General features: G+C 31.4%; 112 protein-coding genes, 1 other RNA gene and 1 other annotated feature (2 of these 114 running past the window's edge). Of the genes, 14 read left to right on the forward strand and 99 right to left on the reverse strand.

The window, feature by feature from the left end; translation table 11 throughout:
• The 20 genes from JOD41_RS00845 to JOD41_RS00940 all read right to left on the reverse strand — a co-directional run.
• Positions 1-939, reverse strand: partial view of a butyryl-CoA:acetate CoA-transferase gene (locus JOD41_RS00845; protein WP_205051188.1) — the 5' portion only. It extends 405 nt beyond the left edge of the window; 939 of the gene's 1,344 nt are visible here — the first part of the coding sequence; its start codon is at positions 937-939; the stop codon falls past the left edge of the window.
• Between the two features lie 9 nt (positions 940-948).
• Entirely contained in the window at positions 949-3,885 is a 2,937-nt protein-coding gene (locus JOD41_RS00850) for a UvrD-helicase domain-containing protein (protein ID WP_205051189.1), read from the reverse strand.
• Between the two features lie 32 nt (positions 3,886-3,917).
• Positions 3,918-4,196 carry a metalloregulator ArsR/SmtB family transcription factor gene (locus JOD41_RS00855; RefSeq protein WP_205051190.1) on the reverse strand — a complete coding sequence of 93 codons (279 nt, stop codon included), beginning with the start codon at positions 4,194-4,196 and terminating at the stop codon, positions 3,918-3,920.
• A gap of 318 nt (positions 4,197-4,514) precedes the next feature.
• Positions 4,515-5,387: a stalk domain-containing protein gene (locus tag JOD41_RS00860; RefSeq protein WP_205051191.1), complete on the reverse strand. Its 873-nt coding sequence runs from the start codon at positions 5,385-5,387 to the stop codon at positions 4,515-4,517.
• Between the two features lie 61 nt (positions 5,388-5,448).
• Positions 5,449-9,432 carry an S-layer homology domain-containing protein gene (locus tag JOD41_RS00865; RefSeq protein WP_205051192.1) on the reverse strand — a complete coding sequence of 1,328 codons (3,984 nt, stop codon included), beginning with the start codon at positions 9,430-9,432 and terminating at the stop codon, positions 5,449-5,451.
• A gap of 125 nt (positions 9,433-9,557) precedes the next feature.
• Positions 9,558-10,166: a hypothetical protein gene (locus tag JOD41_RS00870; RefSeq protein WP_205051193.1), complete on the reverse strand. Its 609-nt coding sequence runs from the start codon at positions 10,164-10,166 to the stop codon at positions 9,558-9,560.
• Between the two features lie 98 nt (positions 10,167-10,264).
• Positions 10,265-10,774 carry a flavodoxin family protein gene (locus JOD41_RS00875; RefSeq protein ID WP_205051194.1) on the reverse strand — a complete coding sequence of 170 codons (510 nt, stop codon included), beginning with the start codon at positions 10,772-10,774 and terminating at the stop codon, positions 10,265-10,267.
• A gap of 9 nt (positions 10,775-10,783) precedes the next feature.
• Positions 10,784-11,545, reverse strand: a complete 762-nt coding sequence (locus JOD41_RS00880) for an ABC transporter ATP-binding protein (RefSeq protein ID WP_205051195.1) — start codon at positions 11,543-11,545, stop codon at positions 10,784-10,786.
• Positions 11,535-12,524, reverse strand: coding sequence for a FecCD family ABC transporter permease (locus JOD41_RS00885; protein ID WP_205051196.1), 990 nt, complete (start codon positions 12,522-12,524; stop codon positions 11,535-11,537). Before JOD41_RS00885 ends, JOD41_RS00880 begins: the two co-directional genes overlap by 11 nt.
• Positions 12,511-13,431, reverse strand: coding sequence for a heme ABC transporter substrate-binding protein IsdE (isdE, locus tag JOD41_RS00890; RefSeq protein ID WP_205051197.1), 921 nt, complete (start codon positions 13,429-13,431; stop codon positions 12,511-12,513). Before isdE ends, JOD41_RS00885 begins: the two co-directional genes overlap by 14 nt.
• A complete protein-coding gene (locus JOD41_RS00895; RefSeq protein WP_205051198.1) occupies positions 13,424-14,386 on the reverse strand; it encodes a heme-binding Shp domain-containing protein in 963 nt (320 codons plus the stop codon). The genes isdE and JOD41_RS00895 overlap by 8 nt, the downstream gene beginning before the upstream one ends.
• Positions 14,367-15,848 (reverse strand): NEAT domain-containing protein, encoded by a 1,482-nt coding sequence (locus JOD41_RS00900; protein WP_205051199.1) that lies wholly within the window; start codon positions 15,846-15,848, stop codon positions 14,367-14,369. Before JOD41_RS00900 ends, JOD41_RS00895 begins: the two co-directional genes overlap by 20 nt.
• 221 nt (positions 15,849-16,069) lie before the next feature.
• On the reverse strand, positions 16,070-16,903 hold the full coding sequence (locus JOD41_RS00905; RefSeq protein ID WP_205051200.1) for a hypothetical protein: 834 nt from the start codon (positions 16,901-16,903) through the stop codon (positions 16,070-16,072).
• Positions 16,904-16,907: 4 nt separating this feature from the next.
• Entirely contained in the window at positions 16,908-18,566 is a 1,659-nt protein-coding gene (locus tag JOD41_RS00910) for an ABC transporter ATP-binding protein (protein WP_205051201.1), read from the reverse strand.
• Positions 18,550-20,268, reverse strand: coding sequence for an ABC transporter ATP-binding protein/permease (locus JOD41_RS00915; RefSeq protein ID WP_205051202.1), 1,719 nt, complete (start codon positions 20,266-20,268; stop codon positions 18,550-18,552). The genes JOD41_RS00910 and JOD41_RS00915 overlap by 17 nt, the downstream gene beginning before the upstream one ends.
• A gap of 2 nt (positions 20,269-20,270) precedes the next feature.
• Positions 20,271-20,633 (reverse strand): YbaN family protein, encoded by a 363-nt coding sequence (locus JOD41_RS00920; RefSeq protein WP_205051203.1) that lies wholly within the window; start codon positions 20,631-20,633, stop codon positions 20,271-20,273.
• Positions 20,634-20,873: 240 nt separating this feature from the next.
• Positions 20,874-23,975, reverse strand: a complete 3,102-nt coding sequence (gene ileS, locus JOD41_RS00925; protein WP_205051204.1) for an isoleucine--tRNA ligase — start codon at positions 23,973-23,975, stop codon at positions 20,874-20,876.
• A 53-nt stretch (positions 23,976-24,028) separates the two neighbouring features.
• Positions 24,029-24,217: a binding site (T-box leader), on the reverse strand.
• Positions 24,212-24,619: an RrF2 family transcriptional regulator gene (locus JOD41_RS00930; protein ID WP_205051205.1), complete on the reverse strand. Its 408-nt coding sequence runs from the start codon at positions 24,617-24,619 to the stop codon at positions 24,212-24,214. (Overlaps the previous feature by 6 nt.)
• A 35-nt stretch (positions 24,620-24,654) precedes the next feature.
• Complete coding sequence (locus tag JOD41_RS00935) at positions 24,655-25,932, reverse strand: NAD(P)H-dependent oxidoreductase (protein WP_205051206.1); 1,278 nt, start codon at positions 25,930-25,932, stop codon at positions 24,655-24,657.
• Between the two features lie 82 nt (positions 25,933-26,014).
• Entirely contained in the window at positions 26,015-27,211 is a 1,197-nt protein-coding gene (locus JOD41_RS00940) for an aminoacetone oxidase family FAD-binding enzyme (RefSeq protein WP_205051207.1), read from the reverse strand.
• 91 nt (positions 27,212-27,302) lie between these two features.
• Between JOD41_RS00940 and JOD41_RS00945 the strand changes: the two genes are divergently transcribed.
• Positions 27,303-28,937 (forward strand): putative manganese-dependent inorganic diphosphatase, encoded by a 1,635-nt coding sequence (locus JOD41_RS00945; protein WP_205051208.1) that lies wholly within the window; start codon positions 27,303-27,305, stop codon positions 28,935-28,937.
• 68 nt (positions 28,938-29,005) lie between these two features.
• On the opposite strand, the gene JOD41_RS00950 is transcribed toward JOD41_RS00945, so the two are convergent.
• From JOD41_RS00950 to JOD41_RS01040, 19 genes are all read right to left on the reverse strand, one after another.
• Positions 29,006-30,337, reverse strand: a complete 1,332-nt coding sequence (locus JOD41_RS00950; protein ID WP_205051209.1) for a C1 family peptidase — start codon at positions 30,335-30,337, stop codon at positions 29,006-29,008.
• A 152-nt stretch (positions 30,338-30,489) separates the two neighbouring features.
• Positions 30,490-31,035: a hypothetical protein gene (locus tag JOD41_RS00955; RefSeq protein WP_205051210.1), complete on the reverse strand. Its 546-nt coding sequence runs from the start codon at positions 31,033-31,035 to the stop codon at positions 30,490-30,492.
• A gap of 12 nt (positions 31,036-31,047) precedes the next feature.
• On the reverse strand, positions 31,048-32,805 hold the full coding sequence (locus JOD41_RS00960; RefSeq protein WP_205051211.1) for a DUF4153 domain-containing protein: 1,758 nt from the start codon (positions 32,803-32,805) through the stop codon (positions 31,048-31,050).
• A 90-nt stretch (positions 32,806-32,895) separates the two neighbouring features.
• A complete protein-coding gene (locus tag JOD41_RS00965) occupies positions 32,896-34,164 on the reverse strand; it encodes a dihydroorotase (RefSeq protein WP_205051212.1) in 1,269 nt (422 codons plus the stop codon).
• Between the two features lie 69 nt (positions 34,165-34,233).
• The gene (locus JOD41_RS00970) at positions 34,234-34,542 is read right to left on the reverse strand and encodes a CD1247 N-terminal domain-containing protein (protein WP_205051213.1); all 309 of its coding nucleotides are present in this window, start codon (positions 34,540-34,542) and stop codon (positions 34,234-34,236) included.
• 12 nt (positions 34,543-34,554) lie between these two features.
• Complete coding sequence (gene efp / locus JOD41_RS00975; protein ID WP_205051214.1) at positions 34,555-35,112, reverse strand: elongation factor P; 558 nt, start codon at positions 35,110-35,112, stop codon at positions 34,555-34,557.
• Between the two features lie 13 nt (positions 35,113-35,125).
• Entirely contained in the window at positions 35,126-36,091 is a 966-nt protein-coding gene (locus JOD41_RS00980; protein ID WP_205051215.1) for a hypothetical protein, read from the reverse strand.
• Positions 36,084-36,590, reverse strand: coding sequence for a PilW family protein (locus JOD41_RS00985; RefSeq protein ID WP_205051216.1), 507 nt, complete (start codon positions 36,588-36,590; stop codon positions 36,084-36,086). Before JOD41_RS00985 ends, JOD41_RS00980 begins: the two co-directional genes overlap by 8 nt.
• Positions 36,535-36,915 (reverse strand): type II secretion system protein, encoded by a 381-nt coding sequence (locus JOD41_RS00990; RefSeq protein ID WP_156700826.1) that lies wholly within the window; start codon positions 36,913-36,915, stop codon positions 36,535-36,537. The genes JOD41_RS00985 and JOD41_RS00990 overlap by 56 nt, the downstream gene beginning before the upstream one ends.
• Positions 36,899-37,342, reverse strand: coding sequence for a type II secretion system protein (locus JOD41_RS00995; RefSeq protein ID WP_205051217.1), 444 nt, complete (start codon positions 37,340-37,342; stop codon positions 36,899-36,901). Before JOD41_RS00995 ends, JOD41_RS00990 begins: the two co-directional genes overlap by 17 nt.
• Complete coding sequence (locus JOD41_RS01000; protein WP_205051218.1) at positions 37,329-38,486, reverse strand: hypothetical protein; 1,158 nt, start codon at positions 38,484-38,486, stop codon at positions 37,329-37,331. The genes JOD41_RS00995 and JOD41_RS01000 overlap by 14 nt, the downstream gene beginning before the upstream one ends.
• Positions 38,473-39,021, reverse strand: coding sequence for an SGNH/GDSL hydrolase family protein (locus JOD41_RS01005; protein ID WP_205051219.1), 549 nt, complete (start codon positions 39,019-39,021; stop codon positions 38,473-38,475). The genes JOD41_RS01000 and JOD41_RS01005 overlap by 14 nt, the downstream gene beginning before the upstream one ends.
• Positions 39,022-39,029: 8 nt before the next feature.
• Positions 39,030-39,749: a RadC family protein gene (gene radC, locus JOD41_RS01010; protein WP_205051220.1), complete on the reverse strand. Its 720-nt coding sequence runs from the start codon at positions 39,747-39,749 to the stop codon at positions 39,030-39,032.
• Positions 39,750-39,753: 4 nt separating this feature from the next.
• Entirely contained in the window at positions 39,754-40,329 is a 576-nt protein-coding gene (locus JOD41_RS01015; RefSeq protein ID WP_205051221.1) for a nucleoside triphosphate pyrophosphatase, read from the reverse strand.
• A gap of 1 nt (position 40,330) precedes the next feature.
• On the reverse strand, positions 40,331-40,840 hold the full coding sequence (locus JOD41_RS01020; RefSeq protein WP_156700815.1) for a Gx transporter family protein: 510 nt from the start codon (positions 40,838-40,840) through the stop codon (positions 40,331-40,333).
• Positions 40,837-41,232 carry a NusG domain II-containing protein gene (locus JOD41_RS01025; RefSeq protein WP_205051222.1) on the reverse strand — a complete coding sequence of 132 codons (396 nt, stop codon included), beginning with the start codon at positions 41,230-41,232 and terminating at the stop codon, positions 40,837-40,839. Before JOD41_RS01025 ends, JOD41_RS01020 begins: the two co-directional genes overlap by 4 nt.
• Positions 41,233-41,371: 139 nt before the next feature.
• The gene (rpmF, locus tag JOD41_RS01030; protein WP_019107039.1) at positions 41,372-41,554 is read right to left on the reverse strand and encodes a 50S ribosomal protein L32; all 183 of its coding nucleotides are present in this window, start codon (positions 41,552-41,554) and stop codon (positions 41,372-41,374) included.
• A 2-nt stretch (positions 41,555-41,556) separates the two neighbouring features.
• Positions 41,557-42,090: a YceD family protein gene (locus JOD41_RS01035; RefSeq protein WP_205051223.1), complete on the reverse strand. Its 534-nt coding sequence runs from the start codon at positions 42,088-42,090 to the stop codon at positions 41,557-41,559.
• Positions 42,091-42,162: 72 nt separating this feature from the next.
• Positions 42,163-43,359 (reverse strand): acetate/propionate family kinase, encoded by a 1,197-nt coding sequence (locus tag JOD41_RS01040; RefSeq protein ID WP_156700809.1) that lies wholly within the window; start codon positions 43,357-43,359, stop codon positions 42,163-42,165.
• 101 nt (positions 43,360-43,460) lie between these two features.
• Here JOD41_RS01040 and JOD41_RS01045 point away from each other — a divergent pair, with 101 nt between their 5' ends.
• Positions 43,461-44,600, forward strand: a complete 1,140-nt coding sequence (locus JOD41_RS01045) for a tRNA(Met) cytidine acetate ligase (RefSeq protein WP_205051224.1) — start codon at positions 43,461-43,463, stop codon at positions 44,598-44,600.
• Between the two features lie 55 nt (positions 44,601-44,655).
• Here the strand turns inward: JOD41_RS01045 and JOD41_RS01050 are convergent, their stop codons facing one another.
• The 19 genes from JOD41_RS01050 to aroB form a co-directional block, all read right to left on the reverse strand.
• Positions 44,656-45,405, reverse strand: a complete 750-nt coding sequence (locus JOD41_RS01050; protein ID WP_205051225.1) for a YfjL-like protein — start codon at positions 45,403-45,405, stop codon at positions 44,656-44,658.
• 86 nt (positions 45,406-45,491) lie between these two features.
• Positions 45,492-48,032, reverse strand: coding sequence for a DUF4268 domain-containing protein (locus tag JOD41_RS01055; RefSeq protein ID WP_205051226.1), 2,541 nt, complete (start codon positions 48,030-48,032; stop codon positions 45,492-45,494).
• Positions 48,033-48,199: 167 nt separating this feature from the next.
• Positions 48,200-50,548: a phosphoenolpyruvate synthase gene (gene ppsA, locus JOD41_RS01060; protein WP_205051227.1), complete on the reverse strand. Its 2,349-nt coding sequence runs from the start codon at positions 50,546-50,548 to the stop codon at positions 48,200-48,202.
• Between the two features lie 54 nt (positions 50,549-50,602).
• Positions 50,603-51,136 carry a class IV adenylate cyclase gene (locus JOD41_RS01065; protein WP_205051228.1) on the reverse strand — a complete coding sequence of 178 codons (534 nt, stop codon included), beginning with the start codon at positions 51,134-51,136 and terminating at the stop codon, positions 50,603-50,605.
• Complete coding sequence (locus JOD41_RS01070) at positions 51,136-51,819, reverse strand: metallophosphoesterase (protein ID WP_205051229.1); 684 nt, start codon at positions 51,817-51,819, stop codon at positions 51,136-51,138. The genes JOD41_RS01065 and JOD41_RS01070 overlap by 1 nt, the downstream gene beginning before the upstream one ends.
• Before the next feature lie 7 nt (positions 51,820-51,826).
• Positions 51,827-54,076: an ATP-binding protein gene (locus tag JOD41_RS01075; RefSeq protein ID WP_205051230.1), complete on the reverse strand. Its 2,250-nt coding sequence runs from the start codon at positions 54,074-54,076 to the stop codon at positions 51,827-51,829.
• Complete coding sequence (locus JOD41_RS01080; protein ID WP_205051231.1) at positions 54,066-55,088, reverse strand: metallophosphoesterase family protein; 1,023 nt, start codon at positions 55,086-55,088, stop codon at positions 54,066-54,068. The genes JOD41_RS01075 and JOD41_RS01080 overlap by 11 nt, the downstream gene beginning before the upstream one ends.
• Before the next feature lie 67 nt (positions 55,089-55,155).
• On the reverse strand, positions 55,156-55,707 hold the full coding sequence (locus tag JOD41_RS01085) for an isochorismatase family protein (RefSeq protein ID WP_205051232.1): 552 nt from the start codon (positions 55,705-55,707) through the stop codon (positions 55,156-55,158).
• Between the two features lie 11 nt (positions 55,708-55,718).
• Positions 55,719-56,627 carry a 1-phosphofructokinase family hexose kinase gene (locus tag JOD41_RS01090; protein ID WP_205051233.1) on the reverse strand — a complete coding sequence of 303 codons (909 nt, stop codon included), beginning with the start codon at positions 56,625-56,627 and terminating at the stop codon, positions 55,719-55,721.
• Between the two features lie 4 nt (positions 56,628-56,631).
• Positions 56,632-58,296: a phospho-sugar mutase gene (locus JOD41_RS01095; protein WP_205051234.1), complete on the reverse strand. Its 1,665-nt coding sequence runs from the start codon at positions 58,294-58,296 to the stop codon at positions 56,632-56,634.
• 2 nt (positions 58,297-58,298) lie between these two features.
• Positions 58,299-58,769: a Cys-tRNA(Pro) deacylase gene (ybaK, locus tag JOD41_RS01100; protein WP_205051235.1), complete on the reverse strand. Its 471-nt coding sequence runs from the start codon at positions 58,767-58,769 to the stop codon at positions 58,299-58,301.
• 105 nt (positions 58,770-58,874) lie between these two features.
• Positions 58,875-59,588, reverse strand: a complete 714-nt coding sequence (locus tag JOD41_RS01105) for an aminotransferase class IV (RefSeq protein ID WP_205051236.1) — start codon at positions 59,586-59,588, stop codon at positions 58,875-58,877.
• Positions 59,572-60,348, reverse strand: coding sequence for a 3-deoxy-7-phosphoheptulonate synthase (gene aroF, locus JOD41_RS01110; protein WP_239540831.1), 777 nt, complete (start codon positions 60,346-60,348; stop codon positions 59,572-59,574). Before aroF ends, JOD41_RS01105 begins: the two co-directional genes overlap by 17 nt.
• A gap of 8 nt (positions 60,349-60,356) precedes the next feature.
• Positions 60,357-62,369: an aminodeoxychorismate synthase component I gene (gene pabB / locus JOD41_RS01115; RefSeq protein ID WP_205051238.1), complete on the reverse strand. Its 2,013-nt coding sequence runs from the start codon at positions 62,367-62,369 to the stop codon at positions 60,357-60,359.
• A complete protein-coding gene (locus JOD41_RS01120; protein ID WP_205051239.1) occupies positions 62,366-62,806 on the reverse strand; it encodes a type II 3-dehydroquinate dehydratase in 441 nt (146 codons plus the stop codon). The genes pabB and JOD41_RS01120 overlap by 4 nt, the downstream gene beginning before the upstream one ends.
• Positions 62,787-64,295, reverse strand: a complete 1,509-nt coding sequence (locus tag JOD41_RS01125) for a shikimate kinase (protein ID WP_205051240.1) — start codon at positions 64,293-64,295, stop codon at positions 62,787-62,789. Before JOD41_RS01125 ends, JOD41_RS01120 begins: the two co-directional genes overlap by 20 nt.
• A complete protein-coding gene (aroC, locus tag JOD41_RS01130; protein WP_205051241.1) occupies positions 64,292-65,377 on the reverse strand; it encodes a chorismate synthase in 1,086 nt (361 codons plus the stop codon). The genes JOD41_RS01125 and aroC overlap by 4 nt, the downstream gene beginning before the upstream one ends.
• On the reverse strand, positions 65,367-66,602 hold the full coding sequence (locus JOD41_RS01135; RefSeq protein ID WP_205051242.1) for a 3-phosphoshikimate 1-carboxyvinyltransferase: 1,236 nt from the start codon (positions 66,600-66,602) through the stop codon (positions 65,367-65,369). Before JOD41_RS01135 ends, aroC begins: the two co-directional genes overlap by 11 nt.
• Entirely contained in the window at positions 66,595-67,638 is a 1,044-nt protein-coding gene (gene aroB / locus JOD41_RS01140) for a 3-dehydroquinate synthase (protein ID WP_205051243.1), read from the reverse strand. Before aroB ends, JOD41_RS01135 begins: the two co-directional genes overlap by 8 nt.
• A 349-nt stretch (positions 67,639-67,987) precedes the next feature.
• On the opposite strand from aroB, the gene JOD41_RS01145 reads away from it, so the two are divergent.
• Entirely contained in the window at positions 67,988-68,596 is a 609-nt protein-coding gene (locus tag JOD41_RS01145) for a hypothetical protein (RefSeq protein ID WP_205051244.1), read from the forward strand.
• Between the two features lie 58 nt (positions 68,597-68,654).
• Here the strand turns inward: JOD41_RS01145 and JOD41_RS01150 are convergent, their stop codons facing one another.
• Genes JOD41_RS01150 through JOD41_RS01160 form a run of 3 tightly spaced genes read right to left on the reverse strand, consistent with a single transcriptional unit; the run spans position 68,655 to position 71,148 of the window.
• Positions 68,655-69,446 (reverse strand): metal ABC transporter permease, encoded by a 792-nt coding sequence (locus JOD41_RS01150; RefSeq protein WP_205051245.1) that lies wholly within the window; start codon positions 69,444-69,446, stop codon positions 68,655-68,657.
• Positions 69,446-70,105, reverse strand: a complete 660-nt coding sequence (locus JOD41_RS01155; protein ID WP_205051246.1) for an ATP-binding cassette domain-containing protein — start codon at positions 70,103-70,105, stop codon at positions 69,446-69,448. The genes JOD41_RS01150 and JOD41_RS01155 overlap by 1 nt, the downstream gene beginning before the upstream one ends.
• Positions 70,105-71,148, reverse strand: a complete 1,044-nt coding sequence (locus tag JOD41_RS01160; protein WP_205051247.1) for a metal ABC transporter substrate-binding protein — start codon at positions 71,146-71,148, stop codon at positions 70,105-70,107. The genes JOD41_RS01155 and JOD41_RS01160 overlap by 1 nt, the downstream gene beginning before the upstream one ends.
• Before the next feature lie 125 nt (positions 71,149-71,273).
• Here JOD41_RS01160 and JOD41_RS01165 point away from each other — a divergent pair, with 125 nt between their 5' ends.
• On the forward strand, positions 71,274-71,690 hold the full coding sequence (locus JOD41_RS01165; protein WP_205051248.1) for a Fur family transcriptional regulator: 417 nt from the start codon (positions 71,274-71,276) through the stop codon (positions 71,688-71,690).
• A gap of 266 nt (positions 71,691-71,956) precedes the next feature.
• Here JOD41_RS01165 and JOD41_RS01170 read toward each other — a convergent pair whose 3' ends face one another.
• From JOD41_RS01170 to dnaX, 5 genes are all read right to left on the reverse strand, one after another.
• Complete coding sequence (locus JOD41_RS01170) at positions 71,957-73,255, reverse strand: GntT/GntP/DsdX family permease (RefSeq protein ID WP_205051249.1); 1,299 nt, start codon at positions 73,253-73,255, stop codon at positions 71,957-71,959.
• A gap of 204 nt (positions 73,256-73,459) precedes the next feature.
• Positions 73,460-75,340, reverse strand: coding sequence for an ATP-dependent zinc metalloprotease FtsH (gene ftsH, locus JOD41_RS01175; RefSeq protein ID WP_205051250.1), 1,881 nt, complete (start codon positions 75,338-75,340; stop codon positions 73,460-73,462).
• A 55-nt stretch (positions 75,341-75,395) separates the two neighbouring features.
• The gene (recR, locus tag JOD41_RS01180) at positions 75,396-75,998 is read right to left on the reverse strand and encodes a recombination mediator RecR (RefSeq protein ID WP_156702161.1); all 603 of its coding nucleotides are present in this window, start codon (positions 75,996-75,998) and stop codon (positions 75,396-75,398) included.
• Between the two features lies 1 nt (position 75,999).
• The gene (locus JOD41_RS01185; protein WP_156702163.1) at positions 76,000-76,341 is read right to left on the reverse strand and encodes a YbaB/EbfC family nucleoid-associated protein; all 342 of its coding nucleotides are present in this window, start codon (positions 76,339-76,341) and stop codon (positions 76,000-76,002) included.
• Positions 76,342-76,349: 8 nt separating this feature from the next.
• A complete protein-coding gene (gene dnaX, locus JOD41_RS01190) occupies positions 76,350-78,029 on the reverse strand; it encodes a DNA polymerase III subunit gamma/tau (RefSeq protein ID WP_205051251.1) in 1,680 nt (559 codons plus the stop codon).
• Between the two features lie 182 nt (positions 78,030-78,211).
• Here dnaX and JOD41_RS01195 point away from each other — a divergent pair, with 182 nt between their 5' ends.
• Both JOD41_RS01195 and JOD41_RS01200 read left to right on the forward strand, forming a co-directional pair.
• On the forward strand, positions 78,212-78,508 hold the full coding sequence (locus tag JOD41_RS01195; RefSeq protein ID WP_205051252.1) for a hypothetical protein: 297 nt from the start codon (positions 78,212-78,214) through the stop codon (positions 78,506-78,508).
• 186 nt (positions 78,509-78,694) lie between these two features.
• The gene (locus JOD41_RS01200) at positions 78,695-80,497 is read left to right on the forward strand and encodes a zinc ribbon domain-containing protein (protein ID WP_239540835.1); all 1,803 of its coding nucleotides are present in this window, start codon (positions 78,695-78,697) and stop codon (positions 80,495-80,497) included.
• A 62-nt stretch (positions 80,498-80,559) separates the two neighbouring features.
• Here the strand turns inward: JOD41_RS01200 and JOD41_RS01205 are convergent, their stop codons facing one another.
• Positions 80,560-81,600, reverse strand: a complete 1,041-nt coding sequence (locus JOD41_RS01205; protein WP_205051254.1) for a s-methyl-5-thioribose-1-phosphate isomerase — start codon at positions 81,598-81,600, stop codon at positions 80,560-80,562.
• Complete coding sequence (locus JOD41_RS01210) at positions 81,601-82,431, reverse strand: purine-nucleoside phosphorylase (RefSeq protein WP_205051255.1); 831 nt, start codon at positions 82,429-82,431, stop codon at positions 81,601-81,603.
• Between the two features lie 93 nt (positions 82,432-82,524).
• Here JOD41_RS01210 and JOD41_RS01215 point away from each other — a divergent pair, with 93 nt between their 5' ends.
• Positions 82,525-83,109: a class II aldolase/adducin family protein gene (locus JOD41_RS01215; protein ID WP_205051256.1), complete on the forward strand. Its 585-nt coding sequence runs from the start codon at positions 82,525-82,527 to the stop codon at positions 83,107-83,109.
• Between the two features lie 57 nt (positions 83,110-83,166).
• Here the strand turns inward: JOD41_RS01215 and phaC are convergent, their stop codons facing one another.
• The 5 genes from phaC to JOD41_RS01240 form a co-directional block, all read right to left on the reverse strand.
• Positions 83,167-84,237, reverse strand: a complete 1,071-nt coding sequence (gene phaC / locus JOD41_RS01220; protein ID WP_205051257.1) for a class III poly(R)-hydroxyalkanoic acid synthase subunit PhaC — start codon at positions 84,235-84,237, stop codon at positions 83,167-83,169.
• A gap of 15 nt (positions 84,238-84,252) precedes the next feature.
• Positions 84,253-85,311 carry a poly(R)-hydroxyalkanoic acid synthase subunit PhaE gene (locus JOD41_RS01225; RefSeq protein ID WP_205051258.1) on the reverse strand — a complete coding sequence of 353 codons (1,059 nt, stop codon included), beginning with the start codon at positions 85,309-85,311 and terminating at the stop codon, positions 84,253-84,255.
• 137 nt (positions 85,312-85,448) lie between these two features.
• The gene (locus JOD41_RS01230; RefSeq protein WP_205051259.1) at positions 85,449-86,114 is read right to left on the reverse strand and encodes a GNAT family N-acetyltransferase; all 666 of its coding nucleotides are present in this window, start codon (positions 86,112-86,114) and stop codon (positions 85,449-85,451) included.
• A 287-nt stretch (positions 86,115-86,401) separates the two neighbouring features.
• Positions 86,402-87,619 (reverse strand): tyrosine-type recombinase/integrase, encoded by a 1,218-nt coding sequence (locus JOD41_RS01235; RefSeq protein ID WP_001291569.1) that lies wholly within the window; start codon positions 87,617-87,619, stop codon positions 86,402-86,404.
• Positions 87,620-87,700: 81 nt separating this feature from the next.
• Positions 87,701-87,904: an excisionase gene (locus JOD41_RS01240; protein ID WP_000814510.1), complete on the reverse strand. Its 204-nt coding sequence runs from the start codon at positions 87,902-87,904 to the stop codon at positions 87,701-87,703.
• Between the two features lie 264 nt (positions 87,905-88,168).
• Between JOD41_RS01240 and JOD41_RS09255 the strand changes: the two genes are divergently transcribed.
• Entirely contained in the window at positions 88,169-88,297 is a 129-nt protein-coding gene (locus tag JOD41_RS09255; protein WP_258559368.1) for a hypothetical protein, read from the forward strand.
• Positions 88,298-88,365: 68 nt separating this feature from the next.
• On the opposite strand, the gene JOD41_RS01245 is transcribed toward JOD41_RS09255, so the two are convergent.
• Both JOD41_RS01245 and JOD41_RS01250 read right to left on the reverse strand, forming a co-directional pair.
• Positions 88,366-88,596, reverse strand: coding sequence for a helix-turn-helix domain-containing protein (locus JOD41_RS01245; RefSeq protein ID WP_001224508.1), 231 nt, complete (start codon positions 88,594-88,596; stop codon positions 88,366-88,368).
• On the reverse strand, positions 88,593-89,018 hold the full coding sequence (locus JOD41_RS01250) for a sigma-70 family RNA polymerase sigma factor (protein ID WP_005957428.1): 426 nt from the start codon (positions 89,016-89,018) through the stop codon (positions 88,593-88,595). The genes JOD41_RS01245 and JOD41_RS01250 overlap by 4 nt, the downstream gene beginning before the upstream one ends.
• A gap of 504 nt (positions 89,019-89,522) precedes the next feature.
• Between JOD41_RS01250 and JOD41_RS01255 the strand changes: the two genes are divergently transcribed.
• On the forward strand, positions 89,523-89,876 hold the full coding sequence (locus JOD41_RS01255) for a helix-turn-helix transcriptional regulator (protein ID WP_001227347.1): 354 nt from the start codon (positions 89,523-89,525) through the stop codon (positions 89,874-89,876).
• A gap of 59 nt (positions 89,877-89,935) precedes the next feature.
• On the opposite strand, the gene JOD41_RS01260 is transcribed toward JOD41_RS01255, so the two are convergent.
• The 14 genes from JOD41_RS01260 to JOD41_RS01330 all read right to left on the reverse strand — a co-directional run bounded on the left by JOD41_RS01260 (position 89,936) and on the right by JOD41_RS01330 (position 103,875).
• Positions 89,936-90,130: a cysteine-rich KTR domain-containing protein gene (locus tag JOD41_RS01260; RefSeq protein ID WP_074048148.1), complete on the reverse strand. Its 195-nt coding sequence runs from the start codon at positions 90,128-90,130 to the stop codon at positions 89,936-89,938.
• Positions 90,131-90,221: 91 nt separating this feature from the next.
• The gene (gene tet(M) / locus JOD41_RS01265; RefSeq protein ID WP_000691736.1) at positions 90,222-92,141 is read right to left on the reverse strand and encodes a tetracycline resistance ribosomal protection protein Tet(M); all 1,920 of its coding nucleotides are present in this window, start codon (positions 92,139-92,141) and stop codon (positions 90,222-90,224) included.
• Between the two features lie 15 nt (positions 92,142-92,156).
• Entirely contained in the window at positions 92,157-92,243 is an 87-nt protein-coding gene (locus tag JOD41_RS01270) for a tetracycline resistance determinant leader peptide (RefSeq protein ID WP_011058339.1), read from the reverse strand.
• Between the two features lie 274 nt (positions 92,244-92,517).
• Positions 92,518-93,453 carry a conjugal transfer protein gene (locus JOD41_RS01275; protein ID WP_001224320.1) on the reverse strand — a complete coding sequence of 312 codons (936 nt, stop codon included), beginning with the start codon at positions 93,451-93,453 and terminating at the stop codon, positions 92,518-92,520.
• On the reverse strand, positions 93,450-94,451 hold the full coding sequence (locus JOD41_RS01280; RefSeq protein ID WP_000769868.1) for a bifunctional lytic transglycosylase/C40 family peptidase: 1,002 nt from the start codon (positions 94,449-94,451) through the stop codon (positions 93,450-93,452). The genes JOD41_RS01275 and JOD41_RS01280 overlap by 4 nt, the downstream gene beginning before the upstream one ends.
• A complete protein-coding gene (locus tag JOD41_RS01285) occupies positions 94,448-96,625 on the reverse strand; it encodes a CD3337/EF1877 family mobilome membrane protein (protein WP_000804748.1) in 2,178 nt (725 codons plus the stop codon). The genes JOD41_RS01280 and JOD41_RS01285 overlap by 4 nt, the downstream gene beginning before the upstream one ends.
• A gap of 2 nt (positions 96,626-96,627) precedes the next feature.
• The gene (gene tcpF / locus JOD41_RS01290; protein WP_205051260.1) at positions 96,628-99,075 is read right to left on the reverse strand and encodes a conjugal transfer ATPase TcpF; all 2,448 of its coding nucleotides are present in this window, start codon (positions 99,073-99,075) and stop codon (positions 96,628-96,630) included.
• Complete coding sequence (locus JOD41_RS01295; RefSeq protein WP_002368313.1) at positions 99,059-99,490, reverse strand: conjugal transfer protein; 432 nt, start codon at positions 99,488-99,490, stop codon at positions 99,059-99,061. Before JOD41_RS01295 ends, tcpF begins: the two co-directional genes overlap by 17 nt.
• Entirely contained in the window at positions 99,465-99,962 is a 498-nt protein-coding gene (locus JOD41_RS01300) for an antirestriction protein ArdA (RefSeq protein ID WP_002368312.1), read from the reverse strand. The genes JOD41_RS01295 and JOD41_RS01300 overlap by 26 nt, the downstream gene beginning before the upstream one ends.
• A 116-nt stretch (positions 99,963-100,078) precedes the next feature.
• Entirely contained in the window at positions 100,079-100,300 is a 222-nt protein-coding gene (locus tag JOD41_RS01305; protein ID WP_001009056.1) for a hypothetical protein, read from the reverse strand.
• 42 nt (positions 100,301-100,342) lie between these two features.
• The gene (mobT, locus tag JOD41_RS01310) at positions 100,343-101,518 is read right to left on the reverse strand and encodes a MobT family relaxase (RefSeq protein WP_002390710.1); all 1,176 of its coding nucleotides are present in this window, start codon (positions 101,516-101,518) and stop codon (positions 100,343-100,345) included.
• 206 nt (positions 101,519-101,724) lie between these two features.
• Positions 101,725-103,119 carry an FtsK/SpoIIIE domain-containing protein gene (locus tag JOD41_RS01320; protein ID WP_205051261.1) on the reverse strand — a complete coding sequence of 465 codons (1,395 nt, stop codon included), beginning with the start codon at positions 103,117-103,119 and terminating at the stop codon, positions 101,725-101,727.
• A gap of 39 nt (positions 103,120-103,158) precedes the next feature.
• On the reverse strand, positions 103,159-103,545 hold the full coding sequence (locus JOD41_RS01325) for a YdcP family protein (protein WP_000985040.1): 387 nt from the start codon (positions 103,543-103,545) through the stop codon (positions 103,159-103,161).
• A gap of 15 nt (positions 103,546-103,560) precedes the next feature.
• Positions 103,561-103,875: a YdcP family protein gene (locus JOD41_RS01330; RefSeq protein ID WP_000420681.1), complete on the reverse strand. Its 315-nt coding sequence runs from the start codon at positions 103,873-103,875 to the stop codon at positions 103,561-103,563.
• Between the two features lie 545 nt (positions 103,876-104,420).
• Here JOD41_RS01330 and gltS point away from each other — a divergent pair.
• Positions 104,421-105,650 (forward strand): sodium/glutamate symporter, encoded by a 1,230-nt coding sequence (gltS, locus tag JOD41_RS01335; protein ID WP_205051262.1) that lies wholly within the window; start codon positions 104,421-104,423, stop codon positions 105,648-105,650.
• Positions 105,651-105,770: 120 nt separating this feature from the next.
• On the opposite strand, the gene JOD41_RS01340 is transcribed toward gltS, so the two are convergent.
• The 3 genes from JOD41_RS01340 to JOD41_RS01350 all read right to left on the reverse strand — a co-directional run bounded on the left by JOD41_RS01340 (position 105,771) and on the right by JOD41_RS01350 (position 108,252).
• The gene (locus tag JOD41_RS01340) at positions 105,771-106,355 is read right to left on the reverse strand and encodes a DUF3793 family protein (RefSeq protein ID WP_205051263.1); all 585 of its coding nucleotides are present in this window, start codon (positions 106,353-106,355) and stop codon (positions 105,771-105,773) included.
• A gap of 2 nt (positions 106,356-106,357) precedes the next feature.
• The gene (locus tag JOD41_RS01345) at positions 106,358-106,786 is read right to left on the reverse strand and encodes a flavodoxin (RefSeq protein ID WP_205051264.1); all 429 of its coding nucleotides are present in this window, start codon (positions 106,784-106,786) and stop codon (positions 106,358-106,360) included.
• A 278-nt stretch (positions 106,787-107,064) separates the two neighbouring features.
• The gene (locus JOD41_RS01350) at positions 107,065-108,252 is read right to left on the reverse strand and encodes a dicarboxylate/amino acid:cation symporter (RefSeq protein ID WP_205051265.1); all 1,188 of its coding nucleotides are present in this window, start codon (positions 108,250-108,252) and stop codon (positions 107,065-107,067) included.
• 321 nt (positions 108,253-108,573) lie between these two features.
• On the opposite strand from JOD41_RS01350, the gene amaP reads away from it, so the two are divergent.
• The 4 genes from amaP (at position 108,574) to JOD41_RS01370 (ending at position 111,040) form a co-directional block, all read left to right on the forward strand.
• On the forward strand, positions 108,574-109,119 hold the full coding sequence (gene amaP / locus JOD41_RS01355; protein ID WP_205051266.1) for an alkaline shock response membrane anchor protein AmaP: 546 nt from the start codon (positions 108,574-108,576) through the stop codon (positions 109,117-109,119).
• Positions 109,120-109,128: 9 nt separating this feature from the next.
• On the forward strand, positions 109,129-109,464 hold the full coding sequence (locus JOD41_RS01360) for a DUF2273 domain-containing protein (protein ID WP_205051267.1): 336 nt from the start codon (positions 109,129-109,131) through the stop codon (positions 109,462-109,464).
• A 32-nt stretch (positions 109,465-109,496) separates the two neighbouring features.
• Positions 109,497-110,060: an Asp23/Gls24 family envelope stress response protein gene (locus JOD41_RS01365; RefSeq protein WP_205051268.1), complete on the forward strand. Its 564-nt coding sequence runs from the start codon at positions 109,497-109,499 to the stop codon at positions 110,058-110,060.
• Between the two features lie 89 nt (positions 110,061-110,149).
• The gene (locus tag JOD41_RS01370; RefSeq protein WP_205051269.1) at positions 110,150-111,040 is read left to right on the forward strand and encodes a radical SAM protein; all 891 of its coding nucleotides are present in this window, start codon (positions 110,150-110,152) and stop codon (positions 111,038-111,040) included.
• Between the two features lie 72 nt (positions 111,041-111,112).
• Here the strand turns inward: JOD41_RS01370 and JOD41_RS01375 are convergent, their stop codons facing one another.
• The 7 genes from JOD41_RS01375 to dnaG form a co-directional block, all read right to left on the reverse strand.
• Positions 111,113-112,252 carry a C40 family peptidase gene (locus JOD41_RS01375; protein WP_205051270.1) on the reverse strand — a complete coding sequence of 380 codons (1,140 nt, stop codon included), beginning with the start codon at positions 112,250-112,252 and terminating at the stop codon, positions 111,113-111,115.
• 172 nt (positions 112,253-112,424) lie between these two features.
• Positions 112,425-112,748: RNase P RNA component class A (rnpB, locus tag JOD41_RS01380), an RNA gene on the reverse strand.
• A gap of 25 nt (positions 112,749-112,773) precedes the next feature.
• Complete coding sequence (locus tag JOD41_RS01385) at positions 112,774-113,355, reverse strand: Nif3-like dinuclear metal center hexameric protein (RefSeq protein ID WP_338046847.1); 582 nt, start codon at positions 113,353-113,355, stop codon at positions 112,774-112,776.
• The gene (locus tag JOD41_RS09125; RefSeq protein WP_239540839.1) at positions 113,306-113,551 is read right to left on the reverse strand and encodes a Nif3-like dinuclear metal center hexameric protein; all 246 of its coding nucleotides are present in this window, start codon (positions 113,549-113,551) and stop codon (positions 113,306-113,308) included. Before JOD41_RS09125 ends, JOD41_RS01385 begins: the two co-directional genes overlap by 50 nt.
• Complete coding sequence (locus JOD41_RS01390; protein ID WP_205051271.1) at positions 113,535-114,224, reverse strand: tRNA (adenine(22)-N(1))-methyltransferase; 690 nt, start codon at positions 114,222-114,224, stop codon at positions 113,535-113,537. Before JOD41_RS01390 ends, JOD41_RS09125 begins: the two co-directional genes overlap by 17 nt.
• A complete protein-coding gene (rpoD, locus tag JOD41_RS01395; RefSeq protein WP_205051272.1) occupies positions 114,221-115,309 on the reverse strand; it encodes an RNA polymerase sigma factor RpoD in 1,089 nt (362 codons plus the stop codon). The genes JOD41_RS01390 and rpoD overlap by 4 nt, the downstream gene beginning before the upstream one ends.
• On the reverse strand, positions 115,302-115,343 hold the final stretch of the coding sequence (gene dnaG, locus JOD41_RS01400) for a DNA primase (RefSeq protein WP_205051273.1). Its footprint extends 1,749 nt past the window's final position; 42 of the gene's 1,791 nt are visible here — the last part of the coding sequence; its start codon lies beyond the right edge, outside the window — the gene reads right to left on this strand; it ends in the stop codon at positions 115,302-115,304. Before dnaG ends, rpoD begins: the two co-directional genes overlap by 8 nt.

Raw genomic sequence — 115,343 nt, forward strand, 5'->3', positions numbered from 1 at the left:
TACAAAATTATCAAGCTCAGCTATTACTCTTGCATCATTTGTATAAGATGTTGGAGCTGCCATACAAGCAGAGTTATTGTCAATGTAGTCATACATTTCCTTTGAACCTGCAGCAAATCCATAAGCTTGTCTAAATCTGTCAATATTTTTCTTAGCACCAGTAAGTTTACCCTTCTTTGCCATTTCAACAAAGCCGTCAACATACATTTCTGTGTGAACACCTAAATCCTTTAAGTCAGAATCTGCAATAAGTGAGCCTACAGCATTTGGCATTCCACCAATTCCAAGCTGAAGAGTTGCTCCATTAGGTATTTCTTCAACAATTAATTCTGCAACTTTTTTATCTACTTCACCAAAGCTTCCCTTAGGAAGTGTTGCGATATCAGGATTTTCTCCTTCTATAATATAATCAACATCTTTAATATTGATTTCGTGTTCAAAACCGCCAAGTCCAGTTGGCATTTTTTCGTTTACTTCAATTATAACTTTATCTGCTGTTTCTATAACTGCCATTAAGTGAGATGCACTTAGACCAAAGTTAAAGTTGCCATGTTTATCCATAGGAGGAGTTACTATTACTGCAATATCAACTTTACAGTTTTCTCTATACCATCTTGGAAGTTCTGAATATCTTAGTGGTATATAAAAACCACCTGGAGTCTTATTAATTCTATTTCTATCAGGACCACCTGCATGCCAAGAATTCCATACTACTTTTTCTCCATTAGGATCCTTTTTGAATACTTCAGGTTCCCAAAGAAGAACTCCACCTCTTAAATAAATTTCATTTAATTCATCTAGTCTTTCTGCTAGGGCCTTATCAAAAGCTACTGGTGTTTGTACACACCAAGCGTAGTCAATCCACATATTGTCTTTTACCATTTTTGCAGCATCTTTAGCTGAAATTAATTTTTCTTGATACTCTTTAGAATAATCCATAATTCCTCCTTAAATTTTTAAATAATCCTTATAATTAGTATGAGACCTTATAAATTTAATGTAGTTTAAAAAATCTTCCATTACAATTTTAAATTTTTTCTCATTTAGCTCTATAATTACTTTATTTTTACCCCTTAAATCGAAAATATACGCACCCTTTACTTTAACTTTATATAATTTTTCATAAATAGCTGAATAAAGTAGTAATTGATTTTCATAAGACTTTTTCATACTTTCATAGTCTAAGTCACTTGTTTTTAGATCAACAATATAATATTCTCCATTTTTTTCTATAACCTGGTCAATAAAGCCCTTTACTAAAAATCCTTCTAAGTCGAAATAAAATAATAATTCCTTTTCTATTATATTTTCTTCTTCCATTTGAAGATAATTAAGTGAGAGCTTTCTTGCAATATTTAAATTTTTGTCATTAATTTCTTCCTCATAATAATCAAAAATTTCTTCCAAAAATTTATCTATATTACCTTTATTAGTATCTTTATTAGAATGAATTTGTGCGAATAAATGTACTATATTTCCTAGGGTCTTGGGATCAATTTTTTGTTTTTTACCTTGACCCCTTGTATACCTATCTATTCCCATAAAATATTTCTTATAAAAATCTAAGGGACTTCTCTTATAATTTATAAAATCAGTAACTGTATAATATTCTCTAATTCTATTTTCAAAATTAATATCTACATTAAGCTCATCATATTTTTTAAGAGAATTTTCTTTTTTTATTTCATGGGAAAATTCATAATCGCTTATTTTAATTTCTTTATCTAAAAAGTCAAAATAAGATCCACTTTTATATTTATCATAATTTCCAAAAAGAATAAGTTCCTTCTTTGCCCTTGTCATAGCAACATATAAAACTCTCTTTTCCTCTTCACTATCAATAGATTTTATTTTTTCATTAATATTTCTATATCTATAATCAGAAAAACTTGATTTTATAGCAAGACCTAGCTCCTTATCCACTATTATCTTATTATTTTGACCCAGTTTTTTCCCTCTACCCATGTGAGAAATAATAACTGCATGAAATTCCAAACCCTTAGATTTATGAATTGTCAAAAGATTAATTCCTTTTTCTAAATCATCAAATTTTAAACTTAGAATATATTTTTCAAAGCTATTAAAATCATTTGAATTTTCTTCTAAATAATCCCCTGCAATTTTTTTAAATTTGTAAAGATAGTCCCAATCAGTTCCATTAAGGGTATCTAATTCATATAAATAATTCATTATTTCCTGAATCATTTCATCTAAAAGAAGGATTTCAGATTTTTCTTTTAGCTTAATTAAAAGTTCTATAAAATTATTTATTTTTTCATCTTCTATATTTGACTTAAATAAAGAAAAAGTATTATCTATTCCATGATTTAAAATTTTAACTAAACTATTAAAGTTAAATTTTAATATCGATGAATTAAAAAGAGATAGAGTTTTTATAAAATCATCTGGACTATAAATTGTTGCTAAAATATTTTTAACAATTTTTAAAACTTCTATTTCTTCAAGTCTTCTCTCGCCCTTATTAAAAGGAATATTTGTATTGGAAAGAATTCTACTTATTTCATGGATTTGAGCATTACTCCTAGATAAAATTGCGATGTCTTCTTCCTTATATTTTTTTAATAGATCAAAAACAAGATTTCCTAAATCATTATTATCTTCAGTATTATAGAGATAGACACCTCCATTACTATAAAAGTCAAATTCCATTTCTTCATAAGAATCAATAAGATTTTCAAAATTAGAATTTATAAAATTTATAATATTTCCATCACTTCTGTAATTCTTATTCATTAAAAGAGAAATCCCACGATTTTTTATTTTGTTGGCAAAACTAAAATAGCTATTTAAATCTGTCCCCCTAAAAGCATAAATAGATTGTTTTGGATCACCAACAATAAATAAATTTGAATTTTCAAAAACATTAATAATATCATTTTGAATTTCATTAGTATCTTGATACTCATCTACAAGTATGTAAGAATATCTATTTTGAAGTATTTTTTTACATTCATCGTTCTTTAAAATTTTATGGGCATAATTTATAATGTCATCATAATCAAGAACATTAATTTTCTTTTTTTGCCTAGAATAATTATCATCAATTTTTTTTAAAATTTCTATTATAATTTCGTAATAATCTTTATTTTTTATTTCGAAACTCTCTTTTAATTCATGAATTAAATTTAAAATATCTAAGATTTTATCATTATATTTCTTTGACGAACCTAAATTTGACTCTATTAAATTTAGGACTTCTAAATCAATATTTTCATTACTTGAGAAAATGTCAATGTTTTCATCATAAAAAGATTTAAATTTATTTCCACTTACTTTTCTATAGTCTTCTAAAAGTAAAAAGAGCTCTCTAAAGTCTTTGTCACTTTCAGAAAATCTCAAACTCTTATGTAAGATATCCTCAAAGTCTAAATCGTTATTTTTAAAATCAGAATAGAGTTCTATAAAAACCTTCTTTTCTTCAAAAGGATTGGTATTAAAATCAAGTAAGTAATTTTTGAATTTTTCATCTCTAATACTATTTAATGTTAATTTTACAGAATTTTCTAGGATTTCTCCTTCTTTAGCTTCTTCCAAAATTTTAAACTTTGGATTTACACCAAGTATATAGGCGTAATTTTCAACTATTTCTAAGGCAAAAGAATGAATTGTCTTAATATTTAAATCTCTTTCCTCAAAATTAATATTTTCTTCTACTAGCTCCTTTGAAATCCTTTCTAGCATTTCTTCAGCAGCTTTTTTTGTAAAGGTGATTGCCAAAATACTTTTTGGGTTTTCATATTTTTTTACAATATTTATAAATCTTTTTATTAAAACTCTAGTTTTGCCTGTGCCAGCGCTTGCCATTAAAGTAAGGTCTTTATCAATTGTATTAATGGCTTCTAATTGGATTTTACTTAATTTCATAAAAACTCCATAAAAAAATCCCACTAGTGGGATTAATTAAATATTGTTTGAGCAAGAGATATTATGAACTTATTATCAACTTTATAAAAAATTTCAGTTCCATTTCTATCACTGTTTAAAACACCAGCTCTTTTCAACTTTCCAAGATGAGATGAAACAGTTGGTTGAGGAATGTTGAATTTTTCTTGTAGTGAGCTTACGTTACTAGGTCCTTTGTCTATTAAATTTTTAATAATTTGAAGCCTAATAGGATGTGCCATTACTTTTAAAATTTCAGCTGTCTTTTCTAAATTTTCAATTTTACTCTTCACTTCATACCTCCAAATATGTAATACAAACTATTATTAAATTCATATTCTTTAATTATAATATTTTAAAGTCCATCCTTTGTCAATGATTTTTTGTGTAATAATATTTACAGATATATATATTTATTAACTTTAAATATACACTTATAATTTATGCCTTTTAAACACATTAAAACAAAGAAAAACTAAGCTATAAAGATTTTTAAATTATCATATTATTAAATATTTTTTAATCCAAACATATTATCACATATTTGTTATAGTAAAATCTAAAAAAATCTCTTATTCAATATAAAAGGATAAGAGATTTTTAATAATTAATCATTTATTTATTTTTACAGTTTTTGTAGTATCGTCCCAATCAACTTTTGCTCCTAAAATTTCAGAAATTGCTCTTAGGGGTACAAAAGTCCTTGAGTTCTTAATAACTGCTGGAGAATCAATTGCAATTTTCTTTCCATTAGCTTCAATTTCTTTTTCTCCAATTACAAGGCTTGCCTTATTGTCTCCAATGAGAACAGTTTTTGTATCAGCCTTCCAATCAACTTTTTCGCCTAGAGCTTCAGAGATAAACCTTAGGGGAACCATTGTCCTACCATTTTCAATGTAAGCTGAAGTCTCTGGTTTTATTTCCTTATCTGAAATAAGAATTTTTATCTCAGAGTTAGGGGAAGACTTTTCAGACTTTGCCTTATTCTTATTTTCAACTTTAGAATCCTTAGCTTCCATGGTCTTAGCATTAGCCCAGTCAAATTTTAGGTAAGCTTTTTGTTCTCCTGAACCCTTTCCACCACCAGCAATAGCATCCATAGCATCAACCCATACAGCAACAAGAATTTGATCTTCCTTTGGATTTGTTCTTACAAACTCATGCTTCTTTATATATTCACCATTAATAGGACTTTGTTTAGTTTCAACTCTCTTAGAGTCCTTATCGCCATCATAGATAAATAAATTTGTAAGTTCACCTTCCATATTCATAAATTCCATCTTCTTAAGAAAAATATTGTAAATAAATTTACCATCTTTTTCTTCAACTTGTGCAACTTGTTTTAAAGAAGGGTTGCCCATAGACTCCTTATCTGGTTCGCCATACTTAACTAACTTTACTGGTACTTCATAAGAACTTGCAGCAAAAATAGAATTAGGTAATAAAACTAATACTAAAAATAGTGATAAAATAATTTTTTTCATATTACACCTCATTTTTATATAAAGGGACTCTTAATTTAAAAGTCCCTTTAAATTTTTAAGCTTAATTGTGATCAATGTTATAAAGAACTTGTGCAACTTGTGCCCTAGTAAACGGTGACTTAGGAGCAAAGTTGCCATCGCCCATACCACTTACTACTCCAAGTCTTGCCATTTCCTTTACAGAATCCTTAGCCCAGCCTTGAATCTTTTCTTCATCTTTGAAGCCATTAGTATTGCCTTTAGCATTGAGATTCTTGCCTGAGACCTTCAAGAACTTAGTCATCATTACAGCCATTTCTTCTCTTGTTAGTTCTTTATCAGGTGCAAAGTTTCCTTGACCTACGCCTGATACTATTCCAACTTTATTTGCCCATGTGATGTATGGACTGTAATACATTCCTGACTTAACATCTTTAAAGTTTTGATCCTTGTAGTCATTTACATTGACATTTAACATTCTTCCTAGAACACTTACAAATTGTCCTCTTGTTATAGACTTGTTAGGACCAAATTCTGTATTGCTTAGGCCTGCAAAGTATCCCTTGCTTACAACATAATCAATTGCAGTCTTAGCCCAGTGGCCACTTGTATCTGTAAAGTTATTTGATGCATTGTTATTTTGTGCTACTTGTGGTGCTTGCTTTTGTTGATTTTGTTGATTTTGATTTTGTTGGTTTTGGTTATTGTTGTTTCCGCCAACTCTACCTACTTCTCTTGCATTGTTCCAATTAAAGGATAGGATTGCCTTTTGTTCGTTTACGGCAATTTGATCCATTACATCAACTTTAACGCTGACATTTACCTTGTTATATTTGCCATTCATAACCCATGACCATACATTTCCAGATGATTGTTCTGCTAAATATTTATTACCATCATGAATAAATAGATGAGTTAAATTTCCAACAAGTTTTTGTCCATTAAATTCTCTTTCAAGAGGATTAAATTGAACGCTATACCTGAATTGACCGTTTCTTTCCTCTACTCTTGCTGTGTGGTTTATTGCTCCATTTGCCATAGAATATCCATCTTGATAAGCATGAAGAACTTCTACAGGTACTTCATATTGGATTGTTACTGGTCCATTGTTTTTATTACTTTGGTTGTTTTGATTGTTGTTTTGATTGTTTTGGTTATTGTTATAAACTCCCCATGATGAGTTGTTATTCCAACCTTGGTTTTTGTTGCCATAACTTCCCCATGAAGAATTGTTATTTCCCCATCCATAGTTATTGCCCCAGCCTTGGTTGTTATTGCCCCAAGCTTGGTTGTTATTTCCCCAAGAACTATTATTGTTTTGGTTATTCATACTACCCTTATTGTTAATAATTGCATTATTTAGGGCTTGTGTAGCACTTAATATTTCTTCTCTTGATGCGTATGGGTTATTAGCAATTGCACCTGCCCTTGCCATAGCTGCTACTAAGTTGGAGTCAGCTCCCTTACTCATAGATGCACTTGCACTTGCCATTGCAGATCCTAGTGCAGATCTTTCTATAGCTAAGTTTTGGAAGGAATATCCTGGTGTGCTTGGGTTACTTGGATTACTTGGATTGCTTGGATTAGATTGGTTGTCATCTCCCCATCCAGTCCATTCTTTTGCTTTAGACCCTGTTATTTTCAATTTTGCATTTTGTTCAGCTCCACCTAGTTTAGCCATAGCATCTACACTTACACGGCAATAAATTTCTCCATCTTGAGTTTTAAACTTAGGATCTATTTCAAATTTGAATAAAGATGGAAATTCTTTTTCTTCATTTCCTAGTCCCTTATCTCTTTTATTCTCAATTATTGTAGATTCTATTTTTTCAGACTTAAAATCATTTTCTTTGTATGTCCAGAATTGTAATAAATGGCCACGCATACCCATAAAATCAAGACCCTTTAATTTTATTGTCATATAAGTCTTGCCATTTTCTTCTGTGATTTTTGCCTTTTGCACTAGGGCGCCATTACCCATAGATGCATTGTTTTGGTAACCATGCCATAGCATAACAGGCACTTCTAATTCTTCTTTATTTTGATTTTCAATTTTTGAATTAGTAAAAACTTCTACAGCCTCGTTCAAATTCTTTAGTGCTTCATTTATCTTGCTTTGATCTTGTTTTTCATTTTTTGCAACATTTTCTGCGACTTCAATAGCTTTACTAAGTTTTTTAAAATCCTCCTCTGAATGTCTTCCTTTTTTTATGCTTTTAGCATCCTCTATTGCTTGATTTAAGCTATCTTTATTGATTTCTACTATTTTTTCTTCTAATACTTTTTTCCCTATATCATAATTTGGAATACTAAACATATCTTCAATAGGATCATCATTTTTACCGGGACTTAATTTTATTCTTTTTTTACCTTCTTCTACCCTTATAAACCTAGCATTAATTAATCCTATTGTTTTGTCTTCACCATTAATTAATAGAGGCACATCTTTCAGATTTATCTTTGTTATTCTATTTTTATAAGTGTTTTTTTCATTTGTAACGGTAAAATCCTTGCTATCTAATACTTCTACATCTTTTATACTTCCATCAGATGATTTGTATTGGATTGGTTTAGAATCATCAATTTTTACTAATCCAGTCTCTATAAGTTTAGTTCCTTTTTTGTATTGCTCAGCCCAATACACGGTAATATCAGCTTTATTATTTCTTATTTCCAAATCGTATATTGGTATAATGCCTTCTCCTGGATTAAATTCAAGCTTATTATAATTTCCCTGGATTAATTCATCATTGTATTGCTCTCTCGTGTATTTTATCTTGTTATTTTCCTTATCCCATAAAGCATCAAGCATAGCTTGATTTGCCGGCAAACTTATTATTGGCAAAGCTTTATATTTACCACTTTGCAAATCTAACTTTTCCAATTTCATATCTTCCCATCTCATTAGAAGATTGAAATTTTGTAAAGAATTACCCATCGCATCAACCTTTACTTTAAAAAGTTTTTGAGATTCATAATTTGTCGAACCATCTTCATATTTTAATGGTATTTCATAAATTTCTGGAAAAGATAATTCAATACCACCTACATTCTCTGAAAAATATTTCTTTAAGAATTGTGGATTATCTAAAGCTATTTCCTTTGCTGTAAAAACTGTAGGAGCTTTCATATATTGGTCAAAATCATCTACTGAATTATAAGTCCACAATTTCATGAGATGTCCTGTAATAGGTTTTCCTCCTGTATAAGCAGGGTCGCTCAATGTCATTGGCTTAAATTTTATTCTCAACTTAATAGAACCATCTTGCCCAACAATTAGTTCTCCGTTATCTTCTACTGCACCATCTGCCATTGAATATTTTCCTGGCGAATTTGAATATCTTATGGATAAAGGAATGCTGTATGTTCCAGGAAGTAAACCGCTGGGTATTGGCTTAGGCCAGCCTTGAAATATATATATCCTAAACTTGTCATGTGTCCTACTCTGATAATCTACCGGTTGGAGGCTAAGATCTATTAAATATTTCCTTCCATCATGGCTTGATTTATAATCCTGTATTACGTAAAATCCTTTCCCTTGTTCGTCATAACTTCTTTTTTTATTTAATTTCTTAGGTTCACTCCATGAATTAGTGGATTCATCGAAGGATGATAAATACATTTCAACTTGTTCAGGCCAAATGTTATACATACTTCCGTCATCTATTCCAGAACTATTTATACCAAAATTACCATAATAGGAACACCCGACATCTTGATTTAAGTCTAATTCATAGGCATTCCACTGAGGATCATCCGCTTTATTAACAGCTGCTTCTTTTTTATGTTTTTCTCTAAATTCTTTAAAGTTTTGATCATTATCAGATATTTTTTTGCCTGACATATTTAATCTATTTTCATCAAATGGGGGATGAGTTGCCGTTTCATCGGTAGATTCGTCTTTTCCTTCAGCCCATCTTTTATATACTACTGGATGGATTTCAAAGTGAGCTCTCTCATCTCCAGTAATTGGAATTATAGCAGAATGTTCTGCTGCTAATACATTAGACCCATTTGCGAATAAAAATACCAGCAAAAATAAAATAAAATTTATACTTTTTTTCAATTTATTTTCCTTTCTTTTTTTATATAGTTAATAGATGTATAGGTCTATTCGCTATACATCTATTACTATTCACAATAAACATCTTTTGAATTGTAAATTTTCAAGGATTAGTTATTTATAATAATTTATTTTACAAAAAATCTTGCATTTGGATTCATCATAGCTGCACCGATTTTACCTAAAAATCCGGAGTCAGCTAAATTAGTTGTAAATTTAATTTTAAAATATTTATTATATTCTCCGACTTTTTCTTCTTCTAGGTCATCCTTTAATATAGTGAATTTAAAACCTTCAGGCACATTTTTATTTTTATTATGAACAGCTTTTTTTGAACCAAAGGCTTCTACTGCAATTTCTTCTCCATCTATTACAGGTGTAATGCCAGTACAATCTGCTTCATATACCTTACCAAGTATTTCTTTACTAACTGGTTTTGTATATAAAGTTATTTCGTAGCTGTCGCCCTTATCTTCAACTTTTGATAAATCTTTATTGAATGCATCATCAGCCATAGAAAGTTTTGCTTCTTTTCTGTGATAAATTGCAAAATCAGCAACCGTCCTTACGGATCTATCAGAATATTTAAATCCATACAGTTCTGAATCAGAATAGTCTATAGTTTCTTTAATTTGCTCCTTTATGGATTCTAGATTCATTTCTTGAGCAAATGTAAAAGTTGGAACTAACATCATTAATACTAATAGTAATAAACTAATTTTCTTTAAATATTTCATATTATTTATCCTTTCTTTATATTATTTATTTTTTCATAACTAATCCTTATAAGGTTATAAACGTACTTTCCTAATCCCACCCAACCACCCACTAATTTTTATAAATTAATTAATTTTTCAAAGAAGTAATTTGCTGCTGCTTCTAGTTCTTCTTCCGTTGCTACCCTCGATTTTAAACTTGTTTCTATCATTTTTTCTTTTATCGTTTTTGGAACTACTAGTCCTGTAATTCCTCTTAATTTTTCTATCATCTTGGGATCAACTAGGCCTGGGCATATGTATTGTCCCAAGGAGTCCCTATCTTTTAATAGGTCTTCTAAGTTTTTTATCACCTTCCTTCCATGTTCTGAGTCTGGCATTGCTCCCAAGGTCGCAAATAAGCCAAGCTTTTTATTTTCTATAGTCTTTAAGAATTTTAGTGTCTTGGTCTCTAAGGTCCCTCTATCAATCCAGGCACCCAAAAGTATGAAGTCAAATTGTTCTACTTCAGGTGCATCTCTTATGTCTTTTATCGTCATCTGGTGTTCATCTTTTAAGACTTCATAAATTTTTTCTGCCATTCTCTTGGTGTTTCCCGTCTTTGATGAATAAATTATTAGTCCTTTCACTTTTCCTCCTTAGTCTTCTGCAAATACATATTTTTTATTTTCTATATCTATTATTTTTAGTTTTGTGTCGTAGATCTTACTTATATTTTCTCCTGTCAAGACTTGGCTTGCCTTTCCTTGAAATTCGATTTTCCCCTTCATCATTCCTACTATGGTGTCCGAATACTCTAGGGACTGATTGATGTCATGAAGGACCATGATTATTGTCTTTCCTAGATTTATATTCAAATTTTTTATTAGTTTTAAAATTTCTATTTGGTATTTGATATCTAAGTAGGTTGTGGGTTCGTCTAAGAGAAGTATCTCGCTATCTTGTGCAATCGCCATGGCTATCCACGCCCTTTGGACTTGTCCACCTGATAGGGAATTGACTCTCTCTTTTCTTATTTCTTCTAAGCCACAAACTTCTATTGCCTCGTTTATTTTGTTTTTGTCTTCTTTGCTTGGCTTTTGCATAAAGCCAACATAGGGATTTCTTCCATAGGCAACAAGTTCTTCAACTTTAATGTCGCCTGCTATTTGATTTTTTTGTCTAACTATGGCAACTTTTTTTGCAAATTCTTTTCTCTCTATATTTTTTATGTTTTTGCCATCAAGACTTATAAAACCCATTTTTGGTTTTTCCACTCTAGTTATTAGTTTTAAAAGAGTTGACTTGCCGCAACCATTGGCACCTAGGAGGGTTGTGATTTTATTTTTTTCTATTTTTAGATTTAAGTCTTTTATGACCATGCTTTTCCCATAGGAGAAAAATAAGTGATTAATTTCCATAATTTTTCCCTCCTAGCTTTAATAGGCCTATAAAAAATATTCCACCCACTACTGTCATTACTACTGATGGTTTTATTTCGTAAGGGTAGGCTATCACTCTTCCCAAGGTGTCTGATAGGAGGAGGGTTATTGCTCCTAGTATCATGGAATAGGGTATTAGGTTCTTGTGGTTTGATCCAAGAATTATCCTTCCTATGTGTGGCACTACTAGGCCTAAGAATCCTATTACACCAACTATGGCTGTGGATACTGATGCTAGTATTATTCCTATTAAGGCTAGGATAAACCTATCTCGATTTACATTAACTCCCAAGGCTTGTGCTGTTTGGTCTTCCAGTTGAAGTAGGTTTGCTGTCCTTATTGTGAAGAGTGCTATTATTAGAAATAGGATTCCGTAAATTGCCATAATTTTTACATCTGCCCATGTTTTTTGTGCTACATTGCCTTCGATTATTGATTGAACGTTTGTGAGGTTGCCCCCCATCATGGATTTTATTCCTTCGTTTACTCCCATTAGGGTCATGTTGAGTGCCACACCTACGAGGATTAATTTTATTGGGTTGGATCCTCCATTCCAGGCTAGGGAATATATTAAGAGGTAGGCTAGGAGTCCTCCCACAACTGAAAAAAGTGGGCTAAAGGCATATAGACCAGGGAATAATATCATTACAAGGCTTGCTGATAGACTAGCTGCTGATGATATGCCTATTATGCCTGGATCTGTTAGGGGGTTTTGCATTACTGCTTGTAGGAGAACTCCTGATGTTGCAAGAGCCGCCCCAGCTAGTATGGATATTATTATTCTTGGAAACCTAAGGTCATATATTGTCGCTACGTCGGGATCATATTCTATGAACAAGCCTCTTAATAATTTGCCAAAGGTCATTTCTATGGAGCCTGTTTTTGCTGAATAGAGGATGAGTCCTATTAGGACTAGGATTGATATGATGTAAACTAGGATGATTTTATTTTTTTTCATTTGTCTTATCACCTGTATTTCCTACTTCATTTGAATCTTTTCCATAGAAGAGTTTGTCTAAGTCATTTAAGGCTTCCTTGTAGTTGAATTTCGCACTCATGCCAAACTTTTTGTAGTCAAGGTCGTAGACCCTGCCTTTCTTAACTGCCCTAAAGTGTTTCCAAATGTCATTTTCTGCAAAGTCTTTTTTAAACATTGCCATTACTTGATCTGGTAGGGCATGGGCTGTTCTAAGTATCATGTCTGGGTCTTTTTTCAACATATCTTCTGTGTTTATTGTTATGAATTGTTGGTTTGTCCCTTCATATACATTTTCTGCCCCTGCAAGTTTTACAAGGCTTCCTGCATAGGAGTTTTCTGTTGCTACTACATAGGACCCTGGCAAACCCATTAAGATTAATACTCTAGGTGCTTTTTTGTCCTTGTGTTTTTCTTTATAGTCGTCTATGAATTTTTTGTAATCATCAATTAAGTCTTTTGCTTCTTTTTTTCTGTTAAGTAATTTTCCAAGATCCTCTATTGACTTATACATTCCATCTGTGTTGTTTAGGTTCAAAAATCCATAGTCAAGGTCTGCTGCCTTGTATTTTGGAAGTAGGTCTGAAATTAAAGACACTGGTGAGAATACATAGTCTGGATTTATTTGCTTTAATTTTTCTATGTCTGGTGTCATTGCCATTCCTACCTTAGGGACATCCTTATATCGTTCTGGCATTGGATCGATCTTTGAGTCTGGTACTGCAACTAGGTCTATGTTTAATTTTTCCATTATATAAACTGTTGCCATTGATGTTGCTGCTATTCTCAGCTCGCCATTATTTGCTTTCTTACCAGATTTTTGACTCACGCAAGATGTTAATAATAGACTTGCTAGAAGTATGGCTAGAATCTTTTTTATTCTATTCATAGATGTTTCTCCTTTTTTCTTCTAATTCATCTTCTACTTTTTTCTTGTAGTTATATGATAGGAGGGCTAGTATGATAAATCCTCCTGTTAATATTACAAAGAGTCCTATTAAGCCATAAATAAAAGCTAAAGTTATTTTGCCTAATTTTGTCTTTTGTGTTCCTTTTTCATCTTGGTCATCTGAATAATATAATTTTTTAATTATTGGAGAATCCTTTGTCAAAAGTCCATGGTCATAACCCAAGTCACCAGCAGAAAATTTTGAGTTGACAGGTTTTTGCTCTATTACTTCTCCTTGGTTAGGAGCTTGTAAAACTTCTCCAACTTGTTCATCATTGTCTAGTGGTTTTAAGTTGCTTAGGTTAGGTGTATTGTTCTTTGTATTTGTTTTAGGAATGTTTACTTGTGCCTGGGGGGCTTCCGCTGCTACTTCTTGTTTATTAGTATTTCTTGATGAACTATTTTGAAGGGTTGCAAAGTCAGTGTTACCATTAACCAGATCTGATATTGTGTAGTAAAATATTACATCCCTTCCCATGGGCCCTACAAAAAATGTTGCCCTTACGATTACATTTTTGCTTGGTATCTCAAATCTGTAATCTCGTGTTTCTGCTGTCTTTCCTGTAACTTCTGCTGGTACAGAATAGAAACTATTGTCGCCATAATTTTGGACTGCGAAGGTTTCATTTTTTATATAGTTGGCTAGGTTATAACGGACTGACAAAAATATTCTTCCATCATCTGTTGTTTCTACCAAAGCTTGTGGACATACTACATTTTCTGTCATACCCTGTCCTATGCCTGGATTGTTACCTGGGTCTTCTATGACTCCTGTAACTGGATGGATATAGTATGGCGTTGTCTTTGCTATTTCTTGTGAATAGGCATAGGTAACATTTATTAGACTTGTAAAAATGAGAGCCATAAGGCAAAGGCTATTTATTATTTTTTTCATTATCTTTTAGCCCTCCTAAAAACATCATTTCATCTTTCATATCTTTTACTTCTTGCAAATTTTTTCGAATTACAACAAAGGCTATTGCATTTAATCCTATAAATATTAGGAGTATTAAAATAATAATGCCCTTTGATTCTTTTTCTTCGATTTCTTGTCCCTCAATCCCATTCTCTTTATCTTTATTTTGATTGGAGGATGATCCCTTGTTTTCTTGACTTGTAATTTTATTTTGTAGTGATCCTATAGAAGGTGGGCTTGTGTTTTGTGTTGTTGAACTAACTTGTGGTCCTTCTACTGGCATAGGGGATGAGGAATCTGAAGAGCTTGATATTTTTTGATTCTGTGGTTTTTTAACTGTCGCCATAAAGGCCTTTGCTTTTTCTTCCTTTGAACTACTAGTGTTTGTGCTTATATTGCTTAGTGTAGGCAAATTTTTATTATCTAAGGTTTTATTTACTTGCACACGTGCACTAGCACTTTTTACAAGTATGAAGTTTGCTGAATCTTTTGTTTTAAATTCAATGTAGTCTCCATTGACTTTGTAATTTATCTTCTTTTTTTCTCCATTATTTACTTCATAAAGACTTAATTTGTCTTGTCCTTTGAATTTTAAAAGAGGTAATTTTAAATCAAATTCTTTATTTGCGTAAATCTTTTTTCTCTTTGCTTGAATGCTTTCTTCCTTGCCTGTTATTTCATCTAGGGACCCTAAAAACTCAATCTTAAAAACATTCACTTGATCTAACTTATCAAAGTCCTTAGTGTAGTCTTCTGCTTCTTTCCCAGATAACTTATTGCCATAAAAATAAAACTCTTCTTCAAAGGTGTCTGGTCCGTAGTTGACTATCAAGTTTTTATTTTGGACTTCTCCAGCTTCCTTTGAATTAAATTCTGGCTTCTTTGGTCCTTCTTTAAACTTCTTTATTAAAGTTGCTTCACTTTCATTTATTTTTTTTATTTTGTCAAAGTCTAATTTTATTCTCGCCCTTATTGGTTCGTCACCCATGGGCTCTACCTTTGGATCTACATAAACCTTTGTCATTTCATCCATATTAATTAAGTTTGTCTTAAATACTCTTGGCCTTTTGTCCTCTTCCTTAGGTACTTCTAGGTCATAGCAACCTGCTTCTGCCCTGTGATAAATTCCATCTTCCTTTTGGAAATATATATTTACTAAGGACGCTGTTATGGACATATATTCCATCTTGTCTGATCCTATGTATAAATTTGCTTCTTTATTATCTACTTCTATCTCGGCTCTTTGTATAAGGGCCTTGTTGCCCATACTAGGCTTTTCTTCTATGGCATGCCATAACTTAATTGGAATTTCATAGTAGCCATCTTCTAAATTTATTTCTTCTTTCTCTGGTGTGCTTTCATTGTCCGCAAATACAAAATTTGTTAAGAATAGTAAAGATAATAAAAATACTAGAGATATGTAAATTTTTTTATTTTTCATTATAAAGACCCCTTGTTATCAATTTATATTACTCAGGTAATGATATTACTTATCAATAAAATAAACTATAATAAATTCACGGAATTTTTGTTAACTCTGATTTACTTGCAGAAAAAATTTTATAAATATATTATTTTAATTTTTGTAATAAAAATAAACCCTAGTCTTTGACTAGAGTTTAAAATCTTTTTATCTATTTTACGGTGTAAAAATTTAAGTATTTAACTTAAACAAAGGTTAACTATGAATAAAAAATTTGCTTTTTTTTCATGAATTGTTATTCCCATTTGAGATTTAATTTTTAAAATCAAGGATGCTTCTAAAATTATTCCATCTGATGTTGACCAGTAATCAATTAAATTAAGAGGAATCTTAAAAATCCTGTCCTTAGAATTTATTTCTATTTCTTCTCCATCATCAAAATAAAATAGCTTTGTAGCAATTGCTTTTTTAATGTAACCTTGATAAGCCTTCTTTATGGTCTTAGTCGAAAGTTCTATATAGGATTCTTCTCCAATTATTAAATATGCGTGATCATCAAAGCCCATAAGTGCCATTGAATTATCTACAAAGGAGTTTTTGCTATCTTCAGAAATTTTTTTTATTGAAAAATTAATTTCATGCCTTCCCTTTTCTAAATATTGGGAAATATCTTGGACCTTCTCTCTCCCCTGAATATCTTTAGCTAAAATCATACTTTTGTATCTTTTTTCTAGTGCCTCTTGGTAAGGAATAAGTCTCTTTGACAACATTTCAAGGCTGATACTTTTAGCAAGATTATCGTCAATACCCAAAAATTTTTGTATTACAAAAAAATTCTTTTCAAAATTTTCATTATAAAATTCTGAAAGCTCCTGTCCTATTTTTGTCAACTTATACTCATTATCGTCTTTGTATAGAATGCCTGTAAGAATCATTTTATCTAGAATTTTTTTTGAGTTAGGCCGAGAACAACTAAAGAATTGACTTGCTTCTGTGATGGTCTTCCTTCCTTCATGATTTTTTATAAATAATAAATATTCAATTTGTATTTTTGTTATATCCAAATTTATCATTGAATTATGACTCCATTTCTCTCTTTACTTCTACTATTCTGTCACAAATCCTAAGAGAACTATCACGGTGAGATGAAATTATAATATTTTTATTTTTTCTCTCATTATATAGGGACTTTAAAATTATCCCTTCGTTTAATGCATCTATGTTAGCCGTTGGTTCATCAAGTAGATATAGCTTTGATTTTCTTAAAAAGATTCTTGCTAAAGCCAGCCTTTGAGCTTGTCCAGTGGAGATTTCATTATTTTCCTTTACTATCTCTGTGTCCAACTTCTTATCAAGTGTCATTATGAAATCATAAATATTTGCCTTCTTGCAAGCTTCTATTAATTCATCTTCACTTGCATCTTTTTTTGCAATTTTCAAGTTATCTCTAATGCTTCCTCTAAATAAATGGGTTTCTTGACTTAAGTAAGAAATGTTCTCTCTTAAATTTAATGTATTCAAGTCTTTTATGTTTTTTTCATTTAGGCAAATCTTACCACTCTTTGGATCGTAAAATCTCATCATTAATTTTATTAAGGTCGACTTGCCACAACCACTTTTCCCTTTAAGACCTATTATCTCATTTAACTGAGCTTTAAAGTTAAAATCATTAATGAGTTTTGTTTCATCATAAGAAAAATTCACTTTCTCAAGACATATATTTTCATAATCAATTTCTTCTCCCTCGTAATTTATCGGTGTAAGGGGATTTTCTTCTAAAAGTTCCATGACTCTCTTGCCACAAGCAAAGGTCAAGACTAAATTATTTGCAAGAGATGAAAGGGCACTTGTGGGTCCAAAAGAAGAAATGAAAACTCCCAAGGGAAATAATAATCCACTTAGGTCAAGGATTGACTCATTATAAAGCTTGAATGCCACCATTGTAAAAATTAAATCTGCAAGTATTATTGTAAAAGATGTGAGAGCAAAGTTATTAGATGACTTTTCTGTAAGAATCTTGGTAGACCTGTTTAGCTTGTTTGCTTCAAATTCAATCTCTTTATACCTATCATCAAAATACGAAAAATTAATAATTTCTTTTATTCCCTTAAAACTTTCCAGGATTAGAGAATTTAAAGTCGATAAATTCTTCCTCTGCCTTCGCCCAATTTCTCCAGCAGATTTTTCAGTAATAATTGGGATAATTATAGCTAATGTTAAGTGAAAAACTAGAAGTATCCAAGAATAAATTGGATTAAATTTCCACAAGATTACGAAGAAAAATAAGGTGTGAGCAAGAGCTATACAAACAGGAGAAATTGTATGTGCATAAAATACCTCTAGTAGCTCTATATCTGATGTGATTATAGAAATTAATTCTCCCTTGTTTTTTCCATTCATCTTGGCTGGTCCCAAGGATCTTAGTTTTTTGAAGATTTTATCTCTTAATATTGCTAAAATTTTGAAGGCTATATAGTGGTTTAAAAGCTGTTCTAAATACTTAAAAAAAGCCCTTAGTATAGCTAAAGTGAATAAAACTCCAATTACTAATTTTATATTTATATTTTGACCTAATAATAGCTTACTTAGATATAGCAAACCTATTGAGGGCAATAAAGTCGCAAATATGTGTCCACTTGCGCCAAAAAAGATGGCAAATAACATTTGTAACTTCAAAGTACCTACAAGAGATAGGAGTTTTCCTATTAAATTTTTATATTCAATTAATTTTTTCATTTAAACCCCACATTTCTAATTCTCTTTGGTATTTATAAATACCAGAAAATAATTTTCCCTTACTTATTTCTTCAAAACTTCCTTCTTCAGCAACCTTCTTATTGTCAAGATAGTATATATAGTCTGCCTGAAGAACTGTGTTGAGCCTATGAGTAATGAGAATTATGGTCATTTTTTCTTTTAATTTTTGTATAAGATTTAGAATTAGATCTTCGGATTCCTTATCTATATTTGAAATGGACTCATCTAAAATTAAAATCTTTGGTTCTTTCAAAAGAACCCTTCCTATTGCAAGTCTTTGTTTTTGCCCACCTGATAGGTTGTTACCAGCACTTTCTAACTTACTATCTAAGCAACCTATATTTTTAAAGTAGGAATAAAGACCAACTTCTTCCAAAACTTCTATTAACTTATCATCGTCTGCATTTTTATTTGCAATTTTAAGATTATACCTAAGACTTTCCTTAAAAAAGTAAGGATTATTGTCTACTAACATTATGTTTTCGTTTAAAGAATCATTTGAAATTTCACTTAAACCCTTGTAAAGTATTTCTCCATCATATTTTCTTTTAATACCTCCAACTAATTTCGCAAGAGTAGACTTTCCACAACCACTTTCACCTACTATGGCTGTGATTTTGTTAGCCTTAATCTTCATATTTAAGTTTTTTAAAATTTCTTTTTCTCCGTAAGAAAAATTTAAATTTCTTATTTCTATATCCACCTTTTCGTCCTTTATTACATCTTCAAAATCCTCTATACTTTCTATTTCTAAAATTTCAAAAAGAGAATTGGCTGCTGTAATTCCATTCATCGCAACATGAAAAAGTGCTCCTAGCCGTCTCAAGGGCAAGAAAAATTCTTGACTCAAGAGTATAAAAGAAAAGGCTGCAAAGATTGAAAGCTGACCCTTAGAATAATAATAGATGGATAAAATTATTCCCAAAGCTGATCCTGCATAAGAAACTAAATCTAGGACTGTGATATTATTAAGCTGCATCATGAGAAGCTTCATGGTTTTGACCCTAAAGTCCTCTGCCTTTTCATTTAGTAGGTCATTGTAGTCTTCATCTGCATTAAAAACTTCTAAACTTGTTAAGCCATATAGGAAGTCTATAAAAACTTCTGACAGATTTGTATATGATTTCCAATAAGTTTTTACAACTTTTTTTGCAAGTTTTTGCACCATCATTATGGCAATAGGTATTAGTGGTATTAATAAAAGCATTACTATTGCAATTTTAAAATTTAAAAATGAAAGTATGAAAAATAAAATTACAGGACCTATTAAGGCGAATAGAAGTTGTGGCAAGAGAGCAGAGTAAAATAAGTTGAGTTGCTCTATCCCCTCTACACCCAAATTTATAACTTCTGAAATAGAAACTTTGCTGCCATACTCCATCTTAAAAGAAAAAACTTTTTTCATTAGTCTTTCTCTCAGGGTATTTTTAATCCTATAGGAAGCCTTATAAGATATACTTGCTTCTATCTTTATTAAGAAAATATTTAGTCCAATTATTAAGAGCATAAAGAAAATAAATTTGCTCCCACTAAAATTTGAATTAATTATACTTTCTATTGACTTACCTATTAAAAAAATCAGGGCAACATTAGTGGCCATTTGTAAAATTTTTATAAGTAAAAGCTTTAAGATTTGTATCTTCTCACTCTTTAACTCATTGAATAATTTCTTGTTAAACATTTCTACTCCTTGATTGTCTTAATTTTAAAAATAAAGTATATGTAGTGAAAAATTAGCACTAGTAAAAGTGTGATTCTCGCATGCAAATTGTTTACAAAATAAAATGATATAGCTAAAAAGAAAGTGATTGTCATAAGAATCTTTCTCTTCCTCTCTCTTGTCATACCAGTCTTGTTTTTTATTGGCTCAATATTTTCTTTGTAAAGTTTAGTAGAAATAAAATAGTCGTTGAACTTTTTTGATCCTCTTGCAAAGCAATAAGTTGCCAGTAACAAGAAGGGAGTTGCTGGTAATAAAGGCAAATATATCCCGACTATTCCAATCCCCAAAAATATAAATCCAAATATTAAAAATAAAATCTTCAATTATATCCTCCTTAACTTTTGTTTTTTTAATTTTTCAAAATAAATACTAACAAAGAATTTTTTATAAGTAAATAATATTGATATCGGATATCATTTTGTTTCCCTTAAATATATTCACTTTTTTTATGTTCTACGTTGATTTATAGGGACTCGAACTTTGTTAACCGAAGTTAATTTTATATAGAAATCAAGGCAAAAAAATAAGACCCTGGTTGCCCAGAGCCTTTCATCTTATAAACTTTACAATTTTTCTATTTCAATTTTTATGTCGTGACCGTTAAGGTTTTCTACTTCTGCATCAACATCAGAATTTACTAATTCTTTTGCCAAAGTTTCTGTCTTTATAAATTCTTCTTCAGAAGCAAGAGCCTTTTCTACTTCTTCATCAGACTTATAAGTTATCTTAATATTATCTAAGATATCTAAATCTTTTTTCTTTCTAAGTTGTTGAATCTTTGATACAAATTCTCTTACATAACCTTCATTTAGAAGTTCTTCATTAAGCTCAGTGTCTAAAATTACAAAGAGGTTATTTTCCATAACCACATCAAATCCTTCTTTTGCACTGATTTTAACTTCAACATAATCTCTTTTAATTTCAGTTTCTTCTCCACCGATTTCAAGCTTTCCATCGCCATCATCTAATTTAGCAAGAAGTTCTTTTGCATCAGTTTCTCTTAAATATTTTCCAAAATCTTTAACCTTTGATCCTAAAATACTTCCGCAAACTCTAAAGTTTGGTTTAAGTTCAAATTCCATATATTCAGAAAGATTTTCTTCGAAGTCAACTTCTTTAACATTAAGTTCTTCCTTCATTAAATCAGTTAAATCGCCAATAATTTCTTTGTATTTGCCATCGATAATAACTTTTGAAAGTGGTTGTCTAACTTTAATTTTAGCTTCTTCTCTTGATGCTCTTCCTAATGTTACAAGATCCCTAACTAAATCCATTTTTTCTTCAACTTTATCATTAATCATATTTTCGTCATAAGTTGGATAATCTGTTAAGTGAACAGATTCTTCATCAGTTAGTGACTTAAATAATTCTTCTGAAATAAATGGAACTATTGGTGCAATTAATTTTGTAACGCCAAGTAAAACTTCGTAAGTTGTCTTATAAACTGCAAGCTTAGTGTTGTCCTTATCAGTTTTCCAGAATCTTCTTCTATTTCTTCTGATATACCAGTTAGAAACATCTTCTATTACAAATTCTTGGATTTCTCTTACAACCTTTGTAAGTTCAAAGACTTCCATGTCTTCTCTTACAGTTTTTACAAGTCTATTGTATTTTGAAAGTAGCCATTTGTCGATTTCTTCTAGGTCATCATAGCTTACCTTGTGTTCTCTAGGATCTATATTATCTGTATTGGCATATAGACTAAAGAAGTTATAAGTGTTTCTTAATGATCTAAAGAATTTTGATTCAATTTCACGAAGTCCATCTTCGTCAAATTTTGTTGGAGTCCATGGTGGAGATACATAAAGTAGATACCACCTAACAACATCGGCACCATACTTGTCAAATAATTCAAAAGGTGCAACTGTATTTCCTCTTGACTTAGACATTTTCTTTCCTTCTTTGTCTAGTATAAGGTCATTTACAAGAACATTTTTGTAAGGGCTCTTGCCTGTCATATAAGTTGAAATTGCAAGAAGTGAATAGAACCAACCTCTAGTTTGGTCAATACCTTCAGAAATAAAGTCAGCTGGGAATAATTCATCAAAGTTGTCCTTATTTTCAAATGGATAATGCCATTGAGCAAAAGGCATTGAACCAGAATCAAACCATACATCAATTACATCAGGTTCTCTCTTCATTTCTTTGCCACACTTAGGACATTTTAGATGAATATCATCTACATAAGGTCTGTGAAGTTCAACATCACAAGGAACATCTTCTACTGCTTTATTTCTAAGGTCTTCTATTGAACCAACTGATTCAGTATGACCACATTCACATCTCCAAATTGGAAGTGGAGTTCCCCAATATCTTGATCTTGAAATTGCCCAGTCATTTAAATTTTCTAACCAATTTCCAAATCTCTTTTCACCAACAAAGTCTGGGAACCAATTTACTCCATTGTTGTTTTCAATTAATTTATCCTTAAACTTAGTTACTTCAATATACCAAGATGGATGTGCGTAATAAATTAATGGAGTATGACATCTCCAACAGTGTGGATAATTGTGAACTACTTTTTGTTTTGAAAATAATAAGTCATTATCCATTAAGTAGTGAAGCACTTCGTGGTCTGCATCTATTACGAATTGACCCTTCCATGGTGTATCTGTAAATTTACCTTCTTCATCAACTGGCTTTAACATAGGAAGGTCATAGCCCCTTGCAGTTTGGTAGTCATCTTCACCGAAGGCAGGTGCAATATGAACTATTCCAGTACCATCTTCAGTAGTTACATAATCAGCACAGATTACATAAAAGGCTTTTTTATCTGGTTCAAGGAATTTAAGAAGTTGTTCATATTCCATGTACTCTAAATCTTTTCCGACAAATTCTTCTATAACTTCAAAGTCATCATCTTTAAATACAGCCTTTGCGAGTGGTTTAGCAAGATAATAAATATTGCCATCAGCGTGTTTAACTTTTATATATTCAACCTTTGGATTGACAGCAAGGGCAACATTTGATGGTAGAGTCCAAGGTGTAGTTGTCCATGCCAAGAAATATTCATTTTCCTTGTCCTTTAATTTAAATTTACAAGTTGCAGTAGTTGTCTTAATTTCTTCATAACCCTGTGCAACTTCGTGAGATGCAAGACCAGTTCCACATCTTGGGCAATAAGGAACTATTTTGTGACCTTCATAAATTAGTCCATCTTTAAACATCTTGTCTAGTATATGCCAAACTGATTCAATATAAGTATTTTCAAGGGTGATGTATGGATGGTCTAAGTCAATTAGATAGCCCATTCTTCTAGTAAGTGTTCTCCATTCCTTTTCATATTCAAAAACAGATTCCTTACATTTTTTATTAAATTCTTCTACTCCATAGGACTCAATGTCTTGTTTGTTGTGAAGACCAAGTTTCTTTTCAACTTCAATTTCTACTGGTAGACCATGTGTATCCCAGCCTGCTTTCCTCTTAACCTTATATCCAAGCATTGTATGATATCTACAAGTTAAGTCCTTTAAAGTTCTCGCCATTACATGGTGTATGCCTGGCTTACCATTTGCTGTTGGAGGTCCTTCATAAAAGATATAATTTTCTCCATCTTTTCTTGCTTCTACAGATTTGTGTAAAAGGTCGATTTCATCCCAAAATTTTGAGATTTCTTCTTCCCTTACACTAACCTTATCCTTAGATAATTCTTTAAAATTTTTCATCTACAACTCCTTAATCTTCCAAATAATATATAAAAAAAGTCCCCTCTCAAATGAGAAGGGACGAACTAGCCGCGGTACCACCCTAATTATAGGTAACTATCACTTAATTTTTTAACGCAAATGCGCAAAGGCTTTTGACCTTTGAGCTCCGAGGTGATCTATAAATTTCTAAAACACAGTTTCGCACCAGACAACTGTTCTCTTAGTTTCTCAAAACTTACCGTCCTCATCAAAGCTTATATAAAATTGTCAATTGTTTGGTTTTTAAACATTTTTATGATGTTTGATTGCATCATTGCAAGTGTAGTGTGGAATTTGCAGTTTTTTACATCACTAACTTTGTTTTTGTTACAAAAGCTATCCCCTTGCAAGCACCTATTGATTACAATAGGACCATCTACTGCTACAAGTACGTCGTACAGTGTTACCTCTTCTTTTGGTTTTTTCAGATAGTATCCACCCTTAGAACCTCTTTTTGCATCAGTTATTCCCGCCAAATTTAATTTTCTAAGTATTCTAAGAGTAAATCTCTTTGTAACGCATTCACTTTCAGCAATTTGTGGCGCTCCAACGACTTTACCCTCGTTCTTAGCAAGATAACTTACAATCCTAAAGGCATAATCTGTTTCTTGTGTAATTCTCATTTCATCACCTATTGCGAATATTATATCAGATTTGTTTACTTTTTAAAATACTTATCTTGTTTTTTTCTCAATTTCACTATTTCCGCAAACTCATTTAAGGACAAATCTTCATAAGTAAGAAGGCTTCCCTTTTTAATGTCTTTTATTGCAAAGGCACCTTCAGTTATAATTCCTATTGGCACATGATTCCCCTCTACTTGTGATTTTTTTGTTTCAAGAGTTCCAAAAATCATTTCTCCACCAATAGAATCAAGTTTTTCACCTTTTTTTATGTCTCTTTTAGCAACTGCAACAGTTTCTGCAAAAGGCTCTCCCTTTGGTGCAATAGATGCATCTCTTAATACTACAGCCTTAATTATTGAAATTATAGTTTCAATACTAGTCAAATGATAAGGCCTATAAATTTCATAGTTTGGACCCGTACCCATAGAAAGGTATTTCATTTCTTCATCTATTATATGAGACTTTGGTTTTACAACAGCAAAAACTCCAGGAGCAATTCCTGTGGCAAAATCTACAACACCATAAGAATTTAAAATTCCACCATCTTTTTTTAATTTATAATCCTTTGCAATATTTTTTGGGCTAGTTTCTACAAAGTGACATCCTCTTATGTCTGGCACGAAACCAAGAGCATTACAAACAGCATTAAGTTCAATCATAGTGTTAGTTCCATCAACAAAAGAAGTGAGCATTCTTGGGTTTATTCCTTTTTTTTCTGCAGCCTTCTTTAAACTTTCTGGAGTAGCAAAGTTATCTAATTCATTGTTTTTTCCTTTACCAAGAACCAGGACATCAAAACCACAATTTTTTGCAAATTCATATATTTCTACAATGGCGCCAGGTTCGTCACCCTTAGTTCCAGAATATATAATTCCCTTTTCATCAGCCATAACTTTTAAAATTGGACCAACAGTCGCATCCATTTCAACATTAAGGCTTACTATATCAACGCCATTTTCTATAGCTGCAAGGGATAGTTTTGTACCAGTTTCTGTATCTCCAGTACAATCTACAATGCAGTCCACTAGACTTGCTGCAACTAAATTATTTGTAGTAGCTATATATTTTTTTTCTTTTATGAGATTTTTTGCTTCTTCAAAATCATCTGTAAAAGCAAATTCTTTTTCATCTATATTTGCTGATTTTATTGCATTATTAAGTGTTACTTTATTTCTAGATGAGAAAATTATGGGATAAAAATTTTCATTTTGACTTAATATGGTAAAAAGTGAAGTACCCATTATTCCTGAGCCAACAATACCAACAGAAATATTTCCATATTCTTTTAATTTATTTTGTAAGTAAAACATTCTTCCTCCAAATTTATATGAATAGTTTTAATTTTATTCGCAAAAAATATTTTAATCTGAATTACCCTCTATTGCAAATATTTTACAAATTATTTTCACTGAGCATTTTACCAAGCCTATATCCAGAAGCAAAGGCAAAGTGCAAATTGTAACCTCCACAGTCTCCATCAATATTAAGTGCTTCGCCGATAATATATAAATTTTCAAATTTTTTACTTGAGTAGTCCCAATTATTTACTTCAGACAAATCCACACCACCTCTTGTAACCTGAGAATTTTTAAATCCTGTTGTGCCAATTACCTTAAATTTTGACTTCAATAATATTTCAATAATTTTTTGAAAATCTGCCATAGAAATCATATTCATTGCTGTATTTTTGTCAAGATTTAAATAATCAATAATGTAGTGAATAAATTTTTTATCAACTATTCCCATTAAGTACTCTTCAATAGAAAAATCTTCTAGCATATAATATCTACTGTAGAGCTTATCCACAGTATTTTCATCGACGTTATTTATTAATGGGACTTCAATAAAGTTATCTTCACTAATATTTACAGATAAATCTAAAATTGGTGGACCACTAATTCCATAATTTGTAAATAAAATTTCTCCATTTCTCTCATCAATTTCTTTATTTTTTTTAAATAATTTGGCCTTTCCTATAACTTTTGTGCCACTTAAATGTTTTAAGTATTTCGATTCCAACTTTACCTGAGTTAAGGCTGGCTTTAATTCAGTAATTTTTAAGCCAAGTTTTTTTAAGATTTCAAAACTCTTTCCATCAGAACCACTTGCAGGCATTGATTTCCCACCAAAAGCAGCAATAACAATATCCGCCTCTATTTTATCATCATTAGTAATTACATCAAATCCATTTTTATTTTTTTTGATTTCCTTAACTTCAGTATTAGATCTAATATCTATTCCCTTTTTATCAAGCCAATATATCAAAATATTTAAAACAGAATTTGCTTTTAGGGTGATTGGATAAACTCTATTGCCATCAGTGGTAGATTCTAGACCCAATAAAGAGAAATAATTTATTAAGTCTTCATTTGAAAACTCATCTATAGTTTCTTTTACAAAACTAGGACTAGAATAATTGTCCTCTGACAAGTTTAAATTTGTATAATTACATCTGCCATTTCCTGTAGCTAAAAGTTTTTTCCCAACTCTATCATTTTTTTCAATTAATATTACATTGTTATTTTCATTTTTTGCATTTATTGCAGCTACCATTCCTGCTGGTCCTGCACCAATAATTATTATATTCATAGTATCACAGATAAATTATATCCTAAAATTATAAAAATTTACAATAAATAAGGAAATTTGTGCTATAATGACTAAGAATTTTGGAGGAATTATGAAAAATAAAATTTATATAACAGGACACAAAAATCCTGACACTGACAGTATATGTTCCGCCATCGCCCTTGCAGAATTAAAAACAAAAATGGGCGAAGATGCTGAAGCAATTAGACTTGGCAACTTAAATAAAGAAACTGAATTTGTACTTAAACATTTTGGCGTGCAAAAGCCAAGACTAAAGACTTCAATAAAGCCACAAGTAAGAGATATAGAAATAGACGCTGCCTATTGTGTCAATCCAAGCCTTTCTATGGCATCAGCAATGGATTTGATTCAAAAAAATAATATCAATTCCTTGCCCGTTGTAGACGATGATGACAACTTAATTGGAATCGTAAGTCTTTCAAATATTGCATCTACTTATATGGAGATATGGGACGACTCTATTATTGGAAGAAGTAATACAAGCTTTGAAAATATTTTAGATGTTTTAAGAGGAAAAGTTATTTATCTTCCAGAAAATCCAAGAAAATTATCTGGAAAAATGGCTGTAAAGGCTATTAAAAACCAAGATTTAATAAAAGAAGGCGACATTGTAATTGTAGGAGACGATGTTAAAGATCAAGAATCTGTAATAAAAAAGGGCATCTCCCTATTAATTTTAACAATTTCAAGTAAGCTTGATGATAAACTTTTAAAGCTTGCTAAGGAAAATAATGTTGCTGTAATTTCAACTGGTCTTTCCACTTTTATGGTTGCAAGGATTTTGCCACAAGCAGTTCCTGTAGAATATGTAATGACAAGAGATAATTTAATTGTTTTTCACAAGGATGATTTAATTGACGATGTGAGAGAAAAAATGTCACAATCAAGATTTAGGTCTTATCCAGTTCTTGACAACAAAAATAAAGTTATAGGAAATATATCTCGTTACCACTTGATTTCAAATTTAAAGAAAAAAATAATTCTAGTTGATCACAATGAAAGAAATCAATCCATTGATGACTTAGATTCTGCAGAAATAGTTCAAATTGTTGACCATCACAGAGTTGCAAATATTTCTACATCCTCTCCAATATACTTTAGAAATGAGCCTGTTGGATCAACTGCTACAATAGTTTCAAAGATGTTTTTTGAAAATGGAATCAAACCATCTCGTGAAGTTGCAGGTCTTCTATGCGCAGCAATAATTTCTGATACACTTTTATTTAGATCCCCAACTTCAACTGATACAGACAAATATGTTCTAAACAAAATGAAAAAAATTGCAGCGATTGATGTAGAAGAATTTGCCATGGAAATGTTTAAAGCTGGTACAAGCCTTGAAGGAAGAAAACCTGATGAACTATTAAAATCTGATGTTAAAAACTTTTCCATTGAAGGCGTAAATGTAAGAGTATGCCAAATCTTTACAATGGATTTGGATAGCACAAATTCAGTAGAAAAAGATTTAAAAGAAGCTATGGAACACTTTATTGAAACTTCTGATGCTGAAACTTTTGTATTAATGATTACAGATATTTTTAAAGAGGTTTCAGAAGTAATACTTGCAGGAAGTTTTAAAGAAGCTATTGCAAGAAAATTTGAGAAAGAACTTGTAGCCGATAAATTTTTATCTGAGGGACTATTATCAAGAAAAAAACAATTAGTTCCAAAAATTAGTGCCGCAATTTCAGAAGAACTTTCATAAAATTTATTTTGACAAAATAAGAGCCTATCAAAATTTGATAGACTCTTTTTTTATTTCAGTTCTTTAATTTATGCAAGCGAACCCATTGGATCCCATGGTTTTAAATGGATTGGTTCTTCACTATATGCTTTTATTACTTTTTCGTCTAAATATTTTTTGTTTATTAGGGCTTGATACATGTATTCGTCAAACCACTCATCACTCATGACAAGATAGCCTCTATCGCCAGCATCTTTTCCCCATGAATTTTCAACTTTATATCTATTTATTTTCTTATTTTCTTCATCATAATCGCAACCAACAAAGACCATGGCATGTGTCATTAGTGACTCCTTGTAGTCTAATCTTTCTTCCTTTGACAAGTCATATTCTACATTTAGTAAATCAAAAATTTTTAAAGTTGAAAGGTCTAAATTTGCTCCCTTTCTGTAGAAGAATTGTGCAACATCACAGCCAAACCAAACTGGCTCACCATCTTTTAGTTGTTTTAAAATTCCGTCTTTCATAACTTCTACTGGCACATTTACATACCTAACCTTGTCAAGTTCCATTACATTACCTAAAAAGTCAACTGTATAAGATTTAAAATAAGGCTTATCCTTAGTTGGTGCATTAATTAAAGAAATATAATCATCTAAATTTACTTCTACATGTTTTTTCAAAAATTCTTGTGGTGTTAAATTTTTGTCAGAAATAAATTCTTCATCTTCATTGCGAACTTCGAAGTCGAATTTTTCTGGTGGAGTTCCTAAGGAAATTGAAAGAACATCATAAATTTTCTTCATATATTCTTCTTGAGTTTTCTTTAATTTTTCTAAATCTTTTTCTTTTTTATAGGAATCCCTCAAATTCTTAGCATACATTCTAAGAATTTTTGTTAAATAATTATTTAAATTTGCTGTTGCAGATGAATTTACTGATTCTTTCATTGCATAAGATGGTACAAGTCCATATTTTTTTATAATATTTTTAATCATATCCCATTGTCCGCCATCTCCCATGGGGTCAGTCAAAATATGAGAAACAAGTCTTCCATCTAAATCTTCATCTAAAGTTCTTATAATTGAATCTAAAAAGTAATTGCATCTTTCTAATTTATCGAAAAATAGAGTATAATTTTTTGAAAGTTCAAAGCCCTTTAAATTATACTTTCTGCAAAGTTTATATTCCATTAAATTAAGAGCTGCAAACATCCAACATCTTCCAGATTGTTTTTGATTCCTAATTTCTTTTTCCTTTAACTCAATATTAAAAGTATGCCTATTCCTTTCGTCTTCAACCCTATCAACAGAAGCTTCAACTAAACCATTATTTACAGCAGCTCTTTGGGCTACTCTATTTGCTCTGTCTTTATAAAATTTTTCTCTACTATTTTGTAAAAATTCTTTTGTTATTTCCATTAAATCATCCTCTTTATAAATAAATTTTTTATATTAAAAATTAACTTACTTTTATATTATACTCTTCTTTTAAAATTTTAAAAAATAACATTTATATGAAAAAGAGACTCTAATAAAAGAGTCTCAAATATTAAAAAAAGCACATTTCTTATTTATTTAGAAGGGTCCTCATGACAAGCACAAGAATTCCCATCATCTTCATGGTGGTGCTTGTGGTCATGGTCATGCTCATGATCATGATGATGGTTCTCTTCATCATCCTCACTCTTATCAATATAGACATTTAAATCTTTTATTCCATAAACTTTTTCTAGTTCTTCACAAAATGCCACTACAGATTTTTCATCAAAGCCATAGATGTAAACTTCACTGCCATAATTTAAGATTTCTAATTTTAAAATCCCATCGTCATAAAGGCTTATTCCCATAAAGTTTAAAGAAGCATCTCCAATTAAATTTTCTAAAATCACTTTTTTGAAGTCTTCATCAACAATTCCTTGATAAATGTATTCGTAGCCATCTTCATCAGAATAAACTGCAAAATCTTCTAATAATTTCTTTGATTTTGCATCTTCCTTTAAAATTTTAACTTGATAAGAATCGCACTTATTTAAATATATTCTTAAAATATCATAAATTGGTTTTAAGTCAATTTCTTGATCAATAAATATATCATTTTCAAAATTTATATAATACAAATAGATCTCTCCTTATTTTATCAAAAAATAAAATTCAATATAAGAATCTTCTGACTTGTCTTCTTTGCCAAAATAAATATCAGAAAATATAATCTTATAAGCATTATTTTCCATTGCTAAATCTTCAAGTTCAATATGATTTTTTGTCTTTTTTAATAGTTTTAAGTTGTCTCTAAGTTTTGCCAAATCAATTGTAAAAACTTTTTTGTAATCATCATGAGATTTTTTATAAATTTTTATTTCTTTTTTATTTTTTTCAAATTTATATTCACCAGATGTAACAACATTATCAAGAGAATATACAAAGATTATTTTTTTGTAACCTTCAATGTCTATGTTAAAACCTAGTTCACTATTCTTAGCTATCTTATCTGCATAAGAATATCCCAAATATTCTTTGTCTTCTACAATATTGGAAAAACCAAATAATTTTGTAAAACTATCTTCATTTAGTTTAAAATCCTTAGGCATATAGCTAAGCTTGTCTACTCTATCCGTCCTAACCATATAGCTTACAATATCTATAATTTGACTTTTTGTACTACTTTCAACATTTACATTTGCTTTTATCTCGTCGCCAGCAATCATTTTATTTTCTTTTAAAAGTTTTTCAAATCTTGTATTTTGTGATCTCACACTTAAACTTGTTGCAGATGCAGGGCCAAGACCTGTTATTAAAATTATTACTGATAAAAAAATTGGAATAGTAATATTTGAATTTTCTCTGTAAAAAATATAATAAATTAGAGATAGAAAAATCCAAACTCCTGCCGCAATTACAATATATCTATTTTCTGTAATTCCATATTCCTGAATTCTTAAATAAATTGCAAAGAACATCATTCCTAATAGTGGAAAGAGTGTAAAGGGAAAAATAATTTTAAATTTATTTATAAATTTAATACTATCTATTCTAGATAGGAAAAATAAATATACCACTGAAAAACTTGCAAACCAAATAACTAAATTAACAATTAAATTATTTGGAATTTGCCATAGCCATAAAATTTTAACAAAATAAGCAAGTAAAATTCCTGTGTAAATAATAACAATAGGAGTCATTATATATACCAACAAAATTTTAAAAGCCTTAGGATATTTATAATCTATAAAAGAATCTCTAACTTTTGGAAAATCAGAGAAAAATGTCACAACATTAAATAAAATAAAGGAAAAAATTCCAACTCTTAAATAAATAGAAGATGAAAAATTTAATTTAAATAAAGTATTTAGTGCATAAATAATTCCGCTAACTCCGATAAAGACAATAAAACTGTATATATTTGAAATAATAAATGCCTTTAATATTTTAGCTACATAAACTACATAATCCTTGTGATAATTAAATTTACCTACAAAAGATGTGCCAACTACTAAAGCTGCAATTAAGGTAAAATAAATAAAATTACTATTATAATGGGATAAAGCCTGATCCTTATCATAAACAAGTTCATAAATCCCATATAAAATTGGAAGGGTGATTACATAGGAAAGTATCTTGAAAAAATTATTATTTTTTAAATTTTTAAGATCGTAATAATTTCTTAATCCTTCATTAAATAGTTTAATAAAGGCGTAGAGAAAAATTCCAAAAACAAAAACTAATCCAAAGCTCATCAACTTGTTATTATATGCTTCAGCGTATTCATCGAAAGTTGATAAAATTAAAAATATTGTGGCAAGTGTAGCAGATATTATTGTGAATGGAAATCTTTTAATGGTGTTTTTAATACTATTAAAATTAAGTAAAGTGTAATTAAAAATTCTCATAACTACCTCCCTATTTTAATAATATATCAAGTATATAGAATTTTAAAGTAAATGGCTTAAATCTTTATCTTTGTATCCACTTTGACATATTTATTTTTTATATACAACTTTTCCCTCAGAAATTGTATAAAGAATTTCGCCTTTTAAATTCTTATTTGCAAAGGGACTATTAGATGATTTTGATTTAAATCTTTCTATTTTGTATTCCTTTTCAAGATCAATTATTGTTAAATCTGCAAGTTTATTAACTGCTATTTCCCCACCTTCAAGTCCATATATTTTTGCAGGATTTGTGCTCATTAGTTCAATTAATTTCATAAGAGATATTTCTTTACTTAAAACTAAGTTTTCATAGCAAATAGAAAAAGATGTCTCTAGTCCAATAATTCCTGATGGCGCCTTAGTTAGTTCTTTTTCCTTTTCTTCAGAGCTGTGAGGAGCGTGATCTGTTGCTATAATTTCAATTGTTCCCTCTTTTATACCTTTTATAATTCTTAATCTGTCTTCTTCACTTCTTAGTGGTGGATTCATTTTTGCAAGACTACCATATTCTAAAACAGCCCTGTCATTTAAGGCTATATGATGTGGCGTCACTTCTGCAAAAATATTTGCACCCATAGATTTTCCAAATTTAACAAGGTCAACACCAAGACCTGTTGATAGATGCTGAATAGAAATTTTTGCACCAGTGTAAATTGCCATGGCTACATCTCTTGCTATAAAAGATGTCTCTGCAATACTTGGTGAGCCATAAATATTTAAAGAATCAGAAACTTCTGAATGATTTATACCATTTTGAGAAATTAAATTTGGATCTTCTTCATGAAAAGAAATTATTGCGCCTATTTTTTTTGCACAATTCATGGCATCTAGTATTAATTTAGAATTTCTATTAGGTATTCCATCATCTGTAAAAGCAATGGCACCAGCTATAAAATTTTCTTCCATATCAACAAGTTCTAAGTCTTCAAAATTTCTTGTGAGAGCAGATACTGTAAAAACTTTTAAAGGTAGGTCTCTTGCTTTTTTATAATGCTCAATTATTTTTTCTTTGTTGTCTATTTTGGGACTAGTATTTGCCATTTGTACTACTGTGGTAAATCCACCAGCAATAGCAGCCTGGCTTCCCGTTTTCAAATCTTCTTTATAAGTTTGACCTGGATCTCTAAAATGAACATGAACATCTATAAGACCTGGTACAAGAACTTTTCCACTTGCATTAATTATTTCTTCATTAGGGTATTTTTTCTCATCAATATTTTTTTCTATTTCAGCTATTATTCCCTTTTCTATTCTTATATCTAAAACTTCATCAGTTCTTGAGATAGGATCAATTATTCTTCCGCCTTTAATAATCATATTTTCTCCTATAATTTATAATGAATCTTAAAAAAGACGAGGAAACACCTCGCCTTTTAAAAAAATTAATTATTCTTCTTCACTTTCTTCTTCATTTTCATCATAGATTTCTAAATCATCAAAATCAAAATCATCATCATATAAATCGAAATCCATGTCTTCATTTTCGTAAACATAATCTTCTAAATCAGCAAGATCTTCTTCAATTATGTCAACATAATCTTCAATCTCTTCACGAGATTCTCTCATTTCATCAATAACATCGCTTAAAATATCTACAAGTTCAGATATAATTTTTCCTTCGTTAGTTGTAGTGTCTAAATCATATCCATCACAAAGTCCTTGCAAATAAGAAATTCTCTTTAATAAATATTCCATATTTCCTCCAAATTAAACTCTAGACATATATTCGCCGTCTCTCGTGTCAATTCTTATAATATCGCCTGTATTAATGAAAAGTGGTACATTAAGAGTGTAACCTGTTTCAACAGTAGCAGGTTTAGATCCACCACTTGATGTATCTCCTTTGACACCTGGTTCAGTTTGAGTTACTTCTAATTCCACAAAGTTTTGAGGTGTAACTCTAAAAGCTTTGCCCTTGTAAAAATTAATAGTAGCCATGTCATTTTCTTTCATGAAGTTAAGTGCGTCTTCTACCATGCTTTTTTCTAGTGGAATTTGTTCGTAAGTTTCTTGATCCATAAAGTAATAAAGTTCTCCATCAGAATATAAATATTGCATTTCTTTATTTTCAATTACAACTTTTTCAAATTTTTCTGATGGGTTAAATGTTGTATCTTTAATACTGCCAGTAAGTACTGATTTAATTTTACTTCTTACAAAAGCAGCACCTTTCCCAGGTTTAACGTGTTGAAAGTCAATTACAACCCAAACATCTCCATCCCATTCAAATGTAAGTCCTTTTCTTAAATCTCCTGCTGTTATCATATTTTCCTCCATATTAAGTATTGTCTTCTAAATCATAATGATTAAGTGAAATTGGCTGAAATTTTATAAAATCAGGCATAACTGAACCATAAAATTTTAAGACTGGTGGATTATATTCAACGCTTATACTAGAATTTTTGTCGTATAAATCAATTAAATACCCCACTAATTTGCAATTATTAGAAATTTGTGCATTATTATTTAAAATAATTATACCAGATATTTTATTATGGTTAAACAAAACTTTGTCATTTATTACTAAAATTTGATTATTTATGTCCGATTCTATTTTTAAACTTCCACTATTTTGTACTATTATATTTACATTATCTAAAGAAATCCTAGGAATTCTTTTTATAGTTTTTTCTAAAGTAACCTCATTTATCTCCTCGACTTCTTGAAAAATGTATTTCTTTCCCTTTTCATCTCCATAAATAAAATCACCATCTAAATTTATAAGCTTATATTTAACATGCGTCCAATTATTTTTTTCAAAAGAATTTTTTATTTTTTCCAAATCATACTTATTAACTTTTCCTGAATTTAGGACACCGTCATCCATTTTATATAATTTATTAATATAATTTGCCCTAATTTTAGCACTAGCTAGTGAGTTTTTATATTTTATGTCAGTAGAAAGTTCAACTAGATCAAAATTTTTTATACTCTTATCATCGTCTAGCAATCTTAACTGAAGTCTTTTAATTTCTGTATCATTTGGTTTAAATCCACAAGCTAAATTATTATAAATGCTATGAGAATTAATTAATTTTTCTAAGTCTTTATTAAAATTTTCTTCAGAGCTTCTAATATTTAATACAGATTCTGCCGCATAATTTGCCTGAATCTTTTCAACTTTATTTAAGCTTATGTATGATGTATTTGACGTATAGGAATATATAAAGTAAAAGAAAAGAGCAAGCAATGAAATTAAAATAATAGTAAAAATATAAATATATCCTTCTTTTCTTTTATTCATAAAGTTTTATCCTCTTTGCTATTTTAAAATTTATTTTATCTTTATCATTATACTTTAAATAAATGTTAAAATAAGGCCCTTGGTCACTTACTTTAAAAGCACCTATCTCTTCAGTCAAGGCATTATTTCCTTTTTTGGGCAAATTATTGAACTTTTGCATTTTATCTACAGTTGTGGAATATCTAAATAATTGATTATCTTTTAATCCATAACTAATATAATTATACTTGTTGTCAACTTTTTTAATAAAATATAGTCCTCCATTAATATAAGTGTAATAATCACAAGATTCTATTTCGTCTTTTATGTAATTTATGGCATAGGACATGTCAGAATTAGTATTTTGATTAATGTAGCTTTTATTTAATATCTTTTGTGTTACTCCAAGAATAGATGTTAAAACCATTGTTATGATTAAAAGCATGGCTATAGAAAGTACAAGCTCAATTAGTGAATAACCCTTCTTGCGGTAAGTATACTTCAAGTTTAATTTCTTCATCACTACCACGCCTCTTTCCACTAACAATTACATGATTTAAATTACCCTCATTATTTTTTACTACATTAATGATAAAATTCTTTTTTGTATCATCGTCCTTATCAAAATTTATTTTCAAATCTTTATTGTTATAAGCATCTCCAATGATCTCTTCCATTTTTGAATTTACAGCATAAATTAATAATTCTCTTTCTTTTAAATAATTTTGATTTTCCAAGAGACTAATAATATTTGGCATAATTACAGATGCAATTAGACCTACAATAGCTATTGAAAACAAAACTTCAATCATTAAATGTCCCTTATTCCTAGTCCTTAATATCATAATAATTCACCTTGCCAGTAACTGGTAAAACTTTTATAGTAATAGTTTTTTTATCCCCTATAGAATAAACAATGGTACCCGCAGAATTATTTTTGCTTATATATGATGGCTTCCCGCTACTTGTAAAATTAATATCATATACATTAGTGGATTTTAATTTAATAAGTTTATTAAACTTAATAGTTTTGATTTTATCTCCAAATTTAACTGTATAGCCATCATTTTCAATTTTGAGGCTGGTTCTACAATTATTAACTTGAGCATAATTTTTTACAAATTTAATATCAAGTGCCAAAGTTTTTAATTGCTGCCTTGCTTCAATTTTCTCTCGAACATTAAAATTAATTACGCCAATTGATAAAAGTACTATTATAATCCCAATTGTTATTACTAGTTCAATTAAAGTAAAACCTTTAGATGTTTTCATTGTATTCAACTTCTTTTATAAAAAAGAATAAATCTTCATTATTTTGTGGCAAAAAATAAATATAACTAATGTCTTCAGCAAATAAATTTATTCTAAACCACTCATTTTGAAGTATTTTTCCTGTAAAAGGAATTTTTTCTCCTGCAATATTAATTATTCCAATTTCTTTGCAAGAATCATAGGGAAATAAAAGTGAAAGAGATACTCCATCACAATGTCTGTCAACTCCAAGCTTTATAATGTCGTAAATTTTTTCTTTATCTACAAAAATTGATATAATCCCAGATTCACTATAATAATTTGTATTTACATTATTATCTACTATAAATTTATTTTCCTCATTTTTATTTGATTCTAAATCCAAATTATTATGATTACTTTCTAATTTGTCTTTAGATTTATTATCAATATTGTCTTTTACGCCATTTAGGTTAGATAACTTTTCTTCATGACCCTTAATTACATTATCTTTATTATTAGTTTTTAAAGATTTTTTTCCTTTTAAAGTTAAGTTTTTCATAATTTTTTTATTTGTACTTTGTAATTCAGTGGCCTTTATATTTTTTATATCAGTTATATTCTTATCTTTCTTATCATCTTTAGAATTTAAATTTTCTTTTTCACTTTCCTTATTATTTAGATCAGATGAATTTTTTTCATTAAAGTAAGCACTTTTTAAATCGGAGTAATAAACAGCCTTTGATGGCTTTTCTGCCTTAAATTCAAAATTAAATGTATTTTCATCATTTCTATTTAAAGTAATATTAGAATAACCATAATAATTTGTTAGCTTAGAAATTTTACCAATATCTCCATTATTTATTATTCCAGATATGGATAGTGTTTCAATATCTGTCTCTGCTTCCTTAGCAATATTTTCTTCTTCTAAATTATTCTCAGCAACAATTTTATCTATATTTTCCTTTGAAAAATTTTCTAAACCACTATATTTATAATTAATTTTTTCATTTTCAATACTTTCATTAAATTGTATTTCAGAAATTTTTTGTTGTTCATTTTTTATCAAAAAATTATAAAATAAAAATTCTAAAAATAACAAAATGAAAATTACCAATAAAATCTTTTCTCTCTTTGAAAATCGCCTATAAGAAATTTTTTTGCTTAAAACATCAAAAATATCCATTCAATTTTTCCTCTAAAAATATTGATAATTTTTCATGAAGCCTTTCATTAGGATGTATTCCATCGATTAAATCATCCTCAATGTTATTTTCTTTAGCATAATCGTAAAATGAAACAACTTTATAATCCTTGGCATTTTCCTTTAATTTTTTGTCAAGATTTTCTATTTTATTGTTCACTGAATTAAAATTTATAAAACTTTCATAAGCTTTATCTAAGTTTTTAAAAGATGTTGGATAGGGTGTGATGACAATAATTTTTCCAGCTAAGCTCTTTAATTTCTCTATAATTTTATTTATATTTTTTAAAACATAATCAAGAGATCTTCCATTATAAAAATCGTTTAAACCTATGAGAATAAAATATAAATCATAACTCATCAAATTATTTATTGCATATAAAACTTCATCAGTAGTTAAGCCATTGACACCGTAGTTATCAATATCATAACCTTTTCCCTGCAAATAATAAATTAAGGATTTTCCTCCAACTAAATATCCTTCAAATATGGAGTCTCCAAGAGCACAAATTCTCATAAAACCTCCTACATAAGTCCTTCTTCTAAAAAACTAAAATACTTATTATCCCCAATAATAATATGATCTAAAATATCAATTCCAATTATCTTTGATGCCTCAACTAAGGTATTGGTAAGATCAATGTCCTCCTTAGAGGGTTTTGGGTCCCCTGTTGGATGATTATGTAGCAAAATAATCGTGTGAGCATTGTCAAAAATGGCAGCCCTAAAAACTTCTCTTGCGTGAACAAGGGTCATATTTATAGTGCCCTTAGATATTTCTCTAACAAAATTTATTTCTTTTTTGGTATTTAAAGTCATAATCCTAAAATGTTCTTCTTCTAAAACACTCATATCACTTAAAACATAATTTGCAGCAATAGATGGAGATGTAACTCTAATTTTTGAATCGTAAGAACTAGCCGAAAGACGCATTCCAAGTTGCACAGCAGCAATAATCATGGCAGCCTTAGCTTCTCCAATTCCTTCCACTTTCATTAAGTTTGAAAAGTTTGCATTTTTAAGACTATTTAAGCCATTCTTATCATTTTCTGATTTTAAACTTCTAAGAACTTTATTGGCTGTATCAATGGATGAATCGCCACTTTTAGACCCAGTTCTTATTATTAAAGCTAAAAGTTCAGCATTGGATAGATAATTTGGCCCAAATTTTATTAATTTTTCCTGAGGTCTCTCATCTTCTGGCATCTCTTTTATTGTGTATCTGTCATTTTCTCTATCTTTCATAAAATCACCACAAGCTTAAATTTAATAATCTCATTAAGTCTCTATTAATCTTTCCAATAGGAAAGCCCACAATATTAAAATAGTCTCCTTCTATATTCTCCACTAAAAGACACCCCTTGCCCTGTATTCCATAAGCACCAGCCTTATCTTTATATTCAAGGGTGTCTAAATATTTTTCTATTTCATCATCACTTAAATCATAAAATTTAACAGAAGATTTATCATAGCTAACATATTTAATTTTTTTAGATAATTTAAATATTGCATAACCTGTATAAACATTGTGAATTTTTCCGCTTAAACTTTTAATCATAATCTTTGCATCTTCACGATTTTTTGGTTTTCCAAGAAGCTTTCCATCAAGTTCAACTAAAGTGTCTGCAGATAAAACTACTTCATCAACATTATCCTTTGCAACTTCTATTCCTTTTTCATAGGCAAGTGCCATAACAGTTGTCCAAGGAGAAAAACAATCATCTTTTATCTCATCAATTTCTTTAGAAATTACAGTAAAGTCTATAAATTTTGATAGGATTTCTCTCCTTCTAGGAGAATTTGATGCTAAAATAATTTTTTCCATTTCAACCTCTCTCTTTTGAAATATTTGTATTGTCGACTACATAGATTGAAGTAAGGCCAACAAAAAAACCAGTAAAAATCCCTAAAATAACGAGAAGTGGTAAATAAGCAAGTATTGCAGTAGTTTTCATAATATATGATGCAACTAAAACTTGACCCAAATTGTGAAAAAAAGATCCAATCTCACTAATACCAATTAGCGATAAATATTTTTTCAAAAATTTGTGGGATAAAATCATAGCAAAAGAACTTAAAATAGCTCCTCCCATTGAAAAAAAGAAACTAGAAACTGCACCAGTAACCAGTGCCAAAATCACAGTTTTAAATATAGATACAAAAAATCCCTCTTTATATCCTATGGCAACTATAGTTACAAGAACTACAATATTTGATAAACCAAGTCTTGCTCCAGGTATTGCAACAGGAAGTGGAATAACACTTTCAAAAAGTCCAAGGACGATTCCCAAAGCACTAAGTAGAGATAAATAAATTAATTTTCTATTATTTCTCATTTTATTATCAAATCCAAACTATCCTCATTTTTTTTGTCAGAGACAATTTTTACCATAAGTCTATTAGGTAGGCAAATAATCGAATCTCCAGCTATAGAAATTTTTCCCATCTTCATACAAATTTTTTCCTTACAATTAGATTCATGCATGTAGACCTTTCCATTTTCAATTATTACTTCGTTCTTACCATAAATAGTATTTATATCAATTTTTTCTTTTGTATTATTAGTTAAGGGAAGCTCTTTATAAATTTTTCCATCTACAGTTATGACAACCTTTTTTGAAATATTATTTTCTTCCTTAGGCAATTTATTTGTAAAAAGATAAATCAAAAAGGAGGCAATTACTAGTAAAATAATAACTAATATATCCGCTTTTTTTAACTTTTTCATAGTTTTATTATAGCACAAAGTTTAACTTGCAAATATAATTTAAATTTGTAAATAAAAAACTCTATAAAATCTTAGAAATCAATCTAAAATATTATAGAGTAAATTAGTTAAAAAAAGTGAGACTTTAGTCTCACTTTTATTATTCTGCTTCTGCAACAATTTCTTTGCCTGCATAGTGTCCACAAGAAGGACAAACTCTATGAGGTAATTTCATTTCATGGCAGTTAGGACATTCAACTACTGTTGCTTTATTTAATCTGTAAGAAGATGCTCTTCTCTTGTTCTTTCTTTGTTTTGAAGTTTTTCTCTTAGGTACGGCCATTTCTACACCTCCTCATCTTTAAATAAATCTAATAACTTTCCAAATCTTGGATCCATTGATTCTTGTACAGATTCTTCTTCATGGCAATCACATGGACCATCATTTAAGTTCTTTCCACAATGTGGACAAAGTCCCTTGCAATCTTCGCTGCACAAATTTTTACCTCCAATAGAAGTAATAATTTGTGAAAAAATAATCTCTGAAAGATTAATGGAATCATCGGTAATTTTAAAATACTCATCTATTGAATCTTCATCATATAGACTTGGGTCTTTAAAATTGTAAGCAATGTAAGATGTCTCTTTTTCCTTTATAAATTCTTTGAGGCACCTGTCACAAATTGCTTTGAATTTGTAGGAAATATCAAGACAAAGTTCTAATTCCCCTGTCAAATCATGAATATATCCCTTGTACTCTATTGGATAGATGAGATTTAGATCTTCTAAACTCAAATCCGTGTCATTTTCCTTTAAGCTACCCTGAAAGTCAAGCCTAACTTCATCAGATGACAAAAAAGTACTAAGATCTAATTTCATATACTCACCTCAAAAATACATACAAATCATTATAACTTTTTATTTTTTAAATGTCAACAAAAATCTTGAAAATTATGCTTTTACAAGTTCCTTTGTATCTCTTGCAATCATAAGCTCTTCGTTAGTTGGAATTACAAAAATCTTAATGGAAGAATCGTCAGCAGAAATAAGTTTGTCTTCTCCTCTAACATTATTTCTTTCAGGATCAATCTTAATTCCAAGAGATTTCAATCCATTAACTATTGACTCTCTCATTTCAATTGAATTTTCACCAACGCCTGCTGTAAATACAATTGCGTCAACATGGTCAAGTTCAGTCATGTAAGAACCAATGTAGCCACGAACTCTTTTTTCGAAGATATCAAGGGCAAGTTTTGCTCTCTTGTTTCCTTCATCTCTAGCTGCTTCAATATCTCTAAAGTCACTTGATACTCCAGAAATTCCAAGTACACCAGATTTTTTATTTATTAATGTGTTAATTTCATCAGTGGAAAGATTTTCTTTTTCCATAATGAATGGAAGAATAGCTGGGTCTAAATCACCACATCTAGTTCCCATTGCAAGTCCTTCAAGTGGTGTGAATCCCATTGATGTGTCAATTGATTTACCATTTTTAACTGCACAAATACTTGAACCATTTCCAAGGTGACAAGTAATTAAGTTAACTTCATTTACATCTTTTCCTAACATTTCAGCTGCTCTGTTAGTTATATATTTATGAGAAGTTCCGTGGAAACCAAATCTTCTAATTTTATATTTTTCATAGTATTCATATGGAAGTGCATAGATGTAGCTTTCAGCTGGCATAGTTTGGTGGAAAGCTGTATCAAATACTGCAACTTGTTTAACATTAGGAAGAAGTCTTTGGCAAGCTTTGATTCCCATAATGTTTGGTGGATTGTGAAGAGGAGCTATTTCAACATTATCTTCAATTCCCTTTAAAACTTTTTCATCTATTACAACAGATTTAGCGAAATCTTCGCCACCATGTACAACTCTGTGACCTACAGCATCAATTTCATCAAGAGATTTAATTGCACCGTATTCTTCATTTGTTAGGGATTCCATTACAAGTTCAAGAGCTCTCTTGTGGTCTTGCATTGGAGTTTCAATAGTTTTCTTTTCCTTTCCTATTGTTTCGTGTTTAATTCTTGAACCTTCAATTCCAATTCTTTCAACTAAACCCTTTGCCATCAATTCTTCAGTTTCCATATCAATTAATTGATATTTTAGAGAAGAAGATCCGCAATTAATTACTAATATCTTCATATTTCCTCCTCATGTTTTTTAAATTTCTTAAATATAGTATAATAACTAATAATAAGTTTATAACAGATGTAGCCATTAGTCAATAATTGGAGATTTAAAATATGAAAATTGCTTCTATAATTGCGGAGTACAATCCCTTCCACAGGGGTCATGCCTACCAAATTAAAAAAATAAAAAGTGAATACTCAGATTATATAGTTGTTATTATGTCTGGAAATTTTGTGCAAAGGGGCGAGCCTGCCATAATAAATAAATTTGAAAGGGCAAAAATTGCAGTGGATAATGGAGCAAGTCTTGTATTAGAGCTCCCCCTCTTCTACGCAACATCAAATGCAGAAATATTTGCTCGCGGCGGCATTTCTATTTTAGATTCTATGGACATCATAAATAGGCTTTACTTTGGTAGTGAAGATGATGCTTCAATTTTAAAAAATTTGTCAGAAAAAATTTATAAAAACTTAGATGATGAGAAAATAAAAAAATTTTTGAATGAGGGAAATTCCTATATAAAATCTCGTGAGCTTGCCATGGATTTTCTAAATAAAGAAGAAAAAGAAATTTTAAAAAAACCAAATAATATTTTAGGCTTGGAGTACATCAAAAATTTAGAAAAAATAAATTCAAAAATTGAAGCTCACTCAATAGAAAGAAAGAACGTAAACCACAAGGACGATTTTGCCCATGAAGGCTTTGCATCGGCATCTCACATTAGAAAGCTTGCCTATAGAGGCGAGGATGTTTCAAATTTTATTCCAGACTATGAGCTAATTACAGAAAATAAATTAGAAAATTATTTTGAAATTTTTAAATATAAAATGATCTCAGAAAAAATAAATTTCAGCCATTACTTTGACTATGAAGTTGGACTTGAAAATAGAATTTTAGAAAATTTAGACTCCAAAAACTTTGAAGAACTAATAGAAAAAGTTCACTCAAAGAGGCACAGCAGGTCAAGGATAAAGAGGCTTATCCTAGAAATACTCTTAGACATAAAAAAAGATGCCATAAAAAAATCCTTTGAAACTCCCTACACAAGAGTCCTTGCCTGCGACGAAAGAGGCATAGAGATCTTAAAAAAATCAAAAAATAAAAATAAAATTTATTCCTTTAAAAGCTTTTATGACAAATCAACTAGCATTACAAAAGAGATGCTTGATAAAGAAATCTTGGCAAGTGATCTCTACAACATAAAATCTGGGAAAATAAAGACAGACTTCACCACAGAAGTCTATAAAAAATAAACTCTCACCCTTGGAAATTTCAAAATCTCTAATTCCTATGGATGAGAGTTTTTTCTTAGTCTTTAGTCTCTCTTATTGACTTTTCATAAATATTTGTAAATTCTTTTATATCCTTATTCCTTACAACTTCTTCTGGAACATCGTAAACATTAACAGAACCTGCCCATGACTCGGCTTCCCCATCAGGCTTTTTGTTTTCCTCTGGAATTAAAATAATAGAATATTTCGTAACCTTTAAAGAAGTCTTGTCCATAATTTTTTGCAAATCACAGAGAAGATCAAAGCACTTTTCAAGGCTTGGCTTTTTAGCATAACCAAGAGCCTGGGCATTTATATCTTCCTTAAAATTATTAAAATCAAATTTTTGGTCTAGAGTGAGTTTCTCTTCAATATCATCATTAACTGTAGTTAAAGAAATTTTATAAGGAAAATTATATTCTTCCGCAAGGCTTTTACCATAATCATTTAATTCATTATCAAGTCTTATAAATGTGTTGAATAAAATAGAGTCGTAAGTATCTGCCTTTATCTTACCAAAAGAATCAAAGCTCAAATAAAACTTAGTGTCCTCACTATTTTTGTCACTGAGTCTTACAATATAGTAGCCGTCCTTAAAATTATAATAGGCCCTGTCACGATCTAGGTCCAAGTCCTTGTAATTAGCCTCAATATATTTAGTAGCAGACCTCTCTGCTATTAGTCTAGAAATAGGATTTCCGAAAAATATTAGATAAAAGATTGAGAAAATTATAGCTAATAAAACAAATAAGCCAATAAAAACTTTGCTAAGCTTACCCTTACTCATAACAAAACCTCCTTTATTGGAATTTATTATATTATATCACAGAAAAAAACTCGAAGCCTAGCCCCGAGTTTTTAATCCTTAATATATTATTTATCTTGGAATTCTCTAAGTCTAGGAACAAATTCCTTATAAAAGGCATCGCTCATATCAGCGTGGAATTTTGCAATTTTTTCCCAATTAGACTTATCCCTTGAGTTTATATTTTCTATTGAGGCGTCAATAGTTGAAACTTTTTTATCATCCAACCTATTCCAAGATAGTTTATAGCCCAAATTATTTTCAATACTTTCCTTATACTTATACAAATAATCAAAAGCAGCTTTATTTTTTTCTTTGTCAGATTTATTTAATACCATAGATACTTTAGCAGATTTCATATAAAAATAACAAGAAATATAAAATCTATTTATGCCAATAGCTCCACTAACCCAAGAATTTTTAGTTATATTAACATTTCTAAAAGTTTCATTATCAATATTTGCTTCTTTAATTATAGGAATAGCATAATTCCAATATTCTTCTTTTAAGTTTTCTGGAGACCTATCAAAATTTTCAGATTCTTCAAAATAAAAAACTAAATTATCAAGACCTTCATTATATAGTTCAAATAGCTTCTCCAATATTTTTATTTTTGTATTTGTATTATTATTTGTAGAGACAAAAATATTCTCATCTATTTTTTCAAAACTTCGCAAATCATTAGAAGTTGTAAAAAAATTAAGTCCTAAAATGTCCCTTGGCTCCTCAGCCACTAAATTTATTAACTTCGACTTATCTTCCTCATGCATGGTTTTTATTATAAAAGTAAAGGCTTCTGCCCAATTTTTAAAAAATAACTCTTCTCCTCTAAAGTTAATTTTTATAAGTTTTTTTCCCTTTAAATCATAATCATCATCCAAAGAAATATATTCTTCATCTGCGATTATAGGCTTATAACTTGAAATAGGGTATTTCCAGATCTCATTTACTGCTAAATTTAATAAATCTTCATGTCTTTTTTCAATTTCATCTTCTCCCCATGAGTCCAATAAAGCCAAGTCTTGATTCATTCTAATTCCACTCTTCTTAAAGCCATGACTTCCATCCCTCTTTTTCTCAAAAGAAGAATTTCCCATATCAGAATTATATCCAGTTATAGTAAGATTTCCTAGCTTGTGAATCCACTTTTCATGAATCTCCTCAGCATTGTCACCTAACTCTTTAAACCAATCATTATTTAATTTTTGAGGCATAATATGCTCAATACTATATGTTCCACTATCTAAATGATTGTAAATATCTTTAGTTTCAACAGTGCCGTAATTTTCAATTTTATTAAATAAATAGTTTTTAAACCTACCACGCATTAAATAAATATCTTTATTACTTAAATTTTCGTAAAATTCTTCATCTTTAGGAAACCTACCAGATTCCTTTTTGTTAGTAAGATTATATTTTAACTTCTCCACATAATTATCAGTAGACCCATCATATCTAATAATATCTTTGTTTAAGTTCAAAAATATTTTATTAAGTGCATTAGTTGCAACACCGCAAATATTTCTTCTAAATAAATAAATTTCAACAATTGTAAAAATTCCAATTAAATCATCAACAGATAGCTTTCCTTCATCATGTAAACTAAATACCTCCATAAAGAAAGGTTCAGTAACAGTAATTTCCATTTTATTCATATTAAACATGGTATCATCTAAAGCTTTAGTATTAAAGCTGCTATCGCCTTTCATTAGCTTATTATAAAACTTAGAATACCTAAGCATATCTTCTAATAAATCTTTTAGAGTGTCATTGTGCTTATTTACATAATCTTTGAATTCTAAATAAACTTTTGCCATAGTTGGAGTTGAAAAAGTCTTAATGCTCAAATAATTTCTAACAAAGTTGTCGATTTTTTTATTAGTCAAATCCTCTATCTTTATCCAATACTTTTCAAAATAATCATTTTGTATGTCTAAAGGCAAATTCATTAGGATAAAATTCCTTATCTTGTCACCTTCACTAAGAGCAAGACCAGTGGAGTTTAAACTTTCAAAAATTAGCTGAGCATCATCATCTTTATCTAAAGTTATCGATATAACTTGAAGTCTTTGAATAGCATAATAAATTTCATCAATAATATCAGAATCATTTTTTAATCTATCATAAAAATATTTAAAATTAATTGTTAAATTAGAATTTTCTATGTAATCTTCCTTAGCCTCAAAAATCAAATTATATAAAGCTTGTCTATCTCTTTTAACAGGAATTAATTTAATCCTATTATCCATGTCAGCCCATTTAGAAATAATAAATCTCTCCATAATTTGGTTGCTCAAATCTCTAACGTTAGACTTAGCTTCGCCCTCTTCTACTAACTTTGCAAGAGCAAGAAGAAGTAGGGTCACAGTTGTAAGTCTTTGCTGACCATCAATAATATAGAATTCAGTAGTTGCTCCGCCGCCTTTGACATCAGAGACAATGCTGCCGAAAAAGTGAGTTCCACCGTTTTTAGTAAGTCTTATTAAATCATTATAAAGTTGTTTGCAATTATCAATTTTCCAATCATATCTTCTTTGATAAACAGGAATAACATATCTGTGACTAGACCCTTCCATGTAAGAAAATAAAAATATACCGTCGCCTTTCATCACTACCTCCTAGGTCATAATTCTATTTATATTTTATCATATAAAAAATATTATTTTTTAAGTTTAATATTTATAAAAATTTTTAACTTTAAAAATTTATAAGTTCAATTTAATTTTTTCCACAAAAAAAAGATCCCATTTTCATGAGATCTTTTCTAATTTAGATTTTACATTTGTCTAAGTTTCTTTAAAATAATTTTTTGTTCAACACTTGCAACAATTCTTCTTGTGTATTCTACTGTATCTGGATTTACTGACATTGAAGTGATTCCACATTCAACTAAAAATTCTGCAAGTTCTGGATATTGGCTTGGTCCTTGTCCACAAATTGAGCAAGTGATTCCCTTTTTGTTGGCTGCATCAATAATTGTCTTTAGTGCAATTTTAACTGCGTCATTTCTTTCGTCAAAGTATCCCATATTATTTAGAACACCTGAATCTCTGTCTGCTCCCATTACAAGTTGTGTTAAGTCATTTGATCCAATGGAGAATCCGTCAACTAATTCTGCAAATTCTTCAGCTTGAAGAACTACTGCTGGCACTTCTGCCATGATCCAAATCTTAAAGTTTTTAGATTGAACAAGTCCTTCTTCAGCCATTATTCCCTTAACAACTTTAAGTTCTTCAGGAGTTCTAACGAATGGAAGCATTACAATTACATTTGTAAGTCCATATTCTTCTCTAACTTTTTTTATTGCACGACATTCTAGTCTAAAGCCTTCTTCATATTCTGGAGAAATATATCTTGAAACACCTCTCCAACCAATCATTGGATTTGCCTCAATTGGCTCAACTTCGTCGCCACCTTTAAGACCTCTAAATTCATTTGTTCTAAAATCTGAAGTTCTTACAACTAAATTCTTTGGATAAATTGCTTGAGCAACTTTAGAAATTCCTTCAGCAAGTTTATCTATCATTAAGTCGCCTTGGCCTGTTTTTACTAAATACATTGGGTGAGCACCAATCATATTTGTGAAAATAAATTCAGTTCTCATAAGTCCAATGCCGTCCATTGGAAGATTTTTATATTTTTCAATTAATTCTGGTTCGCCAAGGTTCATGTAAATTTTTGTTGCAGTTGTTGGTGCAAATAAATTTCTAAGTTCATCTAAGTTGGCAATACTTGAAACATTTGGTGAATCAGGAGATTTTTTTTCTTCTTTTTCCTTTAGAACTTCGCCTTCGTAAACAATTCCTCTTACTGCATCAACTGTTACAGTGTCGCCAGTTTTTAATGTTTTTGTTGCAGTTTTTGCTCCAACTATACATGGAATTTGTAATTCTCTTGAAACTATAGCTGCGTGACAAGTTCTTCCACCTTCGTCAGTTACAACTCCAGCACATTTTCTCATTGCAGGAACCATATCTGGGTTAGTCATTGCAGTTACAAGTACATCTCCTTCTTCAACAAGGTTGATTTCTGAAATGTCTTTAATTAATTTTACTTTACCTCTGCCAATTCCCGGAGAAGCAGGAAGTCCCTTAACAAGAGTTATTAATTTTTCTTCTTTTTCTTCTTTGTCGCCAAGAGTTGTAATAGGTCTTGATTGTAAGAAATAAAATTCCTTAGTGTCTCTATCAAATCCCCATTCAGTATCTTGAACTGAACCATAAAGTTTTTCAACTTTAAGTCCTCTTTCAACAAGAGTGTCTAATTCTTTAGGAGAAAGTGCTTCAGCTTTAACTGCATCTTTACCTAAAATATCTTTTACATTAACTACTCTAGTTCCAACACCATTTTCATTTTTAATTACCATGTATTCTTTTTCGGCAATATTTTTTTCAATGACTTTTTTAGTTTTTTTGTCGATAATATATTCATCAGGAGTTACAATTCCGGAAACAACAGCTTCGCCAAGTCCGTAACTTGCGTTAATCATCATTTCATCTTTGCTATTATTAATTGGGTTTGCTGTAAACATTACTCCAGACTTTTCAGAGTTAACCATTTTTTGAATTACAACTGAAAGAGCAACATCAAAATGATCGTAATTTTGTTTTTCTCTATAATAAATTGCCCTTGAAGTCCAAAGTGAAGCGAAACAATCTCTAATATGATTTAAAAGTTCTTCTTCGCCAGAAATGTGTAAGTAAGTATCTTGTTGTCCTGCAAAGGATGCATCAGGTAAATCTTCTGCAGTGGCTGAAGATCTAACTGCAACTTCAGGATCTTTTACTCCAATATTTTCAGAAAATTCTCTATATGCAGATAAAATTTCTTCTTTTAATTCTGGGTCAAATTCTTTTTCTTTAATTTTCTTTTGAATTTCCTTTGAAGCATTAGTAAGTTCATCAACATCTTCAACATCTACAGCTTCCATTAAAAATTTTACAACTTCATCAAGTTCTGCATATTTAATAAATTTTGTATAGCCACTAGCTGTTACACAAAATCCTGGAGGCACAGGTAGACCAAAACTAGTTAATTCACCTAAATTTGCTCCCTTTCCTCCAACAATTCCTACATCTTCTTTGCCAATTTCATCAAACCATTTAATATAATTATACTTAGACATAAACTCCTCCTTATTTGCTAAAAATATTATAACACATTAATTATATATGTCACACTATTTTTTTAAAGATTTTCTAAGTTCATCAATGGACATTGTAGATACATGATCTCTATCTATTTTAAGTTCATCAACGAGGCTATAAATTTCTTCCATACTTGGTGCCTCAATTTCCACATAAGGCTTTGGATAAGTATCTTCATCCCAAGTGTCAATGTCAATTACAAGGGAATTTAAACTGTATTTTTTTCTATTTTTATATCCCTTGTGAAATTTATCGTAGCCAAGACATTTTAAAATATTTATTAAATCTTCCACACTATTTATTTCAGTAGTATGCTCTATATTATCTCTAACCTTTATGTCAGAAATATTTTCTTTAAAAGTAAAATATTTTTTTTCTTGGCCCTCAGATTTTGCAATTCTTATTCTAAGATAGCCTTGCTTCTTATAAATTTTATGGGCAGTTGAATTAATTGTTATATTGATTTGATCTTCTTCTTTAACAAAAATAGCTCCTAGAGACTTTATTTTTTCTTCAAAATCTTTAATGTCAATATCAAGAAGTTTAACTTCAATTTCTCTTTCCATTAGTCCTCCAAAATTTTTTTTAATTTAAAATCTAAGTAATCACTTGCAACAAATTCATATTCAACTCCCAATAAATCTCCCTCATAGGAATACTTGTGACCCTTGCCATGTAAGTGACCGTAAACACATTTTTCTACATGATAACCTGCTAAGGTCTCTGAAAACTCATTAGGGCCTAAGTCTTGATTAAAGGGTGGATAGTGAATCATTGCAATTATTTTTTTATTTACACAGGAATCCAGAGAATTTTTTAGTCTCTGAACTTCTCTCAAATATATTTTCTCATCATCTTCCGAAAATTCAAAAGAATCACGAGAAGCCCAACCTCTCGTGCCACAAATGGAATAATCTTTGTATTCAAAGGAGTTGTTGTGCAAAAAGTGAATAGTCTTTAAATCTAAATTGTTCATTTTATTTAAGGAAGACCACCAATAATCGTGATTACCCTTAGAAATTATTTTTGTACCTGGAAGTTTATCAATTCTCATTAGATCTTGAACTGCTGTATCTAATTTTAATGCCCAAGAAATATCTCCAGGTAGGAGGACTAAATCTTCATCACTAACAACTTTTTTCCAGTTTTCAATTATTTTTTCTTCATGATTTTCCCAGTTGTCTCCAAAAATATTCATAGGCTTTTCTTCTGTATAATCGAAATGAAGATCTCCTATTGCGTATATCATATACACCTCAAAGTCTAATTAATTTATACGTCGAATTATTCTTATCTAAAATTTCTTTTTCCCTATTTGAGCTTGAAAAAATTAATACCTGCTCTTCTTCTAATAAAACTTCTAGAGTATTTTTCAGTCTTTCATCATCATAGGAATCAAAATGGCTATCAAGCACAAGGGGGATTTTTTTGTCTGTAATTATTTTTGAAATAGAAAGTCTAAAGGCAAGATAAATTTGATCTATTGTGCCAAGACTTAAACTATCTAAATCTACATAATCATCTATGTTTTTATCATATACCTTTATGTCAAATCTGTCATCAATTAAAATTTCGCTGTATTTAGATTTTGTCATCTTATCTAAATAATTTGAAATATTATTTTTTAAAATAGGAAGAGTGTCCCTTCTTCTAAGCTTAATAAAAGCTTCAAATTTTTCTATGGAAAGATCAAGTAAATCTCTTTTATACTCGAGTTTTTTTAATTTATCTTTTAACTCAAAGGATTTTTCCTCTAAAATTCTAAGCTTTTCTAAAGATTCTTCTTGAGTCCTTAAAATTCCATCTAAGTTTGAGACCTCTATTGTAAGCTCTTTAATTTTTTTTGAAATATTTTCCAATGACTCTTCTCTATAAATTTCACCACTTAGATTTTCTTTTTCAAGCTCATCAATTCTATATTTGTATTCACTTGTCTTGTCCTTGTTAGAGTCTTTAAGTTCATAAAATAAATTTTTTAGTTCTTTTATATTTTTTACTCTATATTTTTCAAGAATTTTAAGAAGTTCATCTTCAAGACTAGATATTTTTTCTTTAGTTGTCTCTATTTCAAGATGATTTTTTTCTTTCCAATTTTCATTGTACTCATTTTTTGAAACATTTTTTAAATTTTCCTCTTTTCTCTCATCTAAAATTTCTGATAAAGCCTTTACGTCATTTACATTATATTTTTCAAAAAGCTCTTCAAAATCCTGGTCAAATTCTTTCTTTTTTATGGTTTTATCCAAAGATTTTTTCTTAAAATCTACTAGTTTGTTTTTAAGACGGTTTAAAAGGTCTTTATTTTCTATAAATTTTACAATCCTAAAGTAAGAGTAAGTAAAAAATAAGATTGAAAAAATTATTAAAAAATATTTTTTAAAATAAAATGCCAGAAAAATAAAGGCTCCACCTGCAAGAAGGGAGAAAAATATCTTTAAAGAGTATTTAAATACAACTTTTTCTATATTTTTTATGTCGGCAGATATTATCTCAATTTCTTTTGAATAATTATTTTCATTTAAAAGCCTAATTTCCTCTCTTATCTCTTTAAATTTCTTATAATCTTTTTCTACTTCTTCGTCAATTTCAAAAATATTTTCTTCCTTTGAAAGTAAATCATCAAGCTTACTAGAATATAGTCCACTAGTTCTATTTATTTCAATTGCCCTTTCAAAATCTGCAAAATCAAAATTCTCATCTTGCTTTGCCTTTTCATCTTGAATTTCTTTTAATTTTCTTTTTAATTCTCCTAGTTCAAAAAGTTTTCTTCCTCTTAATTTATCTTTAAAATTTTTTAATTTTTCCTCAGTTTCTTTATATTTTTCTGCAACTTTTTCATAATTTTCTCTTAAGTTAACAAAATTTAATCTTTCAGATGCTAATTTATCAAGTTCTGTATAAATTCTTCCAATTTCAGAATTTTTTCGCCTCTTATTCCCCAAATCATCTAAGTCTTTATTCATTTTTTCCAATACCTTAGTCAAATCAATATTTTCATCTTGAGATACAGAAAAATTATCTATTTTATTTTTTAAATCTTCTGCAGCATCTTCTTCAATTTGAGAAAGTCTTTGAGAAATAAAAAAGCTGGATTTATAAAGTTTTCTACTTATTTCAAAAAATAAAAAGCCAGGCTGGGCAATTCTCGACTTTAAAAAATTCCTCTCATCCTTAGAAAGATCTTCTCCATTTTCTGTATTTAAAATAGAAATCTCATCCCTGTCAAAATCTCGACTAAGCCTATAATTTTTACCATCATAATTTAAAATTATATAGCCTTTATATAAACTTGAAGACCAAGGTCTTGATTTTTCAAAAATATCGTCACGAATTTTCCTAGCAAGGGAGTCTCTGCTAAATCCGTAAAAAATTCCATCAATAAAATTTACAATAGTGGATTTTCCACCTTCATTTTCTCCAAAAATTATATTAAGACCACTATCAAGTTCTATTATTTTATTTTCAAATTTTCCAAAATTTAAAATTCCAAGTTCTTTAAATATCATAATATTGCTCCAAAATGTAATCTTTACATAATTCCCTTGCATCCCTTTCTTTTTCATCATTAGAAAAGCTAGCTAGTAAATCTAAAATATATTTGTCTTTAATTTCAAAATCATCTTCAAGGGTTTGTATAAGTTCATTATTTATTTCAAAATAAAAAGCTAATAAGTTCTCTTTTAAAAATCTTTCAATTTCTATTTTGTGGGGACTCTTTCCCCTTAGACTTATCCTATAGAGATTATCCTCTTTTATTTTATCTTGAATATTATTTAAAATTTCAGAAAAGGTCATATGAGAATCTATTTTTACATCAAGATTTACAAATTCTCTCTTTGAAAAATTTTTAAACTCAATAGTTTTTTTCTCATCATCTAAGAATATTATTCCTCTTTCCCCTTCATCTTTAAAGGAAAGTGGAATAAGGGACCCAGAATAATAGGCATTATTAGAGACTTTTCCCCTTTTGTGAATATGACCAAGTGCAAGATAATTAAATTCTCTCATAAAATTTTCATCAAGGGGCATATATCTTTTGTCCTTTAAGTCGGAGTGAAATAAACCAATATTTATAAAACTTTTGTCTAATTTTACCTGGCTAAAATCTTTTTTAAAACTAAAATTGTCGTAGGATATTCCATAAATTCGAGTTTTTAAGTCACTTAATTCATAAAAATCAAGTTCATTTTTAAATATATATAAATTTTCTGGCAAACTTACCTTTAAAAATAAATTATCCTTAGAAAGATAATCATGGTTTCCAAAAACTAGGAAGACCTTAGCTTTTATGCCTTGGATTATATCCAATAATCTTTTTAAGTCTTTTAGGTTAAAAAATTCCCTCTCAAATAAATCTCCAGCAATTAAAAAAATATCCGCCTCAACCTCATTTGAAAAGTCTGCTAAATCTTTTAAGGCAGACCAAGTATCCTCTAAAAGTTTATTTGTAACATCAAGAGGTAATCTTCCCCTATAAAATTTTTTTAAATGTAAATCACTTGCGTGAATTATTTTCATTTTATCACCAAAATAATTATATCACAGTTTAAAATTAAAAAAGAGCTTCACTAGTGAAGCTCCTCTATTAGATAATTAATTTTTGTAGAGTTTTAAATTCATCTGTTCCTGCAATGCCTGCAAGGTCGAATAAAACTGTTTCTGTGTTTGTTATAACTGCACCCATTTCTCTAAGTAGTTCCATGCCATTTTTTGAATTTTTTTCTGTCCTTGACCCAAGTGCATCTTCGACAATAAAAACTTCAAATCCTGCTTCTAAAAGTGATCTTACAGTTTGGAAAACGCAGATATGTGTTTCCATGCCGCAGATAATAATTTGTTTTTTCCCAAGTCTATCAATTTCTTTTTTAATTTCTTCATCGCCATAGGAATTAAAAGTAAGTTTTCCAAATTCTTTTTTGTCCTTAAAGGGAGCTTTTACTTCTTCATTAGTATATCCTAATCCCTTAGGATATTGCACAGTATAAATTACTTCTGAACCAATAATACTTGCAACTTTTGCCATAATTGTAGAATTTTTTACAATTTCTTCCTTGTTATACATTGCCTTTAAAAGTTTATCTTGAATGTCAATAAAGGCAAAAAGTACATGATCTCTATTTAAGTGAAAATTCTTCATTTATCCTCCTCTTAAATTTCTTCAACTTCAACGCTATTCATAATTTTTTTAATAGTGCTCATGTCAATTTTATCTTTTTCAACAAAATTTTCCCACACTCCACAGGATATTGCAAGCTTAATTGAAGTGATAAAATCATAATCTCTATCAATAGCCATTGCAAGGCCTGCAAGGGAAAGCTCTGTGTCAAATTTTTCTGTTATTTCATTTCTTTCAAGTTTCTTTTTATTTACATAGGCTCTGTAATTTTTTTCTTCTGTGGAAATAATTGTGGCTCTCTTGCTGTTTACAAAAACAATTTTACTTCCAGCTTGAATAAATTTCTTGTTGAATTCAATAACTTCGCCAGTATAATTTATCTTTTTCTCTTTTTCAATATCATTTTTGTCAAACATTAGAATATAAGGATTAGTCTTTTCCATTGTGTCGAGATTTTTTGGATTTACAGCAACTTTCAAATTATTTTTGTAGCATATTTTAATTAATTTTTCATAAATGTCATCTTCAATCCCAAACAAATCAATTTTTGGAATAACAGCAATTTTTTTGTTATAAAGGGCCCTTTCAAAGGAATTTAAGATGTCGTTTCTATCTTCCATAGTTATTCTTGGGTCTTGAGTTCTATAATCTTTTACAGTTTCTTCACCCCTTATTATAACTTCCTCAACATTTTCATCTTTAAGGGCAGTATAATTTACATCAATGCCAAGTCTAGATAAGCTTAGAGCAATTTCTCTGCCCTTAGAACCTCCCTTTAACATAAAAACTTCTGAATCCCCGCCAAGTTTTTTGGCAAAAAGAGACATGTATAGACCCTTACCGCTGGGATAAATTTTTGAGTTTTCAATTATATTTTCAGTTTCACTATCTAATTTGTATTCTCTTATAATTTTGGGATTAAAATCACAAAATAGTATCATTAAATCACCTACTTCCCTCAATTTTTTCCATTATTTCTTCTTTCATTGCACTTATTTTTTTCTTAGCTTCATCTTTATCTTCTGAAACTGCATAGGCATAAATTTTTAATTTTGGTTCTGTTCCTGATGGTCTAAGGGCAAACCATGTTTCTTCTCCAAAATAAAATTTTAAAAGATCTTGTGGATTTTCTTCATCTTCTATAAAATCAACTTTTTTCTTTAGCTCTCCAATTTTTTCAAAGCTTTCGATTTCTCTAAAGTCATCCATAATTTTTTTCATAGTTTCTTTTCCATCTTTGCCTTCAAAATAAACTGAGTCTAGGAATTCTTCAAAGTATCCATATTTTTTATAAATTTCTTCAATATAATCTTTTATTTTTAAGTTTCTCTTTTTAAGATAGCCAGCCATTTCCGCTACAATCATTGAAGTTCCAATGGCATCCTTGTCTCTTATATGATTACCAATTACATAACCAATAGACTCTTCATAGCCAAATATAAATTTCTTTTCCTTGCTCTCATCCCAAATATTTGGAAGATTGCAAATATTTTTAAATCCAGTTAAAGTTTCAAAAACTTCTACCCCATAATCCTCTGCGATTTTTTTTATTAAATCAGCAGTAACAAGAGTTTTAACTATTGCACCATTTTCTATTTTTTTATCCTTAATTCTTTCCAAAATAAAGTTTCCAAGGATAAATCCCATTTGATTTCCAGAGATTCTTAAAATATCCTCGCCCATTTCCATAACAGCTACCCTATCTGAATCAGGATCAGTTGCAATGATTATGTCGGCATTTTCTTTTTTTGCAAGTTCAAGTGCCTTATCAAAGGCCCTAGCATCTTCTGGGTTTGGATTTGTCACATTAGTGAAATCTCCATCTGGATTTTCTTGCTCAGGCACTACATAAACATTTTTAAATCCTCGAAAGGCTAAAATATTTCTCACGAATTTATTGCCGCAGCCACTTAGTGGTGTATAGACAATTTTTATTTCCTTATCTACATCATCAGTTAGACTTTCTTTTAAGGTATTTCTGTAAAAAGATTTTGTAACCCTTTCACCTAAAAATTTAATATTTTCATATTCGCCTAATTTTTTTAGGCTAGAAAAATCAAAATCTAAGATGTCAATTTTTTGTGACTCAGCTTCCATTTTATCAGCAATATCAGATAAAATTTGTGAGCCCTTTTCCCAGTAAAGTTTAAAGCCATTGTAATTTTTTGGATTGTGAGAAGCAGTTATCATAATACCTGAAATAGTTTTTAAGTATCTTATTGAATAGGCAAGAAGTGGCGTTGGAGTAATTCCTGGAAAAAGATAAACCTTAATTCCCTTTTCTGCTAAAATTTCTGCAGTTAAGATAGAAAATTCATAGGAATAATGTCTTATGTCACGACCAATGACAACTCCTTTTTTCTTAGCATCTTCGCCAAGACTTTCAATTAAATTCGAAAGAGCAAGAGCTGTCCTTCCTACAGTTAAATAATTCATGCGATTTGTACCTGCACCTAAAATTCCGCGAAGTCCTGCAGTGCCAAATTCTAAATCCTTATAAAATCTGTCTTCAATTTCTTCTTCATTATCCTTAATATTTAAAAGTTCTTTTTTTAAATTTTCATCTAAAATTTCACTTGCAAGCCATTTTTCATAAATATCTCTGTACATACTTACTCCTTTTTAATATCAGAAAATTCTCCATCAAGAGCAGAAATTAATTCCTTTGGATTTACTTTTATTTGCATGCCAACTTTTCCTCCACTTACATAAAAGAAGTCTAAGTCCTCTGCTGATGAATCGATAAAAGTTTTAAAAGATTTTTTCATGCCAACAGGAGAACAACCTCCATGAACATAACCAGTTAGTGGAAGAAGTTTTTTTTGTGGAATCATTTCAATTTTTTTAGAATTTGATGCCTTTGCTGCCTTTTTTAAGTCAAGTTCACTGGAAACAGGAACCACAAAGACGAAATGCTCGCTATCTTTTGCTTCTGTCACAAGAGTTTTAAAAACCCTATTTTTATCTTCACCTAACTTTTCTGCAACGTCAACTCCACCAATTCCATCCTTGGTTGAGTATTCGATTATTTCAAAATTTATATTCTCGCTTTCAAGAATTCTCATTGCATTTGTTTTTTTCATAAAATCACCTTTTCATCTACTTTAATTTTACAACAAAAAAGAATTTTCTTCATCTATTTAATCTTCTTCTTTAGCAAATTAAAAAAGACTGGTCTCACCAGTCTTTTAAAATCCATAAATTTTTAATTTTTCTTGAATTTTTCTTGTCTTGTCCCTGCCAGTAAATTTTATCTCGTCGATTGCTTTGACATTTCTCACGCCCATTAATGAATTTGAAATAAAACATTCATCAAAACTAGCTAAATCTTTGGCATTAATTATTTCTTCAACAATTTCAAAATTTTTAAGGAGAAAATCTCTCATAGTTCCCCTTAAAAGTCCTGAAGAAATTTCTGGAGTATAGATTTTATCCTCTCTTACGAAGAAAATATTTGCAAAGGAAGTTTCACAGACTTCATTTCTTTCATTTAAAAAAAGAGCAGAATCAAAACCATTTTCCACAGCCCACCTGTGTTCCAAAATATTTTCATAATAGCAAAGGCTCTTATGATAGATGATTTTTGAAGAGCTATTTCTTCTTACAGGTGAAATTTTTAAGCTGAAGCCTTTATTTTCATCTCTATAACTATCTTTTCTACCTGTCAAAATAAAATTTTCATCAGAAACTATTAGTTTTAAGGCAAAATCTTTTTCTTCAGAATTTTTTATATAGTCATAAATTTTTTCTTCCTTTATTTCTTTTTCAATGCCAAAAAATTTTAAAGATTTTTTTAATCTATCTAAATGTTCTCTTAAAAAGAGAGGGTCACCCTTTACTACTTTTATAGTTTCAAAGGCGCCCTTTCCAAAAGAAAATCCATCATCAAATTCTATTTCCATTAAATTCTCCTAGAATTTTTGTAATTTTTTTATAAGCTTCATAATCAATAGTTTGTGGGCCGTCACTTTTTGCCATGTCTGGATTTTCGTGAACTTCTATCATCACACCATCAAGTCCAAGAGCAAGAGTGGCTTTAACCATTGGCTCAATTAATTCTCTTTTTCCTGTTCCGTGGCTTGGGTCAATAATAACTGGATAGCCTGTTTTTTCTTTTATATAATAAGCTCCAGCAAAGTCAAGGGTGTTTCTAAGTTCTGTTTCAAAAGTCCTTATGCCTCTTTCGCAAAAAATTATATTATGATTTCCCTCTACTTCAATATATTTTGCAGCCATTTCCCATTCTCTAAGATTTGCAGAAAAACTTCTCTTTAAAATTATTGGCTTATTAGTTTTACCAACTTTTTTTAAAAGAGCATAATTATACATATTTCGTGATCCAATTTGAAAGGCATCTACATAGTCCTTCATGGCGTCAACATGGTCTTCACTTAAAACTTCTGTAACTATAGGAAGATTTGTCATATCTGATGCTTCCTTTAAATATTTTAATCCTTCAAAGCCAAGTCCTTGAAAGTCAAAGGGACTTGTTCTTGGTTTAAAGGCTCCACCGCGAAGAATATCTATGCCCATTTCTTTTAAGGCTTTTGCTTCCTCAATAATGTGTTCTCGAGATTCAATGGAGCAGGGTCCAGCAATAATAATTGGCTTGCCAGAACCTAGCTTGACATCTCTAATTTTTACAATTTTTCCTTTACTCATTTCATTCATTATCCTTTGCTTCCCTCAATATCTATGTCATTAAAATTATTGTAATAAGCTTGCAGTGCCAGTAGAGATCCCTTTGCCTTTAAGACAATTTCGTCAAATTCTTCTTCTGCATCAGATAAAAGAATTATAGCTCCTCCTACTCCTATTGTCGCCTTATCTTCTTCTATTAAAGCAGTTCTAATTACAATATTAAAATCAATTGTAGAATTATTTGATATAAATCCAATTGTTCCTGAATAAACTCCTCGAGGATAATTTTCTAACTGGTCAATGATTTCCAGTGTACGTTTTTTTGGCGCACCTGTCATGGAACCACCTGGAAAAGTTTTTTTCAAGACATCCATTATATCCACATCATCTTTAATTTTTCCAGAAACTGTAGTTACAAGTTGATGAAGAGTTTTATAAGTCTCTACATCCATTAATTTTGGCACCTTTACAGTTCCAATTTCACAAAATTTACCCAGGTCATTTCTAAGTAAATCTACAATCATTAAATTTTCAGATTTTGTCTTTTCTTCATTTCTAAGTTCATCAATAAGTTTTTGATCTTCTTCTAAGCTATCTCCTCTTCTAATAGTACCCTTTATTGGCTTTGTCGTCACAATTTTATTTTTATCCACTTTTAAAAATCTTTCCATGGAAGATGAGGCAATTTTTATCTCATCTAAGGGCAAGAAGGCAGAATATTGTCCAGGACTTTTTTCTCTTAGCTTCATATAATATTTTTTAGCATCTAATTTATCAAAAATATCTAGTCTATTTGTTAGACAAACTTCATAAGTTTCTCCCTGGCATATTAAGTCTTTGATCTTTTCTATATCATTTATATAAGTTTTTTTGTCCTTCATAAATTTTAATTTTGGAAAATCTTTTTTACTAGCCTCTTCATTATTTTCTTCAAAATTCTTCTCCAAAATGTTTTTTATGTCTTTTACCCAATCTTTGTCATCTGCCATAGATAAAATATAGAGTTTTTCTTCTTTGTGGTCGTATACAAGTGCCCTGTCGCAATATTTAAAATAGGCATCAGGAAAATCGTAGGAAAATTTATTTGTGACATTTTCTGTATCTTTTTTTAATTCGTAACCCAAATATCCAATATAGCCCAACTGAAAATCAAAGGGAAGTGCTTCATTATATGTCCATTTTTTTCTATTTTTCTTTAAGAAATCAAAAATATTTTCTTTGTCATTTTCTTTTTTTCTTCCATCAAGAAAATATTTTTCTACAAGATTTTTGTCTACATCATACTTTATTGTGTGAGCCTTTGTACTTTGCAAGCCAAAAATTGAAAATCTTGAAAGGCCTTCTTCCACCTTGCTGGAGTCAAGCCAAAGAGCTTTATGGTCATACTTATAAAGTTTTTCATAAATATTTTTTGTATCAAAACTTTTCTCAATTATTTCATAATAAAGTTGGTATTCCTTATAAAATTCTCTGCAAATATTTATAAAATTTTCAATTAGTTTTTCTCCACATTCACTTGCAATAGATTCTGGATGAAATTGCAGACCATAAATTGGCTTAGTCTTGTGAGAAATTGCCATTACAACTCCATCTTCCGTTCTTGCATCAATATTTATATTTTGAAGTTCCTTGTCTTCGCAAGTTAGTGAGTGATATCTTGTGACTTTAAAATTATTTTTTATTCCCTTAAATAAATTTTTACCATTATGAATAATTTCGCTTTGCCTTCCGTGCATGGGTTCACTTGCCCTTAAAATTTTGCCACCATTATAATAATAAATTCCCTGATGACCTAGGCAAATCCCTAAAATTGGCTTATTTAATTTTTCTATTATGTCTTTACAAACACCAAAATCCTTCTCTTTTTCTGGGCTACCAGGACCTGGAGATAAAATTACATTGTCAAAGTCTAAATCTAAAATTTCTTGGTAAGTCAATTCATCATTTTTAATTACAAGAGGTTCAATACCACTGACTTTTCCAATTAATTGAAAAAGGTTATAAGTATAGGAATCGTAGTTGTCAATTATAAGTGATTTCATTTTTGCTCCTTTAAATAGTTTTTTAGATATATTATTGCCTTTGTGTAGCCTTCAATTCCATAGCCTTCAAAAAACTTTAAGGAATAATTTCTAATAAAATTTACTTGTCTAAAATCTTCACGCTCTGAAACTTTCGAAATGTGAACTTCAACTGTGGGGATATTCACCGCCTTTAGGGAATCTAAAATTGCCACGCTAGTGTGAGTGTAGGCAGCTGGGTTGATAACAATGCCGTCTACTTTTTTGTAGACACTTTGAATTTTATCCACGATGTCACCTTCGTGATTTGATTGAAATTCTTCTATTTCAATATTTTCCTCAGCTGCTACTTTATCTATTAAGTTTAACAAATTTTCGTAAGTATCCCTGCCATAGATATTTACTTCGCGAATGCCCAGCATATTTATATTTGGACCATTAATTACTAGAATTTTCATAGTTCTTTATTTCCTCCAGAATTTTTTCCAAAGTCTTTTCCTCATCTTCAATAACTTTTATTTTTATGTGAGAAATTTCTTGGTAAATTTTATTTCTCTCTCCATACATTTTTTCTAGGGTCTCTAAATCTTTTGAGAGAGGTCTTCCCTCAGTTTCAAGATGTTTTATATCTCTATCTAAATAAATTACAAGTGAATTTTGTAAAATTAAATCTCTATTTATTTCTTTTAGTGGAGTGCCGCCACCAGTGGCAATTATTACTCCAGTTTTTTTGGAAACATCTTCTAGCACCCTTGTCTCAAGGTCCCTAAAATATTTTTCGCCCTTCTTATCAAAAATTTCTGGAATATTTCCTTCCCTTTCCTCGATTAATTTATCTGTGTCAAAGTATTCTCTCTTTAATTTTTCTGACAAGAGTCTTGCCATTGTAGTCTTGCCACAGGAAGGCATGCCCACAAAAGCAATATTATCCATGTCAATTTTTATTTTAAAATAGATTTTTTCAATTAAAGACTCATCTAATTTTTCATCTAAAAAAAGTTCTGCCGCAAAAAAAGCTTGCGCAACTAGCATTAAAAGTCCATTCATGGTTTTTATGCCAAGCTTCTCCCCGTCTAAAATTAATTTTGTCTTTAGGGGATTATAAATTAAATCTATTGCACTTTCTAAATTTTTAAAGATTTTTATATCCACCTTGCAGTCCATATTATTTGGAAACATGCCCACTGGACTCGCGTTAATTATAATATCAAAATCTTTAAATTTATCTAAATTGTCGTAATTATTTTCGCCACTTCTACTGATGACAACAACACTTTTTGCTCCCTTATCAGCTGCAAGTTTTTGGACCATTTTGCTTGCTCCGCCAGAACCAAGAATTAAAATCTTTTTGTCTTTTAGGTCAATATCAAAATATTTTAAAGAGTAATCAAAGCCAAGATAGTCTGTGTTGTAGCCCTTTAAAATTCCATTTCTATTTATAATTGTATTTACTGCTCCAATTTCTTTAGCAGCAAGATCAACTTGGTCTAAATATTTTATAGAAAGTTCCTTATAGGGAATTGTCACATTTATTCCCCTAAAATTTTTCTTTTTAAAAAAATCTTCAACTTCACTTTCTTTTAAATTTTTTAGATTATAAGCATATTTTCCAAATAATTCATGTATTTCTTTTGATTTGCTGTGGGACAAACTTTGACCTATAAGTCCATACTTAAAATTTTCATCCTTAACTTTTGAAATTATTTTTTTGCTCTCCCTAAAAATTTCACCATAAATTGGCTTTATGGCATCTTTAAATTCTGGGGCAATTTTATTTTCTAAGTTTTTTATAATTTCCCCTTCACGACTAGAATCTTCAGTGTTTAAATTGCTATTTGCCTTAATAATTCCAACTTCCTTGGAGATTTTCATTCGCCTTTCTAAAAGATGGACAATTTTTGAATCTATTTCATCTAAAATTTTTCTTGATTCATCTAAATTTTTCATCCTTCACCTTCCATAACTAAGTCTAAAATTGCAAGTGCAGTAATCATTTCAATGGCAACAAGAGCTCTGGGAACTATTGAAGGATCATGTCTTCCAATAATTTTAAGCTTAACATTTTTTTTATCTTTTAAAGATATTGTATTTTGCGCCTTTGCAATGGAGCTCGTGGACTTCACTGCAGTCCTAAAAATTATTGGCATGCCACTTGAAAGTCCGCCAATAATTCCACCATTATTGTTAGTCCTAGTCTTTACCTCTCCATTTTCGTAATAGTATTCATCGTTGTGGCTGCTTCCGTGCATTTTTGCTGCTTCAAATCCACTGCCAAATTCAATTCCTCTTATTCCAGGAACGGAAAAAACTGCGTGAGAAATTACTGACTCTAGAGAATCAAAAAAAGGCTCGCCAATTCCTTTAGGTATATTTAAAATAAAGGTCTCTACAATTCCACCAATGGAATCTCCAACTTCCTTTGCCCTTAAAATTTCTTCCTGCATTTTTTCCCTTGCTGAATCTTCAAAAACTGGGAAGTCTTCATTTTTTAAATCGTAAAGTTTTTCTTCGCCAATATCATTTAAATTTAAGTCAATATCACTTGCTTGGCCTATTGATTTTATCCTAGAATAAATTTTTATGCCCCTCTTTAAAAGTAAATCTTCAGCAATAGAACCGGCGATTACTATGGGAGCAGTCATTCTGCCAGAAAATTGTCCGCCACCTCTTATATCGTTAAAGCCCTTGAATTTAACATAGGCTGGATAGTCTGCATGAGATGGACGTGGTCTATCCTTTAAATTATCGTAGTCCCTACTCTTTTGGTCTTTGTTTTCGATTATTGCACAGATTGGTGCTCCACAAGTAATGCCATCAACTTCTCCACTCACAATTTTAAAGTCGTCATCTTCCTTTCTTGCAGTGGAAAATTTATTTTTGCCAGGTCTTCTTCTCTCAAGGTTTTTCCTTATTAAATCTTTATTTATTTTATATCCAGCACTTATGCCCTCAATAACAATTCCAAGATCTTCAGAATGTGATTGACCAAATAAAGTTACTTTAAAATTTTTGCCAAAACTATATGACATTTGTCTTACCTCCTAAAGATTTAAAATCACAAAAAAAGTTTTTGTAAGATTTTTCCACGCACTGACTATCATTTATTGTGATTGGACCATCTGCAAAAGTTGCTGCAATAGAAGCAGCCATGGCTATTCTGTGGTCATTATAAGTATTAACTTTTGCAGACTTAAAATTTTTTACTCCCCTAAAGTAAAAGGAGTCTTCAAATAATTTTACCTGAACTCCCAAATTTTCTAGCATGTCAATAGTGCTTTTTACCCTGTCGCTTTCCTTTAGTCTCAACCTTTCTATATTTATAACTTCTGTCTCTGTATTTGAATGTGTTGCAACTATTGATAAAATTGGGACAGCATCAGGCATATTTTTTGCATCTAAAATTACTCTTTTCTTAGCATCATTTATTTTTTTTAGCTGAAACTCATCTTTAGAAATATTATAATACCCCAGGTCTTTTAAAAATTCTAAGGCTTTTTTATCTCCTTGAACTGAATTTTTATTAAGTCCCAGCACTTTTACACCAGCTGCCAAAAAAAATAAAGCATTGCTCCAGTCTTTTTCAACAACATAATTTACCGGAGAAAATTTTCCCTTACAAGTATAAAAATTTTCATTTTCTATAACCTCTACTCCAAAATTTTTCATGACATCAATAGTCATGTCAATATAGGGTTTTGATTCCGTTTCATTTGTTAGCCTTATATTAAAATCTTCCTGACAGTATCCTGATGCAAGCATAAGACCAGAAATAAATTGAGAGCTTATATTTCCTGGAAGAGTAAAACTAAAGTCCTTAAGCTTTCCACTTAAATAAATAAAGTCTCCGTCTTCTCTTATATCAACCCCATGCTTGGGAAATTCCTCGAAATAAACAGAATTAGTTCTCCCAATAAGACTACCCCTCCTTATAACTTTTGCATCAAGTCCAAGCGTGGCTATGACTGGTAGTAAAAACCTAAGAGTACTTCCACTTTCATAGACATCAAGAGTTACTGGTCCTTCAAATTTTTCTGCTGGATTAATATAAAATTTATTCCCATTTCTTTTTACCTTAGTACCAAGACCTTTTATAACATTAAGAGATGATTCAATGTCTTTTGAGAGGTCATGTAACTCTATTACAGACTCTCCCCCTGCTAAGGCTGCACAAAAAATTGCACGATGGGCATAGGATTTTGATGTAATTGCAGAAATTTCTCCAGATAATTTTTTGTTTTCAATAATTCTATTCATTTTCCTTACCTAAATCAATTATTTTTTTTAACTCATCAAAAGTAATTTTTTTACTTATAACCTCGCCTATTTTTACTGGAAGAATTACATTTATAAGATTTTTATTTATTTTTTTGTCGTGCTTTAAAATCCCTAAAATTTCTTCTGTCTCAAAGTCATAAGAAGTTGGAAGATTGTGATTTTTAAAAGCAGAAATTATTTCGCCGGAAAAATCTTCTTCCGCAAGACCCATCTTATAAGCTGCCCTTGCCATATAAATTAGTCCAATTCCAATACTTTCGCCGTGGTTTAATTTATATTTTGAAAGAGATTCTATGCCGTGACCAATAGTGTGACCAAGATTTAACTTTTGTCTCTTGCCCTTGTCCCTTTCATCATCTCTTACAAAGTCCAGCTTAATATTTAAAGATTTGTAAATAATTTTTTCGTAGTCAAGTTTTTTTGCAGACTTTAAATAATCAAAAAATCCCCTATCCCTTAAGACGGAATATTTAAAAATTTCTGCAAGTCCATTGTTAATATTTCTATCGTCAAGACTTTCCAAAAAGCTGTAATCAATGTGGACATATTTTGGAAAATAAAAGGCGCCAATTTGATTTTTTAAGTTCATAAAATTTATGCCATTTTTTCCGCCAACAGAAGAGTCAATCATAGAAAGAAGTGTCGTTGGCACAGAGATAAAATCAATTCCCCTAAGATATGTTGCTGCAACAAAACCAGATATATCGCCAACAACACCGCCACCAAAGGCTATGATTATGTCGCCTCTGTTAAAATTTTTTTCCAATAAAAACTTATTTATATTTATATAATTTTCCATGGACTTGGATTTTTCGCCAGCAGGAAATTTATTAATAAAATAATTTAAGCCATCCATAAGTTTTTTTAATCTTTCACTGTAAATACCAAAGACATTTTCGTCAGTGATGACTAAAAATTTCCCGTCCTTATTTTGATATAAATAATCCCTTAACTTTTTATCATTTTTATAGTCAATATCTATTGTATAATTATTTTCTTTAACTTGAATTTTCATAAAACACTCCTATGCTTTCCTCTCTCTATAATAAAACAAAGATAGCTATAAATAAAGAATCTTCTTATTTTTAAGCTAATATACTTTTTACTTTATCTAAATATCATTGAAAAGTTTTCCTCTTTATATTAAAATTTATTTGAGATATTTATATGAGCTATTATTATAATTATTTGTTTAGACAGCTTTTAATTTTTTAATTGCCATTTTTTCTTGTTATACTAGGAAAAAATTGTTTTTATATTTTTAAAAATTCCTATAAGAAAAAGTATTATATTCTTAAATACCTCTACTTTTTATTTGATAGCTTAATTCTAATTAAGATTATTTATTTTTTAGGAGGGCAGTCATGAATTTATTTAAAAAATTCTTACTTTTAAGTTTATTACTTATTGTATCTCTAATACTGATATTTTCTAATTCAGATAAACTAAATATTCAAAAGGAAAATATAGATATTGAAACTTCTAAAAACAAAATATTAACCTATGATGAAATGTTCAATACTATGCTAGAAGATGGATTTAATGAAAGTGAGATATATTCTATTCTCGGTGGAGATTTTTCAAACAACAATGAATCAGAATTAAAAGATTTTTCTTATACTACATTATCTAAAGTATTGAATGTAAGTCCAGACTATAAACCTACATTAAAATTTTACATTCAAGTTGATTCTCGTCAAGGTGCTTATTATATTAGTAAAATATTAAAGGTTGATATGAGTAGACAATCTAATTCAAAATCAAAAACTTTTGCAGGTAACATATACTATAACTTAGAAACTAACACAAAAATTTATTATTCGATTAGTGGAGACTTCTATAATAACGGTACAATTAGCACTTCTGGTGGAGGAGCTGTTGGTATTGGCGAAAGTGGTAAATTGTATTTTTCCCTAACAGGAGCATCTTCTCATTTTAAATATTTCTATGAAGAAGATTATGCTCACTATTAGTTAAAAATTAAAACTTAACATATTAATAAAGAGTGGGGACACATGGCGTCCTCACTCTTTATTTTTTCTTTATTAAAAGTATAATCGTTAAAAATAAAACTCCAATTAATACAATTGCGCCGCCTGGTTTAAGTCCAATATAAAATGATGAAACAAGCCCCGTTATTGTAAAGATAAAGCCAAAAATTGATGCAAGAATAGTGGTCTTTAAGTAGCCCAGCTTAAACTGCATGGCTGATGCCACTGGCACTACCATTAGTGATGAGATAATTAAAATCCCAACAGTTCTTGCAGAAACAGAAATTGTAACTGCAATTAGGATCATAAAAATTAAATTTACCCTATCAACATTTACTCCAGATAATCTCGCCGATGATTCATCAAAGGAAATATACATGAGATCAGTAAAAAGATAGAAAAACAAAATAAATACCAAGACTGAAACTATTAAGATTAAATAAAAATCAAATTCTGGTATGGCAATTATAGATCCAAAGAGATATTCTTCAAAGTTGGCACTTGTCTTTACAAAGCCAGAAAAAAGTGATGCAAGACCAATACCTGTGCTCATTAAAATTGCAGAGGAAATTTCTTGATAACCTGGGAATTTTGTCCTCACATATTCCAAAAATAATGAACCGAGAACACATAAGACTAAGGCTCCAAGAACTGGCGAAGTTGATGTTATTAGCCCCAGCATTACACCGGCAAGGGACACATGAGATAGGGCGTCTCCTATTACAGAAATCTTTTTATTGACAACCACAACACCCATGCAGGGGATGATTATTGACAAGAAGGCTCCCACAATTAGCGCCTTAATCATGTATGAATATTGAAAGATTTCCATTATTTCACTTCCCTAATTTTTTTATCTTTTATTTCAAAAACCTTATTTACATTTTCACGAACCTCTTCAAGATTATGAGTAATCATTAAAATTGTAATATTGTGCTCTTTATTAATGTGGCTCAAAAGATGAAATAGTGACTTCTTGGATTCTCTGTCCACACCAGTCATGGGTTCATCTAAAATTAAAAATTCTGGTGTAGCAACAAGGGTCTTAGCAATTAAAATTCTCTGTCTTTGTCCCCCAGATAATTCTGTATAAAGTCTATCCTTATATTTTCCCATGCCCACAAGATTTAATGCATTATCAATTTTTTCACTGTCATAGTTTTTTAATTTTCTAAATCCCTTATTCCTTGGATAAAGCGCAAGAGATAATAATTCTTTTACAGTTATTGGAAATTCTAAAGATGATGGAACCGATAATTGTGGCACATAGCCAATATCTTTTAATTTATTTTTTGTATAAAAAGAAACAGTGCCGGTAAGTGGTTTAAGTTGATTTAAAATCAGCTTAACTAAAGTCGACTTTCCGGCACCGTTAGAACCTATAAGGGCGATGTAGTCGCCCCTATAGACATCAAAATTTATATCATCTAAAACTAATTCATCACTGTATTTAAAGCTTAGATTTTTGATTTCTAACAATTTTTCCTTCACTATTTTAAAGCACCTACTAAATTTTCTAAATTTTCTTCCATGATGCTAAAATATTCTTCCTTATTTTTTATTTGTTCTTCACTTAATCCTTCAACTGGAGAAAGAACTTTAACTTCGCATCCTGTTTCTTCGGCAATAATTTTTGAAACCTTTGGATCAATTAATTCTTCTGTGAAAATAGTAGAAATTTTATTTTCTTTGATGTAATTTATTATTTCTGCCATTTTCTTAGCATCTGGTTCAGTTTCTGCATTTACACCTTTAATTCCAAGTTGAGTTAAACCGTAATCTTTACATAGATAGCCATAAGCTTCGTGACTAACTACTATAGTCTTATTTGGAAGATCTCCTAATTTTTCCTTGTATTTTGCATCAAGTTCATCTAACATTTTAGCATATTTTTCATAATTTGACTCGTAATAATCTGCATTTTCTTTGTCAAGTTCCACTAAAGCATTTTTTATATTTTCCATTTCAATTTTTGCATTCTTTGGTGAAATCCAAACATGGGGATCCATCCCTCCATGGTGGTGACCTTCATGTTCATGATCCTCTTCATGAGCTTCGTGGTTGTGATTGTTTTCAGCTGCTTCATGATTGTGATTTTCTTCAGCCCCTTCATGATCATGTTCTTCCTCTTCATGGTCATGACTGTGAGTAGATTTCATTAATTCCACACCTTCTGATGCTTCTAGAACTTTTAAATTTTTATTTGAAAGTGAATCAATAACTTTTTCTGTCCAGTCTTCAAGACCTGCACCATTGTAGATAAATAAATCTGCATTTTCTAATTTCTTAATGTCCTCTGTACCAGGTTCCCATCCATGAGGTTCTGTACCTTGAGGCATAATCATTTCAACATCAAGTTTATCTCCTGCAATTTTTTTTGCAAAGTCATACATTGGATATACTGAAGCATAAACCTTTAGTCCTTCTTTATTTTCATCTTCTTTTGCAGCATTCTTTGTATCTGCTGCCTTAGAACAGCCTGAAAATAAAACTATTCCTACTAATAAAAATAATATTTTTTTAATATTTTTCATCTTTTCCTCCTAAACAATAATGATTTCTATTAATTATTATAACAAAATTTTTTCATTTTTAAAGTAATTTTTTAAATTAAATAAATTTTGTTATAATAATTATAAGATTGAAAGCAGGTGAATATTTGAAAAATTTTGAAGATATACTAAAGAAAAATAATTTAAAGGTGACTAAGGGTAGACTTGCACTTTTAGATCTTTTATATAATTCTCATGTGCCAATGAACACAGAAGAAATTTTTGAAGCTGTTGATAAAAAATCTCTTCCAAGCTTCACTTCCCTTTACAGAATGCTAAATGAGCTTACTGATAAAAATATTTTGAAGAAAAATTTGTACCATAATGGACTTTATTATTTTGAATTTGCAAATATGGGACACAGGCACTATATTGTCTGTGACAATTGTGGCAAAATATCTGCTATAGAAAATTGTCCCATTTCAGATTTTGAAAAAATTGCAGAAAAGGAAACTGGCTATACTGTTACAAACCATATTGTAGAACTTCGTGGCATATGCCCTGAATGTCAAAAAAATAATTAAGTAACTTAAATTTCCCTCTCTATTTTAAAGTATAATTTTTAGATGTTTTAAAATAACTCTTATTATTTACTTACTAAAAATAATCCACATAATGGAATGTGATTCACATTACAAAATATTTCTTTACTTTTTCTATATTAGAGTTATAATATATTTAGTAAAATAATAAATGATTATTTTACATCCTTTACTTATATTTTGACAAATAAAAGAGACTTCTGTACACCCCGCAGAAGCCTCTTTTATTTTTATATCCATTTTTAATTTTAAATTAAAGTTGTTACAAAACCACCAATTATAATTAGCGGCACTCCAAAGAAACATATTTGAGGAATACAAGTATCCTTAATATGCTCATGTTGTCCGTCAACTGAAAGACCAGATGTAGGTCCAAGAGTTGTATCAGATGCTGGTGAACCTGCATCTCCACAAGCTGCCGCAACTGTTACAAGTAAAATAGTTGCTGGAATTGAATATCCAAGACTAGTTGCAATTGGAACATAAATTGCTGAAATTATAGGAACTGTACCAAAGGATGTTCCTATACCAAGTGTAATCATCAGTCCTAGAAGAATCATTACATAGGAAGCAACGAGTTTTGAACCACCTAAGAACTGAGTTGCTACTTGAACTAAATCGTCAACTGCTCCACATTGTTTAACTACTTCTGCATATCCTGCTGCCAATAGCATTACAAAGGCAATAAAACCCATCATCTTAATACCACCGTCAAGCATTTTTTGCAAGTCAGCCCACTTAACTACGCCAGTTACAACTACAAATATTAGTCCAACTAAGGCACCTAGTGGAAGTGATTCTGTTAGTATTTGAACAACAACAGTTATTACTCCTGACAAAAGAACAATTACATGTTTCTTCTCTAATTTTTCTGGTACTTCAACAATTTTTCCTTCAACGCTTTTTGTATCATATTCCTTGTCTTTCATAAAGAATATTAAACCAGCACATAGACCTAAAAACATTATAAGAGCAACAATCCAGTTAGTTCCTGTTACATCTTTATCTGTAATAGTAAGCCCTGATCTTGCAAAAGAATCAATTATCAAACCATGGAATATTGCACCATAACCTATAGGTAAGGCAATGTAAGGTGCTTTTAATCCAAAACCAAAGGAAACAGAAAGCATTTTCCTATTCATTTTCATTTTGTTAGTGATTGCAAGAAGTGGTGGTATCAAAATTGGTATAAAGGCAATGTGAATTGGAATAACAGTTTCTGCTGCAATTGCAATTACTATTATTATTGCACACAATAAAATTTTATTGTCCTTAACAAGAGATCCAATTTTCTTAGCCATTATGGCTGCGGCACCAGTTTCTTCCATGCAATAAGCAAGTGAACCTAGAAGAATGTAACTTAAAGCTGTTTCAGCATTTCCACCCATTCCTCCAATTAAAATCTTCATCGTCTCTGTAATATCTAATCCAGAGATAAGTCCAGCAGAAATTCCCGAAATCATAAGTGCAAAAAACACAGGGACTTTTGCTAAACATAGGGCTGCCAGAATTATTACTGACAACACAACTGCATTTGTAAAAATCATTTTTTCCTCTTTTCTTTTTTATTTTCCTTTTACTTCTATATTATATTTTAATCTAAATTACATATAAAAAAAAGACTTTTCTTTAATTAGAAAAATCTTTTCTATAATAAATATTAATTTAACTATAATTTAGGAATAAATTTCTAAATTATATAATCTGTAATTAACAAACTTTTGACTAATTTTAATTTAAATCTCTTAGTCTTAATCTATAGACTCTAATTCATCTTTAAAATCAGTTTGAATTTCTTTTTTATCATATTCTTTTAATATATCCATAAATTCTTCGCCAGTTATTGTTTCTTGACGAAGAAGATATTCTGCAATTGCGTGAAGTGCTTTAATGTTTTCTTTTAAGATTTTTCTAGCCTCATCATGAGCATGGTCAATAATTTTTTGCACAGCTTCATCAATTTCGTATTGCGTTTGTGGTGAACATTGAAGTGATGTATCTCCCCCAAGATAAGCATTTGTCATAGACTCTAAAGCCACAAAGCCAAATTCATCTGTCATTCCAAATCTAGTTACCATTGCCTTTGCTATTTTTGTCGCCTTTTCAATATCATTTGATGCACCGCTTGTCCTTATGTTAAAAATAAGCTCTTCAGCAGACCTTCCGCCAGTAAGTGTAACAATGCTATTAATTGCATCTTCCTTAGTCATTAAGAATTTTTCTTCTTCATCAACTTGCATTGTATAACCTAGTGCACCAGAAGTTCTTGGAATAATGGTTATTTTGTGTACTGGTGCAGAATCCTTTTGTTTTGCAGCAACTAGGGCATGACCTACTTCATGGTAGGCAATAATTCTCTTTTCCTTTGGAGAAATAACTGCATTTTTCTTTTCATATCCTGCAAGAACTACTTCTACAGATTCTTCCAAATCCCTTTCACTCATTTTGTCTCTTCCTTCACGCACTGCATGTAGAGCTGCTTCATTAATCATGTTAGCTAAATCGGCACCAGAGGCACCTGCAGTTGCTCGAGCAATTTTTTCAAAGTCAATTGCTTCTTCTTTTTTTATATTTTTAGCATGAACTTTTAAAATTGCAGTTCTTCCACTTAAATCTGGAAGTTCAACTGGAATTCTCCTGTCAAATCTTCCTGGTCTTAATAGAGCAGGATCAAGTGAATCAGGTCTATTTGTAGCTGCTAAAATTACTACTCCTGCCTTTGCATCAAATCCATCCATTTCTGAAAGAAGTTGATTTAAGGTTTGTTCTCTTTCATCATTTCCTGAAATTCCCGCTCCATCTCTTCTTTTACCAATTGTGTCAATTTCATCAATAAAAATTATACATGGAGCTTTTTCAACTGCTTGTTTAAATAAATCTCTAACTTTTGCAGCGCCAAGACCTACAAACATTTCAACAAAAGCAGATCCAGAAATTGAAAAGAAAGGAACTTCTGCTTCACTAGCCACAGCCTTAGCTAAAAGAGTTTTTCCAGTTCCTGGAGGTCCAACCAAAAGTGCACCCTTTGGTAATTTTGCTCCAATTTCTGTATATTTCTTAGGATTGTGTAAAAAGTCTACAAGTTCTGACAAGGCTTCCTTTGCCTCATCTTGTCCGGCTACATTTTCAAATTTAATTCCATCAGTTGATTCAACATAAATTTTTGCACCACTTTTACCAAGACTCATTGGACCAACATCGCCCATTCTCTTAAAAATAAACTTTGATAAGAAGAACCAAAAGGCAATAAAAATTGCAAAAGTTGCAAGTGTTGAAATTATAAAAGAAAGTACGGGATTCATTTCAGGCTTATAAACCTGAGCAGATTTTACATTTTTATTAACTAACCTATCAACTAAGTTAGGATCGTACATCCTATTTGTTTCGTACTTAACTTTTTTCCCATCTTTTTCTACTTCAAAAGCAATAGTTCTATCTCGAACTTCAGCTTTTTTTATATCGCCCCTATTTACCATATTTACAAAGGAAACATAATCAATTTCTTTTATGTCTTTTTCCTTATTAAGTCTTGGGACAAAAACTATGGCGACTAGATAAAAAATTATAATCGCCAAAATTACATAGAGAATTGTGGGAATATATTTATTAAAATTATTTTTGTTGTTAGACAAATTTTTCCCCTTTCTAGAAACCTTAAAAGAAAAAATTTGGGACTAAGTCCCAAAATTAATCTAATCTTCTTCTATTTTCCATGGCTGTTTGAATTGTAATCTCATCATAATATTCAAGATCTCCTCCAACAGGTAAGCCATAACCTATTCTAGAAACTGTTATATCATAGTCAGATAAAATATTTTTTATATAAGTTGCAGTTGCATCTCCATCTACAGTGGGATTTGTTGCAACTATTATTTCTTTAATATTTTCTTTTTTAACTCTGTCAATTAGTTCCTTAACTTTCACATCATCTGGTGATTTACCCTTTAATGGTGATATGACTCCATGTAGCACATGATATTTTCCATGAAAACTGTGAGATCTCTCCATTGCCTCAACATCCTTTGGACTTTCTACTACACATACTATAGAATCATCTCTTGATTTATTTGAACAAATATCGCAGGGATCACTATCAGCATAATTCATACATATAGAACACTGAACAGTGTTTCTTTTTGCTGCAATTATAGAATCTGTAAGATTTATTACTTCAGATTCGTCAAGTCCAATTATATGATAAGCAAGTCTTTGAGCAGTTTTAGAACCAATGCCTGGAAGTCTATTTAGTTTCTTTATTAAATCTTCAATAGGACCAATTTCTTTATTCATCTTATAGTCCAGGAATATTTAATCCGCCTGTAAATTTACCCATTTGAGAATTCATTTTGCTTTCAGCACTTCTCATAGCTTCATTTACTGCTGCTACAATTAAATCTTCAAGCATTTCAACATCATCAGGATCAACTGCGTCCTTATCAAGTTTAATAGAAATCAATTCTTTATTTCCATTAACAGTTGCACAAACTGCACCTCCACCTGAAGTTGCAGAAATTTCTTCATTAGCTAAATTTTCTTGCATTTCTTCCATTTGTTTTTGAAGCTTTTCAATTTGCTTCATCATATTATTTCTTCCGCCTCCACCTGGGAAGCCATTAAATCCACCTCTAGCCATAATTCCTCCTAAATATCTTCTATATTATTTTTCCCAAAAATTTCTTCTAATTTGTCTACTCCACTTTTTTTGATTTTCATCCTGACATCAATATCCTTGCCATAAATAGACTTTAATAAATCAGGCAAAATATTTTTTCTCTCTGGATTTGAGCAATAGTCAAAATAGAATTCGTATTTATCTTGAAATACAATATCTAATATTCCATCATGAAAATTTTCTACTTCTGCAAATTTTAAAAATCCTCCAAATCCCGAAGAATTTTGTGAAATTAATTCATCTACAATTTTTTGCCAATCCATTTTTATTTTTTCAAGAGAAAGTGAAGTTTCTGTCTTGCCTTTTACTTCACCATTATCCTCTATTATAGCAGATTGATTTGATTTTTCAATTGAAGCATCATTTATAGATTCCTTGTTAATTTGGGCTGGTTTTACTTTCGAATTATCTATATTATTAGTTATATTTTCTAGATTTTTTGAATCCTTTAAATTTTTATAATAATCTTCTCTTTGCCCTTGGCTTAATTTGTTTTTTAAATAATTAATATCAGAGCTAGAATTAATTTTATCTTCTAAAGCTTTAACTCTAAGTGTCAAATCATCTTTGAGAATTCTATTGCAGATTTTAACAGCATTCATTTCAAATACAACTCGTTTATTTTCAGCGTACTTTATCTCAATGCTGAGGTTTTTTAATATATCAATTATTATTAAAAGGTCTTCTAAGTCAACTCGTCCCGCAATTTCTTGAAATTCCATTAAAAAAGTCGAATAGACAATTTTTTTTGGATCTTTTAAAGTCTTTACCATTAATAAGTCTCTAAAATGACTTAAAATTTGTGAAGAAAGAGTGTTGAAATCCACTCCCTCTTTGTAAATTTCATCTATTGCTAATAGTGACTCATTAACATTTTTTTCAATTAAGGCTCTTGAAAGATTAAATAAAAGCTCTGAAGAAGAAATACCTAGAACTTCCATGGCGTCTTCTAGTTTTATGTGGTCTTTATTTTTTGTAAGAAGCTGATCTAAAACTGAAAGCGCATCTCTCATTGCACCATCTGATGATTTTGCAATTAAAGTAAAAACTTCATCATCGCAGGATTTTCCTTCAAGTTCAGCAATCTTTTTTAAATTTTCTGAAATTTTCTCAATAGAAATTCTTTTAAAATTATACTTTTGAGATCTTGATAAAATCGTTGCAGGAATTTTTTCAATTTCTGTAGTTGCAAGTATAAAAATTAAATGTCTTGGTGGTTCTTCCAAAATTTTTAAAAGTGCATTAAAGGCTCCCTTTGAGAGCATATGAACCTCATCAATTATGTAAACTTTATACTTTAAAGATTGAGGTGGGTATATTACTTTTTCCTTTAATTCTCTTATATCATCGACACCATTATTACTAGCAGCATCCATTTCAACTACATCTAAAGAGGACTCATTTAAAATTGACTTGCAATTTTCACACTCATTACATGGATTTCCATCTACTGGATGAAGACAATTAACAGCACGAGATAAAATTTTTGCTGCAGAAGTCTTACCTGTTCCTCTAGTTCCTTGAAATATATAGGCATGACTTATTTCATTATTTTTTACTTGATTTTTTAAAGAAGTTACAACTGCTTCTTGACCGCAAATCTCATCAAAGGTTTTTGGTCTATATTTTCTATATAATGCTTTGTACATTTTCTCACCTAAAATAATTATACATGAAAATTTTTTTTATTAAATTAATTTTAAAATTTTAAGCTTGTTTTTTTCTATTTCCAAAATATTTAACAACTTCTTCACATAATTTTCACATGGCAAGTATATCATGTAGACAAATCAAAGAAACAAAGTGTTTCAAATTAGGAGGATTTATTAAAATGAAAAATTTAAAGAAATTAGCAAGCGTTGGAATGATCTCTGTATTAATGCTAGGTATGGTAGCATGCCAAGGCGCTAACAAAAAAGCAGAAGAAGCTGCTAACGCTAAAAACCAAGCAGTAGAAGAACAAGCTGAAGCTAACAAAGCTAAAGTTGAAGCTAACGCTAAAGAAGCTGAAGCTAACGTAAAAGCTGAAGAAGAAGCTGCTAAAGAAGAAGTAAACGCTAAAGCAGAAGAAGCTAAAACAAACGAAACTGCAACTAACCAAGCTGCAACTGAAGAACAAGCAAAATAATTTAGCTTAACTTTTAAAGGAAGCCTTTCGAGGCTTCTTTTTTTACATAAAATTATTTGTTTTAAAAATTTTTAATTTTTTAATTAAAAGCTTTTTTAATTTTTTAATTTACTATATAAAAGATTTGTCCTCCTATAAAAATATGTTATAATTATTTTTATAGAATTTATGAAAGAAGGTGCTACATTGTTTTGTCCAAAATGTGGAAATCCTGTCTCTAAGAATGACAATTTTTGTCCTTCCTGTGGTAACAATTTAAAAAATGTAAAGGTAAACATTACGTTAAATTCATCTGATAAAAAAGAAGATACATCTAAGGTTCAAAAAATTTCTGAACACACTAGAGTCTTTAATCCAAAATCTCTTGATGCCATTGACACTACTGACGAACTCAAAAATATTATTGCTGAAGTAGATAGAAAAATTTCCAAAAATATTGAAGATTACAAAAAGGGCAATGTCCAAACAAAATCACCTGCAAAGGAAAAAATAATAGAGAAGCCTCCTGTAAGGGATAATGAGATAGAAAAAAAACTTAAAGTTTCTCAAAAGAAATTTGATACTATTGACACTAAAAAAGCTGACAAAGATTTTTTAAATGCAAATAAAAATGTTAAGACTGATTCTGGCATTAGCCAAAAGGAATTAATAAAAAGAGTTCAAGAGGAACTAAAAAAATCAAATTTTAAGGAAAAAAATAAAAATATTTATCCTAAAACTGATAAAGATTTATCAGTTAAAAAAGAATCTTTTGAAGATAAAAATGATTCAGATTTTATAGAAAGTGAAAAGCCCAAAAAGTTTTCTCTAAAAGAAAAATGGAAAAACTTTATTAATGAAGAAAATGATGAATTTTCTATTTTTTCAAGTATAAAAGATGATAACAAGAAAAAAGAAGACACCAGGAACTTTGAAATCAGTAAATCTGTTGAAGATTCTGAAAAAACTTTTGAAAATACTCTTTCTACTCCAAAGATTGATATTGAAAATGCAATAAAAAAATCTGAAGATGAAAGAAAGAAAAAAGAAACAAAAAAAGCTGAAGAAGTAAAAAAAGAATCAGAAATTAAAAAAAATATAAATAATAATTCTTCTAAAGATGAAGATGTAATCCATATTGATATGACTTCAAAGGAAAATTCAACTGATTCTTCAATAAATAAGGATATAAAAAAAGATTTAAATACTTCTCAAAAGGAAAAAGGCCTTCCTCTATCTTCCCCTATTTTTAAGAATAAAAAAATAGAAAAAGACGCTGCTACAAATAAAAGGTCAAAAAATCTAAAGGATTTGTTTTCCTTTAAAGACAAAGGCGAAAAACCTGTAAAAGAAATAAAATCTGTTGATTCAAAGGTTGAAAAAGATTTATCCAAAAAAGTTAGTAATATGGAATCAAAATTTTCTAAGTCTTCAATGGATAGTCTCGACAAAATAACTGAATTTCTAAGTAAAATCACTAATAAATTATCTAATTATATTGGTGACTTTGGTTCAAGAGAAAGTAAAATTGTTATTGGTTTTGGTGCTTTATTAAATGCTATTGCCCTTTTAATTGGAAGTGGATCTTTTAAATTAATTTTAATATTATTTTTACTTCTTAAACTTGTTTTTGATTATTTAGAATTTTATGTTCCACTTAATATTGCCAGTGATAGAGATGAAATTGACACATCTTATCCTGAAGTTAAAAAATTTGCACTAATTAACTGGATAATTTGTAAGGTATTTTTATTTGTTGGATTTATAATTACACCTTTTGGTGGATTTTTTAAATACAATATGTTGCAAGCTTTAACTGCAATGCCTCTTGCAACTTTGATTTTAATTATATTATCCTTACTCATTGCAATTACTCTTTATAGTAAAAACTTTGTTGGAAGATCAAAAATTAATTTTATTGGTTGGTATTCTATAGCCTTTACTCTTTTTGAACTTCTATTTAAAATGATTTGGTTTATAATTAATTTTATTTTCGTAACACTTTTTTAAACTCAATAAAATAAGGAGAGTAGTAAAAAAACTGCTCTCCTTTTTTATTGATATTTTTAAAATTAATAGTAACTTTTATAATCTGTCTCTAAATATTTTTTTAAATCTCTTGGCTTATAAATTCCCTTGTCTGTTACAAAACCACTTATAAGTTCTGGTGGTGTTATATCAAAGGAAGGATATATAGCTTTAACTCCTTTTGCTGTATGATCACCTAAAACAAGAGAAGGGTCTCTTAATTCAATCACTATGTCCCTCTTTGTCTTTTTTCCCCAATCTGGCATGCCCGTTATATAAAAAGGAACCTTAAATTCCCTTGCCACAATAGCAATTTGGTGTGTTCCAACTTTATTTGCCACATGGCCATCAAGAGTAATTGTGTCTGATGCCGACGTAAATAGATCTATGCCAATATTTTCCATAGTGTAGGCAACCATATTATCTGTTATAACAGTTGTATCAAAGCCCATTTCACTTATTGAAGTTGCAGTAAGTCTTGCCCCTTGATAATAGGGTCTCGTTTCTGCACAGTAAAATTTCACATTTTTGCCTTGCTCTTTAAGCGTTCTTGTCATTGTGCCAATAATTGTCTCTGCAAAACATTGTGTCAAAACTTTTCCTCCATCTGGAATTAAATCGCAGAGGTATTTGGCAACATCATTCATGGCACTGTATCTTCTATTTAGAGAATTTATAGCTTCTTCGAAAATTTTTTCAACTACATCTTCTCCCTTTTCAACTGCTTTTTTTGCAACATCTATGGATCCCTTTGTAACTTTTTTTAGTCTTGTAGATGTAGTTGGCCTTGCAGTAGAAATTGTATTGGCTGCATCTTCTAAATATTTTAAAAGCTCGTCCCCTTTAAGATCTCTAGCCTCATAGGCAGCAAGTGCCATACCCATTCCTGCTGCCGTATAGGGGCCAGCAGATTGAGTTACCATATCTTTTATTGCTTTTGCAACTTCTTTGTGATTTTTGCAAATTTCAAATCTAACTTTTTTTGGATAAACTCGCCTATCTAAAATTCTAACTTCTCCATTTTCATACCAAGCTACATTTTCATATCTAAGCATAAAAGGCATGTCATAATCTTGTCTTTTCATTTAATCATCTATCTCCTCAATTATTTTTAAAATTAAGTTTTTTAACTTTGGTGAAACTTCTCTCGCCACATCTTCCACTTCAGTTCCGTCCATATTTTCAATTCGATCAGAGGAATAATTTGTGGCAACAGAAAAAGCAAGAACTTTTATGCCACAATGTCCTGCCGTTAAGGTTTCAGTAATTGTTGACATACCAACTAAGTCTCCACCAAGAGTTCTTATTGCTCTTATTTCTGATGGCGATTCAAAAAATGGACCCACTGTAAAAAAGTAAACAGCTTCTTTTACTTCAAAGCCTAACTTAATTGCAGATTTTTTTGCAAGTTTTCTAAGTTTTTCATCATACAATTTATCAATGGGATAAAATCTTTCTCCAAATTCAGCTAAATTGTTGCCCCTAGTTGGACTCACACCTGCAAAATTTATGTGATCTCTTATAAGACAAATATCTCCTGGATAAAAATTATAATTTACAGCACCTGCTGCATTTGTTAAAATTAATTTTTCAACACCAAGAAGTTTTAAAACATAAACTGGCATGACCAATTCATCAAAGTCATATCCTTCATAGTAGTGAAATCTTTTGGTCATGCAAATAACCTTTTTGCCTGATAATTTTCCAAAAATAAATTTTCCCTCACTATTATTAGTTGTTGAAATTAAAAAATTTGGCACATCTCTATAGTTTATTTCAATTTTATCTTCCATTTCGTCTAAAAGATTTTCAAGGCCTGTGCCAAGAATTATTGCTATCTCTACTTTTGTTTTTATCTTATCTAAAATATAATCAGCACTTTTTTTATAAGTATCAAAATTCTTTTTCTTTAACATTCTACCTCTCCATTTATTTATATCTAGTCTAACACAGCATATTCAATTGTCAATTATATCAAAAATATGATAAATTATTATTTGAGGTGCAAGATGAATTATAAAAAACTTTTAATAGATTATGGAAAAAAACTTTTAGATAAAAATTTAGTTGCTGGAACAAGTGGAAATTTAAGCCTTAGAGGACAAGGTGATGAAATTTACATAACGCCGAGTGGTATGGACTATTTAGAAATCACAGAAGATGACATTGTAAAAATAAATTTTATGGGTGAAATACTAGAAGGAGATAAAAAACCTTCATCAGAATGGATGATGCATGTAGAAATTTATAAAAATTACCCAAATTATAATGCAATAGTCCACACTCATTCTCCTATTGCCACAGCCTTTGCAGTTTCACGAAAGAAAATTCCCCTAATATTAATTGAAATGAAGCCTTTTTTAGGTGGAGAAATTAAAGTTGCTCCCTTCAAGCCTTCAGGTTCTCTTGAACTTGCAAAATCTCTTATCCCATATTTAAAAAAATCAAATTCCTGTCTACTTGCAAATCATGGAGTCGTTTCTTGTGGAAAGAACATTGAATCTGCTTTTTTATCTGCAGAATATGTTGAAGACGCTGCAAAAATTTATTATTATTCCTTAAATATTGGCGAGCCAAAGATAATCGAAGAATAAATTTATAAAGTTAAAATGGAACATAAAAATACCGAGCCTGAGCTCGGTAAATTATTTTTATTTAGATCTACTTGTCAAAAATTCGTTAATCTTTGGTGCAACTTCTCTTTGACTTCTACCAGATACAAAAAGTCCAATGTGACCTGTTTCAACTTCAACAAGTTCAACATCTTTTGAGCCAACTGCCTTAGGAATTGGTCTTGTTGCATTTGGTGGAACTTGATTGTCCTTTGTGCCTAGAATTGCAAGCACTGGGCATTTTACATTTTTAAGGTCAACTCTTTCGCCATCGAGATAAAACTCACCTTTAATTAAATTATTTTTGTGATACATTTCTTCTTGAAACTCTTGATAAGCTCTTCCAACTTGATCTGGTGAATCGAAAATCCAGTGTTCCATACGAAGGAAGTTTGCAAGTTTATTTGAATCGTCAAGAGAATCAATAACACCAACATATTTATCCATCATTAAATCAATTGGCTTTAAGAATACAAAACCTGCATTCATAAATTCTCCAGGCACATTTCCAAAGGCCTTTACCATATTTTCTGGATTTAGATATGGTCCCCATTTAAATAGGAGTCCATCATCAGTAGAAAAATCAATTGGAGTTACAAGTGAAACAAGTGCATTTACTTTTTCACCATGAGTAGCTGTATAAATAAAGGAGAAAGTTCCCCCTTGGCAAATTCCAATAATGTTAATTTTTTCAATCTTGTGTCTTCTTCTAATTATATCTACGCAATCATCAATATAACCATTTATATAATCTTCAAGTCCCATATATTTATCATCCATTGTTGGATAACCCCAATCAATGATATAAATGTCTTGTCCACCTTCTAATAAATTTTTTATAAGAGATCTATCTTCTTGTAAGTCCATCATGTATTGCTTGTTTACAAGAGCATATACAATTAAAGTTGGAATTTTATTTGGATCTTTTACTTTTGCTTCATAATGATAGAGCTTCATCTTGTCTTCTTGAAAAATTAGCTCCTTAGGAGTTGCATCAAAGCCACTATAATCGACATTCATAAGAGTGTCTACACCCTTAATAAGTTTTTCATATGAGTCGACCATATCTGACATTGACTTAACATAATCTATTCCAAATACGTTTTTCAAATTAATAACCTCCTATTATTTATTATCCTTTTTTTCTTCATCAAATTCTTTGTCTCTAATGTGTTTTTTTAGGCTTCTAACTTCTTTTTTAAGTTCATATACTGTTTTGTAAAGTGAATCCATGTCAGAATTTGTTGGAATTGGATACCATTTAAGGGATTCTTCAACAACTTTATCTAAGTCAATTTTTAAAAGCATTAAGGAATCAACAAAATTACCTAAAAACTTAGAAAATTCATCTGAGTAAAATAATTTATCAAACTCATCTGATGTTTTCTTTCTCCAATAATTGTAAAATTCTTCAAAAGTCTTAGGTGCTTCTCCCTTTTTTATCATTTCGAAACTATCTTTTACAACATTTTCTGTTGATTCTGTAACTAAGTTTGATAGCATTGTAGTTAACTCTAGATAGTTTCCAATGAAAGTAATAAGCTTATCTATTGTTTTCATTTGCATTTCATAAGAATTTCTGTCAATTCCAAATTGTGGAGAATTTAACATTTTTCCAAAAGTTTCTCCGTAATTTTTCTTCCAGAGTTTAAAAAATTCAAGGAATGCCTTAGGATCAGCAAAGGCTCCCTTCATTACAGAATCCATTAAGTCAGATGAAGTATCCATCCATGGACCATAAACTGTCATAAGAGTATCCCTATAACTTTCACATGCACCCATGCATTGTTTAATTAAATTTTGTAAATCAACTGGAATATATGGGAAAAGATAATTGTTTATATATTGAAGTGAACCATCCTTATATTTTTTCATTATCCTTTCAAAATTTTCTTTTGTTGGTTCTATGCTTTTGTCATAAATATTCTTATAAAGTTCATAAATGCTGTAATAAATTTTAGAGGTATCTTTAATTTTTTGTGCAAGTTCAGAAGGCGTACCACTATAATTAAAGAAATCAGCACTTCCTAAGTCTCCAAAAATTTTGTTCATACTTGAAAGATATTCTTCACTAAAGGGATTAAAATTATTTCCTCCAAAAGATTTTGCATAATCTTGCCACATATCCATCATCTTTTTTTGTGAATTCATATAGTCTTCAAAGAAATTGTATGCTTTATCCAAATTAATTCCTCCTCTTATTTTTATAATAAATAATATTATTTTATGTTTATACTCTATTGTCTTATAACTTTTATACCCCAAGTTACTTAAAATTTAACAATTTAAAGATTTATTACTTTTTTTAGATAAATCCAAAATTAAACTATTTTTGCTTCTTTAAATAAAATGTTGCCATGATCATCTACAGCAACACCTACATAATTTGAATCAAAGGCTTCTCTTAATTTATCAGTTTCACTTGAATGTATAGTAATCTCTTCTCCAGTAAAGTCAAAATTAATGTCTTCTGACTTTAATAAAATAAATCTATCATATCCCTCTTCTGAAAATTCATCAGGATATTTCTTTTTAAGAGCCACTAGCATATATCCTGAATCCAAAGTATTTTTATAAGACCTATGATTTTTAGGAGAAATAGTTGACATCTTGTGAGTAAATTTAGAATCTTTATATTTTTCTTCCAACTTTTCTCTAGTTATGTTTTGTAAATTTCTACCTCTATATTCCTTTAAAACAACAACTGTGTCATTTATAATGACTTTTTCTGGATCGATGAAAAAGTCAACATCATAGGCTAGATTATCTTCCTTATCGGGAACTTTTAAACTTCTATATGCAACAAGTTTATCCTCATCGTAAACTCCAATAAAGGATCCTCCATTATCTATAAGATGTTCTAAATCACTTTTTGAGTCGTGAGAAAAAATTTCCTTATTCTCAATTCCTCTATAAACTTCTGAAGTTAGTTCATATATCTCGTCAATGTGTTCTTTTTCTAAAAATTTAAAAATTAATTTCTTCATATTGGCTCCTATTATAATCCTATAATTTTATTTCAAAATATAATTTGTGTAAATGTTAAGCTTATTTTGTCTTTAATAAACTAACATGAATAATGTTTTTAATATTTTATAACAAACAAAACATAGATTTCTAATTATCCTTTTAAATCTCATTAAATGCTCGCAAATCCTTATTCTAAAGGGCTTCGAGCATTTTTACTGTTGGAAGATACTTCACGTTTCCTTATATATTTCCTCATGAATTGACTGTCAGAAGTGGTAAATTAGTAGTAAATTCATCTGTACTACTAAGCAACAAGACGTTCCTGCTGTTTCTTTTTTTCCAAGCGGTTCATCTCTGCCATAGCAGAATCGAATGTAGCATGTGCGTAATAGTTCAGCGTCATGTTTATATTCGCATGCCCCATAATGTACTGCAATGCTTTTGGGTTCATTCCTGCATTTGCATAGTTAGTGCAGAACGTATGACGCAAAATGTGTGGAGTGATATGGGGTAGCTTATCCTCATGATATTTATTGTATTTCTTGACAAGGTTTTTCAACATACCATTGTAATCACTTGCCACTTTAGGATAGTCTTTCCCATTGAGAAAAAGGAAATTACTATAACCATCAATCACAACACATTTACGGTTCTTCCGATTCGCCAGCACTCGCTGAAACGCTTGATAGGCTTCTTCAACCATAGGAACTTGTCGTTCGCCACTTTTAGTCTTGGGAGTTTCAATGTAGTATCCATTTTCAGTATCTCGTAGTAACTGATGGTCTACCTTGACAAGACGATTTTCAAAATCCAAATCTGGAAGTGTCAGACCGCCAAACTCTGAAATACGAAGACCCGTTTTTAAGAGTATCAGGATTTCATCATAATTCTTGCTGTAGGTCTTATCAGCTTTCGCAAAGGATAACAGCTTTTCTTCCTGCTCCGTTGTCAATGCGACTTTAGGAACAGTATCATCATCAATGACGGTATTTAGCTGGAAGTCAAAGGGATTCTTCCGAACACAATCGTCTTCAATCGCAATATAGAATGAAGCCCTTAAAGAACGTTTATAGTTATTGATGGTTTGATAAGCATATCCATCTTCACTCATTCTAATCGCCCATTCTTTAGCGTCAGACGGTTTAATGCTGTCTATGCTCCTTGCACCTAACTTGTCCTTTGTCAAAATATCCATCAGATATTTCCGTCCAGTTTGCGTGCCTTTCTTCACATTGGGTCTTTGAGCATTCTGCTTTGCGTAAAGCTGACAAAGTGTCATTTTCTTTCCTACAACATCAATGCCATCATGAATGTCTTTCAGTAGCTCCGCAACTTTTTCCCGAAGAGGAACACAATCACGCTTTCCTGCTGGTACTCTGTCTGTAGCCACCAGTTTCCATGAGTAGATAAATTGCGGTTCTCCAAATGAATCTACATATTTATATAAGTATCTTCCGTCTTTTCGTTGGCTCTCCCCAGTCTTTAAAATGCGACCTTTATTGTCACGTCTTTTCTCTGACATGGCTTTCGCTCCTTTCCAAAATGGAAAGAGCCTTGATACGACTTAATGCTATTTTATCATATCCAAGACCCTTTGGCGACGCTAGATTGCGTCCAATTTATCAATAATTTTTTCAAACTGTTTTCGCTTTATCTGAATACGATTGCCATTCATAATCAGCCAATCAGCATTTTTATTTTCATCTGCCAAACGACGGAGCTTATTTTCGCCAATACGGAAATACTTAGACGCTTCTTCAATGGTCAGGGTATAACGCTCCCAGATAGGAATATCTGTCTGCTTCATAAAATCCTCCTTTCCCAATCACACGTTAGATTTCATAAAAGTAGTTTTACAAGCAATCGAACAGCTTTAGCAAAGCTCACGGGAGTTCCACCCTTGCACGGTTCTCGTCCAACTGTACTCATTGCCTGCGACGCTTTTAACGCTCGGACTATGACGATACAGGAGTATCATTATTACGATAAGAATGTCTTCGCTGGCAATCCTGCTAAAGATTACTTCTCGGATCACTGACATGAATCGCTCGCTATCTTTACAGGGCAGGTCATGGCGGTCAGCTCCGTTGGCTCTTTTCTTATCGAAATGTATTCGACTGCTGTTATTCAGTTTTCAAAGAACAGATGGCTTGTCAGCCTATCAAAACATACTGAAAGACAATATGCTTTGATGGAATAACAAACCTCCCCAATCGGGAAGTATGGAAAGCTCGTCCGCACTTCCACGAAAAGAGAGATAAATCGGTGCTACTCAATCTCAAATGACAGGATTTTTGTAATCAACCTGGTTTCCATTCGTCCACGTAAGACCTCATCAACGACCATACTTTGATTGCCATATTCATCTTTCATCAACCGTAGAGAGCGTTTAGCAATGTACCCTCTGTAATAATGTAGAATCTGGTTAATCGCTTCTGTATCGCCATCACAAGCCTTTACAATCAATGGGAATGGAATTCTGGAATATTCTTTTCTCATTCTTCGTTTTCCTCCTCCATAAACTTCTTGATTAAGGCTAGTCCACTGGTTCTATGCCGATAGACAGTAGAACGGTTCAATTTCAACAGGTCTGCAATTTCTGAATCGCTCATGTCCATAAAGTAAAACAGCAGTAGAATTTCACGTTTCTTGTCTGGCAACTCACGTAATGCTTCACTCAACAAATCATTTTCAACGCCTACTGATAACCCATTGAGTGTAAAAATCTGAAAGTCAGTTGAATAGTTATCTGTTGTCGCAAACTGGCTAACAAGATAATCGCCAACATCCGAAAAGGACACCTCACGCTTTGCAATCCTTGAAAGATAAAGCATATAATTCTTTCGCTCGTCTTCCATAGCACGTTTACAGATATAGTCAAACTGATTTTCTATTGTGGTCTGAAAAGAAGATGGTTTCATGTTTCTCACCCCCTTTCTGTCTAGGAAAGGAAGTGAGCCTTGCTCGTTTATCTCCTTTCACTCTTAGTCCCAATGTGAAAGGGGGATTTGTTGCATTACTGATAAATAAACTTTGTAAAAAAGTTCTGAATAGCCAAAAAAGCATATAAACAGATTTATTTCTCTGTTTACATGCTTCTGTTATTCTATCTATATGATTTATAAAACCACATTGGTGGACGTACTTATCTATTGCAGATAGACGACTTTTTTTGACAAGAACCCAATGTAAGGAAATTTATTGTATATGATGTACTTCATGGCGACGTTGACCTCCAACAAACCGCCATTTGGAAGTAATATACAATATTTTAACAGCGTAAATAGCACTACCATATAACGGTTTTTTTTATTGGCGTTTAGTAGTGCTTTTTATTAAATATAAACCTATAAACCATATAACACGTTTTTCTATACCTGTTTTTAATTCAGTAGGAACAATAAAATGTATAGAGGTGGTCTACTATGCGTAAAAAAGAAGATAAATATGATTTTAGAGCCTTTGGTTTAGCCATTAAAGAAGCTCGATTGAAACGAGGTTTAACTCGTGAACAAGTGGGAGCATTGATTGAAATTGACCCACGGTACTTAACTAATATTGAAAATAAAGGGCAACACCCCAGCATACAAGTTCTTTATGACCTTGTATCGTTACTTCATGTTTCCGTTGATGAATTTTTCTTACCTGCTAATAACTTGGTAAAAAGCACCCGACGATTACAGATAGAGAAATACATGGATAGCTTTACAGACAAAGAACTATCCTTAATGGAATCTTTAGCCAGCGGTATCAACGAAGCAAGAAACATCGAAGACTAATTAAAAGAATCCATACATAACGGAAAGAGCCGATAAAATGAGATTGTATTAATCTCATTTTATCGGCTCTGCGTCTTTGCGTCTGGCTCTGTAATCACAGTTACTTTGAACTGCTTTATTTCAATTAAATTTTCTTGTCTGCATTTCGGACAATAGAGGGGGAATTTTTTTAATTCAGTATCTTCCCTTATCTTTAATCGTGTTTTATTTCCACATACAGGACATAATATCCACTTGTAGTTTATAATAACTATCTCCTCCTTTACACTTTAATTCAAATCTTTATTAAAAAATATTTCATCTTATTTAACAAGAAACCATATTTATATAACAACATAAAATACACTAAGTTATTTTATTGAACATATATCGTACTTTATCTATCCGACTATTTGGACGACGGGGCTGGCAAACAGGTTCACCGGTAGTAACATGGTACCCTTTTAACTCTGTTAAACAAACACTACGTCCATTTGTAAAGAAAGTTAAATCACTACGATATTCTTGAATACACCGAGCAGGGATTTCTCCACTAAGAATGACCTCATTATTTTTCAATTGAGTGTCTACGATGTTCGCACAATATTTAGGAGCATCGTTGTATGCTCGTGAAAGATATTCCTGTGGCGCATAAATTTTAAAACTAAGATATGGCTCTAACAATTCTGTTCCAGCTTTTTTTAAGACTTGTTCCAATACAATAGGAGCAAGCATCCGAAAATCTGCTGGGGTACTAACAGGGCTATAGTATAAGCCATACTTAAAACAGATTTTACAGTCCGTCACATTCCAACCATATAATCCTTGTTCGCAACCATAGCGTATCCCTTCCATAACTGCATTTTGAAATGATTGATTTAAGTATCCAAGAGAAACCGAGCTCTCATACTGCATTCCACTTCCCAACGGAAGCGGTGATACAGATAAACCAATGGAAGCCCAGAAAGGATTTGGCGGCACTTCGATGTGAATGGTATATTCTGCATTTTTTAACGGTCTCTCCATATAAATGACTGTAGGCTCTTTTAGTTCTATCTCCACATGATACTTTTCTTGCAACAGTGCACTAATCACTTCCATTTGTACTTTCCCTAAGAAAGAAAGTATAATTTCATGTGTCGTAGAATCCACGTAATATCGTAGAAGCGGATCACTATCTGAGATTTCCAAAAGGGCATCAAGCAACATTTCTCTCTGTTCAGGTTTACTCGGTTCAACAGTTGTTTGTAGTAGAGGGTGCGGATTTTCAATCTTTTTTCTCTGTGGCAATAGTTTTGTATCTCCAAGAACACTATTTAACTTCAAAAACTCATTTTGCAAAATAACAATTTCTCCAGAATAAGCTCTATCAATCTTACATAATTCACCATTTATTGAAGTATACATTTCTGTAACTTTTATTTTTTCTTTTTCTGATACTCTAACCGAATCTCGTAAATGTAGTACTCCACTATAAAGGCGTATATATGCAAGACGTTGTCTTTTTTTTGTATATTCAATTTTGAAAACATTTCCGCAAAGTTCAGACGGACCTCGATGTGTTGATGAATAAAATTTATTAGTAATAACTTCTATAAGGTTATCAATCCCTATATTACTTTTTGCACTTCCATGATAAAGAGGGAACAGAGAACAATTCTGAAATCTTATGCTTTCCTCTTGTTCGAGTTCCAATGCTTCTAATGATTTACCGGACATATATTTCTCTAAAAGGTCATCGTTTCCCTCTATTACCGTATCCCATTGTTCAGATTCGGTAAAGTTCGTCACACACATATTAGGATACAGTTCTACCTTCTGTTTGATTACAATTTCGGCAGAAAGTTTCTCTTTAATATCCTGATAAACCGTTGATAAATCAATTCCATTTTGGTCAATCTTATTGATAAAAAAGATTGTGGGAATCCCCATTTTCCTAAGTGCATGAAATAATATACGAGTTTGTGCTTGTACGCCATCTTTTGCAGAAATCAGTAGAATTGCCCCATCTAAAACTGATAATGAACGATATACTTCTGCTAAGAAATCCATATGTCCTGGCGTGTCTATGATGTTCACCTTCGTATTTTCCCACTGAAAAGAGGTTATTCCTGTCTGAATTGTAATTCCTCTCTGACGTTCTAAAAGCGTATTATCCGTCCTCGTTGTACCTTTGTCCACGCTTCCTAATTCTGTAATCGCTCCACTGTTATATAATAAGCTTTCTGTTAAGGTAGTTTTTCCTGCATCAACATGAGCTAAAACTCCAATATTAATAATTTTCATGTGATTTTCCTCCATTCAAAAACCCAAAAGGGCATAAAAATCCCAGTGATAAATACTTTTATCACTGGGATTTTTATGCATAACCATAGGTATACAAAGCATACAGATATTCTCTGGATACTTTAGAATCACATGATAAAGGTATTCTTAAACTGGGTACAAAAAACTAAGCCCTCCTAAAAAAGGACATCCAATTATTTGTTCCCACTATCAAATTGACAGTTTATTTAAGAATACCTTGCTGCATATTTATTAACTCCTTTTAAATAGATACTTAAATAATAGCACGTAAGAGCATATTTGTAAAGGAATCTCCAATTTTTTATCAAAGAGAGTACGTGATTACAAAATAGCTGTAATAATGTACCAATATTTGTTATTCTATAATCTTCCAATTACTCCCGTTCTTTTCAAGTACCAAATCAAATTGAGATACCTGCGTTGCTTTGGTCTGCTGGTCGATATACTCCACTGTCAGCGATACCGTGACTTGATTATCCTTACGATTGTGAATAGGATTTACCAGTTCTTGAAAGATGTACTCTTTTCCGATTGGTTTTAATATCCCGTCATTCACATAGTAGGAAAGTTCACTGGCTGTCGCTGTAGGATAGAGCTTGAAGAACGTCGTTAAAAACTCATTGATTTCATTGGTTGTAATGGAATCAACCGTCCCCTCACTTTCAATGGCTTTTGGTTTATAACTTGATTTCTTAGGTATGTTGGTAATGGTCGGATTCTTAACCAGTACCATATTTCCAGAACCATCTACATAGACACTCACTATATAAGCAGAGTGGACGGTCTTTGTATTTTCTCCCTCTGTAATGAGCTGGTCTACACTGTAGGTTACATTAAACTCATTGTCGCCAGTTGGCTCTACCGTCCATATCTGAAATCCTCTTACAGAAGACGATACAGGAATATCTTTGCGTACTGTATCAACATTGAGAGCTTGAAGTTCATCTGTCAGATAGCCTTTTAGACTTTCCATTCGATTATCAATGGACTTATCGGATTGCTCCCATGAATAGTAGACTTTCGCAAAGTTCTCTACAAAATTTTCTACATGATGAGTATCAACGTATTCCTTTTCTATGATAGTTGTTTCGTGAATAGTATGAGTATCTATAGCTGTAAAGTGCTTGAATATCGCAAAGCTGAAACTAAGCCCTAAAAGTACCCACAAGGCAATCACAACCTTTTTATGAGGATTGACCTTATAGTAGACACGAGGTTTCTTTTCCTTTGGTATCTGTTTTTCTTTATTCTGATTTTTTCTAAATTTCATCATTAAATCTTCCTTTCTCATTGTTTGATTCGTCCTGCTCCCACTAAATGCTGTTGCCAGTAGGGGCTTGTTAAGTCGGCATAACCGATTGGGTCGCCTGCATGAAACATACGGTTATTGCCAAGGTATATCCCAACATGAGTAATATAAGAGCCAGCGTTATAGGTAGAATGAAAGAAAACCAAATCGCCAGCTTGTGCTTCCGATAGTGGGATATGCTGGGTCACATCATATTGCTGTTGTGCGGTTCGTGGTAAGTTAATTCCAGCTTTTCCATACGTCCATTGTGTCAGTCCGCTACAATCAAAAGAAGTAGTCGGGGAAGCTCCACCGTAAACGTATCGCCAGCCCTCATATTTCAGTGCTTCGTCCATGATGGCTTGTACCGTATCATCATCAAACTCTGTTGTGACAAGATACTGCGTTACCAGTTGCACATAAAACATATTGCCATAGTTGTATCGCCAGCCCCCATTGATAGGTATGGCTATGGGATTGGGGTAAGACACTTTTTCGCCACCTGAATACTCTTTTGAGAAACTTTGAGCCAGTTCAAAGGTATATTTATTTCCACGATTAGCCACATACCCTAAGAAACCACCACCATAATTGTAGGACTGGATAACCGATTCTAAATCTACACTGAGCCTTTCGCTACTGGCTAATAATTCACTGAAATACTTCACACCTTGCTTAATGGATTCTTCTGTACTCAATGAATTAGGTGGAAGACCGAGGGATTCCGAGGACTGCATAACATCTTCCGCAGTACCGCCCGATTCCACCTGTATAATCGCAAGAAGTATGTTGACATATTCTTCAACGCCATATTCTTTGGCATATTTTTCTACCATAGGCTTATGAGCCAGCACTTCTGCGGAAACATTCACACCTCCATAATGAATATTGGAAATTCCGCTGTCCTGTTCATCTGAAAATAAAATGGCAACAAACAGAAGCAGTGAGAAGACCATCAAGAATAATCCAGAACCACCAATCACTAAAGTTTTCAACTTCATGGTTTCTTACCGACTTTCTTAATGGTGGCGGTTTTGATTGGTGGTCTACTTCTTGTATTTTGTAGTGGTACTCTTTGAACAGTAGACGGACGTTCTTTTGTGATTGGACGTTGTGAAGTTCTATCTGCTGTAGTGGTTGAAGTTGCTGGCTTTTGAACGGTTTTTTCTTGAACGGTATTGCCTTGGCGTTCCACTTTTGGACTTGAAAAATCGGACTTAACTGCTGGACGCTCTTGTTTGGCTTGTTGAGATTCCTTATATGAAGTCTGAATATTAGACTGTTTTGAGGTCTGTTCATCATGATATTGTTCTTGTCTTGTAGTCGGTCTTTCATGAACAGAAGAAGCAGGCTGTTTTTTCTGTTTGACCTGTTCCATTTCAGAGCGACGCTTCGCAATGGTTTTTCGCCTTTGTTCCTGCTGTTCCTTGCGTCCACTGGCTCTGTCCGCTTTGGTTTGAGAAATACTACTGGTTAAATCACGGACATTCTCTTTTACTTTGGATTTTCCTTGATATACTGCATATCTTGCATTGGTCGGCAAATCTTTAACCTGTTCTTTCAAACCACTAGCAGTGTCTACCATTCTGTCTTTGGTATCAGCTACTGTACCGATGGTTTGACCGATACGTTTTCCAAGTGTTGATTTTTCCTTTCCGTCTGGTCGGGAGTGATCTGCTTGTGTCCTTGCAGAACTCCCCGAACCCGACTGTCCTTTTTTACCTGTAACAATGGCAGACCCAGCCCCTAGAGTAGTCATGGAACGTCCAAGTTTCCGCTGTAGACGGTGCATGTGAGCGTGCATAAGCATACGAGGTTTTCTCATCACACGACTTCCCACACTTTGAGAATCGTTACTCTGTAGAGAAAACATACTCATTAAATCGCCCAGCTTGAAGTAGATTCCTGCAAAGGTCACAATCTGTAGAAAAGCAATCAAAAAGAACGGATAACCAGCCGATAAGGTATAGAGCATGGTTGAAATACTAAATGCTGTCGTAATAATCAATGTGATTCCAGCTCGTGTCAAAATGGTATTAAAGAGCTTTGTTATGGCTCGTTTTGACATACCATCAAATGATGGAATCATGCTTAAAATAAAGCTCACAGGCAGAAACATAGCATAGATGATAAAAAGTACCTGCGAGAAAATCATGATTCCTGTTAATAGGAATACAAATATGGAAATCCCAATATTGAAGACAAATAGGAAGAAGACTGTACCTAAACGGTTAATGGTCTTTGTAATGGTTAGATTGGTATTGCTTCTGTCTTCAATTTCTTCCGCAACAATTTTTTCTCTGTCTTCGCCATTGTTGGAATCTGGGCTGGTGGAGAGCAGGCTTTCCACACGGTCAATACCGATACTTTCAATGTCTGAACTGTTGTATTGAAGCAGTAGCCACGGTTGCTGAACCTGTATGGAAAACAGGCTATCTCTGATTAAGTCCACGCTGTCCTTGCCTTGACTATCGGAATGGGGCATGACAATCTTCGTGCCAAGTGATAAACTGGCATTACTGATGTCTGATGAAAAGTCATTGATTTTTTTAATGTAGTCGGGAGCGTAGGCAATAAAGGAAGCCGATAGGATAAACACCAGCACAAAATTCATAATGGCATGAATTGCCTTTGTGGTTTCTCTCTTTATCAGTCCCGTATAGGCAACATAAACCCCAAGAACCAAAATCAAGAGTAAGAGGAATCCAACATAGAAACCCTCTGTTGAAAATCCGTTTGCACTCACACCAGCTAAGGTCTGCATATTCTTACCAATGGAATCTGCTGTAGCGGAAATGAAGTCTAAGGAATAGGCTTCCTGTACTAAGTAACCTGTCGCATTGGAAACATACAAACTGATTGTCCAAATAAAATTGGTAATGGCATATAGTCCATACATGACCTGTTTTCCAATCCCGTCCGACCAGTTCCACGGAAGCCAGCCCCAGCTATTATCCACATAAAAATCCAGTTGATAGTTTTCAAGTGGGTATCGGCTGTATTCATTTGCCACATTGACCGTATCATCTACCAAGCCCGCAGCTTGAACCACCGTTCCCAGCATGGCTAAAAGAAAAATGGCAATCACAAGTGTGAAAGCCACTGTCATTGCCACTTTACCTAGACGTTTCAGCGTCCAGTTTGATTTTATTCTGTTTACTATTGATGGTTTCACATTTACACCTCTTTTCGCACAGGTGGTCTGGTATCAAAGGCATGGAGCAGTTCTTCAAATACAGGGTGGAACTGTATCACACCGACACGACCATATAAATCACTGATAAGGCATTGCCCGTTTTCCAAATCACGCAATCGCTTCTGATTGTTTTCGTCCTCTGGGTCTACACCAAAAAAGGCTAAGGTCTTTTTAATCTCGTTAAGGTCAGTGGAACGAAATGCAAATTTTAAGCCGAGGTTATTTTTCAGTTTTTCATCTAAGAGGTCGTCTGTATTTTGGGTCACGAAATATACCCCAGCGTTCATAGCACGACCAGCCCGAACCAGCTTCATAGATAGTGTTTTTCCTTGTGCTACCTGTAAAAAGCTCCATGCTTCGTCTAAATCTACAATCTTGAAAATGCTTCGGTCTGTATGGATAAAGTCTAAAGCAAAGGTACTAATGACAATCAGCATAGCAACGGATAAAAGCTCCATAGTGGTATATTCCTCAAAGGAAGTTTCCTTGTCGGGAAGTACCAAGTCCGCAACCTGTATAATGTTCAGTTGTTTTTCTAAGCTGATAGACTGCTCCACATAACCATTACTGAATAATAAATGTGCAAAGTCATAGTCTGTAAAACTTTCGATATGGTCGGCTATACTGGTACTTAGTGGCGTATTCTCAACCCGTAATTCCTCAATCACTTTCATCAACCCTCGTACTTCACTATTGGTTACTGCACGAATGGCTTTTCTAAGGATTGGGAAGCGTTCCCCATCACGAGAGGAAATCCCCGTAAGGAACGTCAAAATGTCGATTGCCAGTGATTCAGAATCTTTGGGATTTTTCATAATCACGTAAGGGTCAAGTAAGCCTTTATTTTTCTCATCAGAAGTCAGATTGACAATATTAATTTCGTGAGCGATTTCTGGCAAGGTTTCTTTCCATCTGCCACGTTCCGCTTTCGGGTCAACAATCACTGCTTGTGCCCCATAAAGCACTGCATAATAGACGATAAGGTTATTCGCAAAGGATTTTCCACCGCCTAGCGAACCTACAAAGGCAGACGCTAATGCATTGGTTACTGAACCCTTAACCCCTTGACTGGCAAGAGCAGGTTTGAGGTAGACATTGCGTCCTGTATCTAAGCTATAGCCAACATAAATACCCTCATTTTCGCCAAGCATTTGAGTAGCACCGAAACCAAGTCCAGCTAAGAAATCAGAGGTTACATACTGAATATAGTCATTCATATAACGCTTGCTTGATGGTAAAAATTCTTCATGTAAGCCCAGCATATCTCCAAATGGTCGTACCAACTTGACACTTAAATCGTCATAAAAATCTTTCACTTCATTACAACGACGTTTCAATTCGTCCAAGTCATTTGCGGAAACACGCACCACATAAGAGAGCTTATACATGGATTCCTTGCTTTGGTCTAAATTATTTTCCAGCTCATTGACACTTTCCAGAGCTTCCGCCACATTAGAGCTGGTTTCGTTATCACTTTGCCATGCGTGGTTATCTAGGTCTTTTAGTTCTTTCTTTTTATTACGAACGGTGCTTAGTGCTTTACGGTTTGCCACGATTTCCACATTCATAGAAGTATCAATCGGGAATGTAAATTGCTGTTGCTGGTAGTAGAAGATTTCAGAGGACGGAAAGTCCAATTCGCCGACAATGCTGTTGATGGTAAAGTACGCCACATAGACGGTTTCGTCTTCCTGTTGAATTTTTAGGTATCGCTGTTTTTCTTCCACCAGACAACGGGTCGGTTTAATAAGGTCATAATATTTAATCAGCGTTTCATTATCCAGCTTCTTCTTTGATAGATGGTACTCATAATCTTCATAAGCTGTACCTGTCTGTCCATAAAGATGTTCAATCAGATAGCCGAAGTCGTCCTTATCCAGTCTACGGATTTTGAAACGACGAGAGATTTTATTTTCCAAGAGCTTTTCCATCTTCTGAAAACGCAGGATTTCATCATTACTCATGCTGACAAAATCGCCCATTAGCTTATGGTTCACATCATAGACAAAATCAGACAAAGCATTTTTGGCTTCAACGGTAAGACTTTTCATAGAAAACTCTTGATCGTTGAGAAGCAACTTAAAGCCGATAAAGAAGCGGTAGTCCACTTGATTTTCGCCAATCATGGATATTAAAGCGTCTGTCTGTTGGTCGATTTTGTCATAGGCAATTACTTTGAGTTTGCCAGTTACTTCCTCTTTGGAACGTTCTTGTGCAGAACGTATGCTGGATTCTGTACTGATTTGTAGAGCATGAATCTTGCCATCACGATTTTGTGCGATAAGCTGTCTGAAAGAATCATGCACTTGTATTTTCTGTTCTGGACTTAGGAATGAGTAATTGTAAGGAATAAGCTCATAATAGGCGTAACATTCGCCATCTTTATTCCAGACCAGATTATTTTCAATGTATTTAATTGGATATGCCATAAAATTCACTCCTAACTGTCGTAATGGCTTCTTGTGGCTGGTTTCTGCCAAGGGTTACTTTTTTCCCTGCATAGGTCAGCTTTGGTCGCAGTGCATAAGCAATGACAGACTTCAAAAATCCATAAGGCTTTTTACCATCAAAGGTTTTTGTAGACATAAACCATGTGAAAGCCACAGGAATTCCAAAATATTTGAGAAATGCTCCCTCAATCATGGAAAGAGGTGGCAAGTTGCCAAGTATCATAACCGCAAACAGTGACACGACAAACCACGTCATTTGCGTAAAGGTTATGGGAAACGGAAGTCTAAAATCGTTGATGGAGTACAGCACTTTCTCAACAGACCAAATACTGGTATAGCTTCGTATTTTCTTCATAGAATCAATCCTTTCAATAGACGATTTCAAAAATCCCATAATTGGTTGTGATAAAAGTTCCCGAAATTTCTAAATCACGACCATAGGATTCGTAATCAATATAGTTTTGAAGACTGGTTGGCACTTCGCCCAATACTCCAGTTTCTTCAATGTAGTAACGTGCGACATCTGCCATATCATCACAATCCGAGTGAATGATAATATCCTCTTGATGTTCGCTTAGTTCCTCAATACTTGAAAAATGAGTGAGCAGAGCAGATAGCTCGGATTGTAGTTCCTCTGGCAACTCCGATACCATTTCCCATAGGCGATTGAGTTCGCCAATAGAAGTGTATTCGTCAACCGTAAAGGGTAACTCATAATCGTGAATGGCGTATTCCTCGTATTCATCATTCAAGCCGATTTTCTCTTTGACTTCTTCAAAATCAATGGGAAAGGTAAACCAAGCACCGACTAATTCTCCTTCATTGTATTTACCTAAGTTGGCAATATAGACTTGCATATCGTCCATGTGTTCACGTCCTTTCTTTGTAGAGATTCAAAAATCCCTACCGCACTTCGTTTGGTGTACCATTCTTTTGCGGAACATAAGAAAACCACTTATATTCCACAAAATAACGGTTTAATTTAAGCACCGATAATGCGATTAAATAGCTCTAATAAAATGTCTTTTACTCCAGCAGCGTTGAACACCAAGCCCACCGCAATAATCGCAATGATGAGAAAGCCAATCAGTTTACTAAACTCACGCTTGAAGCCAAGATACAAGCCAATTACAACGATTGCTAAAAGTACCAGTGATTGAGCATTTGATAGAAACCAGTTATAAAGGTTTTGTCCAAAATTCATAAAAATGTTCTCCTTTCTGTATGCAGTGAATTTGTATTTAAGTTATTTTTTTGTCGTTATCACGTCCTGTTCTTTTACCGACTGTTGCTTTAAAATCTGCTTGTGTCGGTCTGTCAGTTTCGCATGGTCGAGAATGTCTTTCACAACCTGCGTCTGGTTAATTTCATCAAGTGTAATAGCAACCTTTAAGGTCGGGGCGACTTGATGAGATAGCCAGTTTAGTGTCCTTTGGAAAGAGTAAGGCTCTGGTTTTGTGGTTAGCTTTAATCGTTCACGATTGTTTCCAATAAACCATGCCCATTCTTCATTGAGTTTCCAATCGGAACGTGCTTTTGAATCGTCCTTATCCACAAAGCGGATATACCGATTGATAATCTTAAAAGCTGTATGCTCTGGATTATCATAGACAAGTAAATCACGTACTGCATAATAGGCACGCTCATTTTTTAGTCGGATTTCAAAACGGTTTTTAACCTCTGCGTCTTCAATGGGAATATCATTTTTCTTGTACTGCTCATAGTCCTTTTCATAGATACAGAAATAGACTTCGCTTTGTAATGAACCGATATAAAGCGTGTTTCCCATACATTCCTTTTCATCTTTGCGTACCAGTTCGCCACTGCGATAGCTCTTGAAACTGCGGAACACCGAAATACACTCTTCCTGTAGGCATTTTTCCGTCAGTGTGGGAATATTCAAAATCCCTGTTTTATCGTTGATGGCAAGGTCAAGGCGTTTCATCACGCCACCAGCCACCAAAGCGTCCATAAAGAACTCATACCAGCTTCTTTGTTGTGCTAGAAGATAGCTTTCAAATTGTCTGCACCCACGACCTTTTAATTCCACCAGAACACCTTTGTCTATCTCATGAGAGCAGAGAACGAATATATCGCCTAAGGCATAATGTTCTGAATAAGAATAAAAGCCATAGTCTTCATGAAGAAAATAGGAAAGTTTCAATTGCAATATTTCTTCAACCACATGCTGTACGTCCATTGTGGGAAAGCGAATCCTTACATAGTCAAAGAGCATTTCAAGTGGGGCATCGGGATTGAAGCGTTCCAGAGTTTCCCAAAGGGATTGTTGCAACTCGTCTGATGGCTTAACCTTGCCAGTTTCAATGTCGCTAAGATATTGCCTTGTAATGCCTGTAGCAATAGCCAGTCGGTTTTGAGATAGCCCATAAGCCAACCGTTTTTCCTTTAAATGCTGTATCAAAGTTTGTTCATTCAGTTAAATCCCTCCAATTAAAAAAGGTATGTCAACTATTGAAGCTCATTTGACATACCACGAAATTTTCTAAACTCCTTGTAACCAAAGAATTTTCTGCTATTTTTTTGACTGTTTCCTGTCGATTTGTACCCCCCCTGTTAGATACGGGGGGTTAGGTGCTGGCGTGGCTATCGCCACACCAGCCAGCAAGATCAGTCCACACCTGCGACTTTCGCTTCGCACGTCGCCTGCGTGGACTGTCTGCTGTTGGTTAGTTTTTTTATTTCCTCCAAAAAGTCATGACCTTTTGGTACTAAGGGAGTGTAAAATTCTGATATGACACTTGTTCCCACATCAACATAGCCACGATCTTTGATTTGTTTTAAGAAGAAATCTTTTTGTACATCACTGCCAAACATCATGCCATAGCCCATTTCAGACATTCTTCCAAGTGCCACTCTGAAATTAAACTGGTCACGGATTCCGTCGCCTAAATATTTTGCGTCTGGACGTTGACAAGCCAGTATTAAAAAGAAGCCAGCTTGACGACCTAACATGACAATCTGTTTGAGCTTGTTTAAGACTGCGGTATTTTCTTTATTTCCCAGCATTTCCATGAAAGCCACGTATTCATCAAAGATAAGAAAGTTTGCAGGAAGTCCTAAGTAGGCATAGTTCTCGCCAGTCTTATAGTTTTCCATCTCTTTCATAGCTTCACTTCGTGCCATCATTTCATCATAGAAACGGTCAATGCAGGAGAGCATATCTTCTTTTCTGTAGTAGACATTCCCCATCACAGAGCCTAAGTCGGCAAGGTCGGCGTTCTTTGGGTCAAGAATATAGAGCTTAGAATCTGTATAAAGCAAGGCTTCAATCAGTGTCAGTATAAAGTAAGTTTTACCGCCACCTGTACCACCAGCTATGAGCATGTGAGGGAGCTTGTCATATTCCCACCATACGTTTTCCATCAAGCGTAGTTTGCCATCTTTGGCTTGGACTTCATCAATAGAAATACGACTGGCGATGGTGTCATAGAGCAGGGTATATTCCACATAAGAATCTTTTAACTCTTTATCCGTCAGCTCACAGTACAATCCGCTTTCTAATTTCTTTTCCAAGTGTAGGAGCTGGTCTTGATATTTTCCTAGCGTGATTTCCACTCGCATCTGTATTAAACCATCTTTAAGGCGATAAAATATTTTGGGAAAGTAGGTTATCTTTTCCTTAGTACGACTGGACGAATCTTTGAAGAAGCCATCTGTTTTGACCTGTTCCGATTCATACCACTTGTTTTCAAGTACCATCTTAGCCAGCTTTTGACGGTGGTACAGTTGTTTTACTGTATCATATCTATATCTTTTGAATAGAAATGCCACCAGCAAGCAGACAAGAATTGCGACACTAACACTAATAACTAAATAGGGAATGTGAATCTTGTCTACTTGTGATAGGTTAAAGTCCTGCCAGTTAATCTGCTGGATTGTCTTCACATGAAACAGTCCGATAACCAGCAGGAAAATTGGCAGTAAGGACGCTACTGTAAAATGAAAGACTAAATCCTTGTCACTTGGGCGAATCCTTTTACCACGAATGCCAAACTGTTTCATGCGGGATTTCCTCCTTTCTCTCTAGTGGAAGTAGCATGACTATTTATCCGTGGCTGGCTCTTTTTTAGGTTGTGGCTGATTTTTAAAGGTACTGGAATCTTTCGTCAATACAATATCGTCTGCCTTGATATACCAGTCAACATCTGCCCCTCGGAAGGTAGCGGTAGCGACGGTATCTGCAACTGGATTGATGATTTCCACTTTTGCGTTATAGTCAAACTCTTTCAAAGGAACACTGGCAGGAATACTCACTTGAATCATACGTCCTTGCCCTTTGGATTTTAAATCATAGGTACGTTCTTTGATTTCATCTGAAACCGTACCGTCGTCATTTTGGATTCGTACTTCACGACGGAGTGCTGAAAACTTTAATTCTCCAAATGTAGCGTCTTTATCTAATACAATGCCATTAGGTAATCTCATCATTTTTCCTCTCTTTCTTTATTCTTTTATCATGTCGTCCGCATGTAAAAGGTAATTTGTGAATCCACGAGTACCAATTTTATAGCCCTCTGCGGTAATACGTGGATTGACTAACATTACACGTTCCTCAAAGCCGAAATGTTTTTCTCCAGCTTCAGCAGGAAGCACCACCACAATATCATCTGCTCTTTGAACGTCAGAATAGAGGTTGTAGCTTCGAGATAAGACAGTTAATTGTCCGTTGATTCTTCGCTGTTCTACTTTATCCTCGCCAGCAAATTCTAAATTGCCAAATGTTTTTTCCATGTTGGGAATCACAAATTTAAGTTCCATATTTTTACCTATCCTTTCTTTTTATTGTTTGATAAATCTTGTTTGTTTGATGGTCTTAAAGGGAGGGGAGCGACCTTTTGATTCTTGATTTTCTGTTTTCATAAGTTCACTTCCTTTCAAATATTGGGTAAAAAAATAGACACCTCATTTTTTGAAGTGTCTACCTATTAAATATTCAATTTTATTGGAAGTATCTTTGTATCTTCACTTTTCAAGGATAAATCGTCGTATCAAAGCTCATTCATAAGTAGTAAATTAGTAGTAAATTGAGTGGTTTTGACCTTGATAAAGTGTGATAAGTCCAGTGTTTATGCGGATAATTAGATTTTTATACTGTTTTTATAAGTAAAAAATATAAATAAGCCAGATTTTTTAGGATAAATTATAATTTAAATAAAAATTTAAAATTTAATGAAATTATACTATTAGTCAAAAATAATATCATTTTATTATAAACAATCATATAGAGTTGAGTGAAAACGCTATAAATGTTATGATTATATTAATAGATAGTAATGCAATTAAAAATAAATAAGGAGGCTTTTATGGAGTTTATTAGAGAAAATGGTATTTTTAATATTAACTTAGATTCTATATTAACTCTTGCCCTGGCAGTAATAGTATTGTTAGTAGGCTATGGAGTTAAAAATAGATCTGTATTTTTAAGAAAATATTGTATCCCAGCACCAGTAGTTGGTGGATTTTTATTTATGTTTATAACATTTATAGGTTATAAAACAAATTCTTTTAACTTTGCTTACGAAAACGTCTTTCAATCAACATTTATGTTGGCATTCTTTACAACAGTTGGTTTAGGAGCAAACTTAAAAATATTAAAATCAGGTGGTAAGCTTTTAATTATCTATTGGTTACTTTGTGGACTTTTATCACTTGTTCAAAACACAATTGGAATTGGAGTTTCTAAAGCAGTTGGACTTGAATCAGCTTATGGAATGCTTGCATCATCTGTATCAATGATTGGTGGTCATGGTGCTGCAATGAGTTATGGCTCTACTTTCGCGAAAATGGGTTATGAACAAGCTCCAGTTGTTGGTGCTGCAGCGGCAACTTTTGGACTAATATTTGGTGTACTAATAGGTGGACCTCTTGGAAGAAGATTAATAGTTAAAAATGACTTAAAACCTATTGATGATAATTTTGACTCATCAGCGCTTGACAATTTATTTAAAGAAGAAAAGGTAGAACTTACAAACCTTGATGTTATAAAAAATGTTGCAGCAATTATTATATGTATGGCATTAGGTACTCTTGTTTCAAAACAAATTGGTAAATTAATTGATATGGACTTTCCAGATTATGTAGGTGCCATGTTTATAGCAGTTATACTTAGAAATATTAACGAAAAAACTCATTTCTACAAATTCAACGGAAACCTAGTTGATGGTATTGGCGATGTTATGTTAAACCTATACCTAGCACTTGCACTTATGACATTAAAACTATGGGAACTTCAAGACTTAATGGGTGGAGTTCTAGTTGTTCTAATTTGTCAAGTTATTTTCATGTTAATTTACTCTTACTTCGTTGTATTTAGAGTTCTTGGAAAGAATTACGATGCTGCTGTAATGTGTGCAGGACTTTGTGGTCACGGACTTGGTGCTACACCATCTGCTATAGTTAATATGACTGCAATTAACGAAGAATATGGTATGAGTAGAAAAGCTATGATGATTGTTCCTATTGTTGGAGCTTTCTTAGTAGACATAATTTATCAACCTATTGTATTGACATTTATTAAGACATTTGTAAAATAATAATTAATTGCATTTTTATCTAATATAATAAACTACTAGATGGTGGTTTAAAAGTTAGTAAAATCCCATTAAAAGAACCAGCGGACTATTTCGCTGGTTCTTTTATTTTTTAATTAAATTTTAATAACTTTCTAAAATGCTTCTCATTACAATAATTTTTGTTTCATCGAATTTTTCAAAAGCTTTTCTTGAGCTTTTTTCATCATTAAAGCATTTCCAATAACCTGTACACTTACAAGTTTTTTTGTCCCTATCCTTAAAATCTATTACATCCTTTAAAGGATATCCAAGAAAGACGCCAATCTCATCGGGACAGCTGTCATTAAATCTATTTTTTAAAAGATTTAGGTAGTCATAAACTTGTCTACAATCTTTATAACCCATTAGATTTAAAAATTCAGAAACTTTTGATGTGGATAATTTTTTATCTAATTTATCTTTTTTAAAAAAATAAACTAAAACAAAATTTTCACCTTTCTTTAATTCAAAAAAATCAAGACCCAGAGAATCTCCAATTAAAGTTTTATTTTTTTCCCACAAATCTTTTAAGGCTCTATTTCCATTTTTTAAATTCATCATTGTAGCCAATTTCAAATCTTTTAAAGTTGGTGCAACTGTGGACTTAATTAGAGCATAAAGATATTCAAAATCTTTAAAATTTTTTATTTGCTCAAAAAATTCAATGAAAATAGAATTTTTAATCATAATTAAGACCTTGCAAGTTCCTTTCCAAGAGCTTCACATTCTTCTAGTGCATCTTCATCAGGATTATCATAAGCAGCAAATCCATCATCAATTAATTTTGCACCAGTTCCTTCAATTTCTTCTTGCCAAAGCTTCATCCATTCCCCATCAGCCCATTCATAAGAACCAAATAGGACAACATTCTTTCCAGAAAGAAGTGGGTTTACTTTATCCATAAAAGGTCTCATTTCTGTTTCTTCAAGTTCTTCAGAACCCATTGCAGGACAACCAAAGGCAATTCTTTCAACATCTTTTACATCATCTTCTGTAGCTAGTCCTACTTGAATTAATTTAACTTCAGCGCCTTCTCCTTCTGCACCCTTAACTATTGCATTAGCCATTTTTTCAGTATTACCTGTTCCTGACCAATATATAACATTTACTTTACTCATTCTATTTCCTCCTTATTTTGAAATTAATTATCATTTAATTTGATTTTAATATATTTCTAAGATAATTTTTATATAAAATTATTAGAATTTTTTAAATAAATTTATTGGAAGGTCTTTATAAACTTTAAGGAAAAAATAAGTAAAATTTATAATTTATTAAGTTTTATAATTAAAACTTGAATATGAATAAGATGTTAAAAATATAAAATCGTATTTAAAATAGTAAATAAAAAAACCAAGGACAAATCCTTGGCCAAATATTTATATTTAAGATTCTTTTACTTTTTTATTCTTTCCCTAGCAGGAACTTTTTTAAATATTCCAGTAACCATTAGTGCAATTGCTCCATCTGATGTAACATTACAAGCTGTTCCAAAGCTATCTTGAAGGGCAAAAATTGAAAGCATTAAAGCAGTTCCTGTGTCGTTAAATCCTAAAACTGATGTAATAAGTCCAAGAGAAGCCACTACAGTTCCTCCAGGTACTCCTGGTGCAGCTATTGCAAAAATTCCAAGTAAAACTATAAAGACAATCATGTTAGAAGTTTCTGGAAGCTTTCCATTTAAAATTTGTGAAACTGTCATTACAAAGAAAACTTCTGTTAAAACTGAACCACATAAATGAGTGTTTGAACAAAGTGGAATTGCAAAATCTCTTATTTTTGGATCAAGGGTATCAGATTTTCTTGCACATTCTAGAGCAACTGGTAAAGTTGCAGCAGATGACATAGTACCTACAGCTGTTAAATAAGCTGGCAAATAATGTTTAAAAACTTCCTTTGGATTTGTTTTTGATATAGCTCCTGCTAATGAATACATTAGAGTCATCCAAATAAAATGTCCAAGAATTACAATTAAAATTATTTTTAAGAAAACTGGAAGTTCTGAAATAATAGCTCCTTCATAGGATAAAACTGCAAATGTTGTAGCAATATATACCGGAAGAATTTTTATTACAAAATTATTTACTATTGATAAGATTATTTTATTAAGTTCTAAAAGTAAATTTTCCCAATGTTCTGACTTAGTAACTATTACAGCAATACCAAATAAAATAGAAGTAACTAGAGCTGTCATAACTGGCATTATTGGATCAATTGATAATTTAAAAATTGATTCAGGAATTACATTTCCTGCTCCAACATTTGATGCAATATTGAGCCTTGGAATAATAGCTCTTCCTGCTAAGAAAGACATTGTGGCCGCTCCAACAGAAGATAAATAACATATGACTAAGGTTACACTTAATATTTTGCCAGCACTTTCCTTTAAAGAAACAATTGCTGGAGTTATAAATCCTAAAATAATAAGCGGAACAATATAGCCAATTAAATCTCCAATAACTCTTTTTATTGTATTAATTACAATAATGGCTGACTCATTGGAAATTCTACCTACAAAAATTCCAATAATAATTCCTAAAATTAGTTTAAAAACTAAGGAATTAAAAAAACTATTTTTTTTCATTTCTCCTCCTTATAAATGTAAAATTGAAATTTAACTTATATATATTATATATTATTTTACCCTTCAATTGTAGTGATACTAATAGTTTTTTTTAATTTACTGAAATTTGAGATGAAGGATATTATTAGTTTTATGCAATTCATCAAATTTTTTGTAAACAATAAAATCGCTTATTTACATATTTTTTGAATAATTAATTTTTAACTTTATAACTTTTCCCTAATATTTTTTTAAAAATGATTAAATTTAATTTATTTGGTTATAAAAATATTAAAGAGAACTTCACTAGTTGATGGTTTTCTTGTTAAAGGAGGAATTAGGTTGAAGAGATGGCGTAAATGGATTGATGCAATTTTTTCTATCGCCTTATTCTTATCCTTATTTTGCACGTATTTTTTATTATACGATTATGGCAAAATAACGGCACAGTTAGGAAGTTTTTATAAACAAGAATGGTTTTTCTATTTCCTAACTATAGTATCAGCAATAGCCGGTCTATTTGCCCTATTTACTTTAATTAGGGTCATAGTCCTTCCTTCCCTCAACTCCTATGTTGTAGATAAGGAAGATGACGGTGAAATGCTTATCACTTCAAAGGCAGTTGAAAATAATATTTTAACTACTGTCGATAAATTTGGCGAAGTGAGAAAGTCAGATGTTGATGTAAGAGTAAACAATGGTAGTAAACATGAAATCAGCGCAAAAGTAACTTGCGGAGTAAGAGAAGGCATTAATTTAAATTCCTTAGGTAAACAAATTAAGGAAGATGTATCTTCTAACTTAGAAGAGCTTACTGGTTATTCAGTAACAAAGGTAGATGTGGAATTCTACAATATCAAAGAAGATTCTGGTAAAAGAGTTGTTTAGGAGGCTCATATGAGAAATAATTATGGAAATTTTCCGGATTATCAAAATAATTATGAGAACTCCAGAAAAGGCCAAGATGATCAAAAGATTGTTTTTGTCGAAAAAAAGAAGGACAGAGATATTTCTATATTAAGAGAAAAATTTAGAAATTACACTAGACTTCACTGGAATGAATTCAAGTACACCCTACTTGGACTAATAATTGCAATACTGTTTTTGACAATAGGTTTTTTCAGAACACTTTTGGTAATTATCCTATTTTTCATAGGAAATTCCTATGGTAAATTCAAAGATGGTGATCCTAGAATTTTATTTTGGTTAGAGAAAATGTTTAGAAAGTATTAAATAAGTATTAATTTTAAAAGGAGAGATTTATAATGGCATCAGAAGCAAAATATAACGAATTAGCAGGCATAAACAAGAAAGAACAAGAAAAAAGAGAAAAAGCTCAAAAAAGAGAAGAATTTAAAGAAAACCTTCAAGAAGATTTCAGAGACACACGAGATGACATCAAAAATGCAGCTGAAAAAGAAGAAAAACATGAATCTAAATTAACTTTTGAAGATTCAGTTATTGAAAAGATTGCTGCAATTGCATGTCACGAAGTTCCAGGAGTTCTTGATATGAAGGGTGGTTTCTTCTCAGGTATCTCTGAACAATTTGGTGGATACAACCTAACAAAGGGCATCTCTGCAGATGTTGGAGAAGAAGAAGCTGCAATTGACGCATCAATAATCCTTGAATACGGACATTCCGCACCAAAGGTATTTGAAGAACTTAAGAGAAATATTACTCAATCAGTTGGACAAATGACTGGTCTAAAAGTTGTTGAAGTGAATGTTCGTGTTGACGATGTTATGACAAGAAAAGAATTTCAACTTAAAAACAGAGACGATAGAAACGATGGACAAGGTTACAACCAAGGACCATCTCTAAGATAATAGTTTAAATCTTTTTAAGGAGCTCGATTTTGTCGGGCTTCTTTTTATATTTTAGACTTTTTATAATGTAAATTTGAAAGGAGAAAACTATGCACTATACAGGAGAAGTTTACAGACCACCTCTTGAAGCTTACACACCTCTTTTAGAAGTAACTTATGGATGTTCACACAATGATTGTGTTTTTTGTACCATGTATAACAACACACCCTTTGGTATATCTCCCCTAAAAGAGGTAGAAGATGATATTATTGAACTTGCAAGCTCACCATCAAGGACCTATAGGCCGATGGAAAGGATTTACCTTTTAAATGGTGATCCCTTTGTTTTAAAGACGGAAAGACTTTTGGAAATTTCTGACTTAATAAAAAAATATATTCCAGAAGTAAAAACTATTACAGCTTACTGCTCTTTTTATAATTTAGAAAATAAATCTGTTGAAGATATGAAAAAATTAAAAGAAGCAGGTTATAATGAATTGTGGTTTGGTGTAGAGACAGGAAATCCTGAAATACTAAAATTTTTAAACAAAGGAACAGACATTGAGGGATATTATAGGGGACTAGATAAGATGAAGTCTGCTAATATGGACTACCATGCAATAATAATGCAAGGTGTTGGTGGAAAAGGTAAATCTAAAGAGAATGCAATTGACACTGCAAAAATTTTAAATTACTACCCGCCAAAAGGTGTATATGTAATGAGTACATCTGTAATAGAACCCTCCCCTCTTTATTATATGAGAGAAAAGGGAGAATTTGTAGAAACTACAAATAGGGAGAATTTAGAAGAGCAAATTTTCCTTTTAGAAAATCTGACATTGCCAGATGAAACCCTATATTCCTCTGGTCACATGGTAAATATGATAAATGTAACTGGTTATATGTCAGACAAGGATAAAATGATTGACAAAATAAAATATGCTCTTGAAACAATTGACCCAAAAGTTTTAGATATGACAAATCAAAAAATTGCAAGATAACTCTCATTATTTGGGAGTTATCTTTTTTATTGCACTAAAAAAGAGCCCTAAGGCTCTTAATTTAAAGTTTAATTATAATACACGTGTCGCGTTAACATATCTTTCTTGGTAATATCCTTCGTCAAGTGATGATGTCATAACTTTTCCTTGTCCAGAAGAAGCGTGGATAAATTTTCCATCTCCAACGTAAATTCCAACATGACTAACTCCATTACCCACTGTATTGAAGAATACTAAATCTCCTTCTTGTAAGTCGGATTTTGAAACTTGTTTACCAAAAGTTGATTGAGAAACTGAAGATCTTGGAATTGAGATTCCCAATTCATTATTATAAATTGAATAAACTAGACCTGAACAATCATATCCATCTTTACCAGTATCCCCGTAAACATATGTAGATCCTAGTTTATTTTCAGCAGAATTAATAACTTTAGCTGCTATAGAAGGATTAGCTGCAGGAGCTTTCTTCACTTCTTTACTTTCCTTATTTACTTTATCTTTATTTTTTATAACTTCTTGAATTTCTTTTTCATCAAAAGATAAATCTGACTTAGCATCAACTTTTACTGCTACAGCCTTATCAACTTTTAAACCTGAAACAATATTTAGATTTTTTGCTTCAACATTGTAGAAATTTCCATTATCTTGAATTACAAAAAGTCCATTATTGAAATCAATAACATTAACAAGTTGGTTTTTGTTTAGATTTAATTTTTTTCCATTGTCACTTTTTGCGACTGTATTATTTTTAACTTGAACTTCTGTAACATTATTTCTCTTATCAGAAACTTTTTTAATTGCTAATCTATCAACGTTACCTACAGTTCCATCGTTACACTTAATTTTTGCCTTATTGTCATCAATAGAAATACCAACTGCATATTCGTCAACAAAAAGACTTCTGATTATTTTTCCATTATCATCTAAAATTGGACTTGCTTTTACAATTTTATATGTAGGAACATCTACTTCTGTAAGTAAAATCTTTTCTTGTGGAATAGTAACTTTAGCTTTGCCCTTTTGAATGTAATATTCATTACCCTTATTTTGAAGGATTTCTACTTTTTCACCAATAGCAAATTCAATTTCATTACCACTATATGTTTTTTGTACATGTTCGTTAATAAATACTCCTGTATCTTTCATGCCAACTACTGAAATTGCGCATAGTGCAAATAAACCAAGTGGCAATTTATTCTTTAAGGATTCCAATACTAACAACTCCTATACTCTTAATTTTGTATTTTTAAAAATAGTTACTTTCGTGCATTTTTTATTGCTACTTAAGTATAACAAAGTTATTACAAAAAAACAACAAAAAGTTACAAAGAAGTTAAAATAATTTTAACTTCTTTGTAACTTTTGTCAAAAGAGTTTAAATTATGTAGTAAGCAAATCTATAAGCCGCGTTCTGTTTTGTCAACTATCTATCTTGTATTATAGTCGCCTATAATCTCTAGCAACCTACCTACCGGCAGATGCGAGCAACATCTGTTATTCCTATTTGGTTTTGCTCCGAATGGGGTTTACATAGCATCATTATCACTAATGATCTGGTGAGCTCTTACCTCGCCTTTCCAACCTTACCCTAGGGCGGTATATTTCTGTTGCACTTGCCTTGGGGTCGCCCCCACTGGCCGTTAGCCAGCATCCCTGCTCTATGGAGCGCGGACTTTCCTCACATTTGTGCAGTTGACCAATTTACTTACTAAAATATTTTACCACTAAAATCCTTAAAATTCAAGTTCAAAGCTATTTTCTTCTTCAATATAAAAAATTAAATCACTAAACTTTTCACTTAGTCTTTTTTTTATCTTTGGAAGAATAATTTTTTCGGAATAAAAATGTCCCACATCAATTAAAATTATTCCTTCTTCGTAAGCTCTTTGTCCATCGTGATATTTTATGTCTCCTGTAATATAGGCGTCCACTCCAACTTTTTTGGCATCAGAAATAAAATCAGATCCAGAACCTCCAAGGATTGCAAGTTTTTTTATCTCTCTCTTATCTCTTCCATAAACTTTTATTTTTTTTACTTCTAATTTTTCTTCTAAAAAGTTTAAAAGTTCTACCAGAGAATAATTTTTTTCAAGTTCACCAATTAAACCCATGGTTTTTTCTTCTTCAAAAGTAAAAGTTTTTTTATTATTTAAATTTAATTTTTCAAAAAGGCTGTCATTTACACCATCAGAAGCTATGTCCATGGAAGTGTGATAGGAAAATACAGAAATATTATTTTTTATAAGCTTAATTATATTATCTCCCCTATAAGTTCCCTGGATAATTCTTTTTTCCCCAGAAAAAAAACATAGGATGGTGAGTTATAATTAGCTTAGAATTCATTTTTATTGCTTTGTCGATGACTTTATCAGATATATCTAAAGCAAGAACTACAGACTCTGTATCGCCCTTAAATTCAATTTGACTACCAGAATTATCCCAGCTAAGTTGGAAGTCTTTTCTTGCCCAGCCTTCCATATAATTTTTAATTTCACTAATTTGATATTTCATCTATAGCCTCCTCTGTTCTTTTTAAAAGATTTATAAGCTCATCTCTTCTCTTAATTGAACGTTTATTATCCTTATTTATCTTGTTTAAAATTTTTTCAAGTTCAACTTTTCTTTCACTTAAATAAGCTAAATAAACCTTATCTTTTTTATTAATTAAACTTTTTGAGAAATAGAAATCTAATTCATCTAATGATTTTCTCTTTCCATTAAATTTTGCAATAATAATTTCAAAATACCTATCATCTTCAAAAATAATTTCTTCATCAATTATTTCAAAGCCCATATTATTCAATTCTCTTCGCAAGATATTTGTCTTTTGCATTGGCTGTAAAATCAATTTTTTTGCGGACCTAGAAATTTCAATTGAATTTAAAATAATTTCTGCTATTTGAATGCCACCAAGACCTGCGATAATAATATTGTCTCGGTTTTCTTTTACAATTCCATTGGCAAGAATATTTCTTATAAATTTTTCATTGCCCGTTTTTTTTGTAAGTTCAATAGATTTTTCCAGAGAATTTTTTGAAATATCTGTAGCAATAATGTCCCTTGAGATCTTTTTTTCGCATAAAAAATTGGGCACATATCCGTGATCTGTGCCCACATCAATTACCGTTGCGCCAAAATCTACAAGCTCTGCAATTTTTTTTAGCCTACTCGATAAATTTATCATTCTAAATAATCCTTTAATTTCTTTGATCTTGATGGATGACGTAATTTTCTTAATGCCTTAGCTTCAATCTGTCTAATTCTTTCACGAGTTACATCAAATTCTTTTCCAACTTCTTCAAGTGTTCTGGCTCTTCCATCATCAAGTCCAAATCTAAGTGTAAGAACCTTTTTTTCTCTATCTGTTAAGGTTTCAAGAACACTATTAAGTTGTTCTTTTAAAAGAGTAAATGTAGCTGCATCTTGTGGAGATAAAATTTCATCATCAGGAATAAAATCACCTAAATGTGAATCTTCCTCTTCACCAATTGGAGTTTCAAGAGAAACTGGCTCTTGAGCAATTTTTTGAATTTCGCGAACTCTCTCTACATCTAAACTCATTTCAGCGGCAATTTCTTCTGGAAGTGGATCTCTTCCTAAATCTTGAACAAGTTGTCTCTGAACTCTAACAAGTTTATTAATAGTCTCAACCATATGAACTGGAATTCTTATAGTCCTTGCTTGGTCTGCAATTGCTCTAGTAATAGCTTGTCTAATCCACCAAGTAGCATAAGTTGAAAATTTAAATCCTTTAGTATAATCAAATTTATCTACTGCTTTCATAAGTCCAAGGTTTCCTTCTTGAATTAAATCCAAAAAGCTCATGCCTCTTCCAACATATCTCTTTGCAATGGAAACTACAAGTCTTAAATTCGCTTCAGCAAGTTCTTTTTTAGCAAGTTCATCTCCTGCTTCCATTCTCTTTGCAATTTCCACTTCTTCATCAGCCGTAAGTAGAGAAATTTTTCCAATTTCTTTTAAATACATCCTAACTGGATCATCAACAGTTACACCCTTAGGAACTGATAAATCTTCTTTAGAAATATCTACTTCATCTTCATCATCTTTTAAATCTTTTTTATCAACTAAATTGATACCTTCTTTTTCAAAAGTTTTATATAGTTCATCTATATCATCAGAATCTATTTGAATCTTTTCAAAGGCATCGCCTATCTCATCATAACTAAGCTTTCCATCTTTCTTTCCATCTTTTAAAAGCTGCTCTGTTATTGATTCAACAGAATCCATATTTTTTTTATTTTCACTCATAATTGCCCTCCTCTTTCAACTCGCTTAACTTTAG

It is taken from the genome of Peptoniphilus gorbachii (assembly GCF_016908115.1).
Classification (GTDB): Bacteria; Bacillota; Clostridia; order Tissierellales; family Peptoniphilaceae; genus Peptoniphilus_A; species Peptoniphilus_A gorbachii.

Bases quoted from the DNA above. Each gene is read 5' to 3' on its own strand.
- JOD41_RS01305 (WP_001009056.1), bottom strand. From the start codon at position 100,300: ATGAATTTTGGACAAAACCTTTATAACTGGTTTCTATCAAATGCTCAA.
- JOD41_RS01370 (WP_205051269.1), top strand. From the start codon at position 110,150: ATGCACTATACAGGAGAAGTTTACAGACCACCTCTTGAAGCTTACACA.
- pabB (WP_205051238.1), bottom strand. From the start codon at position 62,369: ATGAAATCACTTATAATTGACAACTACGATTCCTATACTTATAACCTT.
- JOD41_RS01320 (WP_205051261.1), bottom strand. From the start codon at position 103,119: ATGAAACAGTTTGGCATTCGTGGTAAAAGGATTCGCCCAAGTGACAAG.
- efp (WP_205051214.1), bottom strand. From the start codon at position 35,112: ATGATAACAGCAGGAGATTTAAGAAAAGGACTTACATTTGAATGGGAT.
- JOD41_RS01000 (WP_205051218.1), bottom strand. From the start codon at position 38,486: ATGGATATTTTTGATGTTTTAAGCAAAAAAATTTCTTATAGGCGATTT.
- JOD41_RS01145 (WP_205051244.1), top strand. From the start codon at position 67,988: ATGAATTTATTTAAAAAATTCTTACTTTTAAGTTTATTACTTATTGTA.
- JOD41_RS01025 (WP_205051222.1), bottom strand. From the start codon at position 41,232: ATGAAAAAGTTAAAAAAAGCGGATATATTAGTTATTATTTTACTAGTA.
- JOD41_RS01040 (WP_156700809.1), bottom strand. From the start codon at position 43,359: ATGAAGATATTAGTAATTAATTGCGGATCTTCTTCTCTAAAATATCAA.
- JOD41_RS01270 (WP_011058339.1), bottom strand. From the start codon at position 92,243: ATGCTTTGTATACCTATGGTTATGCATAAAAATCCCAGTGATAAAAGT.
- JOD41_RS00945 (WP_205051208.1), top strand. From the start codon at position 27,303: ATGAAAAATAAAATTTATATAACAGGACACAAAAATCCTGACACTGAC.
- JOD41_RS01075 (WP_205051230.1), bottom strand. From the start codon at position 54,076: ATGATATTTAAAGAACTTGGAATTTTAAATTTTGGAAAATTTGAAAAT.
- rpoD (WP_205051272.1), bottom strand. From the start codon at position 115,309: ATGAGTGAAAATAAAAAAAATATGGATTCTGTTGAATCAATAACAGAG.
- JOD41_RS00915 (WP_205051202.1), bottom strand. From the start codon at position 20,268: ATGTTTAACAAGAAATTATTCAATGAGTTAAAGAGTGAGAAGATACAA.
- JOD41_RS01215 (WP_205051256.1), top strand. From the start codon at position 82,525: ATGAATTATAAAAAACTTTTAATAGATTATGGAAAAAAACTTTTAGAT.
- JOD41_RS00905 (WP_205051200.1), bottom strand. From the start codon at position 16,903: ATGATAAATTTGGATATAACAAAAATACAAATTGAATATTTATTATTT.
- JOD41_RS00885 (WP_205051196.1), bottom strand. From the start codon at position 12,524: ATGAAAAAAAATAAAATCATCCTAGTTTACATCATATCAATCCTAGTC.
- JOD41_RS01045 (WP_205051224.1), top strand. From the start codon at position 43,461: ATGAAAATTGCTTCTATAATTGCGGAGTACAATCCCTTCCACAGGGGT.
- JOD41_RS01105 (WP_205051236.1), bottom strand. From the start codon at position 59,588: ATGGAAATAGAATTTGATGATGGATTTTCTTTTGGAAAGGGCGCCTTT.
- JOD41_RS01080 (WP_205051231.1), bottom strand. From the start codon at position 55,088: ATGAAAATAATTCACGCAAGTGATTTACATTTAAAAAAATTTTATAGG.
- JOD41_RS00980 (WP_205051215.1), bottom strand. From the start codon at position 36,091: ATGAATAAAAGAAAAGAAGGATATATTTATATTTTTACTATTATTTTA.
- JOD41_RS00930 (WP_205051205.1), bottom strand. From the start codon at position 24,619: ATGAGAATTACACAAGAAACAGATTATGCCTTTAGGATTGTAAGTTAT.
- JOD41_RS01235 (WP_001291569.1), bottom strand. From the start codon at position 87,619: ATGTCAGAGAAAAGACGTGACAATAAAGGTCGCATTTTAAAGACTGGG.
- dnaX (WP_205051251.1), bottom strand. From the start codon at position 78,029: ATGTACAAAGCATTATATAGAAAATATAGACCAAAAACCTTTGATGAG.
- aroB (WP_205051243.1), bottom strand. From the start codon at position 67,638: ATGAAAATTCAAGTTAAAGAAAATAATTATACAATAGATATTGACTAT.
- JOD41_RS01050 (WP_205051225.1), bottom strand. From the start codon at position 45,405: ATGAGTAAGGGTAAGCTTAGCAAAGTTTTTATTGGCTTATTTGTTTTA.
- recR (WP_156702161.1), bottom strand. From the start codon at position 75,998: ATGAATAAAGAAATTGGTCCTATTGAAGATTTAATAAAGAAACTAAAT.
- JOD41_RS01325 (WP_000985040.1), bottom strand. From the start codon at position 103,545: ATGATGAGATTACCTAATGGCATTGTATTAGATAAAGACGCTACATTT.
- JOD41_RS00860 (WP_205051191.1), bottom strand. From the start codon at position 5,387: ATGAAAAAAATTATTTTATCACTATTTTTAGTATTAGTTTTATTACCT.
- JOD41_RS01020 (WP_156700815.1), bottom strand. From the start codon at position 40,840: ATGAGAAATAATAGAAAATTAATTTATTTATCTCTACTTAGTGCTTTG.
- JOD41_RS00985 (WP_205051216.1), bottom strand. From the start codon at position 36,590: ATGAAGAAATTAAACTTGAAGTATACTTACCGCAAGAAGGGTTATTCA.
- rpmF (WP_019107039.1), bottom strand. From the start codon at position 41,554: ATGGCCGTACCTAAGAGAAAAACTTCAAAACAAAGAAAGAACAAGAGA.
- JOD41_RS01275 (WP_001224320.1), bottom strand. From the start codon at position 93,453: ATGAGAAAGGAAGATTTAATGATGAAATTTAGAAAAAATCAGAATAAA.
- JOD41_RS01035 (WP_205051223.1), bottom strand. From the start codon at position 42,090: ATGAAATTAGATCTTAGTACTTTTTTGTCATCTGATGAAGTTAGGCTT.
- JOD41_RS01210 (WP_205051255.1), bottom strand. From the start codon at position 82,431: ATGTTAAAGAAAAAGAATTTTGATACTTATAAAAAAAGTGCTGATTAT.
- JOD41_RS01095 (WP_205051234.1), bottom strand. From the start codon at position 58,296: ATGTACAGAGATATTTATGAAAAATGGCTTGCAAGTGAAATTTTAGAT.
- JOD41_RS01085 (WP_205051232.1), bottom strand. From the start codon at position 55,707: ATGAAGAATTTTCACTTAAATAGAGATCATGTACTTTTTGCCTTTATT.
- aroF (WP_239540831.1), bottom strand. From the start codon at position 60,348: ATGAGTAAAGGAAAAATTGTAAAAATTAGAGATGTCAAGCTAGGTTCT.
- JOD41_RS00995 (WP_205051217.1), bottom strand. From the start codon at position 37,342: ATGAAAACATCTAAAGGTTTTACTTTAATTGAACTAGTAATAACAATT.
- JOD41_RS01205 (WP_205051254.1), bottom strand. From the start codon at position 81,600: ATGAAAAGACAAGATTATGACATGCCTTTTATGCTTAGATATGAAAAT.
- JOD41_RS00870 (WP_205051193.1), bottom strand. From the start codon at position 10,166: ATGAAATATTTAAAGAAAATTAGTTTATTACTATTAGTATTAATGATG.
- ileS (WP_205051204.1), bottom strand. From the start codon at position 23,975: ATGAAAAATTTTAAAGAATTATCTAAGGATAAGGTTAGTGTAAGGGAA.
- JOD41_RS00880 (WP_205051195.1), bottom strand. From the start codon at position 11,545: ATGGAAATTAATCACTTATTTTTCTCCTATGGGAAAAGCATGGTCATA.
- isdE (WP_205051197.1), bottom strand. From the start codon at position 13,431: ATGAATAGAATAAAAAAGATTCTAGCCATACTTCTAGCAAGTCTATTA.
- JOD41_RS00965 (WP_205051212.1), bottom strand. From the start codon at position 34,164: ATGATTATTAAAGGCGGAAGAATAATTGATCCTATCTCAAGAACTGAT.
- JOD41_RS01280 (WP_000769868.1), bottom strand. From the start codon at position 94,451: ATGAAGTTGAAAACTTTAGTGATTGGTGGTTCTGGATTATTCTTGATG.
- JOD41_RS01065 (WP_205051228.1), bottom strand. From the start codon at position 51,136: ATGGAAAGAGAAATTGAAGTTAAACTTCTTGATATTGACATTAAAGAT.
- JOD41_RS00950 (WP_205051209.1), bottom strand. From the start codon at position 30,337: ATGGAAATAACAAAAGAATTTTTACAAAATAGTAGAGAAAAATTTTAT.
- JOD41_RS01390 (WP_205051271.1), bottom strand. From the start codon at position 114,224: ATGATAAATTTATCGAGTAGGCTAAAAAAAATTGCAGAGCTTGTAGAT.
- ppsA (WP_205051227.1), bottom strand. From the start codon at position 50,548: ATGTCTAAGTATAATTATATTAAATGGTTTGATGAAATTGGCAAAGAA.
- JOD41_RS01295 (WP_002368313.1), bottom strand. From the start codon at position 99,490: ATGGGATTTTTGAAATCGTCTATTGAAAGGATTGATTCTATGAAGAAA.
- JOD41_RS00960 (WP_205051211.1), bottom strand. From the start codon at position 32,805: ATGAGAATTTTTAATTACACTTTACTTAATTTTAATAGTATTAAAAAC.
- JOD41_RS01350 (WP_205051265.1), bottom strand. From the start codon at position 108,252: ATGAAAAAAAATAGTTTTTTTAATTCCTTAGTTTTTAAACTAATTTTA.
- JOD41_RS01160 (WP_205051247.1), bottom strand. From the start codon at position 71,148: ATGAAAAATATTAAAAAAATATTATTTTTATTAGTAGGAATAGTTTTA.
- JOD41_RS01055 (WP_205051226.1), bottom strand. From the start codon at position 48,032: ATGAAAGGCGACGGTATATTTTTATTTTCTTACATGGAAGGGTCTAGT.
- JOD41_RS01230 (WP_205051259.1), bottom strand. From the start codon at position 86,114: ATGAAGAAATTAATTTTTAAATTTTTAGAAAAAGAACACATTGACGAG.
- JOD41_RS01345 (WP_205051264.1), bottom strand. From the start codon at position 106,786: ATGAGTAAAGTAAATGTTATATATTGGTCAGGAACAGGTAATACTGAA.
- JOD41_RS01150 (WP_205051245.1), bottom strand. From the start codon at position 69,446: ATGGAAATCTTTCAATATTCATACATGATTAAGGCGCTAATTGTGGGA.
- JOD41_RS01360 (WP_205051267.1), top strand. From the start codon at position 109,129: ATGAGAAATAATTATGGAAATTTTCCGGATTATCAAAATAATTATGAG.
- JOD41_RS01090 (WP_205051233.1), bottom strand. From the start codon at position 56,627: ATGATACTATTTTGTGATTTTAATCCCAAAATTATAAGAGAATACAAA.
- JOD41_RS01120 (WP_205051239.1), bottom strand. From the start codon at position 62,806: ATGAAAATTCTAGTAATTAATGGTCCAAATATAAATATGCTGGGCATT.
- JOD41_RS01135 (WP_205051242.1), bottom strand. From the start codon at position 66,602: ATGAATAGAATTATTGAAAACAAAAAATTATCTGGAGAAATTTCTGCA.
- JOD41_RS00970 (WP_205051213.1), bottom strand. From the start codon at position 34,542: ATGGAATATTTATTAAAGAGAATTTCTTATTTGCAAGGACTTTGTGAT.
- JOD41_RS01245 (WP_001224508.1), bottom strand. From the start codon at position 88,596: ATGAGAAAAGAATATTCCAGAATTCCATTCCCATTGATTGTAAAGGCT.
- tcpF (WP_205051260.1), bottom strand. From the start codon at position 99,075: ATGGCATATCCAATTAAATACATTGAAAATAATCTGGTCTGGAATAAA.
- JOD41_RS01185 (WP_156702163.1), bottom strand. From the start codon at position 76,341: ATGGCTAGAGGTGGATTTAATGGCTTCCCAGGTGGAGGCGGAAGAAAT.
- JOD41_RS01125 (WP_205051240.1), bottom strand. From the start codon at position 64,295: ATGAAAAATTTAGATGAATCAAGAAAAATTTTAGATGAAATAGATTCA.
- aroC (WP_205051241.1), bottom strand. From the start codon at position 65,377: ATGTCATATAGTTTTGGCAAAAATTTTAAAGTAACTTTATTTGGTCAA.
- gltS (WP_205051262.1), top strand. From the start codon at position 104,421: ATGGAGTTTATTAGAGAAAATGGTATTTTTAATATTAACTTAGATTCT.
- JOD41_RS00850 (WP_205051189.1), bottom strand. From the start codon at position 3,885: ATGAAATTAAGTAAAATCCAATTAGAAGCCATTAATACAATTGATAAA.
- JOD41_RS01300 (WP_002368312.1), bottom strand. From the start codon at position 99,962: ATGGACGATATGCAAGTCTATATTGCCAACTTAGGTAAATACAATGAA.
- JOD41_RS01330 (WP_000420681.1), bottom strand. From the start codon at position 103,875: ATGGAACTTAAATTTGTGATTCCCAACATGGAAAAAACATTTGGCAAT.
- JOD41_RS01195 (WP_205051252.1), top strand. From the start codon at position 78,212: ATGAAAAATTTAAAGAAATTAGCAAGCGTTGGAATGATCTCTGTATTA.
- JOD41_RS00910 (WP_205051201.1), bottom strand. From the start codon at position 18,566: ATGAAAAAATTAATTGAATATAAAAATTTAATAGGAAAACTCCTATCT.
- JOD41_RS01250 (WP_005957428.1), bottom strand. From the start codon at position 89,018: ATGAAACCATCTTCTTTTCAGACCACAATAGAAAATCAGTTTGACTAT.
- JOD41_RS00990 (WP_156700826.1), bottom strand. From the start codon at position 36,915: ATGATATTAAGGACTAGGAATAAGGGACATTTAATGATTGAAGTTTTG.
- JOD41_RS00895 (WP_205051198.1), bottom strand. From the start codon at position 14,386: ATGAAAAAAATAATAAATAGCCTTTGCCTTATGGCTCTCATTTTTACA.
- JOD41_RS01070 (WP_205051229.1), bottom strand. From the start codon at position 51,819: ATGATATACGCAATAGGAGATCTTCATTTCGATTATACAGAAGAAAAG.
- JOD41_RS00900 (WP_205051199.1), bottom strand. From the start codon at position 15,848: ATGAAAAATAAAAAAATTTACATATCTCTAGTATTTTTATTATCTTTA.
- JOD41_RS01365 (WP_205051268.1), top strand. From the start codon at position 109,497: ATGGCATCAGAAGCAAAATATAACGAATTAGCAGGCATAAACAAGAAA.
- JOD41_RS00935 (WP_205051206.1), bottom strand. From the start codon at position 25,932: ATGTTTTACTTACAAAATAAATTAAAAGAATATGGAAATATTTCTGTT.
- JOD41_RS01255 (WP_001227347.1), top strand. From the start codon at position 89,523: ATGCGTAAAAAAGAAGATAAATATGATTTTAGAGCCTTTGGTTTAGCC.
- radC (WP_205051220.1), bottom strand. From the start codon at position 39,749: ATGAAAGATAGAGAAAATGACAGATACACAATAAAAGAGATGCCAGAA.
- JOD41_RS01240 (WP_000814510.1), bottom strand. From the start codon at position 87,904: ATGAAGCAGACAGATATTCCTATCTGGGAGCGTTATACCCTGACCATT.
- ybaK (WP_205051235.1), bottom strand. From the start codon at position 58,769: ATGAAAAAAACAAATGCAATGAGAATTCTTGAAAGCGAGAATATAAAT.
- JOD41_RS01005 (WP_205051219.1), bottom strand. From the start codon at position 39,021: ATGAGAATTTGTGCTCTTGGAGACTCCATATTTGAAGGATATTTAGTT.
- JOD41_RS01340 (WP_205051263.1), bottom strand. From the start codon at position 106,355: ATGATTAAAAATTCTATTTTCATTGAATTTTTTGAGCAAATAAAAAAT.
- JOD41_RS09255 (WP_258559368.1), top strand. From the start codon at position 88,169: ATGGCGGTCAGCTCCGTTGGCTCTTTTCTTATCGAAATGTATTCGACT.
- JOD41_RS00940 (WP_205051207.1), bottom strand. From the start codon at position 27,211: ATGAATATAATAATTATTGGTGCAGGACCAGCAGGAATGGTAGCTGCA.
- JOD41_RS01015 (WP_205051221.1), bottom strand. From the start codon at position 40,329: ATGGAAAAAATTATTTTAGCATCAAATTCTCCTAGAAGGAGAGAAATC.
- JOD41_RS01170 (WP_205051249.1), bottom strand. From the start codon at position 73,255: ATGATTTTTACAAATGCAGTTGTGTTGTCAGTAATAATTCTGGCAGCC.
- JOD41_RS09125 (WP_239540839.1), bottom strand. From the start codon at position 113,551: ATGAAATATCAAATTAGTGAAATTAAAAATTATATGGAAGGCTGGGCA.